Raw genomic sequence first — 114158 nt, forward strand, 5'->3', positions numbered from 1 at the left:
TCTTGCCAGAGAAGATGGCCGCCGAGGCCTCGGCGATCTCCTCGGCGTCGCCGGCGGCGAAGGCCGTCAGGCCGAACTCGCGGGCCTTCTCGTAGAACTCGTTGACCGGGTCGAGCCCGACGGCGATGAGCAGGGTGTCGCAGGCGAACGAGCGCTCCGTGCCCTTGACCGGGCGGAAATTCCCGTCGACGCGGGCGATCGTGACCGACTCGACGGACTCCGCGCCGTTGGCGCTGACGACGGTGTGCGAGGTGTAGACCGGCACGCCCAGCCGGACCAGCTTGTCCCGGTGGACCTTGTAGCCGCCGCATTCGGGCAGCGCCTCGACCAGGCCGACGACGGCGATGCCGGCCTGCAGGGCATGATACCCGGCGATAAGCCCGACGTTGCCGCCGCCGACGATGAACAGGCGCTCCGTCGGCTTGACCAGGTCCCGGTTGACCAGGGTCTGGAAGGCGCCGGCGCCGTAGACGCCCGGCAGGGTGTTGCCCGGGAAGGCCAGGTTCTTCTCCCGCGCGCCCGATGTCACCAGAAGGACCTCGGACTCGATCAGGACGTAACGCCGTCCCCCGGCCAGCACGCCGACCTTCCGGTCGCTGTAAACGGCCAGGGCCGTGCTCTGGAGCCAGACCCGGACGGCCGGAAAGGACCGGACGTCGCTCTCCAGGCGCGTGGCGATATCGATGCCCCGCGTCCCGGCGTAGACGGCCTCGATGGAGCCGAAGAAGCGATGCGTCTGCAGGACCAGCTTGCCGCCGAGGCGGTGCTTGTCGTCGATAAGGAGCGTCTCGATTCCCCGGCGGCCCAGCTCGATCGCGGCCGAAAGGCCGGCCGGCCCGCCGCCGATGATCAGCACCGGCACGCGGACCGTTTCGACGGCCCGGGCCGCGGCGCCGCCCGCGGCCGCGACGCGCGGCAGCTCGGGCAGCCCTTCGACGGGATCGACCCTGAGGCCGGGCCGGACGAGCTCCATGCACGATTTCACGGGGATGCCGTCGGCCAGGACCAGGCATTGGGCGCACTGGCCGTTGGCGCAGAAGATCCCCTGCGCGGCGCCGTCCCTGGCGTGGTGGCCGAAGATGCGGACCCCGGCCGCGAACAGGGCCGAGGCGACGGTCTCCCCCTCGAAAGCTTCGAGGGCCTGGCCCTTCCAGGTGAAGGGGACCTTGGATCGGGAGGGGATGGGCAGGATGGGATGTTGATCGATGCGGTACATTTGACGATGCTCGCTCCTTAGGCCTCAACGGGCGGACCGGCAAAGGCCGTTATTATAACACAGGGGCCGGGTGCAAACATCCGCTCGAGACGGTGTATAATCTCGGACATGCCGCCCTTGAAAAGGATGGTTCCCGGCGCGGCGGCGGTCCTCGTCTTCGTCGGGCTGTCCGCTTCGGGCTGTCGGGCTTTCGCCGCGCCGGCCCAGGCCGAGCCGGCCGCCACGGAAACCACGGGCCCGGCCGGGAACTCGACCGATCGCCTGACGCTGAAGCAGGCCGGGAAGGAATTCCTTCACGATGCGGGCCGGATCTGGTCGGCTCCGGCCCGGCTCCGGACGAAGGACATCGCGCCGGTCTTCGCCCTGGGGGTCGTTGCGGCCGCCCTCGTCGCCGCCGACGAGGCCACCCGCGGCCGCGTCCAGTCCTACGCGGAGCGGCATCCGTGGGTCGGCGACGTCAGTCCCGTGGTCACGGAGCTGGGCGGGCCGATCGGCTTCGCCGCCGCGGGCGCGTTCTTCGGCGCCGGGCTCGTTTTCAAGAACGCCCGGGCGCGGGACACGGGCTACCTGGCCGCCGACGCCGTCCTGCAGAGCTTGCTCGTCGATGCTCTCCTGAAGGGCCTGAGCGGCCGCCGGAGGCCTTGCGCCGCCGGCGGCGTTGACCATTGGTCCGGGCCCGGGGCTTTCTTCAAGCGCTTCGGGACGGGCGGGGGCGATCTCTACGAATCCTTCCCCTCCGGACACACGGCCGCGGCCTTCGCCCTGGCCACGGTCGTTTCTCTCCGGTACCGGCATTCCTTCTGGGTTGGGGCCGCGTCCTATTCCGTCGCCGCCGCCGTCGGGCTGTCCCGGATGGCCATGGACAGGCATTGGCTTTCGGACGTCGTCGCCGGCGCCGCCATCGGCCATCTGGTGGCCCGGCTGGTCGTCCGCAACCACGACAGGCCGCGGCGCCTGGTCCCCGCTCTCGCGGGCGTCCGGGGGGGACTCGCGCTCTGTCTCTCCTATGACTCGGGCCCGTTCGACCGGTGAACCCGGCCCGCCCGGGCCATCCTCCCGAAGGGTGAAGGCGATTTCATCCCGGGCGGTGTTGCGCCCCGGCGGCCCGCTCGCCTATCATGCCCCCTTTCGGGAAAGGCAGGATCATGACCTTCAACGACCTCCTCCAGCGCATGATCGAGCGCAAGGCCTCGGACCTTCACCTCATCGCCGGCCTGCACCCGGCCCTGCGCGTCCACGGCGAGCTGGTGCCCCAGGAAGACGTCGAGCGCTTCACGCCCGAAGGCATCCGGGAGTTCATCTTCGCCGCCCTGACGACCCATCAGCGGGACGCCTTCCAGAACGACCCGGCCAGCCGCAACGAGCTCGATTTCGGCTACGGCATCCCCGGGGTCGGGCGGTTCCGGGTCAACGTCCATGTCAGCCGCGGCAGCGTCGCGGCGACGGTCCGGGCCCTGGCCGACCGCATCCCGGCCCTCGAGGACCTGGGCCTGCCGCCGGCCGCCGCCGAGTTCACCAGGGCCAAGCGGGGCCTCGTCCTGGTCACGGGTCCGACCGGCTCGGGCAAATCGACCACGCTGGCCGCCCTCGTCGACACGATCAACCGGACCCGGCGGGACCACATCCTGACGATCGAGGACCCGATCGAGTACATCCACAACTCCAAGATGTCCTACGTCACCCAGCGCGAGGTCGGGAGGACGGGAGACACCCTGTCGTTCGGCAACGCCCTGAAGTACGCCCTGCGCCAGGATCCCGACGTCATCCTCATCGGCGAGATGCGCGATTACGAGACGATCGGCATCGCCATCACCTCGGCCGAGACGGGCCATCTCGTCTTCGGCACGCTCCACACCGCCAGCGCGGCCCAGACCGTCAGCCGCATCGTCGACGTCTTCCCGACGGACCAGCAGCCGCAGGTCCGGACCCAGCTGGCCTCGACCCTCGTCGGCGTCGTTTCCCAGGTCCTGCTGCCCCGCAAGGACGGCAGCGGCCGCGTCGCCGCCTGCGAGCTGCTGATGGCCAACCCGGCCGTGCGGAACAACGTCCGGTCGGGCAAGGTCGAGGCCATTTACCAGTCGATCCAGACCTCGGCCTCCGAAGGCATGCAGACGATGGACCAGTCGCTCATCAAGCTCTGCCGCGAGGGGCTGATTGACTACGAAGCGGCCAAGCCCTATATTTACGAGCGCACGACCCACGAAACGATCAGGGCCCGGGTCCACTAGCCGCGACCCCGGGCAGAACCCGGGTCGGCGGAGCACGATCATGAGGAATCTCGTCATCCCGGCCGTCCTCCTGGCGATCGTTTTCCTCCAGGCCCGGCTGGGCTCGCCCGCCGAGCGCCCGGCCCCGCCGCAGGCCGCGGTCGTCGCCCGGCCTCCGGCCGAGGCGCCGAACTCGCATTACCCGTCGAACCGGCCCCCGCTCGCGACAAGCCCGCTGGTCAAGCTGCCGATCGGGGCGGTCCAGCCGCGGGGCTGGCTCATGGCCCAGCTCCAGCTGATGCGCGACGGCTTCACCGGGCGGCTGGCCGAGGTCAGCCGCTTCATCGGCGACGACAGCGGCTGGATGACCCTCAAAGGGAAGGGCTGGGAGGAGATGCCGTATTGGCTCAAGGGCTACGGCGATCTCGGCTACCTGCTCAAGGACGCGGCCATGGGGCGGGAGACCGAGCGCTGGCTGCAGCAGGCTTTCAAGTCGCAGGCCCGGGACGGATACTTCGGGCCGGCCGACAACCGGGGCGCGAGCGACCTCTGGCCGAACATGGTCATGCTGGCGGCCCTGCAGAGCTTCTACGAGGCGACCGGCGACCGCCGGGTCCTGTCCCTCATGAGCCGCTACTTCCAATATGAATTCCATCTTCCCGCCGAGGAGCTCCTGCCGGGGAGCTGGCAGAAGCTCAGGGGAGGGGAGAACCTCGAGAGCGTCTACTGGCTCTACAACCGGACCGGCGAGAGCTTCCTGCTCGACCTGGCCAGGCGGCTCTTCGCCCGGACCTCGGACTGGACCTCGCCCATCCTCAGCCCGTCCCGGGACCGCGACTGGGCCGAGAGCGGCTTCTATCACGGCGTCAACATCGCCATGGGTTTCCGCCAGCCCGGGATCTACTATCAGCAGACGGGCGATCGCAGCTTGCTCGAGGCCGTCGAGCGGAACTACCGCCAGGTCATGAGCGCGTACGGCAGCCAGCCGGGCGGCATGTTCGGGGCGGACGAGAACATCCGGCCCGGCCACGGCGATCCCCGCCAGGGCGCCGAAACGTGCACGATGGTCGAGTTCATGGCCAGCTTCGAATCCCTGCTCCGGATCACGGGCGATCCGCTCTGGGCCGACCGGGCCGAGGACGTGGCCTTCAATTCCCTGCCGGCCTCCATGACCCCCGACCTCAAGGGACTCCACTACCTGACCGCGGCCAACATCATCTCCTGCGACGGCAGCGGGGAGCACGATTTCCAGAACGGCGGGACGCTGGTCTCGTTCGACCCCTGGAGCTACCGCTGCTGCCAGCACAACGTGGCCTTCGGCTGGCCCTATTTCGCCGAGAACCTGTGGCTGGCCACCGCTGACAACGGCCTGGCGGCGGCGCTCTACGCGCCGTCCGAGGTCCGGGCCAAGGTGGCCGAGGGAGCCGAGGTGGCCATCGCGGAGGACACCGCCTATCCGTTCGAGGACCAGGTGCGCCTGTCGCTCGCCTGCGACCGGCCGGTGGCCTTCCCGCTCTATCTTCGCCTGCCCGGCTGGGCCAGGAGCGTTCGCATCTTCGTCAACGGCCGGCCGGCCGGGAAGGAGCTTGCCGGCGGCGGCTTCGCCGTGCTGCGGCGGACCTGGCGGCACGGCGACCAGGTCCGGATCGAGTTCGCCGCGCCGATCGAGATCGTAGACTGGCCGTCGCTGCGGGGCGCCGTCTCGGTCAGGCGCGGTCCTCTCTGGTACGCCCTTCGGATCGGGGAGAAATGGCAGAGGTGCGGCGGCTCCGAGGAATGGCCGGCCTATGAGGTCCTGCCGACGACCGCCTGGAACTACGGCCTGGTCCTCGAGGGCGCGGACCGCGGCGCCGCCGTCCGCCTGGTCTCCCGGACCTTCCCTCCCTTCCAGCCGTTCGAGCCGGCGGCGGCCCCGCTCGTGCTCAGGGCCAGCGCCCGGCGCGTGCCCGCCTGGCAAGCCCAGGGGCGGATGGCCGGCCTCGTCCCTCCCAGCCCGGCCGGGGGAGAGGGGCCGGTCGAGGAGGTCGAGCTCATCCCCATGGGCTGCGCCCGGCTGCGGATCTCCGTTTTCCCCACGGTCCAGGATTGACTTTCCTGCCCGCCATCGCTTATAAGGAGGCGGGAATCCCAAAGCAGGAGGTCCGGATGTTCAAAGAATTCAAGGAATTCGCCATGCGCGGGTCCGTCCTGGACATGGCCGTGGGCATCATCCTGGGCGGCGCCTTCGGCGCGATCGTCTCCTCGCTGGTCAACGACGTGCTCATGCCGCCGATCGGCCTTCTTCTCGGCAGGGTCGATTTCTCCAAGCTGTCCCTGGCCCTGTCGGACACGGTCAGCCTGAACTACGGCAGGTTCATCAACACGATCATCACCTTCGTCATCGTGGCCTTTTGCCTCTTCCTGGTCATCCGGGCCATGAACCGGCTGCAGAAGAAGGCCGAGGCGCCGGCCCCGGCGCCGACGACCAAGGATTGCCCCTACTGCGCCACGGCCGTCCCGATCAGGGCCGTCCGCTGCCCGCACTGCACCTCAGAGCTGAAGTGACGCGGGGGCCCGGGCGGGCGGAAGCCCGGTGCGGTCAGAAGGCTTCCTGGGCGGTGACGTAGAGGCCGAAGCTCTCTTTGCCCCAGGCCATGTCCAGGCGCACGGTGGTGCCGTCGCGCTTGCTGATCACGTAGCGCATGCCCGTCCCGACGGAGAACTTGAGGTTTCCGCCCCCGAAGCGGGCCAGCCCCGGAAAGACCTGGGCCATACCGGCGAATCCGACGAAGCCGATGCGGTTCGAGATGAGGGCCCGGTACTCGGCCTGGACGATGGCCATCGCCTTGTCCCGGAAGCGTCCCCTATAGTAGCCGCGGAGCAGCGTGTCGCCGCCGAGCAGGGCCAGCTTGTAGAAGGGGACATCGCCCCCCGTCGACAGGACGTATCCCTGGAGGGCCAGGACCCGGTCCTCGCCCAGAGGCAGGTACTTGCGGAGATCGAGCTTGAAGCGGCTGAAGGAGAATTGGCTGCCGGCCATCGCGCTGTAAGAATCGGCAGTGAGCTGGAGGTAGGCGCCCCGCCGGGGGAACATCGAGGCATCCCGGGTATCCCAGTTCAAGCTGGCCCCCAGGCCGGCCAGCATCCCGCCGCGGCTGCCAGTGATCGTCCCCGAGTCGAGCAGGCCGCCCGGCGCGACCTTCTCGATCGTCGTGTTCTCGAAGTCGAACTGGATGCCGCAGTAGAGGCCGCTCAAGATGCGCCGCCGGATCCCGAACTGCGCCTGGACCGTCAGGGGCGTGTACGACTCCTCGGCGGTCGAGGCCGTGTCGTCGCCCAGGCCGTAGAAATGCTGCGGCGTCCGCTCGAAGCGGAGGCTCCCGGCCAGGCAGAAATCGTTGCCTTCGAGGTAGATCTCGGGCTTGATCAGGATGTTGAACTGCTTCTCCAGGCTGTACGTGCCGTAGGCCCAGACGCTCGATGTCCGGGTCCCTTCCTTGTGGCGGCCGACCCGGAAGGTCAGGACGCCGCCGCCGCCGAAGGCCAGCTTGGTCTCTGGGGTATAGTACAGGAACGGGATGCCGACGATCTTCGATTTGTACGCGGCCTCGGGCGCGGACGCGGGCGGGTCCGCCGCGGCCGCGCCCGGCGGATAAAGGCAGAGGCCGGCGGCGAGGAGAGCGGCGAGCCGAAGGAGCCTCGTTGTATTCATCTTGCAGTCGTCCCGGAAGTGCGTATGATATCGTCCGGCCGTCCGGCGGTCAAGGCGCATGGCCGGCGATGCCCCCATAAAGGGGGGCGCCCCGTCTTGGCCGCGGAAGATCCGGCCGCCAATGGATTGAAAGTCCGCGCGGCCTGGGATATAAGGTCCTTATTGAAAATAGCTTTTTGAGGAGGCATCGTGAAAAACGTCGTCGTCCTGGGAGCCGGCATGGTCGGCCGTGTCATCGCGCTCGATCTGGCTTCCGATTTCAATGTCACGGCTGTCGACGTCAGCCCCGGCAATCTGGCCAAGCTCGGGGGAACGGCCGTCGCGACGCGGCAGGCCGACCTCTCTTCGCCCGCCGCGATCCGGAGCGCCGTCGCCGCCGCGGATCTCGTCGTCGGCGCCGTTCCAGGCTCCATGGGCTTCGCCACCCTGCGCGAGACGATCGCCGCCGGCAAGAACGCCGTCGACATCTCGTTCTTCCCCGAGGACGCCCTGGCCCTGGACGAGGCCGCCCGCGCGGCCGGCGTCACGGCGGTCGTCGACTGCGGCGTCGCCCCGGGCATGGACAACCTGATCCTGGGCTACCACGCCGCCCGCATGACGGTCCGGCGCTTCGCCTGCTACGTTGGCGGCTTGCCGTTCCGCCGCGAGTTCCCGTTCGAATACAAGGCGCCGTTCTCGCCGGCCGACGTCATCGAGGAGTACACCCGTCCGGCCCGATACGTCGAGAACGGCCACGTCGTCGTCAGGCCGGCCCTCTCTGACGTCGAGCACCTGGACTTCCCCGAGATCGGCACTCTGGAGGCCTTCAACTCCGACGGCCTGCGCTCGCTGCTGACGACCATGGCGGTCCCGAACATGATCGAAAAGACCCTCCGCTACCCGGGCCACGTCGAGCACATCCGGGCCCTGCGTGACAGCGGCTTCTTCGGCACCGGGGAGATCGATGTCCGGGGCTCGAAGGTCCGGCCGCTTGACGTCACCTCGGCGATCCTGTTCAAGCATTGGCATCTTCACGAGGATGACGACGAGTTCACGATCATGCGCATCATCGTCGAGGGCCTGGCCGGCGGCCGGCCCCGGCGCGTTCAATGCGACCTGTTCGACCGCCGCGACCGCAAGACGGGCTTTTCCTCGATGGCCCGGACGACCGGGTTCCCCGCGGCCGCCGCAGCCCGGCTGGCGCTGGCCGGCCGGCTGGGGCGGAAGGGCGTCCTGCCGCCCGAGCTCCTGGGCGCCGACGAAGGCGCCTTCCGGGCGGTCATGGCCGACCTGGCGGCCCGCGGAGTCATCTATCGCACGACCGAGAGCTGATCCCGACAAGGAGTTTCCCGATGAGACCACAGCGTTCGATCTCCCGCCTGATCCTGCTCGCGCTCGCGGTCGGCGCGGCCGGCCTGGCCGCCGAGCCGGCGGCCGCCGCGAAGGCTAAGGCCCCGGCCGGCCTCGACCCGGCGCTCGTGCTGAAAGGACTCGAGGTCCGGGCCATCGGCCCGGCCCGGCAAAGCGGCCGGTTCGTCGATTTCGCCGTCCCGGCCGGGCGGCCGCATACCTTCTACGCGGCCTCGGCCTCGGGCGGCCTGTGGAAGACCGAGAACAACGGCCAGACCTTCGAGCCCCTGTTTGACCGCGAAAAGACTTTTTCCATCGGCGACATCGCCGTGGCCCATTCGAACGCCGACGTCCTCTACCTGGGCTCAGGCGAGGCCAACAACTCCCGCTCGACGTACTGGGGCGACGGGGTCTACAAGTCGGTCGACGCCGGCAAGACCTGGATCAACGCGGGGCTCCGGGAGTCGCATCACATCGGGCGCATCGTCGTCCACCCCTCGAACCCGGATATCGTCTACGTGGCCGCCCTGGGACACCTTTATTCCGACAACCCGGAGCGGGGCGTCTACAAGACCGTCGACGGCGGCAAGACCTGGGCCAAGGTCCTGGGCGTGGTCGTGGACGGCCGGGCCGTCGGGGCCGTCGACCTGGTCATGGACCCGGGCGACCCGGAGACGCTCTACGCGGCGACCTATGACCGCTTCCGGCGGCCCTGGACGTGGGGCATCGGCGGCCCGGGCTCCGGCGTCCACAAGACCGCCGATGGCGGCAGGACCTGGACCAGGCTCGGCAACGGCCTGCCCTCCGGCGTCATCGGCCGCATCGGCCTGGCAGTGGCAGCCAAGGATCCCAGGATCGTCTACGCCGAGATCGAGAACGCCAACAAGCCCGGGATGCCGGCCGAGGAGCGCTATCTGGAAGTGCTGGCCGGCCGGTCAAGCGAGGGCATGATCGACGGCGAGATCTACCGCTCCGCCGACGCCGGGGCGACCTGGACCAAGGTCAGCCCGGAGAAGAGGTCCATCGGCGGCAATCCCGGGTATTATTACGGCCAGATCGTCGTCGATCCCAGCGACGCGAACCTCGTCTACATCCTCAGCGTCGGCGTCCTGGCCAGCAAGGACGGCGGCAAGACCTGGATCGCGCCGTTCCGGTTCGGCGGCGACAATCACGCCCTCTGGATCGATCCGGCCGACAGCCGGCACATGCTGCTCGGCTACGACCACGGCCTGGGCGTGACCTGGGACGGCGGGAAGAACTGGTACCATCCCGATTTCCTGCCGCTGGCCCAGTTCTACGCCGTCGATTACGACACGTCATATCCTTATCGCGTCGCCGGGGGGCTGCAGGACAACGGCAACCTCATGGGCCCCAGCACCAGGGTCGGAGGCGGCGGCTACGGCGGCGTGCCTCCCGTCCGGCTCGAGGATTGGTTCGACCTGGGCGGCGGCGACGGCATGTACAACGTCTTCGACCGGGTCACCAACCGGACGATCTACACCGAGTCCCAGTTCGGGCCCCTGGCCCGGATCGACCTGGTGACCGGCGAGGAAAAGGACATCGCCTACCAGCGGCTGAAGCCCGAAACGCGCTGGAACTGGTGCTCGCCGATCCTCGTCTCGGCCCACGACCACGAGACGATCTATCATTGCGGCAACATCGTCGTCATGTCGGCCGACCGGGGCGAGTCCTGGAAGGAGATCAGCCCCGACCTGTCGACGAACGACCGGTCCAAGCTCACTGTCGACGGCCGGGGCGGGGACGGCAACATCCAGTACTGCACCATCACGACGTTTGACGAATCGCCGCTCGTGCCCGGCCTGCTCTGGGCCGGGACCGACGACGGCAACGTCTGGGTCACCCGCGACAACGGCAAGGCCTGGACCAAGCTCAACGACCGGATCCCCGGCCGCCCGGGCTTCTGGGTCAGCCGGGTGGCGGCCTCGCCGTCCGACCCCGGCACGGCCTATGTCTCTTTCACCGGCCTGCGGAACGACGATTTCCGGCCCTTCCTTTATAAGACGACCGACTACGGCGCGACCTGGACGTCCCTGGCCGCGGGCCTGGCCGAGGGCCCGGTCAACGTCGTCCGCGAGGATCCCAGGAACCCCGCCCTCCTTTTCGCCGGAACGGATTTCGGCGTCTACGTCTCGCTCGACGGCGGCCGGGCCTGGTCCAAGATGGGCGCTGACATGCCGACCCAGCCCGTCCACGATCTCAAGATCCAGCCGCGGGAGTCCGACCTGATCATCGCCACCCACGGGCGGGGCGCCTTCATCGCCGACATCAGGCCCCTCGAGGAGCTGACGCCCGACATCCTGTCCGGGGACGCCCGCCTGTTCGCCGTCGGTCCCAAGGTCCGTTGGACCGGCCAGGACCGGCGGGTCTCGGCCAGCTCGAACTTCGCCGGCCCGAGCGAGCGCGCGGGCATGGCCATCTCCTACCTGCTGAAGGCCGAGCCCAAGCAGGGCGTCAAAGTCCAGATCTACGCCGGGGCCATGCTCCTCAACGAGGTCGCCGCGACGTCCAAGATCGGGCTGAACACCGTATATTGGAACATGACCGGGCGGCGCGAGCGCACCCCCGAGGAGAAGAAGGCCGCCGAGGAGGCGGCCCGCCGGGCCCGCGAGGCCGGGTACGGCGCGGCCGCGGGCGATCCGGGCTACGCCTCGTTCCCGGTCCAGCCCGGGGATTACCGGATCGTCCTGACGGTCGACGGGCAGTCCCAGGCGGCGACCGGCACCGTGCTCCCGGACCCGCGCTACTGATAAGTCCGTCAGGATGTCGGGACGGCGGCGCCCCGGGCGAACCCGGCCCAAGGGATCACTTTAGATCGGAGGCGGGCCTTTTATCCGAGGCCCTTATCTGATACGCTATCCGCCGGAGGTGGGTCATGCCTTACAAGGTCCCGGACGTGCTCGACCGCGTCGACCGGTTCCCCCGGGTGGAGATCATCTGCCGCCCGACGCCCGTCCGCAAGCTGGAGCGGCTCTCGGCCCGCCTCGGCGGTCCCGAGATCTTCGTCAAGCGCGAGGACCTGACGGGCCTGGCCTTCGGCGGCAACAAGTCGCGCAAGCTCGAGTTCATCATCAGCGACATGCTGGTCAAGAAGGCCGACGTCGTCATCACCTGGGGCAGCCTCCAGTCCAACTGGTGCATGCAGACCGCGGCCGCCGCCCGGACGTTCGGCATCAGGCCGGTCCTGATGCTGTTCAAGCCGGCCGAGGCCGCGGCCACGGCCGACGGGAACGTCCTGCTTGACGTCCTTCTCGATGCCGATCTTCGCATCCTGGAGGCCGAGAAGGGCAAGTCAGTCAAGTCGGCCCAGGCCATGGACGTCCTCGACGAGGCCGGACGGGAGGTCCGGGCCCAGGGCCACCGGCCGTACCTCGTGCCCGTGGGCGGCTCGCTCGTCCGGGGCGACATGGACAAGCCGCTCGGCGCGATCAGCTATGTCGCCGCCTTCGCCGAGCTCCTCGAACAGACCCGGGCCCTGGACGCGGAGCCGGATTATGTCATCCATGCCACGGGATCCGGCGGAACGCAGGCCGGGCTCGTCGTCGGGGCCCGGGCCATGAGCGCGGGCTGCCGCGTCATCGGCATCAGCGTCTCCGACCCGAAGGGGCCCTTCTCGGACGACGTCCTGGAGATCGGCCGGGCGGCCGACGAAGCGCTGGGCCTGGGCCTGGGGATCATGGCCGAAGATGTCATCGTCTTCGACGAATACCTGGGCGAGGGCTACGGCGTGGTCGACAAGGCGGTGGCCGAGACCATCCGCCTTGTTTTCCAGACCGAGGGCATCGTCCTCGATCCAGTTTACACGGCCAAGGCCATGGTCGGACTGCGGGACCTGATCAAGACCGGATTCTTCAAGCCGAGCGATAAGGTCCTGTTCCTGCACACCGGCGGCACCCCGGCCCTCTTCCCCAACCGGGACAAGCTCTTCAACCTGCTCGTGAAAAAGCCTTAATCCGTCCGGCACAGACGGGCCAGCCCGGATTCGAGCCCCTCGAGGTCCAGCCGATGGACCTCGATGCGGGCCGGATCGAGCAGGTGCGGGGTCTTCAGCCCGCTTCCCGTGAGGATGAGGACTATCCCGCCGTCCCCGGGCCGGACCAGTCCGGCGGCTGCCAGCTTCTTCACCGCCGCCAGCGTCGTCGCCGATTCCGGCTGGCAGAACAGGCCCTCCTCCGCGGCCAGCTCGCGCTGGGCGCCGAGCATCTCCTCGTCGGACACGGCCGTCAGAAGGCCGCCCCGCTCGCGGACGAGGCGCAGCACCGCGTTGCCGCCCGGCGGGGCAGGGTTGGCGATGGCGTGGGCGATGGTCGGTCCCGCCTCGATCCGCTCCCAGCGGGGGAGCCCCCGCTCGAAGGCCCGGGCGAGCGGAGCGCAGCGGGCGGCCTGGACGCCGACGATCTGCGGATAGGCCCTTATGATGCCCTCGCTCTCGAGCTCGGCGAAGCCGCGCATCAGCCCCAGCAGGTGGCCGCCCGAACTGAGGGGGACGACGACCGTGCCGGGGGCGCGCCGGCCGAGCTGCAGGCAGATCTCGAAGGCCGTGAGCTTGTATCCTTCCAGGCGATAGGGATCGATCGAGTTCATGAACGGGATGCCGAGCTTCCGGCCGAGGACCAGGCTGGCTGCGAAGACGGCGCCGTAGTCGCCCTTCACGGCGATCAGGCTGGGGCCGAAGACGCCGGCCCCGAGCAGGCTCGCCGCCGAGGTCCCTTCCTTGAGCAGGACGAATGTCCGCAGCCCGGCCCGGGCGCCGTAGGCCGCCGTCGAGGCGGCCATGTTCCCGGTCGAGACCGTGCCGATCCGTCCCGCGCCAAGCGAGACGGCCTTCTGGACGGCCACCGCCGTGCCCCGGTCCTTGAAGCTCGCGGTCGGGTTCTGGGCCTCGTTCTTGGCGAAAAGACCGGGCAGGCCGAGCCGGGAGCCCAGGCGCCCGAGGGGAACGAGCGGGGTCGAACCCTCGCCCAGGCTCAGGGCCGGGTCGATCCGCTCGAGGGGCAGGAAATCGGCGAACCGTTCCAGGGCCAGGGCCCGGTCCTCGCGGATGCGACGGCCGCCCGGACGGCCGGAGGGGGCCACGAACAGCGGGCCGCCGCAATTCGGGCAGAACGGGGAGAAGGGGTCGCGCGCATCGAGCCCGCCGCAGGCCAGACATTCGAACCGGTCCATGGTCATGCTCCTTCGGATGGACGGCCGGGATTATAATCCGAAACGAGGGCCGTGCCTATGCCTCCCGGAACCGGGCCCGGCCGCGGCGGCGGTTTGCAGCGGCTCGGGATCCGGGGTAGAATCGTCTGGGCATGGACGACGAGAGGATCATGAAGGCCGCCCTGGCCGAGGCGGCCAAAGCGGCCGGCAGGGGAGAGGTTCCCGTCGGGGCCGTCGTGGCCCGCGACGGCCGGATCCTCGCCCGCGGCTCGAACCGGCCGGTCGGCGCCCTGGACCCCACGGCCCACGCCGAGATCGTCGCCCTTCGGCGGGCGGCCAGGCGGGCCGGGAACTATCGCCTGCCCGATTGCGACCTGTTCGTGACCCTCGAGCCCTGCGCCATGTGCCTGGGGGCCGCGGTCCAGGCCCGGGTCCGGCGTCTCGTTTACGGCGCGGCCGACCCCAAGGCCGGAGCGGTCTTGTCCGTCATGACCTTTCCTTTCGAGCGCCTGAACCATCGCCCCGAGGTCGTCGGGGGCGTCCTGGCCCGGGAATCGTCGGACCTCCTCCGGTCGTTCTTCCGCCGCCGCCGCACTAGCCGCCGCTGACCGGCCGCGCCTGCGTCGGGCCGGCCCCCGCCGGTTGACAGCGACCCCCCGGGAGCGCATGATACGGGACGGATGGGGCGAGCGATGAGGACCCACGCCGTCGCGGCCTTCGCTTTATTATCCGCTCTCTGCGCCGGCCCCCACGCCTATCCCGTGCCCGGGCAGTTCCAGCACGCGACAGGGACGGTCAACGTCGAGGTCCCGGTCCGTGTCTTCGACGGCGACCGTTTCGTCGACGGCCTGGGCCTCCAGGACTTCGAGGTCTTCGAGGACGGCCGGCCGCAGAAGGTCGCCGCGCTCTATCTGGTCCGCGGGCCGGACATGGAACAGAAGGGGACCGCGAACCCGCCGGCCGAGCCCGGGCCGCACCGGGGCCGGACGATCGTCCTGCACTTCCAGCTGGCCGAGCCCAATCCCAAGCTCGACGAAGCGGTGGATCACCTCGTGTACCGTGTCCTCGGGCCGGAAGACTCGCTGACCGTCATCACGCCCCGAGGGACGTACGCCTACGATCCGGCGGCGGTCGCCCGCCGGCCGAGGCCGGACATCGCCCGCGAGCTCAAGGGCCGGATCCGCAAGGACGTCGTTGCGGAAAGCTCCGAGCTGCGCCGGCTGGCGGGCGATCTTCGGGACGTCGAGCGGAGCTCCGTCGACGCCGACGAGAAGCTGGCCCGGATGTCCGAGATCCAGCGGCAGATCCGCGACCGGGTCTCGATCACCCCGGGGTCCCTGCGCCGCCTGGCCGGAGCGCTGAAGGCCCTGGAAGGGCAGAAATTCGTCTTCATCTTCTATGAGCGGGAGACCGTCCGCGACGCGTCGTCCGGCGGCTTGGGCGGCGGCGGCTTGCCCGCGGCCGAAGGCCAGCTCGGCGACATGGCGGCCACCGAAGCGCGGCGGACCCCGACGGTCGGGCCCGCGGAGATCGAGCGGGCCTTCTCCGACGCCTCCGTGACCGTCCATTTCATCTATCTCACCCGGCCCGGTCGGAACGCGGCGGGCCTCGGCGTCGAGGATCAGATGGGCGAAGAGCCGGGCGTCAAGTCCGGCACGGCCCGGCCGGGCCCGAACGGCCGGGCTGCGGACATCTCGGCCGGTCTCTTCGCGGCCTTCCGGGAGATGGCCGAGACGAGCGGCGGCGTCGCGGTGTCGTCGGCCAGCGCCATCGCCGGGTTCAAGGCCGCGGCGGCGGCGACCGGGAATTACTATCTCCTGTATTACGCGCCGGACGAATATCGCCCCGACGGCCGCTTCCACGCCATCGAGGTCCGGGTCAAGCTCCCGGGCTGCCGCGTCACGCATCGGGCCGGCTACTTCGCCGATCGGGGGCCCGCCGCCCGCGAGAAGGGAAGCGAGGGCTAGGCAAGGCGGCCGTTTTCGGCTATAATCCGGTGACTTCTCGTGAGCCCCGAAATATCGCGGAGAGGTGGCCGAGTGGTTGAAGGCGACGGTCTCGAAAACCGTTATCTCGAGCGATTGGGATCGCGGGTTCGAATCCCGCCCTCTCCGCCATTGACATCCTGCCGATGAAGTCGATCCCGCTCGTCGTCACCGGCTTCGGCCACGTCGGCAGGGCCTTCATCTCGCTCCTCCGGGAAAAAGGTGAGGACATAAAGCGCCGCTACGGCTTGGGCTTCGACATCCTGGCCGTGGCCCGGGCCGAAGGCTGTTTCCACAGCGGCGATCCCCTCGACGTCCGCCAGATCTCCCGCGGGGGCGATGCCTGGACGGACGGCAATCCCTGCTGGGCCGAGGGCCTCTCGGTCGTCGACGTCCTCGGAGGTCAGGACCCCGGCGGCGCTCTCGTCGAGTGCACCCTGTCCGACCTCCAGACGGGGGAGCCCGGGCTGGGCTACATCTCGGCCGCCTTCCGGGCGGGCTGGCACGCCGTGGCGGCCAGCAAGGGAGCCCTGGTCATCGGCCTGCCGGAGCTGAAGGCGCTGGCGGCCGAGAACGGGGTCTTCCTCAAGTTCAGCGGGGCCACCGCCGCCGCTCTGCCGACGGTCGACGTCGGGCTCTTCTCCCTGGCCGGGACCAGGATCGAGGGCATCCAGGGGATCCTCAACGGCACTTCGAACTACATCCTGACCCGCATGAGCGAGGGGCTCGAATACGACGAGGCGCTCAGGGAAGCCCAGGACCGCGGCATCGCCGAGCCGGACCCCGCCCACGACGTCGGGGGCTGGGACTCCGCCTGCAAGATCCTGCTGATCACCAACGCCTGCCTGGACGCGGCCTATGTGCTGAAGGACGTCCGGGTGACCGGCATCACCGAGCTGGACGCCGGCTTCGTCCGTTCGGCTGTCCGCGAGGGACGCCCGGTCAAGCTGCTGGCCACAGCCGCGCCGGGCCGCAAGGGCGGCCGCTGGAGCCTCGACGTCCGGCCCTCGCTCATCGAGGCTTCCCATCCGCTGGCCCACGTCAACGGCACAGAGAAGGGCATCACCTTCCTGACCGATTCCATGGGCTCGGTGACCGTGACCGGAGGCCGGTCCAATCCCCGCGGCGCCGCCGCGGCCCTGCTCAAGGACCTCATCAACATCTATCGCCCGCCCTTCTGAGGCGGGATCGCTTATTAAAAGAAAGCCTTTCGGCCCGGCGGGCGCGTTGACCGGAAGCGTCTTTTCTGGTAAGGTGAGCGTCTCCAGAACGTCAGTTTTCCGGAGACGCGGAGAGGTGTCCGAGCGGTTTAAGGAGCACGCTTGGAAAGCGTGTGTGTGCCGTAAGGTGCACCGCGGGTTCGAATCCCGCCCTCTCCGCCACTCGAACGCCCGGGCATAAGGAGCCGAACCATGGACAGCAAGGACCTCATCCAGATCGAAGACCTCTACGGAGCTCACAACTACCATCCCCTCGATGTCGTCGTCAACAAGGCCCAGGGGATCTGGATGTACGACGTCGAGGGACGCAAGTACCTCGACTTCCTGAGCGGCTATTCGGCCGTCAACCAGGGCCACCGGCACCCCCGCATCGTCAAGGCCCTGATCGACCAGGCCCGCAAGCTGACGCTGACCTCGCGGGCCTTCCGCAACGACCAGTGGCCCATGCTGGCCAAAGAGCTCTGCGACATGACGGGCTACAACATGGTCCTGCCCATGAACTCCGGCGCTGAAGCCGTCGAAACGGCCGTCAAGGCGGCCCGCAAATGGGCCTGCCTGAAGAAGGGCCTGGCCCAGGACACGGCCGAGATCATCGCCTGCACCAACAATTTCCATGGCCGCACGGTCACGGTCATCAGCTTCTCGACCGACGAGGATTATCGCCGGGACTTCGGCCCCTTCACCCCCGGCTTCCCGATCGTCCCGTTCGGCGACGCCGAGGCCCTGGAAAGGGCCATCACCCCCAACACGGCCGCCTTCCTCTTCGAGCCCATCCAGGCCGAAGCCGGCATCCTCATGCCGCCCGACGGCTTCCTGAAGCGGGCCGCGGAGATCTGCAAGAACCACAACATCCTGTTCATCGCCGACGAGATCCAGACCGGCCTCGGCCGGACCGGGAAGCTCTTCGCCTGCGACTACGAGGGCGTCCGGCCCGACATGGTCATCATCGGCAAGTCCCTGGGCGGCGGCTGCTATCCCGTCTCGGCCGTCCTGGCCGACCGCGAGATCCTCGGCGTCTTCCAGCCGGGCCAGCACGGCTCGACCTTCGGCGGCAATCCCCTGGCCTGCGCCGTGGCCCGGGAGAGCCTCAGGGTCATCAAGGACGAGAAGCTGGTCGAGAACGCCGCCGAGCGGGGCGCCTACTTCGTGGAAAAGCTCCGCAAGGTCCGCAGTCGCCATATCAAGGAAGTCCGCGGCCGCGGCCTGCTCATCGGCGTCGAGCTCCATCCCGCCGCCGGCGGCGCCCGCCGCTTCTGCGAGGAGCTGATGAAGGAGGGGCTGCTCTGCAAGGAGACGCACGAGAACGTCATTCGCTTCGCCCCGCCCCTGACCATCAGGGATAAGGACCTCAATTGGGCCCTCAAGCGCATCAAGACCGTCTTCAAAAGGCTGGCCTGAGCCGGACAACCCTGACCCGGCGGCTGTCCGCTTTTAGGGACGACGGGCCTGGCCGGCCCCTGGCGTGATGCCGGGAATGCCCGTGGCATGTTCCTTGCATCGAACGGGTCGTGGAGGACGAAGATGAAGAAGACGACCGGTTTCCTGCTCCTGGCGGCATTCCTGGCGGCGGCGGGCGCGGCCTGCATCGTAATTCCGTACGACGAATCCGACCGCCCGGCCGGGCCGAACGAAGGCGCTTATGACAACGATCAGGGCCGCTACAGCGATCTCGACAGCGCCTACTTCTACGACGAGCTGCAGCCCTACGGCGCCTGGGTTTCCTGCCGGCCCTATGGGTACGTCTGGATCCCGGGGGACGTCGGCTACAGCTGGCGTCCCTATACCCGGGGCCACTGGGCCTGGACCGATTACGGCTGGACCTGGGTCTCGATCGAGCGCTGGGGCTGGATCGCCTTCCATTACGGGCGCTGGGGCTGGGACCGGGCCCTGGGCTGGTTCTGGGTCCCCGACATCGTCTGGGGGCCGGCCTGGGTGGCCTGGCGCTGGGGCGACGCCCACATCGGCTGGGCCCCGCTGCCGCCGGGCTCCGACTTCGTCCCGGGGCGGGGCTTCGGCCGGCGCCAGTGGGACATCCCGGGCGACCGCTGGAACTTCGTCCGGGGCCGGGATTTCATGGACCGGACGATCGACCGCCGGGTCCTGCCGCCCGAACGCAACAGGACGATCATCGACATGACCCGTTTCGAGGTCAATATCGACGAGCGTGACCGGCGGGTGTTCGACGAGGGCGTCGACGTCGACCTGGTCCGCCGCCAGACGAACCGGGCCATCGACCGCTACACCCTCAAGGACGCCACCCGTCCGGGTCCGGCCCGCGAGGAGGGCCGGGACCTGGTCGTCTCCAAGCCGGCCGTCAGGCGCAACGATTCGGCCAAGCCGAAGCGGACCATCGACCAGGCCACGGCCGAAAAGGAGCTCGGCCCCGAGGCCTCCAGCCGCATCTACCGGCGGACGCCGCGGCGCGAAGAGGAAGCCCTGCGCGAGGAGCACTTGAACGAACAGCGGCTCCTGAAGGACAGCCAGGAGGCCGAGCTCAGGGCGGTCGAGACAAAGGCCAGGGAAGAGGGGGCCAGGATCCAGAGCCCGGAAGAAAAGAGGAAGGTCGATGATCAGGCTTCGAGCCGCGTCTCGGAGCTGAAGAGGCGCCACGAGCAGGAGAAGGCCGACCTCGAGAAGCGGCAGAAGACCGAGGAGAAGAAGGTCCAGAGGACGCCGGTCCGCCGCAAGACCGCGGCCGAGCCCGAAAAACGCTAGCCCCGAGGCCGGGCCCGGACAGTCGCGGCCAGGGCGGCGGCCAGCACGACCGCCCCGCCGGCCGCCCTTCTCAGGGACGGGCGCTCGTTCAGGAAGACCAGGGCCAGACCGATGCCGTAGACCGGCTCGAGCGAGCTTAGAACGCTCGCCGTCCGGGCCCCGACCCCCTTGATCCCGTCGATGAACAGCGTATGGGCGGCGGCGGTGCAGACGATCCCGAGAACGGCGAGAAGCGCCCAATCGCGGCCGGAGCGGGGGAGGCCCGCGCCGAGGGCGGCGGGCGCGAGACAAAGGCCGGCGAACAGGTCCTGGACCAGGGCGACCACCGGGCTGGGGTGCCGGGAAGCCAGGCTCCGGTCGAGGACGGACAGGACGGAGAAGGTCAGCCCGGCCCCGAGGCCCCAAAGGACGCCTCTGACGACGGCGTCGGAAGGGTCGAAACCGGGCACGATCAGGGCGATGCCGAGAACGCAGAAAAGGGCGTACAGAAGGCTTTCCGGCTCCCAGCGCTCCCGCGTCATCAGGGGCTCGAGGAAGGCCGTGAAGACGGGGAAGCTCGAATAGGCCAGGAGCCCGACGGCCACCGAGGAGACCTGGACTGACTTGAAGAACATCGTCCAGTGGGCGGCCAGGACCAGGCCGCAGGCCGCGAGCAGGAGGAGGTCGCGGCCGGGCCTGATCCGGAGGGATGCGCGCCGGGCGGCCAGGACGGCGGCCAGGGCGGCGCAGGCGAAAACGACCCGGCCGAAGACGATGACGACCGGGGCCAGGGCCAGCCACTTCCCGAACAGGCCGGGGAAGCCGAAGAGGAAGACGGCCAGATGGATCTCGGCGAGACTGCGGCGGCGCGGCGGCACGGCGCCATTATATTCTTTTTTTATTGGAACCAGGTCGGATTTGTGCTAAGATAATTCTTACTTTTTAGGGGAGAACGGCAGGTTTTCCTCTCCCGTCCCCGGACGGCCGAAATCCAATGTCCTACGAGATATTTGCGCGGAAATACCGCCCCTGGAAATTCGAGGAGGTCGTCGGGCAGCAGTCCGTCGTCCGGACCATCCAGAACGCCATCGCCTCGGGCCGCATCGCCCAGGCTTACCTCTTCTCGGGCGTCCGCGGCACGGGCAAGACGACCATGGCCCGCATCCTGGCCAAGGCCCTGAACTGCGCCGACGGGCCGACGCCGCATCCGTGCCCAGACCGGGACCATCCCTGCCAGTTCTGCAAGGCCATCCACGAGGGCAGCGCCATCGACGTCATCGAGATCGACGGCGCCTCGAACCGCAAGGTCGAGGAGATCGAGCCCATCCGGGAGATGGTCAAGTACAAGCCGGCTTTCACCCGGACCAAGGTCCTGATCATCGACGAAGTCCACATGCTCTCCGACACCGCCTTCAACGCCCTGCTGAAGACGCTCGAGGAGCCGCCGCCGAACACCGTCTTCATCTTCGCGACGACGGAGTTCAACAAGGTGCCGGCGACCATCGTTTCGCGCTGCCAGCACTTCGAGTTCCGCAAGATCTCCCACAAGGACATCATCAACCACCTCGTCGAGATCACGAAGAGGGAGGGCATCACCATCACGCCGGCCGGCCTGGCCCTCATCGCCGAGGCCGCCGACGGCAGCATGCGCGACGCCCAGAGCCTGCTCGACCAGGCCGTGGCCTTCAGCGGCGAGAACATCGGCGACGAGGAGCTGAAGACGATCCTGGGGACGATCGGCCAGGACCTGCTCCTGCGGTTCTCGGCGGCCGTCCTCGACGAGAAGCCGGGCCAGGTCTTCGCCCTCGTCGACGGCGTCGTCGCGGCCGGCCTCGACCTGCGCTTCGTCTTCGGCAAGCTCATCGAGCACTTCCGGGCCCTGCTCCTGGTCCGCTCGGTCGAGAGGCCGGAGGACTTCCTGGCCGTCAGCCCGGAGGGCCTGGCCGCGCTGCGGGCCGAGGCGGCCAAGGCCGGCCCCGAGGACCTGCTCCGCTACCTGCTGGCCCTGCAGCAGGCGGAGCCGGGACTGAAATACTCCACGACGCCGCGCATTTATTTCGAGGCGTTCTTCGTCAAGCTCTGCCATTTCCGCAAGATCGTCCCGCTCCGGGAGCTCATCAGGGAGGTCGAGTCCCTGAAGGAGGCCCCGGTCCGGACGCCCGGCCGGCCGGGACAGGCGCCGTCGCCCGCCCCGCGCGCCGCCGGCCCCGCGGCGGCCGCCCCGGGTCCCGTTGCCCCCGCTGCCCCTGCGGCCTCCACGGTCCCGCCGAAGCCGGCCGGGCCGGCCCCGAAGGACGTCTTCACCCGCGTCCTCGAGAAGCTGGCCGTGGACCGGGCCCCCCTGGCAGCCATGCTGGGGCAGTATTCATCGGTCATGATCAGGGACAACGCGATCGAGGTCTCGTTCGCCAGCGGGCGGGGCTTCTTCATCACCAGCATCCAGGACAAGGACATCCGGGCCGTCGAGCGCGCCGCCTCGGACGTGCTGGGACGGGACGTCAAGGTGCGCTTCGCCGAGGAGAGCGCCAGCGGCGGCGGCCCCCTGCGGCCCGGGCGCGAGCTCGAATCGGCCATGAAGGACCCGGGCGTCCAGTTCTTCATGAACACGTTCAAGGCCCAGGTCCTGTCGGCCGACCCGGTCGCCGCTTCGCGCGAGGCGGCGCCGGCCAAGGGCCGCGGACCGACGGAGAAGGACTCATGAAGAACGTCATGGACCTCCAGAAGATGCTCAGGTCGGCCCAGGAGATGCAGGACCGGCTCCAGAAGGAGCTGGCCAGCCTGAGGGTCGAGGGCTCGAGCGGCGGAGGCATGGTCACGGTCGTCCTCGACGGCCACAAGTCGCTGCAATCCCTGCGCATCGACCCCGAGGTCGTGAACCGCGACGAAGTGGAGATGCTCCAGGACCTCGTCGTCGCCGCCTTCAACGACGCCGCGGCGAAGGTCGACGAGGCCCTGGCCCAGAAGCTCGGCGGGCTCGGCGCCGGACTGAAGATCCCGGGGCTCGGCTGATGTTCGAATACGCCCAGCCGCTCCACGACCTCATCGAGGAGCTCCGCCACATCCCCGGGATCGGGGCCAAGACGGCCCAGCGCATCGCCTTCTACTTCCTCGGGCTGCCGGCCGAGGACACCGACCGGCTGGCCGAGGCCATCCGGGAGGCCAAGCGCAAGATCTTCTACTGCAGCCGCTGCAACAACATCACCCATGTCGACCCCTGCCTGATCTGCGCCGACGAGCACCGCGCCGACGACATGCTCTGCATCGTCGAGGAGCCGTTCAACATCTCCTCGATCGAGCGGACGGGGGCCTACAACGGGCGCTACCACGTCCTGCTCGGCGCCCTGTCGCCGCTCAAGGGGCGGGGGCCCGACGAGCTCCGCCTGGGCAAGCTGACCAAGCGCATAGAAGAAGGCGCATTCAGGGAGATCATCGTCGCCACGAACCCGACGGTGGAAGGGGAGGCCACGGCCCTCTACCTCCTCCGCGTGCTCAAGGACTACGGCATCCGCATGACCCGGCTGGCCATGGGGCTGCCGGTCGGCTCGGACCTCGATTTCGCCGACCAGGTGACCATCAAGAAGGCCCTGGAGGGCCGGACCGAGCTCAAGGATTAGCCCGCAACGTCGCCGACGACGTTGGACATAACGAAGGAGTTGGACATGATCAAAAAGAACATGCAGACGATCGACGGGAATACCGCGGCGACCCACGTCGCCTACGCGTATTCCGAGGTGGCGGCCATCTATCCCATCACTCCGTCCTCGACGATGGGCGAGCTGGCCGACGAATGGTCCGCCCGTGACCGCCGGAACATCTGGGGCCAGCGGGTGGACGTCGTCGAGATGCAGTCCGAGGGCGGCGCCTCCGGCGCGGTCCACGGCTCGCTCTCGGCCGGGGCGCTGACGACGACCTTCACGGCGTCGCAGGGCCTGATGCTCATGCTCCCGAACATGCACAAGATCGCCGGCGAGATGCTGCCGACCGTGTTCCTCGTCTCGGCCCGCTCGCTGGCCTGCCAGGCCCTCTCGATCTTCGGGGACCACAGCGACGTCATGGCCGCCCGCAACACGGGCTTCGCCATGACCTGCGCCGGCTCGGTCCAGGAGGCCCAGGACCTGGCCATCGTGGCCCACCTGGCCACCCTGCGGACGCGGATCCCGTTCCTCCACTTCTTCGACGGCTTCCGGACCTCCAACGTCATCGAGAAGATCGACGTCGTCCCTTACGAGACCCTGGCCGAGCTTTTCGAGCCCCAGTACCTCGACCAGTTCCGCAAGCGCTCCCTCAATCCCGAGCGGCCGATGCAGAAGGTCGGCCAGGAGGCCCCGGACGTCTACTTCCAGGGCCGCGAGACCGTCAACAAGTACTACGACGAGTGCCCGGGCCTGGTCCAGCACTACATGGACAAGGTCGCCAAGGCCATCGGCCGCCAGTACCACCTGTTCGATTACTTCGGCGACCCGCAGGCCGAGAACATCATCATCATGATGGGCTCGGGCGCGGAGACCGCCGAGGAGACCATCAACTACCTGAACGCCCGCGGCGCCAAGCTCGGCCTGATCAAGGTCCGCCTCTACCGCCCCTTCGACGTCAAGGCCCTGCGCGCCGCCCTGCCGGCGTCGGTCAAGAGGATCGCCGTCCTCGACCGGACCAAGGAGCCCGGCTCGATCGGCGAGCCGCTCTACCTCGACATCGCCGTGGCCCTGGCGGGCAGCCCGATCAAGGTCATCGGCGGCCGCTACGGCCTGTCCTCCAAGGACTTCACGCCGGCCCAGGTCAAGGCCGTCTATGATCACCTCGCCGGCCGGGCCACGCACGGCTTCACCGTCGGCATCATCGACGACGTCACGCACACGTCGATCCCGGTCGGGCCCGTCCTCGACACCGAGCTGCCCGGAACGGTCCGCTGCAAGTTCTTCGGCTACGGCTCCGACGGCACGGTCGGCGCCAACAAGAATTCGATCAAGATCATCGCCGACAACACGGACATGTACGGCCAGGGCTACTTCCAGTACGACTCGAAGAAGTCCGGCGGCGTCACCATCTCCCACCTCCGTTTCGGCAAGAACCCGATCCAGTCCGAGTATTACCTCAACACCGTCGATTTCATCGCCCTGCACAAGCCGTCCTACATCGGCCGGCTGGACATCCTCGAGGGTATCCGCGAAGGCGGGACCTTCCTCATCAACGCCGACTGGAAGGCCTCCGAGGTCTTCGATCACCTGACCGAAGACATGCAGCGGACGATCATCGACAAGAAGATCAAGGTCTACACGATCGACGCCTACAAGATCGCCGAGGAGCTCGGCCTCGGCCTGCGCATCAACTCGATCATGCAAGCCTGCTTCTTCAAGCTGTCCGGCGTCCTGCCCGAGGAGCAGGCCATCACGCTGATGAAGAAGGCCGTCGAGAAGACCTACGGCCGCAAGGGCAAGGATGTCGTCCAGATGAACTGGAACGCCATCGACCAGGCCGCCTCGTGCCTGGAAGCGGTGCCCGTCCCGGCCAAGATCTCCAAGTCGGCCCCGATGGTCAAGGTCGTCCCGGACGGCGCCGACGCCTACGCCAGGGAGGTCATCGAGCCGGTCCTCCGCTTCAAGGGCGACCTCCTGCCGGTCTCCAAGATGCCCCTCGACGGGGCCACGCCGACGGCCACAGCCCGGCTGGAGAAGCGCGGCATCGCCGTCGAAGTCCCGAAGTGGCTGCCCGAGAACTGCATCCAGTGCAACCAGTGCTCCTTCGTTTGCCCTCACGCCGCCATCCGGGCCAAGCAGATCGCCCCGGCCGACCTCAAGGCCGCGCCCGCCGGCTTCACGGTCATCAAGTCCAACACCAAGAACGACCGCGATCTCCAGTACCGCGTCCAGACCTACGTCGAGGACTGCGTCGGCTGCGCCGTCTGCGCCGAGGTCTGCCCGGCCAAGGTCAAGGCCCTGGCCATGGTCCCGATCGCCGAGCTCCGCGCGGCGGGCGAGACGGAGAAAACGGAGTTCTTCGACGCCCTGCCCGACAACGTCCTCGACGGCGTCAAGACGGACACGCTCAAGGGCAGCCAGTTCCTGCGGCCCCTCTTCGAGTTCAGCGGCGCCTGCGCCGGCTGCGGCGAGACGCCTTACCTCAAGCTGGCCACCCAGCTCCACGGCGACCGCATGATCGTCGGCAACGCCACGGGCTGCTCTTCGATCTACGGCGGCACGTTCCCGACCTGCCCCTACTCCCAGACCACGGAAGGGAAGGGCCCGGCCTGGGCCAACTCCCTCTTCGAGGACAACGCCGAGTACGGTTTCGGCATGCGGCTGGCGGTCGACGCCGACCGGAAGCTGCTGGCCGCCTCGATCGACGCGGTCCTGGCCGCCGGCACGACGCCCCAGCTGACCGACGCGCTGGCCAAGATGAAGGGCCTCTGGTCCTCGACCGGCGACGAAGCCAAGGCGGCGGCCAAGGCCGTCCTGGCCGCCCTGCCGGCCGCGGCCAAGGCCGACGGCGGCAAGAGCCCGGCCCTGGCCAAGATCGTCGAGCTCAAGGATTTCCTGGTCGACAAGAGCGTCTGGGCTATCGGCGGCGACGGCTGGGCCTATGACATCGGCTACGGCGGGCTCGACCACGTCCTGGCCATGAACCGCAACGTCAACGTCCTGGTCCTCGACACCGAGGTCTATTCCAACACGGGCGGCCAGGCGTCCAAGTCGACGCCGCTCGGCTCGGTGGCCAAGTTCGCCGCCTCGGGCAAGAGGACGACCAAGAAGGACCTCGGCCGGATGGCCATGACCTACGGCTACGTCTACGTCGCCTCGGTCGCCATGGGCGCCAACATGAACCAGTGCCTCAAGGCCTTCATCGAGGCCGAGGCCTATCCGGGCCCCTCGCTCATCATCGCCTATTCGCCCTGCATCAACCACGGCATCGACATGAGCAAGTCCCAGGCCGAGCAGAAGCTGGCCGTCGAAACGGGCTACTGGACCCTCTACCGCTTCAACCCCCTCCTGGCCCAGGAGGGCAAGAACCCGTTCCAGCTCGATTCCAAGGAGCCCAAGCTCGAGTACGAGGCCTTCCTCAAGAACGAGGTCCGCTACAAGACGCTCGTCCAGCAGAATCCCGAGATCGCCAAGGAGCTCTTCGGCCGGGCCGCCGAGTTCTCCCGGAAGCGCTACGAGGCCTACAAGAAAATGGCCGAATAGCGGCCGTCGCCACGACTTCCGAGCCCCGGAAGGGCCGGCCCTTCCGGGGCTTTTTTTTGGCTGTTCTCCAGATTCCGGCGAGCACCTCTCTCCGGCTTCGCTCGGGATATGCCTCTGGCTCCACGGCCCCTCCGGGTAGCGGGAAGCGGACTCCTGGCAGCGACCTGAATATCTAAAGAAGCACTTTCTGAAGATATCTCTCAGAAGCATGGCTCCGAGTCGCTCCGCCATGCTTCTGATGGTCGCTCCGAGGACTCCGCTCCCTGCCATACATCCCTGGCCGCCTCGAGAGGTTTCCCGGAAATGGCAGAAGAACCTTTTATCGGGCGGTTCGGTTGACAAGCCGCGGCCGGACGCGATATAAGCGGTGCCGACGATCGAAGAGGAGGCTTGCCGATGATCACAAGGCGGAACGGCGTCGCGGCCGTCATCATCCTGGCCGCGGTCCTGCTCCTGCAGAGCTGCGCCACGCTCAGCGAAATGGCTTCGGCCTTGGCCGACCTCCAGCGCCTGAAGTTCAGGCTCAGCGGGGTCCACGACTTCAAGCTGCTGGGCATCGACCTGAGCGGCAAGTCCAGGATCGGCGACTTCAGCGCCGGGGACGGCGTTAAAGCCCTTCAGGCCTACCAGACGAAGAAGCTCCCGGTCGAGCTCGTCCTCGACGTCCTGGCCGTCAACCCCAACGACGGGACTGGGGGAACGCGCCGATCGACCAGCACCCTGACCGGTCTCGAATGCCGGCTCGTCATCGACGACAAGCCGACGGTGACCGGCAATATCGACCGGCCGATCGAGATCCCGGGGACGGGACAGGAGTCCGTCATCCAGTTGCGGCTGTCGCTTGACCTGCTCGAGTTCTTCGGGGACAGGCGTTATGAGGACCTGCTCGGCCTGGCGCTGGCGATCGGCGGCAAGAACAGGACGGCGGCCCGGCTCTCGCTGGACGCCCGGCCGACGGTTTCGACCCCTGTCGGCCCGATCACATACCCCAGCCGTATCACCATCGTCAGCACCGAGTTCCGCTGAGGCTCAGCGCGCGTCCGGGCCGGCTGGGGAGGCCGGGCCGACGGTGACGCGCAGGGCCCGGGCCGGATCTAGGACGGCCCGGGCGTAGGCATTCAGGTCTTCCCGGGTCACGGCCTGGATGGCCGCGAGCAGGCCCGGGGCGGCCTCCGGGCCGAGGCCGAGGGCGGCGAAGATCCCGAGCAGGCGCAGCCGCGGCGATTTCGCCTCGGTATCGCGAAGGAAGCGGGCCCGGGCCATCATCCGCGCCGCTTCCATCTCCTCGCCGGCGATCCCGTTCTCCCGAAGGCCCGCGAGGGTCAGGTCGAGCGCCTCGACGGCCCGCGCCCTCTTATCCCGGCCTGTCTCGAGACGGGCGATCAGGATGCCGGCGCTCCTTGTCCAGGTCAGCTCGGCATCGACGCTGTAGGCCAGCCGCTCGTCCAGCCTCAGTGGCCACAGCCGGGAGCCGGGGCCGGGCCCGAGAAGCGTTTCGAGCAGGATCCCCCTGGCCATGTCGTCCAGGCCGGACCGGGGCAGGGCATAGGCCCTGCCGACGTAGGTCTCCCTGGCGTCCTTGACCAGGACGATGTCCCGGTCCTCGGGCAGCGCCGGGTCCTGGACGGCAAGCCCGGAGGCCGGGCCGTCCGGGAAGGACCCGAACGAGCCGTCAAGCAGGCGGCGCACCGCCTCGGGATCCAGGTCCGATTGGACGCAGAAGAAGACGTTCGGCTTGACCAGGTAACGTCGGACGAAGGACAGGACCGTCTTGCGATCGATGAGGGCCAGGCTGGCCTTAGTTCCATAGAGGGGCGTGCCGTACCCGCGGTCGCGGAAGAAGCCGCGGAAAACCGCGTTGCGTCCGGCCGTGACGGCGTCGTCCTCCTCCGCCCGGGCGTTGACCTCCAGGAGCTCCTTGGCCCGGCCGACCCGCAGCCCGGTGATCAGGGGATCGAGGACGATCTTCGCCGTCACCCGCAGGGCCGCCTCGAGGTTCTCCGAGAGGCATTCGACCACGATGATCGAGCAATCCTCCAGGCAGACGAAGCTCAGCCGCGTCGCCTGGGCCATGAGGTCCTGGACCTTGCCCTCGTCGGGGATCTCCAGCAGGAGCCGCGTCGACATGGTGGCCAGGCCGTCGAGCCCGGCCGGAACCGCGGCCTTGCCGCCGCCGATGACGAGCCCGACGACGGTCGTCGGCGACGAGGCGTCCTTTTGATAGATGCAGGGGACGCCCGAGGCCAGAAGGAACCTTGCGGGGGCGTTCTTCCACGGGCCGCCGTCATCCGGGAGCGCCGGGCCGGATCCGCCGGCGGCCTGGAGGGCGCAGGCCAGGGCGGCCGGCAGGAGGATGGCGGCGGCCCGAAAGCGCCGGCCCCGCCGGCGCGCGGCGGCCGGGCTCATCTCTTCCCCTCCGGGGCGGGGACGATGGAGACCGCCGCGCAATCGCCCCGTCCCAGGTAGCGGCCGGCGGCCTTGCGCAGATCGCCCGAATCGACCCGCCCGATGCCGTCGAGGTAGCGTCCGGGCTCTTCGCGCGTATTGAGCAGCATGTGCCGGACGAGCGCCCCGGCCAGCTGCAGGCCGGACTCGTCGGCCCGGCCGGCCGCGAAGCGGATCTGGTTCTTGGCCATCTCCAGGTAGTCGAACGCGGCCCGCTCGGCCTCCGGGTCGGCGAAGTCCTTCTTCGAGTAGGACTCGCCGCCCGAGCGCTTGAGGAACGCGACGGCCGCGCGCTCGACGGCCGCCAGGTCCTTCGGATCGGCCTCGATCGTGACGATGGCCGCGCCGCCATACCGCAAGGGCAGGTAGGCCATGGAGACGCTCTGGACGGAATTTCGCACGCCGTGCAGGTAGGCGGCAAGGAACGGATTGACGCCCCGGCCGAGGGCTTCCACGAGGACATTCATGGCGTACTGGTCCGGGTGGTTGTAGTCCGGGGCGGCGTAACCGATGGTCAGGTAGCCTCCCCGGACGTCGCGTCCGAGCCTCCGCGAAGAGCCCTTCTTCAGCGGGCCGGCCATCGGGAACTCCGGCCGGGCGAACCCCGTCCGGGGCAGCGGGCCGAAGACCTCGCGGACCTTCCGCTCTATTTCGGCGCACTCGAAGTCGCCGACGACCGCCAGGGCGCAGTTGTCGGCGACGAAGAACCGCCGGTAGAAGGCGAACAGGTCCTCGACCGTGGCCGCCTCGATGACCTCCGTCCTCCCGTAGACGGACCGGCCGTAGGGATGCCCGGGAAAGAGGGCCTGGAGCACGAGGTCGAGCGACCGGCGCTCCGGGTCGTCCTCCATCTGGCCCAGCTCCTCGAGGATGATGTCCTTTTCGCGGTCGAGCTCCTCCTGGCCGAGTTCCATTCCGAACAGTATCTCCTTCTGGTTGCGCAGGGCGAAGTCGGCCTCCGCGGAAGGCAGCGAGATCTCGAAGACCGACAGGTCCTGGCCCGTGTGGCCGTTGAAGTAGGCCCCGTGACGGCGGATCTCGGCCCCGGTCCCGGCGCCGGCCCGGGCCGAGGCGCCCCGGAACAGGATGGCATGCTCGAGAAGGTGGACCAGGCCGCTCGTCGCCTCCGACTCGTCCTTGGAGCCGACATTGAACCCGGTGACGACATGGAGAAGAGGGATCTCGTGTTTTTCGTAGAGGAAGACCCGCAGGCCGTTGTCGAGGACGAAGGACTTCCCGGGAGCGTCGGCGGCGCGAGAAGCCACGGCCGGACCCAGGCAGGCGAGACAGAAAACCCCTATCCCCCAGGCTTTGAGACGATCCCTGGCCACGACCGGTCCCTCGTGCGAATCCAAGTTCAGTCTAGCACAAGACGGAGCTCTCTCCAATCTGGGCAGGCGCCGCGATCCGGCGGCGGGGGGAGGGGAGGCCGGGCCCGCGCCGGTTTTGCCCCCGGGGTGATGTGTGCTAAAATCAACGGGAAAAGGACATCCGGCCGATGAAACCCGAGCGAAAGGCCCGCATCCTGGTCATCGACGACGAGGAGGGGATCCGCAAGTCCCTGAAGATGATCCTCGAGTACGAGGGCTACGAATTCTACGAGGCGGCGACCGGCGAAGACGGCCTGGAGACGCTCCGGGAGACGGTCGGCATCGACCTGGTGCTGCTCGACATCAAGATGCCGGGCAAGAGCGGCCTTGAGGTCCTGGCCGAGCTGCGGGAGCGGCCCTTCGTCCCCGAGGTCATCATGATCTCCGGCCAGGGCACGATCCAGACGGCCGTCGAGGCGACCAAGCTGGGGGCCTTCGATTTCCTGGAAAAGCCGCTCCACCGCGACCGGGTCCTCATCAGCATCCGCAATGCCCTGATGCAGACGAGCCTCAGCCGGGAGTGCCAGGACCTCAAGAGGAAGGCCGAGAAGCATTACGAGATCGTCGGCAGCCACCCCCTCGTCCAGAGCTTGTGGAAGGAGATCCTCAAGATCGCCCCGACCAACGCGACGGTCCTGGTCCACGGCGAAAGCGGCACGGGCAAGGAGCTCGTGGCCCGCTCCATCCACGCCCACAGCCTCCGGGCCCGGGAGCCGTTCGTCCAGGTCAACTGCGCCGCCATCCCCGAGGAGCTCATCGAATCGGAGCTGTTCGGCCACGAGAAGGGGGCTTTCACAGGGGCGACGGAGAAGAAGACCGGCAAGTTCGAGCAGGCCGACGGCGGCACGATCTTCCTGGACGAGATCGGGGATATGAGCCTGCGGACGCAGTCCAAGGTCCTCCGCGTCCTCGAGGAGGGCGAGGTCCAGAAGGTCGGATCGAGCAGGATCTCCAGGGTCGACGTCCGGGTCATCGCCGCGACCAACAAGGACCTGCGCAGGGAGATCCAGGAGGGCCGGTTCCGCGAAGACCTCTTTTTCCGCCTGAACGTCGTGCCCCTCTACGCGCCGGCCCTGCGCGAGCGGAGGGAGGATATCCCCCTGCTCGTCGATTATTTCTCGCGTACTTTCGCCGAGGAGAACAATTTCAGGCCGCGGAAGTTCTCAGCCGAGGCCCTGGAGGCCATGACGGCCTACCCCTGGAAGGGCAACGTGCGGGAGCTCCGGAACATCGTCGAGCGGCTGATGATCCTGACCGACAAGGACACGATCGGGAAGGCCGATCTGCCTGAGGCCTTCCAGCAGAAAGCCGAGGCGGCGGCCCTGCCGGACGCGGCCGGGGTCAAGACCCTGCGCGAGTTCCGCGACCTGGCCGAACGCGATTTCCTCCTGGCCAAGCTCAAGGCCAACAACTGGAACATCTCCCAGACGGCCCGGGAGATCGACACGCCGCGGTCGAACCTCTACAAAAAACTCGAACAATACGGTATAAAGATAACGGCCGGAGCGGGCGAGACGGTCGCCTCTCCTTCCCGCGAGGGAGAAGAGGAGGAAAGTCCGGACTCCGAAGGGCAGGATGGTCGCTAACGGCGACTCCGGGCGACCGGGGGAAAGTGCCACAGAAAAGACACCGCCCTCCGGGGGCCGCAAGGCTTCCGGGGAGCAAGGGTGAAATGGCGAGGTAAGAGCTCACCGCCCCGGCGGCGACGCCGGGGGCAGGGCAAACCCCATCCGGAGCAAGGCCAAACGAGCCCCACTTTGGGATGGCCCGTCCCAGGGGGCGGGTCGGCCGCTGGAGCCCCGGGGCAACCCGGGGCCTAGACAAATGACCGTCGCCCGCGCGAGCGGGGACAGGATCCGGCTTACGTCCCGCTCCGGCCGTTCTTTTTTTCCGCCGGGCCCCGGGCTTACCCCGACGGGCGGTTTTATGCTATAAACGGGGCATGCCCGCCCAGATCCCTTATTCTGCCATCGGGATCGGGATCGCGGTTATTTTCGGCGTCTGGGCCTTTGTCGTCGCCGAGACGGTCAAAGAAAGGGCCGTCATCGGCGGCGGCGCCATCCTTATCTTCCTCGTCGGAGGGCTCTTCCGTTCCCCGGTCGGCCAGCTCATCGCGCTCATCGGGTGGGTCCTCTACGGGGTCGGCTGTATCATCTACCTTCGGTTCAACGGGATGGAGATCCGCTGATGGGCCGGGAAGCCGCCGGACTGAACGATTCGCGTGCGGAGGAAATGATGAAAGCGGTTAAAACGCTCGGATTGACCTTAGCCTTCGTTCTGGCGTTCGCGCCGATCAGGACGTTCCCCGGCCTTCCTCAGACCGGCGCCGTCACGAACGGGTTCCTGGGGGTCCCCTGGGGCGCGAACCAGGGCGAGGTCACCAAGGCCATGAAGGCGCGGGGCTATCGGAAGCTCCAGGGCGCCGAAACGGGCTCGTTGGTTTTCAAGGGGGCGTTCGCCGGTTATCCCTGTCAGCTGACGTTCCGTTTGCTGGCCAATTCGTTCTACGGTGCCTCGGCCAGCTTCATCGCGCGCTCCGGCCGGCCCGCTGCGCCGCAGCAGGCCTTCCTGAGCATCATCCAGGACCTGACCGATAAGTACGGCCCGCCCAAGAGCCGCAAATCCGGCAAGATCCAGACGAACGACGGAAAAGAGCATCCCCGGGAAAGGGCCGAATGGGAGCTCGTGGACGGCGCCACGTCGGATAGATACGCCGTCTCGGTCGATCTTGAGGTGACCTGGTTCGCCGACGACTCGGGCGACCAATATGTCGTCGATGTCTCCTATCAGGCCGTCGACCTCGGCGAAAGGCTCAAAAAGCAGGAATACTGAGCGGGGCTGCGCGGGCTAGAACAGCCCGCTCAAGCCCTGGCGGATCAGGGCCAGGAGATTGCCCGGCCATAAGCCCAGCTGAACTACCCCGAAAGCGCAAAGGAAGACGACCAGCCACAGGGCCGGCTCATCGCGCCCGGCCTCCAGCTCGGCCTCCGGGTCCTTCATGTACATGGCCACGATGACCCTCAGGTAGTAAGCCACAGAAACGAGACTGGCCAGGACGGCCGCGACGGCCAACAGGATGTGTCCCTTGGCCACCGCCGCGCTGAAGACATAGAACTTGGCCAGGAATCCCGACGTGGGCGGGAAGCCGGCCAGCGAAAGAAGGAAGACGGCCAGGCAGGCCGCCAGGGCGGGATGGCGGCGTCCCAACCCGGCGATGCCGAGAAGCGACAGGGACCCGTTGCCCTCGCCGGCGAGGACGGTCAGCACGGCGAAGGCGCCGGCGTTCATGAACAGGTAGGCGACGAGATAGAAGACAAGGCCCGGCCCGTCGCCGGATACGACGGCGACCAGGAGATAGCCCGAGTGGGCGATGGCCGAATAGGCCAGCAGCCGCTTGACGTTCGTCTGCCGCAGGGCGGCCAGGTTGCCGACGAACATCGTCAGGACGGCGGCCACGCTCACGGCCGGGGCGAAAACAGCCCCGGCCGTTCCGGCCTTGTCCATGGCCGGGCCGAGGGCGCGGAGGAGGACCGCCAGCCCGGCGGCCTTGGGGGCTATGGTCAGGAAGGCCGTGACGGGCGCCGGCGCGCCCTCATAGACGTCCGGCGCCCACATGTGGAAGGGCGCGATGGCGATCTTGAAGAACAGGGCCGCGACGATGAGCCCCAGCCCGGCCGCCGGCAACGGCGCCGCCGCCACCCCGGCCGGGCCGAACGCGAAGCCGGACGAGCCCGTGGCCCCGAAAATGATGGCCAGGCCGAAAACGAAGAAGGCCCCGGCGAAGCTGCCCATGAGGAAATATTTGGCCGCCGCTTCGGACGAGGCCCGGTCATTCCGCCTCAGGCCGGTGAGGGCGTAGGAAGCGACCGAGAGGACCTCGAGGCCGAGAAAGACGACGAGCCAGTCGCCGGACGAGACCATGATCATCAAGCCGGCCGTCGCCAGGAGCAGCAGGCCGCAGAGTTGTCCCAGGTTGAAGTCCTGGCGGGAGGCCGAGCCGACGCTCATGAGGACGACAAAGGCGGCGATCAGGACGAAGACGGCCATGACAAGCAGCGCCAGCGGGTCGAGGACGAGGCGGGCCCCGAAATAAGCGAGCTCGAGGTTCCAGGACCGGACGATGAAAAGCCCTGCCGCGAGTAGGGCCAGGATGGCCGCGGCCGCGGCCAGCTCCCGGCCTTTTCGGCCGAGGAACGCTTCGATAAGCAGGGACGCCAGGGCACCGGCGACCACGGCCAGGAGGGGAGCCAGGGCCAGGAACGACATGCTAGGGCTCCCGTTCCCCGGCCGCCGGCGCCCGGAAAGCGGGCCGGGCCGGATCGCTCGACGTCGGGGCCGCCGCGGCCGGCTTGTCGAGGGAGCGAATGTGCCGCGAGACGGCCGCGTCCATTTTCCTCAGGATCGTGCCGGGGAAGAGGCCCAGGAAGAGCATCAGCGCGACGAGCGGGATCAGGACGGCCCGCTCGCGTCCGTCGAGGTCGATGAGCCTCCGGTCGTCCGGGGCCTTGAGCGGGCCGTGCATGACCCGCCGGTAAAGCCAGAGGAGATAGGAGGCCGACAGGATGACCGTCGTCACGCCCAGCCCGGCCAGTATCTTGTTCCGGCCGAAGATGCCGAAGAAGCAGAGGATCTCGCCGACGAAGCCGCCGAGACCGGGCAGCCCGGCCGACGAGAGCATGGAGACCAGGAACAGGCCGGCCAAGACCGGCATGCGGGCCGCGGCGCCGCCGTAATCGGCGATCGCCCTGGTGCGGGTGCGCTCGTAGAGCATGCCGGCGCAGAGAAAGAGGGCGCCCGTGCTCAGTCCGTGATTGACCATCTGGAACAGGGCGCCTTCGGCGGCCTCGAAGTTAAGGGCGAAGACGGCCAGCATGATCAGGCCCATGTGGCTGACGCTCGAATAGGCCACCAGCGATTTCATGTCTTTCTGGGCCAGGGCCATCAGCCCGCCGTAGACTATGCCGATCACGGCCAGGACCGAAAGCGCCGGGGCGAAGGCGCGGCCGGCCTGGGGGAAGAGCGGCAGGCCCAGCCGGATGAAGCCGTAGGCGCCCATCTTGAGCAGCACGGCGGCGAGCAGGACGGACCCCGCCGTCGGCGCCTCGACGTGAGCGTCCGGGAGCCAGGTGTGGAGCGGGAAGAGCGGGATCTTGACGGCGAAGGCCAGCCCGAAGGCCAGGAAGAGCCAGGTCTGAAGGGCCGGCGCCATGGGCATCGCGGCCAGGTCCGAGATCGCCAGGGAGTAGCTGCCCGTCGCCCGGAAAAAGGCGGCATGGAGGACGAAGATCCCGACGAGCATGAGCAGGCTGCCGAACATGGTGAACAGGACGAACTTCATGGTCGCGTAGACGCGCCGCCGGCCTCCCCAGATGCCGATGAGAAAGTACATCGGGACGAGCATGGCCTCCCAGAAGACATAGAAGAGGAACAGGTTCAGGGAGACGAAGACCCCGATCATGCCGGTCTCGAGGAGCAGCATGAAGGCCGAGAACTCCTTGACCCGGACGTCGACCGCCCGCCAGGAGGACAGGAGGGCCAGGGGTGTCATGAAGGCGGCCAGGAGGACCAGGAACAGGCTGATGCCGTCGACGCCGACATGGTAGTCGAGGCCGCGGCCAAGCCAGGAGGCCCGCTCGACGAACTCGGGCAAGCCGGTCGCGCCGCTGAAACCGTGGAAAAGGCCCAGGGCCAGGACCAGCGTCGCGAGCGACACGGCCAGGGTCAGGCCGCGGACGGTTTTGACCGACGTCCCGCGGATGAACAAGAGCAGGATGGCCCCGGCGAGCGGCAGGAAGGTGATCAGGGAAACGACCGGGAAGTCCGCCGCAAGGCCGCTCATATCAGCAGGACACCCAGGAAGATGACCGCCCCCAGGAGGAAGGCCAGGGCATAGTCGCGGAGAAGGCCGCTCTGGAGCGAATTCAGGCCCTTCCCGGCCAGGTCCGCGGCCGAGGCCGAGCCGCTGAGCGCGCCGTCGATCACGCCGAGGTCGAAGTTCCGGTATGCCCAGCCGGCGCCGCGGACGAGGGGCCGGACAACGACGGCCTCATAGGCCTCGTCGATATAGCAATTGTTGACCAGAAGCCGATAAGCGCCGGGGAACCTGCGGGCCATGGCAGCCGGGATCTCCGGCGATCTCCTGTAGAGATGAAAGGCCAGGGCGATGCCGAGAAGCGCCGAGAGCGTCGCCGCCAAACTGAGCGTGATCTCAGTGGACAAGTACGGCCGGGGGCCGGCCGGGGCCAGGACGCCCTCAAGGAAGCGGCCGAAGAGGTCGGCCCGCCCGCCGGCGAGGACCGGCAGCCCGGCAAAGCCGGCCACGGCCGACAGGACGGCGAGTATGACCAGAGGGACGGTCATCGCCCGGGGCGGCTCGTGGATGGGCCGCGCGGGCGCCGGGTCCGTCCGGGCTTCGCCGTAGAAGGTCAGATAGACGAGCCGGAACATGTAGAAGGCCGTCAGCGCGGCCCCGGCCAGGCCGAGGGCGAAGATGACGTGATGCCCGCCGGCAAAGGCGCTGGTCAGTATCGCGTCCTTGGAGAAGAAACCGGAAAGGAAAGGCACGCCGGAGATGGCCAGGGCCCCGACGAGGAACGCGGGGAAAGTGACCGGCAGGTGCTTGCGCAGGCCGCCCATGCGCCGCATGTCCCGTTCGCCGCCGAGGGCGTGGATGACGCTGCCGGCGGCCAGGAAGAGCAGGCTCTTGAAGAAGGCATGCGTCATCAGGTGGAACATCCCGGCGGTGCAGGCCCCGACGCCGCAGCCGATGAACATGTAGCCGATCTGCGAGATCGTCGAATAGGCCAGGACGCGCTTGATGTCGTTCTGGACCAGGGCCAAGGCGGCCGCGAACACGGCCGTGCCCGCGCCCACCCAGGCGACGGCGGCCGAGGCGGCGGGCGAGGCGGCGAAGAGCCCGTTCAGCCGGCAAACCATATAGACGCCGGCCGTGACCATGGTCGCGGCGTGGATGAGGGCCGAGACCGGGGTCGGGCCCTCCATGGCGTCCGGCAGCCAGACGTAAAGAGGAATCTGGGCCGATTTCCCGGTCGCCCCGGCGAAAAGCAGGAGAGCGGCAAGCGTGGCCAGGCCGGCCGGGAGGAGGCCGTTGCGGGCCGCGCCGTTGATGGCCTCGAACGAGGAACCGCCGACCCGGCTCAGCAGGAACAGGATGCCGACGATGAAGGCCGCGTCGCCGACGCGGTTGACGATGAAGGCCTTCATCCCGGCCCTGGCCGCGGCCGGCCGGTCGAACCAGAAGCCGATAAGCAGGTAGGAGCAGAGGCCGACGCCTTCCCAGCCGACGAACATCAGGACGATGTCGGAGGCCATGACCAGCACCAGCATGAAGAAGGTGAAGAGGTTGAGGAAGGCGAAATAGCGGGCGTAGCCCCGGTCTTCGGCCATATAGGAGGTCGAATAGACATGGATGAGGGAACCGACTCCCGTGACCACGAGGACCATGACCGCGGCCAGCCGGTCGAGGGTGAACGAGAACGAGGCGCTGAACGAGCCGACGGAGATCCAGGGCAGGAGCGTTTTGGCCAGGACGGCCGAGCTGCCGCCGGCCAGACGGGCGAAGGCCGCCGCGGCCAGGATGAACGACGCCAGGACGGCGCCGCAGGCCAGCCCGGCGACCGCCTTCCGGGGGAAGCGGCGGCCGAGCAGCACCAGGGCCAGGGCGCTTGCGCCCGGCACGAGAGGGATGAGCCAGAAGAGCCGGTCCATGCTATCCCTTGAGGTCCTTGAGATCGTCGGTCCGGACGGATCTCCGCTGGCGGAAGACGAGCACGATGACAGCCAGCCCTATGACCGCCTCGGCTGCGGCCACGGTGATGACGAAAAGCACGAGGCCCTGGGCCGCCGGCCGGGCCGGGGCCTTGGCCAGGGCCAGGAAGGCCAGGTTGCCGGCGTTGAGCATGATCTCGACGGCCATGAACTGGGTCAGAAGGTCCTTCTTGACGAAGAAGGCGATGATCCCGAGAACGAAGAGGACGGCCGCCAGGACGACGAAGGCCAGAGGCGGGATCACTCGCCCTCCTTCCGGCCGGCCAGGGCCAGGGCCCCGGCGATTGCCGCCACGACCAGCAGGGCCGTGATCTCGAACGGGTAGAGATAGTCCGTGAAGAGGAGCCGGCCGAGAAGGGCGATATCGCGCCCCGCCGGCGCGGGGCCGGCGGGGCTGCCGGCCGCGGTCAGGGCGCGCTTGCCGGCCAGGACGAGCTCGGCCAGCAGGATCGCGGCCGCGGCGGCCGAAAGGGCCATCCTGGCTTTATTCCGGGAGCGTGGCTCCGGCTGGCGGAGGTTGAACATCATGACCGCGAAAAGGAACAGGACCATGATGGCCCCGGCATAGACCAGGACCTGGGCCGCGGCCGCGTACGGCGCGTCGAGCAGGCCGAAGAGGCCGCCCAGGCTGGAAAAGGCGACGACGAGGAACAGGGCGTTGTGGGCCGGGTTCCTGGACACGATCATGGCCGTGACCGAGCCCAGGCAAAGGGCGGCCAGAAGGGTAAAAACGGCGACGGCCATGGTAATATGCCCCCTATTTAATTTGGCCGGGAGGACAAAGTCAAGCCGCGGGGCGGCGGGGGCGGGGCGAAGGGGCGTCAGACGGCGAACCGAAAATTGATGATATCGCCGTCGCGGACGGGGTAGGCTTTGCCTTCGAGGCGCAGGGTGCCGTCCGTGCGGCAGCCTGCGAGGTCGCCATGGGCGATGAAATGCTCGTAGGAGACGACCTCGGCCCGGATGAAGCCGCGCTCGATATCCGAGTGGATGACCCCCGCGGCGCGGGTGGCGACCGTGCCTTCGCTGATCGTCCAGGCCTTGACCTCGTCGCTGCCGACGGTGAAGAAGGAGATCAGGCCCATCATGCGATAGGCCGTGGCGATCAGGCGGTCCAGGGCCGAGCTGCCGATGCCGAAATCCGAGCGGAAGCCGGCGGCGTCCTGGTCGGGGAGCTGGCTGATCTCGCTCTCGAGGCGGGCCGAGAGGCCGACGGCCGCAGTGCCGGGGCGGGAAGCCCGGCCGGCGAACGGCGCCAGGACCTCGGCCTCGCGGCGGATCTCCTCCTCGTCCAGGTTGACGACGACGATGAGGGGCTTTCCGGTCAGGAAGCGGAAGCCGCGCAGGAGGCCTTCCTCGTCGTCCGTGAGGTCGATCTCGCGAAGGGGCGTCTCGGCCTCTAGGGCGGCTTTGCACTTTTCGAGAGCGGCCAGCTCCCGGACGTCGTGATCGCTCTTCTTCGCGGCCACCTGTTTCCGCAGCCGCTCGATCCGGTTCTCGACGATGGCCAGGTCGCTCAGGAGGAACTCGGTCTCGAGGATGGCCAGGTCGCGCCTGGCGTCGACCGAGTCGAGGGGATGGGCCACGGCCGGATCGCGGAACGAACGGACCACGGCCAGGAGGGCGTCGGCCGTCCTGAGCTTGCCCAGGAACTGCTCGCTGAAGGAAGCCTGCTTCGGATCGCCGGCCTGGATCCCCTGGAGCTCGAGGAACTCGACGGACGCCGCCGTCTTCTTTTTGGGATCGAAGATGGCCGCTAGCTTCTCCAGGCGCGGGTCGGGGACCTTGACCACGGCCACGGGGTCGGCGCCCTTGGCCGCGGCGGATCCAGCGGAGGCGCCCGTCAGGGCGGAGAAGAGCGAGCTCTTGCCCGATCGGGGCAGGCCGACGATGCAGATCTTCACGTTCGTCTTCCTTCGGGGGATATACCGGGCGAAGAAAATAAGAGGATATTATACCGGATCGGGTCCAGGCCTTCAATAACCGTTGACAAGAGCCGCCTTCGTGCTATAATGACGCACGTATCGCGGGGTAGAGCAGCCTGGTAGCTCGTCGGGCTCATAACCCGGAGGTCGCTGGTTCAAATCCAGCCCCCGCTACCATTCCGAAACCGATCTTGTTCCCCATAACGATGAGGCTCTTGCCTCGTCGTCTATCTAGGGACGGGCTTTCGCGACCGGTTGGAGAAGCTCCTGAGGTCCATCACGAAGACCCGCCGGAAGCGCATCCTGACGATCGTCAATTGACCCCCGCGGGCCTCAATCGACCGCGACGCCGTCCCAGCAGTAGGTGCAGAGCCTGCTCTTGGGCAGGCCGATGGCCTCGACCAGGTCCTCGAGCCGCTGGTAGCGGAGCGAGGTCAGGCCGAGCGTCTGCGAGATCCAGCCGGCCATCGCCTCGTATTCCGGCGTGCCCGCCCGGGTGTAGGCGGAGAAGTCCTGGAACTCCGGCCCCTCGAGGGCGGCGATGGCCTTGCGGGCGGCCAGGTCGAGCTCGGAGCGCGACCGGGAGAAGTTGAGGTACTTGCAGCCGTAAGCCAGGGGAGGGCAGGCCGGGCGCATGTGGACCTCGACGGCCCCCGACCCGTAGAGGCGCTGGATGGTGTCCTTCAATTGGGTGCCGCGGACGATCGAATCCTCGCAGAACAGGAGCTTGTGCCCCTGGATGATCTCGCGGATGGGGATGAGCTTCATCCGGGCCACCTGGTCCCGGATGTCCTGGTGCTGGGGCATGAAGCTGCGGGCCCAGGTCGGCGTGTATTTGACGAAGGGCCGCCGGAAGGGGATGCCCGCCTCGGCCGCGTAGCCCAGGCCGTGCCCGATCCCCGAATCGGGGATGCCGGCGACGAGGTCGATCTCGATGTCGTCGTTCCGGGCCAGAAAGGCGCCGCAGCGGTTGCGGACGATCTCGACGTTGATGCCCTCGTAGCTCGACGCGGGATAGCCGTAATAGACCCAGAGGAACGAGCAGACCTGGAGCTTGTCTCGGGCCGGGACGAGGGTCTCGACGCCCTCCGGCGTGATCCTGACGATCTCGCCCGGGCCGAGGTACCGGTCGATCTCGTAGCCCAGGTTGGGGAAAGCGCATGTTTCCATTGACACGGCGAACGAGCCCGGCTTCTTGCCGAGGATGAGGGGCGTCCGGCCGAGCTTGTCCCGGGCGGCCAGGATGGCCCCGTCGGTCAGGATCAGGACGGACGAGGAGCCGCGGACGAACTCCCAGACGGCCCGGATGCCGTCCTCGAAGGTGTCCTCGCGGTTGATCATGGCCGCCACGAGCTCGGTCGGGTTGATCTCGCCGCCGCGCATCTCGGAGAAGTGCAGGCACTTGCCCCGGAAGGCCCGGTCGACGAGATCGTCGATGTTCTTGACTATCCCGACCGTGGCGATGGCGTAGTTCCCGAGGTGCGAGCGGATCAGGAGCGGCTGGTCCTCGTAGTCGCTGATGACCCCGATGCCCCGGCCGCCGCGGAGCTTACCGACCTCGTCGCCGAACTTCGTCCGGAACTGGGCGTTCTCGATGTTGTGGATGTAGCGGACGATGCCGGGGCCGTTGCCCACGGCCAATCCGCCGCGCTTCGTGCCCAGATGGGAATGGTAGTCCGTGCCGTAGTACAGGTCCTGGACGACGTCGCCCTGGCCCGCTACACCGAATAATCCGCCCATGCCGGCCTCCTGTCAGAATACCGGGGCATCATAGCATCCCCGTCCGGGCGATTCAAACGAATTGAGAGCCCCGTTCACGCATTCCTCGCGCGCCGGGCGCCGGCTATGATAGAATCCATAGAGACCATCCAAGGAGGTGGACGATGTTCAAAGCGGCGACCTATATCGAGAGACGCAGGCTCCTGAGGAAGTCGGTCGGCTCGGGCCTGATGATCTTCCTGGCCAACGAGGAAGCCCCGATGAATTACCCGGCCAACACCTACCATTATCGCCAGGACAGCTCGTTCCTTTATTACTTCGGCCTCGCTTCGCCGGGCCTGGCGGCGATCGTCGACGCCGACGAGGGCAGGGACACCATCTACGGCACCGACATCGGCATCGAGGACATCATCTGGGAGGGCCAGCTGCCCAAGATCAAGGACCGGGCCCTCGAGGCCGGCGTCCGGCGGACCAGGCCGCGGGCCGCTTTCGACCAGGACGTGCGTCAGGCCCTGGCCGCCGGCAGGACCGTTCACTACCTGCCGCCGTACCGGCCGGACAACAAGATCGTCCTGAGCGAGCTTCTTGGCATCCCTGTCCCGGAGCTCAAGGCCAGGGCCTCGGCCGCGTTCATCAAGGCCTCGGTCGACCAGCGGATCATCAAGTCCAGGGAGGAGATCCGCGAGATCGAGTCCGCCGTGGCCGTCAGCCGCGAGATGTACCTGGCGGCCATGAAGCTGGCCAAGCCGGGCCGCTACGAATACCAGGTCTCCGGGGCCATGGAGGGGATCGCCCTGGCGTACGGCATGCATCTGGCCTTCCCGCCCATCGTCACCGTCAACGGCCAGATCTTCCATATGCACTCGCACGATAACCTGCTGGCCCGGGGCCGGATGCTGGTCTGCGACTGCGGCGCCGAGGCGCCCAGCGGCTACGCCTCCGACATCACCCGGAGCATCCCGGTCAGCGGCAAGTTCAACGCCCGCCAGAAGTCCGTCTACGAGATCGTCCTGGCCGGGCAGCAATCGGCCATCAGGGCCATCAGGCCGGGAGTCAATTTCCGGGACATCCATCTCCAGACGGCCCGGATCATGACCGACGGGCTGAAGGGCCTCGGGCTGATGAAGGGCGATGCCGCCGAGGCGGTCGCCGCCGGCGCCCACGCCCTCTTCTTCCCGCACGGCCTCGGCCACAACATCGGCCTCGACGTCCACGACATGGAGGACTACGGCGAGAACCACGTCGGCTACGGCGAGAAGATCGAGCGGAGCCAGCAGTTCGGCCTGGCCTACCTGCGCATGGCCCGCGAGCTCAAGCCCGGCCATGTCATGACCGTCGAGCCCGGCCTCTACTTCATCCCCGCCCTGTTCGCCCAGTGGCGCAAGGAGAAGAGGCACCGGGGCTTCATCGTCTACGACGCGGTCGAGAAGTTCCTCGATTTCGGCGGCATCCGCATCGAGGACGACGTCCTGGTCACCGAGAAGGGCCGCAAGGTCCTCGGGCCGGCCATTCCCAAGTCGGCCGGCGACGTCGAAAAGGCCTGCCGGGCTTAAGGACCGCGCCCGTCCAATGGAGCGCTGGTACGTCATCAACACCAGGCCCAAGAAGGAGGGCCAGGTCGAGCGGCTCTTCATCGAGGGCGGCTTCACCATCTACTGTCCGAAGTACGTCCGGGAGAAGCGGGTCGTCCCGTTCTTCCCGGGCTACGCCTTCCTCCGGTTCGAGTTCCCCCGGCAGTACCAGATGGTCAAATACACCCGCGGCGTCAAGCGGGTGGTCGGCAACGACGACGGCCCGGTGCCCATCCCGGGGGAGATCGTCGAGGGCATCAGGGGCCGCGAGCGCGACGGGCTGATCGTCTTCGAGAGGTACGGCGAGGAGCCGGCGGTGGGCGACGAGATAGAGGTCGTCGAGGGCCCGCTCAAGGGGCTCAAGGGGATCTTCCGCAAGGAAGCCGGCGACAGCGAGCGGGTGATGATCCTCCTGAACTACGTCTCCTACCAGGGCATGCTGCTCATCGAGAAGGCCAAGCTGAAGAAGATCTAACGCCTATTTTTGGGCTTTGAGCGCGTCGAGGAAGGGCCGCTTCAGGCTCGACGACGAGAAATAGACAACGCCGTCGGCCTTGAGGGCCCGGCTGATCCGCATCTGCTCGAGCATGCCTTCGGGCGTGTTCTGGTTGTGCGAAGTGCCGATGCCGATGCCCGGGCAGACGAGCGCCTGCCCCCGGCCGTCGCCCACGGCCTCCCGGGTCAGCGCCTCGTAGAGCTTCATGTCGTTCGTGTAGATCATGGGGTTGAGCATGTCCACCAGGCCCTCGCGGCCCCAGGCGGCCCAATCCTGGCCGATCATGACCCGGGCGTTGACGGCGTCGGGGAAGACGGCGGCGCTGATCCTGACCTTCCGGCCCGTGCCGGCCAGGGCGGCCTTGAGCTCGCGGACGAAGACGGTCACTCGGCCTGTGTTCCAGCGCAGCCAGACGTTCCAGGCGGGATTGCCCGTGTCGCGGGCCTTGACCGCGGCCATGTCCACGCCGGTGTCCTCGCGGAACAGCCGCAGCGTCTCGCCGTCGAAGCCGAAGAACGGCTCCGTCGGCTCGCAGGGATAGCGGATGTAGTCGAGGTGGACCCAGCCGACGTCATACTTGCGGACGACCTCGAGCATCAGGCTGATCTCGTAGGCCCGGACGGCGGGCAGGGCGGGATTGACGGCGGCGACCATCTCCCGCCGCGGCGACTCGATCAGCCACTCCGGGTGCTGACGGACCTGGCCCAGGATGGCCGATTCCGGGAAGACGCAGAACCAGGGGTGGACCTCCATGTTGCGCTTTTTGGCCTCGGCCAGGAACGTCCCGAAGAAGTCCCAGTCATAAGCCGGATCGCCAACGCCGATCTCGCTGGCGTAATAGACGCGTCCCGAGGTGTCCTTGACCAGCATGATCAGGGTGTTGATGCCGGCCCTGGCATATTCGTCGAGGGTCGTCCGCATCGCCTCGACGGCCTTGGCCCTGTCGGGGCCGAACAGGCCGGGATGCATCCAGACCCCCCGGACCGGCATGGCCAGCGAAGCGGCGTCCGCGCCGCCGGGGCAAGCCGGGGGTGCGGCCGAGGCGAGCATGATCAGCAGGGCGCCAGCCAGAGAGGCGAACGATCGCGTCTTCATCATCGATCTCCTTTTTCGGCGATACGGACACGGCCAAGGCCGCCGTCCTCCAGATCTTATTTCCGGATGAGGCGGAGGCGAGATCGAGGCGGCGTTCGGACGGCGTTCCATGGCGGACGCCTATTAGATCGTCAACCGGGGAGGGAAGTCAAGACAAGAGGCTGGCTGCGACGCTTCAGTGGCAGGTGCTGCAGGACTTGGACGAACAGCTGTGGCAGCCCGAAGACGAGGCCTTGAGGCGGCTTGAGCCGCCGCCGATCCCGAAGCCGGAGATCATCTTCCGGACCTCGCCGGACCCGCACCCGGGACAGACGGCGTCCTTCTCTTTGCCGACGGCGACGAGGCACTCGAACCTCTTGCCGCACTTCCTGCATTCGAATTCATAAAGGGGCATAGCGATCCTATTTTACACGAGCCCCTCGTCACGGTCCACAGCAACGAGGCTCCCCGGCGGCCTGGCGAACGGCCAGCCGCCGGCCAGGCCGTCACTTGACGAGGGCGATGGCCTCGATCTCCACCTTGACGTCGCGCGGCAGCCGGGCCACCTGGATCGCCGCCCTGGCGGGGTTCGGGGCCTTGAAGAACTCGGCATAGACCGCGTTCATCTTGCCGAAATCGTTCATGTCCTGGAGAAAGACGGTCGTCTTGACGACGTCGTCGAGCGACGAACCGGCCGCGGCCAGGACGGCCGCGACGTTATTGAGGGCCTGCCGGGTCTGCTCCTCGACAGGGCCGTTGTTGAGCTCGCCCGTGGCCGGGTCCAGGGGGATCTGGCCCGAGCAGAAGACGAAGCCGTTGGCGATGATGCCCTGGGAATAGGGGCCGATGGCCTTCGGCGCCTTGTCGGTCTGGACCTGCTTCTTCATGCTGATGCTCCTTGAGAGGCCGGCGAAGGCCCGGTTCGCTAACGCGCCCGCGGCGCCCGCCAAAGCCAGGAATTTCCGTCTGTTCATGCCGACAGGCCGTCAACGGCCGCCGTCAGCAGCTTCCAGAACCTCTCGACCGAGCCGGCGTGGACGTGCTCCTCGGGCGAATGCGGGTTCTTCAGGGTCGGGCCGAACGAGATCATGTCCATGCCCGGGTATTTCTCGCCGATGATGCCGCACTCGAGCCCGGCGTGGACGGCCACGACCTCGGCCTCCTTGCCGAACGTCCCGGCATAGAGCTCCTTCATCTTCTTGAGGAGTGCGGAGTCGAGGTTGGGCATCCAGCCGGGATAGCCGCCGTGGAACTCGGCCCTGGCCCCGGCCAGGGCGCAGACGGACTGGATGACGTCGCGCGCGGCCTCGAGGGCCGAGGCGACCGAGCTGCGGGTGCTGCAAAGGACCTCGAGGGCCGCCTTGCCCGTCTTGACGATGGCCAGGTTGGTCGACGTTTCGGTCAGCCCGGCGATCTCGGGATGCATGGCGATGACGCCGTGCGGCACGGCCATGAGGAAATCGATCAGGGCGCGCTGGCAGTCCCGGGTCAGGGCATAGTCCTTGCCGGCCGCCTCCGTGAGGGCATAAGAAGCGCCGGGCTCGACCGCCTTGTACTCGACCTTGATCTTGTCGAAGGCCTTCTTGAAGGCCGCGGTCATGGCCCGGACCTGGACGGGCGGGCAGGCCAGGATGGCGACCGCTTCGCGGGGGATGGCGTTGTGCTTGCTGCCGCCTTCGATGCTCACCAGCTCGAACTTGGCCGCCGCCTGGCCCTGGGCCAGCACGCGGGCCAGGAGCTTGATGGCGTTGCCCCGGCCCTGGTTGATATCCAGGCCGGAATGGCCGCCCCGGAAGCCGTGGACATGGAGCCTGTAAAGGTTCTTCGAAGCCGTTTTCTTCCGTTCGAGCGGCAGGGCCAGCGTCGAATCCGCGCCGCCGGCGCAGCCGATGGTGAAGGTGCCCTCGTCCTCGCTGTCGAGGTTTAGGAGCATCCGGCCGGCCAGGAAGCCTTTCTGGATCTTGTTGGCGCCGGTCAGGCCCGTCTCCTCGTCGACGGTGAACAGGCATTCGAGGGGGCCATGGACCAGGGTCTTGTCCTCCAGCACGGCCAGGGCCGCGGCCAGCCCGATCCCGTTGTCGGCGCCGAGGGTCGTGCCCTGGGCGTAGACCCATTCGCCCTTGATCTCGGCCTGGATGGGATCCTTGCAGAAATCGTGGGCCTTGTCGGAGTTCTTCTCGCAGACCATGTCGAGGTGGCCCTGGAGGATGACCCCGACGGCGCTTTCGCGGCCTGGCGTCGCGGGCTTGCTGACGAGGACGTTGCCGACCTTGTCGCGCCTGGCGGGCAGGCCGAGCGACGCCGCCACGGACAGGACGTAGTCGCCGATGGCCTTCTCGCTGCCCGAGCAATGCGGGATGGTCAGGATCTTGGCGAAATGCTTCCACAGAAGCCGGGGTTCGAGTTCATTTAGGGATGCGGCCATATCATTCTCCTTGCGGATGGTTTGCCGAAACCGAATGATGCCACAAATTACCGGTGGATTCAAGCCGGCCCGGAGGGTATAATCGGGCCGATGAGAGCCGTCGCGCGCATCGTCCTGGCCTTTTTCCTGACCCTGTCCGCCGCCCCCGCGGCGCCGCCGGCCAAGGTCCGCATCCTGGCCACGGTCTTCCCGCTCAAGGAGTTCGCGGCCGAGGTGGCCGGCGGCCGGGGCCAGGCTTCGCTCCTGCTGCCGCCCGGCGCCGGCGTCCATACCTGGCAGCCGCGGCCCGGCGATATAGCCCGTTTGTCGGAATGCGACCTGCTTCTTTATATCGGCTCCGGTCTCGAGCCCTGGCTGCCCGACCTGCTCAAGGCCTTTCCCAAGGGCCGGATCAGGACCCTGGAGGCGGCCGGCGGACTGGCCGTCCCCGGGGACGAGCCCGGCGGGGAGCCCGGCGATGAGCATGGCGCGGAGCACCGCCACGGCGCCCTCGATCCCCACGTCTGGCTCGATTTCGATCTCGACATCCGCATCGTGGAGCGGATCGCCGGAGAGCTCGCCCGGATCGATCCGGCCGGCGGCCCCGAGTACGCCGCCAACGCCGGACGGCTGGCCGCCCGCCTGCGGCAGCTCGACGCGGACTTCCGCGAGGGCCTGGCCGGCTGCCGCGGCCGGGACCTGGTCCTGGCCGGGCACGCCGCCTTCGGCTATATGGCCCGCCGCTACGGCCTCGTCCAGTCCGCTCTCTACGGGCTCAGCCCGGACGCCCAGCCCAGGCCCCAGGACCTGATGAAGGCCATCGATCACTGCCGGGCCAAGGGCATCCGGACGGTCTTCTTCGAGAATTCCGTGCCGCCGGGCCTGTCTCAGACCCTGGCCCGCGAGATCGGAGGCCGGGTCATCGTCCTCCAGGCAGGCCACAATCTGACCCGTGAACAACAGGAGCGCGGAACCGGCTTTTTCGATCTCATGCGCGAGGACCTGGCCGCGCTCAAGGACGGCCTGGGGTGCCGGTGAGGCCATGAGCCTGGTCGAGCTTCGCGACGTGTCTTTTTCCTATGACGGGGCCCCCGCCCTGATCGACGTCAACCTGACCATCAAGAAGGGGGATTTCCTGGCCGTTATCGGGCCCAACGGCTCCGGCAAGACCACACTGGTCAAGCTCATCCTCGGCCTGCTCCGCCCCTCGAAGGGACGGGTCGAGCTGTTCGGACATCCGCCAGGCGAGTTCACGGCTTGGGACAAGATCGGCTACGTTCCCCAGAAGGCGACCCACGTCGATCCCTACTTCCCGGCTTCGGTGGAGGAGGTCGTCCGCATGGCCCTCCTGGCCGGCGGGCGCCTGAAGCGCCTGGCGGGCCGCGAGGCCCGCGAACGCGTCCGCCGGGCCCTCGACGTCGTCGGCATGGCCGAATTCGCCAAGGCCTCGATCGGCCGGCTTTCGGGCGGCCAGCAGCAGCGGGTCTTCATCGCCCGGGCCCTGGTGACCGGGCCCCGGATCCTCTTCCTCGACGAGCCGACGACCGGCGTCGACGCCGAGACGCAGACGGCCTTCTACGACCTTCTCGACCGGCTGAACCGGACCCAGGGCCTGACCATCGTTCTCGTCACCCACGACATCGGGATCGTCAACAAGCACGTCAACCGGGTGGCCTGCGTCAACCAGAGGCTGGTCTATCACGGGGACCACGAAGGCTTCTGCCGCTCGGACGCGTTCCGCGAGATGATCGGCCGCGGCCATCTCGTCTCCCACGAGCACTGAGACGCCCATGCACGCGCTCCTCGCCTACGGCTTCCTCCAGCGGGCCTTCCTGGCTGGTGTCTTCATCGCCGTCGCTTGCGCCGTGCTGGGCGTTTTCCTCGTCCTGCGGAAGGACGCCATGATCGGCCACGGCCTGTCGCACATCGCCTTCGCCGGGGTGGCCCTGGGCCTGTTCCTGAACATCCTGCCTCTCGCGGCCGCCCTGGCCGTTTCCGTCGGGGCCGCCCTGGCCGTGGTCAAGCTCAAGGGCCGGGCCGGCCTGCACGGGGACACGGCCATCGGCATCTTCAGCAGCCTGGGGATGGCCGTCGGCATCCTGCTCGCCTCGCTGGCCCGGAGCTTCAACGTCGAGCTGATGTCCTACCTGTTCGGGGACGTCCTGGCCATCGCGCCGCTCGAGGTCTGGCTGGCCGTCGGCCTGGCGGCGGCCGTCCTGATCACGGTCCGGCTGAACTACGGCCGGCTCCTGTTCATGACCTTCGACCGGGAATCGGCCCGGGCCGCCGGCATCAGGGTCGGCCGGCTGGACACGCTGCTGATGGTGCTGACCGCGGTGACGGTCGTTCTGGGGATGAAGGTGGCCGGGATCCTGCTGGTGGCCGCGCTCATCGTCATCCCGGCGGCGGCCGGCCTGCAGGTCGCGGCCAGCTTCCGCACGGCCGTGACGGTCTCGGCGGCCGTGGCCGTCATCGGCGTGGCCGGCGGGCTGGGGCTGTCGCTGGCTCTCAACGTCCCGGCCTCGGCGGCCATCGTCATCCTCTGCTTCCTGGCTTTCGTCCTCCTCTTCGCTCTGAAGAAGGGGAGAGGCGCGCCGCCCGCCGCCGGATAGGGCCGGCCGCGGTCAGTCCTTTTTTGGCCCGGCTAGCGCCCTGGACACGATCTCCCTGACGGCCTTCCCTTCCTTGTCGAGGGCCTTCTTGAAGCCGGCGGCCTTCCGCCGCGTCCCATCCGCGAACCGCGGGTCCTTGATCCCCTGGAGGTTGATGAGGACGTTGTAATAAGCCCCGTCGCCGGCGGCTTGAGCGGTCAGGCCCGCGACGCCGGCGTCGCTGATCGAATTCCTGTTCCCCCCGGCCGCGGCCGTCCGGGCCAGCCGGGCCGCCTCGACGGCCTTTTCAAGCACTTCGAGGGGCACGAGCGTGGCTTCCTTGTTGGCCGCTTCGACGGCCCGGTCCTTCTCCTGAGCCTGCTCCGGGGTCGTCTTGGGCAGCCGGAAGGCCTCCATGACCTTGTTGAAGGCCCTGGTGTCCCGGTCGACCGCCTCCAGAAGCGAATCCTTGAGGGCCTGGGCCTTGACCGCCGCCTCGGCCAGGCCGGCGCTGACGTCCTCATAGCCCCTCTTGCCGACCGTCAGGTTGGCGACCATGGCCGACAGGCCCGCGGACAGGGCCCCGCACAGGGCCGCGACGCTCCCTCCGCCCGGGGCCGGGGAATCCATCGACAGCTCGTCGGCGAAGCCGCGCAGGGTCATGCCAACGAGGGCCGGGCCCGGTTCGCCGACCTGGAATTCGATGATCTTCTTCTCCGGCTCGAAGGGCACGACGTCGCTCAGGCCGAGCGACCGGACGGCCATGCGGACGAGCTCCGCGTCCGGAACGCCCGGGCTCTTGCCCTGCTTCTCGAAGTAATAGCGGCCGGCCATCAACAGGGCTTCCTTGGGAATGAGCCCGACCAGCTCGCTGCCGGTCACGCGCAGGCCCAGCTTGGCGGCCAGGCGCGAAGCCTCCTCGAAGACGACGTGGATCGGCGTGACCTTGTAGTTGGTGAAGTTGACCGAGACCTGGGCCAGGCCGTAGTCCTCGACGTACCAGCCGACCGACTTGACCTCCTTGAACTTGCCCGGGACCTTGACCGTATTGCCCCTGGCGTCCTTGACGATATTGCCCTCTTTGTCGCGCCTGGCCCGGCCGCTCTCGCGGAGGCTCAGGGCGATCTCGTGGGCCAGCTTGCGGTCGCGGGTGTTGAGGTTGAAGTTGTAGGCGATGAGGAATTCTCGGGCGCCGACGACGGTCGCCCCCGACTTGGGGTTGAAAACGGCCGGGCCGAAGTCCGGGGCCCAGCGCGGGTCCTTGAGCTTCTCGGGCAGGCCTTCGTACTCGCCGGCCCGGACCGTGGCCAGGTTCCGCCGTTCGGGCTTGCGGGCCGCCGCCTCGTAGAGATAGACGGGGATGCCCAGCTCGTCGGCGATCCTCCGGCCGACCTCGGCGGCCAGGCGGACGCAGTCCTCCATGGTCACGCCCGAGACGGGCACGAAGGGGCAGACGTCGGTGGCGCCCAGGCGCGGATGCGCACCGGAGTGACCGCGCATGTCGATGACCTCGGCGGCCTTGGCCACGGCCCGGAAGGCGGCCTCGGCGACGGCCTGGGGCGGACCGATGAAGGTCACGACCGTCCTGTTGGTGGAAGCGCCCGGGTCGACGTCGAGCAGCTTCACTCCGGGCACGGCCTCGATCTCCAGGGTGATGGAACGGATCTTCTCCTGGTCCCGGCCCTCGCTGAAGTTGGGGACGCATTCGACGAGCTTCATCGGACTTCTCCTTTGCGCAGGGTGTGCTTGAACTGGCCGGCGGCGTCGTAGACCTCGATCGCGTCGAGATCGCCGAGGTAGGCTCCTATCCATTCGGGACGGCCGACGATGACCACGACGGGCCTGGCCGCCAGGTACTTGCGGGCGGCGAGCCGCACCAGCTCGGTATCCACGCGCTTGATCTCCTCCGGTCCGCGGTCCCACTGGCCCTGGCCGAGGCCGAGCGCGATATAGCGGGCCAGCCATTCGGCGAAGCCGCCGGGCGACTCGAGCCGCAGGGGCAGGCTCCCGACAAGGTAGGACTTGGCCTCCTCGATCTCGGAGGGGACGGCCGGCCCGGTGGCCAGGTCGCTGATCTCCCCGAGGATCTCGCGGACGGCCGGGCCGAGGGATTCCGGGTGGACCCGGGCCCGGGCCCAATAGACCCCGCAGGACGCGAACACCTCCATTTCGCTGAAGGCATAGGTGGCGTAGCCCTTATCCTCGCGCAGGTTCTGGAACAGGCGGTTCATGGTCGTCCCGCCCAGGACCTGCTTGAGGACGAGGACCGGGTAGAAGTCCGGATTGGAGGAGCCCATGACGATGTTGCCGGCGAAGACCGTGGCGGCGTCGAGGTCCGGATCCTCGACATAGCAGATCCGGTCCCGTGTGTTCTGGGGCGGCGGAGGCGGCGGCATCCATTCCGGCGAGGGGCCGGACCAGGCGCCGAAGTGGCTGCCGATCTTCTGGGCCATGGCCGCGCCCTCGATCGGGCCGGAGACGATGATGGCCGAGTTGCCCGGCCGGTAAAAGCGGTTATAGAAGGCCTCGACGTCGCGGGTGGTGATGAACTTGATCGCCTTCTCGCTGTAGGCCGCCGCGTGGTAGGGATGGTTCTCGAAGAGGACGCTCAGGAGCTGGATCCAGCCCAGGACCTCGGGGTCCTTTTTCCGTCCCTGCATCTCCCAGAAGGCCGAGCGGCGGACCCCGGCCAGCTCGCGCTCGCTGAACGACGCCTCGAGGGTGATCAGGCGGAGGATGTAGACGGCCCGGTCGAGAGATTCTTCCAGCACGGTCATCGTCAGGACGGTATAGTCCATGAACACGGTGGCGGAGAAATCCGCCCCGATGGATTCGATCATGTTCTCGATGTATTCGGACGAGAGCATCTTCGTCCCTTTGCCGATCATGCGGGCCGTCGCGTCCGCCACTCCGGGCCGGCCGGCCGGAGAGTCGACGACGCCCGCGCGGATGACCATCTGGAGGGTGACCAGGTGGGTCTCGGGCCGGCGGGCCGCGGCCACGGTCAGGCCGTTGGCCAGGACGAACGTCTCGACCTGGGGCAGGCGCAGCTCCAGGGGCTGGGCGTCGGGCAGGGGAGGCGTCCGGCGGAAACGCTCCTGGGCGCCGGCCGGGCGGGCCGGCCCCAGCGCGGCCGCGGCCGCGGCAATCAGGACCACGGCGGCCGGGCCGAGCCTGCGGCGGGGGACGGTCGCTGTCCTCATTGCGGCCCGAACTCCAGGACCACGCGGTTCTGCGGGATGAAATACTTGGCGGCGAAGCTGAGCAGGTTCTGGGGGCTGACGCTCAGGACCCGGCCGAGATCCCGCCGGATGGCCTCCTGGTCCTGTCCCGCGAGGAAGGCATCGACGAGGAAGCGGGCCTTGCCCATATTGGTCGAGAGGCGGTCGTAGTAGTCCTGCTTGAGCCGGCGCCTCGCCTTGTTGATGTCGTCCTGGGAGACCGTGTTCGTCTTGAGCTTGTCGATCTCGGAGAGGACGGCCTTCTCGGAGCGCGCGACCAGGATGGCGTTGGTGCAGAAGGCGAAGATCTTCAGGGTCCCGACGCCCGGCCGCTCGTCCAGGCCGCCGGTCAGATAGCGGGCCGTCAGGTCCCGCCGCAGCAGCCGGTTCCGCAGCCGCGACGTTTCGCCGTCGAGCAGGACGTACTCGAGGAGCCGCAGGCACTCCGAGTCGCCCGGCTGCAGGGGGGAGAAGCGGAAGCCCATGTGAAAGCCGGCGTTCCCGCCCGGGATCCGGGCGAAGCGCACGACCGCGTCGTTCAGGCGCTGGAACTGCGAAGGCGGCACGGCAGGGACATCGGGTCCGGACGGGATGGTCTCGAAGTAGCGGGCAACGAGCTCCCGGGCGCGGCCGGGATCGATGTTGCCGACCACGCAGAGCACGGCGTTGTTCGGGACATAATAGGTCCGGTGGAACTCCAGGACGTCGGCCTCGGCGATCCCGGCCAGGTTCGCGTCGACCAGGGGATGCCCGTAGAGGGGGTCGGGGAAGAGGAGCATGTCGAACTGGGAGAAAGTGGCGTAATACGGGTCGGCGGCCGTCCGGGCCTTGTATTCGTCGACCAGCTCCGAGCGCGTCCGCTCGATGGCCGCCGGCGTGATGACCAGGGACTTCATCCGGTCGGATTCGAGCCACAGGGCCAGGGGCAGCTGGTTCGAAGGCAGGGTCTCGTAGAACAGGGCCTTGTCGGGCGTCGTCGTGGCATTGAGCTCCCCCCCGACCTTCTGGACGTAGGTCAGGTGCTGCAAGGGGGGGACGTTCTCCGATCCCTGGAACATCAGGTTCTCCAGGAGGTAGGCCAGGCCCTCCTGGCCCGGCTTCTCGCGCAGGGAGCCCGCCGCGTAGCCGACGGCCACCGTCACCAGCGGAAGACGGGGATCCTCGGCCAGGACGACCCGCAGCCCGTTGCGCAGCCGGTAGGTCTGGAAGGCAAAGGGGAACGGCGCCGCGGCGGCCTCCTGCGCCTCCGCGGACATCGGCCCGGGAAACGCGATCAAGGCGGCCAAGATAAGGGTCTGGGCCGTTTTCCTCATTTCTTTCGATGACGTCCTGGAGCCGGACAAAGCCTAACAATAACACAAAGCCCCGCCGTTGAAAACCCCTCTGGAATGTGCTATTTTGGGCCGGAAACTCAGGGCCGGGCGGCCGGTCCGAAGGGAGAATCCTATGGATTGCGACATCAAGGACCCGGGCCTGGCCGGGAAGGGCAAGCTGAGGATGGAATGGGCCGCGCGGTCCATGCCCGTGGTCGAGGCGATCAAGAGCGCCTTCGCCAAGGAACGGCCTCTCAAGGGCGTCCGCATCGCGGCCTGCCTGCACGTCACTTCGGAGACGGCCAACCTGATGGAGGCCCTCAAGCTCGGCGGGGCCGACGTCCGCCTCTGCGCTTCCAACCCCCTCAGCACCCAGGATGACATCACGGCCACCCTGGTCAAGCATCACAAGATACCGGTCTTCGCCATCAAGGGGGAGGACCCCGCGACCTATTACCGCCACATCCTCCAGGCCCTCGAGCACCGTCCGACCATCACCATGGACGACGGCGCCGACCTGGTCTCGGTGACGCATTCCAAGAGGCAGGACCTCCTGCCCGGCATCCTGGCCGGGACCGAGGAAACGACCACCGGGGTCATCCGGCTGAAGAGCATGGCCAAGAGCGGCGTCCTCCGCTATCCCATCGTCGCTGTCAACGACGCCCAGACGAAACACCTCTTCGACAACCGGTACGGCACCGGCCAGAGCACCCTCGACGGCATCCTCCGGGCCACCAACGTCCTCCTGGCGGGGCTCCGCTTCGTCGTGGCCGGCTACGGCATGTGCGGCCGGGGCGTGGCCCTCCGGGCCCGGGGAGCCGGGGCGCATGTCATCGTCACCGAGATCGACCCCATCCGGGCCATCGAGGCCGTCATGGACGGCTATGAGGTCATGCCCATGGCCGACGCGGCGCCGCTCGGGGACATCTTTCTGACCGTCACCGGCAACAAGGCGGTCGTCCGCAAGGAGCACTTCCGGCTCATGAAGGACGGGGCCATCGTGGCCAACGCCGGGCATTTCAACGTCGAGATCGACATCCCGGCCCTCGAGTCCATGGCCCGCTCTAAGCGGCGGGTGCGCGATTTCGTCGACGAGTACACGCTGGCGGACGGCCGCCGCATCCACCTGCTGGGAGAAGGGCGCCTGATCAACCTGGCCGCGGCCGAGGGACATCCGGCCATGGTCATGGACATGAGCTTCGCCAACCAGGCCCTGAGCGTGCGCTGGCTGCTCGGGCAGGCCGAGAGCCTGCCCAAGTCCGTCTTCCCGGTGCCCGAGGAGATCGACCGGGAGATCGCGGCCATGAAGCTCGCGTCGATGGGCGCCGCGGTCGACAAGCTGACGGCGGCTCAGAAGAAATACCTCGCGGGTTGGCAGGAAGGCACCTGACCCGCGGCCGGGGCCGCGGGCGGACTATTTCTGTTCGCCGATCAGCCTCAGATAGCGGGCGATCGTATCCCGCGTGTCCGGGTCCGTGATCTTCCCCTGGATCTTGAGGAAGACCTCCTTGGACCGGGCGTAGTCCCCGTTCTTGAAGCAGGCCGCGCCCAGGTTGTAATTGAAGAGCAGGTCCTCGGGCACGATCTTGACGGCCGCCTCGTAGGCGGACACGGCGCCGTCGAGGTCGTTCTTCTTCTCCAGGACCTGGCCGCGGATATTATGGGCCATGGCCAGGCGCGGCTTGATCTGGATGGCCTTGTCGGCGTTATCGAGGGCCTCGTCCAGCCGGCCCTGCAGGACATAGAGCCGGGCCAGATTGCAGTAGGGAAGCTCCCGATTCTGATAGGTCAGGTCGGCCAGGGCCCTGCGAAACTCCTCCTCGGCCTTGTCGAGCTGGTTCATCCCCTGGTAGACCGTGCCCAGGTTGTTGTGGGCCTCGGTGAACCTGGGATTGATCTCCAGGCATTTCTGGTAGGCCTTGGCCGATTCGTCCAGGCGCCCGCGCATGGAATGGGCCAGCCCCAGGGCGTTCCAGGCCAGGTAGTAGCGGGTATCGAGGGTCAGGGACTTGACCAGGTACCTGACGGCGTTGTCGATGTCGCTCTGGTTCAGGTAGAACAAGCCGAGGTTGTACTGGTACTTGGGGTCCTTCTCCCGGGCCCGCTGCACCTTGGCCTGCGACGAGGCGCAGAAAGCGAGGCTGGCGCAAATCGTCACGACGGCTATGGCTTTGACTCGCATCCGTCTCCTCCTTGACCTGGTGATCCCCGGCCGTCACTCCGCTTTGAGCGTCCGGCACATCAGCTCTTCCACGGCTTTCTGGGGCGACTTGCCGCGGTAGAGTACCTGGTAGATCTCTTCGGAAATGGGCATCTCCACCCCGAGGGCCCGGGAGATGCGGCGGGCGGCCACGGTCGTGTGGACGCCCTCGGCGACCATGCGCATCCCGGCCAGGATCTCCCGGAGGCTCCGTCCCCGGCCGAGCTCATGGCCGACGCGGTGGTTGCGGCTCAGCTCCCCGGTGCAGGTCAGGACGAGGTCGCCGATCCCGGCCAGGCCGGAGAATGTCTCCCGGCGGGCCCCCAGGGCCAGCCCGAGGTTGGTGATCTCGACCAGGCCCCGGGTGATCAGCGCGGCCCGGGTGTTCAGGCCGAATTTCATCGAGTCGGCGATGCCGGCGGCGATGGCGACGACGTTCTTCAGCGCCCCGGCCACCTCGACACCGGTCACGTCGGTCGAGGTGTAAGCCCGAAGGGCCACGCTGGAGATGAGGTGCTGAACCTCGCGGGCCGCGCCGGGATCGCGCGAGGCGATCACCAGGGCCGTGGGGTGGCCGGCGGCGACCTCCTTGGCGAAGCTCGGGCCGGACAGGACGGCCAGGCGAGGGCGGATCTGAGGCCGGAAGACCTCCTCCATGACCTGGCTCATCCGCATCAGGGTCTTCTTGTCGAAGCCCTTGGTCAGGCTGACCACGACCTGGTCCCGCCGCAGGACCGGGGCGATCCGGGCGTAGACGGCCCGGCAGAACTGCGAGGGAACGGCGATGAAGACGGCGTCGCCGGCCGCCGCCGCCGCGCGGGCGTCGTCGCTGAAGCTCACGGCCTCGGGAAAACGGAAGCCGGGCAGGAAAGCCTTGTTCTCCCGGGTCTCGAGAGCCTCATGGTAGATGTCCTCTTCCCGGATCCACAACGATACCGGCAGGCCGATCGAGCCGAGGTAGCGGGCGAAGGCCGACCCCCAGCTGCCGCCGCCAAGAACGGAAACGTTCATGAGACCTTTTCTCCAAGCTTTCGTTCCGTGCCGTCCAGGATGCGCCCGATGTTCCCGCGGTGGCGGGCGATGACCAGGAGGGCGATGGCCAGGGCGACGGCGGCCGCCGGCCGGGAGCCCCCCGTGGCGAAAACGGTCAGGGGAAAGGCGAGCGAGGCGATGATCGAGCCCAGCGACACGTAGCGCGTCAGGCCGACGATGAGGAAGAACAGGCCCAGGCAGCCCAGGCACGGGGCCCAGGCGATGGCCGCGAAAACGCCGAGGGAAGTGGCGACGCCCTTGCCGCCGCGGAAGCCGATGGAGAACGGAAAGCAGTGGCCGGCGACGGCCGCGAGCCCGCAGAACGCCGCGAAGACGGGGTCGGCGAACCACCTCGAGGCCAGGAAGACCGGCAGGAACCCCTTGGCGACGTCGATCACGGCCACCGGCAGCGCCGTCTTCCAGCCCTTGAGCCGGAACACGTTGGTCGCCCCCGTGCCGCCGCTGCCGTATTTCCGGACGTCCTTCTTCCCGGCCAGCCGGACGAGCAGGTAACCGGTCGGGATGGACCCGGCGAGATACGAAGCGATGATCATCAGGATCCTCATGACAGGATCGCCTCCGCGATGGAGCGGTATTCGGCGCCCTGGGGGCGAAGCAGGCTCTCGAACAGGATGATCTTGCCGACGGTCATGGCGCCGAAGGATTCATCGCGATGCCTGGCCAGCTCGGCCATGGCCTTGTCGATCCGGCCCGGTCCCTTGACCCGGCCGAGCGTCAGGTGGGGCTTGAAAGCCCGGGCCTCGCGCTCGAAGCCCTCGGCCTCGAGCGCCAGCTCGAGATCCTCCTGCAGGGCGGCCAGCTCCGGCCCCGCGGCGCAGCCCGCCCAGAGGACCCGCGGGCTCCTCTCGGTCGGGAAGGCCCCGGTGCCCTCGAGCCGCAGGGAGAAAGGATGATGGCGGGAAGCCGCCGAAGCCAAGGCCTCCCGGACCCGGAGCGCCCGGTCGTCGTCGATCTCGCCCAGGAACTTGAGCGTCAGGTGCATCCCGTTTGCCTCGATCCAGCGGACATCGGCCCGGGCAGCCCGGAGCTCCCCGACGAGGGACTGGAGGCGCTCCTTGATCTCCGGGGCGAGGTCGATGGCGATGAAGGCTCTCACGATATCCACGCGGGCTATTATAAGGCCTTCGGCGGCCGCGGGAGAAGGCTTTTTCTTATCAGGTCGAGCGCCTTCTGAGAGGACTGGAACTTGACCTGCGAGCGGCCGCCGGCGAAGCGGCAGCACTCGACCGCCGCGCCGCGGCCGCGGGCCACGGCGATGTAGACCAGGCCGACGGGCTTGCGGGCCGTGCCGCCGCCGGGGCCGGCCACGCCGGTGACGGCCAGGCCGATATCGGCGCCCGCGGTCCTGCGGATGCCGAGGGCCATGGCCCGGGCCACGGGCGCGCTGACCGCGCCGTGGCGCTCGATGAGGGCGGTCGGCACGCCCAGCCTCTTCGTCTTGGCCCGGTTGGAGTAGGTCACCGCGGACTCGAGGAAATACTCCGAGCTGCCGGGGACCTCGGTCAGCCGGTGCCCGATGAGGCCGCCGGTGCAGGATTCGGCGCAGGCGATGGTCAGGCCCCGCTCCCGAAGGAGCCCCCCGACGACCTCCTCGAGGCCCCGTCCGTCCCGGGAATATATCCAGGGGCCGAGCGCCCGCTCGACGACACTCCCGAGCTCGTCCAACCGCGCTTCGGCCGCGTCCCCGGGACCGGCTCCGGTATACGTCAGGCGGATCGAGAGATCGCCGGGCACGGCCAGGGTGGTCACGGTCACCCCGGACCGCACCATGGCGTAGACCGGCTTCAGCCGCATCTCCATGGCCGATTCGCCCAGGCCCGTCAGCCGGATGACCCGCCGCGCCGACAGGCCGCGCCCGAGTCCCTTCAGACGAGGGAGGACGTCCTTCTCGAACATCGGCAGGATCTCGTGGGGCGGGCCGGGCAGGAGGGCGATCCGGTTCCGCCGGGTCTCGACCCACTGGCCCGGGGCCGTGCCGTTGGGATTGTCCAGGACCTCGGCCCCGGCGATAACGTAGCATTGCTTGAGGTTCGAGGCGGCCATGGGCCAGCCCCGGCGACGGAACCTCTCCCGGATCTTCTCGCGGATCGAGGCCCGGAAAACGAGCCTGCGCCGCAGCACCCTGGCCAGGGTCTCGCGGGTCCGGTCGTCCTCGGTCGGGCCGAGGCCGCCCATGCACAGGACCAGGCCCGCCCGGGCGAGGGCCGTGCGCAGGGCGACCGACAGATCGCGCTCGCCGTCGCCGACGATGGTCTTGAAGGCCACCCCCAAGCCGATGTCATTCAGCCCGGCCGTCAGCCGCAGCGAATTCGTGTCCAGGAAGTCCGGCGTCATGAGCTCCGAGCCGACGGCGATGATCTCGATCTTCATGGATCGACCTCCGGGCCTCAAACGACGAGCAGGACCAGCCGCGCGAGGACCGCCGCGACGAGCCCGGCGCCGACGTCATCGGCCATGATGCCCCAGCCGCCCGGAAGCCGCTCGAGCCGGCGGATGGGCCAGGGCTTGATGATATCAAAAAAGCGGAAGAGGGCGAACGAGACCGCCACGGTGATCCAGCCCGCCGGCAGGAAGGCCAGGGCGACGAGCTGGCCGCAGACCTCGTCGACGACGATGCGTCCGGGGTCGGTCCGGCCGAGCTCGCGGGCGTAGCGCCCGGAGACAGCGACGCCGCCGAAGAAGACGGCGGCGACGGCGAGCGCGTAGAGCGGCGCGGCCAGGCCGCGGAGGAAGAAGCGGTAGAGAAGCGCGGCGGCGGCGCTGGCGACCGTGCCCGGGGCGAAGGGAGCCAGGCCGAGTCCGAAGAACGTGGCCAGGACGCGGCCGATGACCTTCATGGGACGAGCCTCCCTTCGAGATCGTACGTTCCCGCGGAGACGATCTCGACCGGGACGATCGGCGCGGGCGGCTCGGGCCATCCCGCCGGCAGGCTGAAGCGGACGACGCCGTCGACCTCGGGCGCCTGGAAACGGCCGCGCCCGATCCAGCGCCCGGGAGCCTCGGGGTCCGGGCCCTCGACGAGGACGTCGATCGTCCGCCCGACGCGGCCTTCGTTATGGGCCCGGGAGATCCCGGCCTGGAGGGCCATGATCTCGCGCCGGCGCTCCTCTTTCTCCTCGGGGCGGACGGTGTCTGGCCGGCGGCAGGCCGGCGTCCCTTCCTCGGGCGAGTAGGAAAAAACGCCGAGGTGGTCGAAGCGGGCCTGCTCGACGAAGCGCCGCAAAGCGGCGAATTCCTTCCGGCCCTCGCCGGGGAAGCCGACGATGAGGGAGGTCCGGACGGCCGCGCCCGGGAGCCGCGTCCGGATGCGCTCGACCAGAGCGAGGGACCGGGCCCCGTCCGTTCCCCGGCCCATGGCCTTGAGGACCCCCGGATCGGCGTGCTGGAACGGGAGGTCGAAGTAGCGGCAGATCTTCGGGTCGGCCATGACCTCCAGGAGCCCCGGGCTGACGGCGCCTGGATAGCCGTACAGGAAACGGATCCAGGCCAGGCCCTTGACGCGCGCCAGCCGGTCGAGGAGGCCGGCCAGGCCGTCGCGGCGGCCGCGGTCGCGGCCGAACCAGGTCGTGTCGTGCGAGACGAGGTCGATCTCCTTGACGCCCAGGGAGGCCAGGGCCCGGGCCTCGCGGACGACGGAGGCCGGGTCCCTGGAGACGTAGGGCCCCTTGATGAGAGGGATGGCGCAGAACGCGCAGCGATGGGAGCAGCCTTCCGAGACCTTGACATAGGCCCAGGCGCCGGGGCTGGTGACGACCCGGGGCGAAGCGTCGGTATAAAGGAATGTCCCGGCGGCGGGAGGGGACGGGCGCCCTTCCACGATGGCGGCGATATCATCGAACGCCCTGACGCCGGTCCAGGCGTCCACGCCCGGGAACTTGGCGCGCAGCCCGGCTTCGTCGCGCTCCACGTAGCAGCCGGCGGCGACGATCCTTTTGGCCGGATCGTCCCGTTTCAGCCGCAGGACCCGGGCCAGCGTCTCCTCCGCCTCGGCGCGCGCCGGGCCGATGAAGCCGCAGGTGTTGACGATGACGACGTCCGCCCGGTCCGGATGGGCCAGCGGCCGGTAGCCCGCTTTCTTCAGCGCCCCGAGCATCACTTCGCTGTCGACGAGGTTCTTGGCGCAGCCGAGGCTGATGAGGGCGATCGTTTTCCCGGCGCGCCGGACGCCCGGGGCGCCGCGCGTCGGCCGGGTCAAGGATAGATCCTGTAGAGGAGCCGGGGGAAGGGGATCGTTTCGCGGATGTGCTTGACGCCGCAGATCCAGGAGACCATCCGCTCGATGCCCATGCCGAAGCCCGAATGCGGGACGCTGCCGTACTTGCGCAGGTCGAGATACCACTCGTAGGCCTCGCGGGGCAGCTTGTGCTCCTCGAGCCGCTTCTCGAGCAGGACCGGGTCATGGATGCGCTGGCCGCCGCCGATGACCTCGCCGTAGCCCTCGGAGGCCAGGAAGTCGACGCCCAGCACGACGTCGGGGTTCTCCGGAGCGGGCTGCATGTAAAAGGCCTTGATGGCCGTGGGAAAGTGCGTCACGCAGACGGGCGAGGCGTAGAGCTCGGAGATGATGGTCTCTTCGGGCGCGCCGAAATCGCCGCCCCACTCGATGGTCGAGCCCTTTTCCCGCAGGATCGGCACGGCCTCGTCGTAGGTCAGGCGGGGGAAGGGCTTCTTGATGGCCTCGAGGGGCTTGGGGTCCCGCTCCAGGGTCTCGAGCTCGATCCGGCGCCTGGTCAGGACCCGCTCCATGATGAAGATGATCAGGTCCTCGCCGAGGGCCATGATGTCCTGGAGCGTGGCGAAGGCGACCTCGGGCTCGCACATCCAGAACTCGATGAGATGGCGGCGGGTCTTCGATTTCTCGGCCCGGAACGTCGGCCCGAAGCAGTAGACCTTGCCGAAGGCCATGGCCGTGGCCTCGTTGTAGAGCTGGCCGCTCTGGCTGAGGTAGGCCTTCTGGTCGAAGTACTCGGTCTCGAAGAGCGTCGTCGTGCCCTCGCAGGCGCTCGGGGTCAGGATGGGCGTGTCCATCAGGCGGAAGCCGCGGCCGTCGAAGAAGTCGCGGATGGCCTTGATGACCTCGGCCCGGACGCGCAGGATGGCGTGCTGCCGCGAGGAGCGCAGCCAGAGGTGACGGTGCTCCATCAGGAACGGGGTGCTGTGCTCCTTGAGCGTGATCGGGTAGTCCGCGGCGATCTGGACGATCTCGAGCTCGGCCATGGACAGCTCGAAGCCGCCCGGGGCGCGCGTGTCGGCCCGGACCCGGCCGCGGACGATGAGCGAGGATTCCTGGGTCAGGCGGTCGAACTGCTGGAAGAGCAGGGAGTCCTTCTCGGCGCTGAAAGCCGTGGCTTGGATGATGCCCGTGCCGTCGCGGACGAGGAGGAAGCGGACCTTGCCGGAGGAGCGCTTGTTGTAGACCCAGCCGCGGATCTCGACGTCCTGGCCGTCGTGGGCGGAGATATCCTCGATGTAAACCCAATCCATAGTGGGCCCATTATAGGCCAACGGCCGCGGCGGCGCAATCGGGGGACGGGGATGCGGCGGCCCGGTTTGCGTTATAATGGGCGCGGCCATGGCTAAGCCGAAAGAGTTCGCGCCGGTCAAACTCCTCTGCGGCCTCATCTATAAGGAAGGCGACGGGGCCCTTTACTTGGAGGCCAGGCGCCGGCTGGAGCGGGAGTGGGGGAGGGTCGAAAGCGAGAGCCCGGCCTTCCCGTTCGACCTGACGGATTATTACGAGGCCGAGATGGGGCCGGGACTGGTCCGGCGGTTCGCGAGCTTCGCGGACCTGGTCGCGCCCGAAACGCTCCCGGAGCGGAAGGTCACGGCGATCGGGATCGAGGGCTCGCTAGAGCGCGAGAGCGGGGCGGCCGGACGGCCGGTCAATATCGATCCGGGCTATCTGACGGCCTCGGCGCTCGTCATGGCCACGGCCAAGGATTTCGCCCATCGCATCCCCCTCGGCCTCGGGATCTACGCCCACCTCGAATTCCTGTTCACCAGGACCGGGGTCAGGACGCTCGAGTGGACCTATCCGGACCTGCGCCGCGGGCCGGTCCAGGCTTATTTCCGTTCGGTCCGGGAAGCTTACCTGCGGCAGCTGGTCGGGCCGAGGGGCTGAGGCCCGTCCTCAGGCCTCGGGGTGGAAATTGGTGATCGACCGCAGCTTGGCGATGATCTCCGGCAGCTCCCGGAGGACCTCCGCGATGTCCGCCTCGCTGTTCGAGCGGCCGAGGGACATGCGGATGCACGAGCGGGCGATCTCGGGCCGCAGCCCGATGGCCCGGAGCACGTGGGAGACCTCCTCGGATTCCTCGCTGCAGGCCGAGCCGGTCGAAACGTAGATCTCCTTGGTCGCCAGGGCCAGGAGGATGGCCTCGGCCTCGAGCCCGGGGAAGGCGAAATTGAGCGTGCTCTTGACCCGGTTCACGGGGTGGCCGTTGAACCTGGCCTGGGGCATCTTCTCCTCGATGCCCCGCTTCAGGGTCTCAGCCAGCTTCTCGATGCGGGCCCGTTCCTTCCTGCCCTTCTCCTCCATGACCCGGACGGCCTCGCCGAAGCCGATGATGCCGGCCGTGTTCTCGGTGCCCGCGCGCAGGCCCCGCTCCTGGTGCCCGCCGTGGACGAACGAGGCGATCGGCATCCCCCGGCGGACGTAGAGCGCGCCGACGCCCTTGGGGCCGTAGATCTTGTGGGCCGAGACGGTCAGGAGGTCGACGCCGAGCTTGCGCACGTCGACGTCGATCTTGCCGAAGGTCTGGACGGCGTCCGAGTGGACCGGGATGCCGCGCTCATGGGCGATGCGGACGATCTCGGCCACGGGCTCGATGGTGCCGATCTCGTTGTTGGCGTGCATGACCGAGACGAGGGCGGTCTTGGGCGTCAGGGCCGAGCGGAGATGGTCGAGGCTGACCGTGCCCTGCTCGTCGACGGGCACGAAAGTGACCTTGAAGCCGCGCCGCTCCAGGGCCTTGGCCGACTCGATCACGGCCGGATGCTCGATGGCCGAGGTGACGAATTCGTTCCGGCCGGGCGTCGCGTCGAAGACGCCGAAGACGGCGAAGTTGTCCGCCTCGGTCCCCGAGCCGGTGAAGTAGATCTCGCCGCGGTCGGCGCCCAGGGCCGCGGCCACGCGCTCGCGGGCCTCGTTCATGAGCTCCTTGACCCGCCGGCCGATGGGGTACAGGGAGGACGGGTTGCCGAACTGTTCCCGGAGGAACCAGGCCATCTTCTCGGCGACGGCCGGATCGACCGGCGTCGTGGCGTTGTGGTCGAGGTAGATCATAGGGATATTCTAACAGAACGCCCGCATAAAAAAAGAGGCCGCTCCCGCGGGGGAACGGCCTCCTGGAACGATCCCGGGCGAACCTAGGACAGCTTTTCCTTGAGGATGCGGACGGCCTCCAGGCCGGCCCGCAGCTGCCCCTCGGCCGCCGCCGCCCCGAGGTGGGGGATGGGGATGACGTTCGGATGGTCGATGAGCGTGAAGTCCTCGGGCGGCTCCTTGTCGAAGACGTCCAGGGCCGCGGCCCGGACCTTGCCGGCGTTGAGCGCCTCGAACAGGGCCTTCTCGTCGACGACGCCGCCCCGGGCGACGTTGACGACGATGACCCCGGTCTTCATCTTGGCGAACTCGGCCGCGCCCAGGATCGGCTTGGCCTGCTTGGGGACGTGCAGGGTGACGAGGTCAGCGGCGGCCAGGAGGTCGTCGAGCGGGACCTGCTTGACCGGGAGGTCGGTCTTGATCGGGACGACGTCGTAGGCGACGACGGTCATGCCGAAGGCCAGGGCCCGCTTGGCCACCTCGGTCCCGATGCGGCCGAAGCCGATGATGCCCAGGGTCTTGCCGAAGAGCTCCGTGCCCTCGAGCGCCTTCTTCTCCCACTTGTGGGCCTTCATCGACAGGATGGCTTTCCAGTGGTTGCGGACCGCGCCGAGCATGAGCCCGAAGGTGTGCTCGGCCACGGTGATGGACGTGGCGGCGGGCGTGTTGGCCACGAAGATGCCCTTCTCCCTGGCCGCCTCGCGGTCGATGTTGTCCAGGCCGATGCCGGCCCGGACCAGGACCTTGAGGTCCTTGCCCGCCTCGATGACGGGGCGGGTGATCTTGGAGGCGCTCCGCACGACGATGGCGCTGGTGCCGGGCGCGGCCTGGATGAGCTCGGCCTCGCTCATGCCCTTGCGCACGGTGACCTCGAAGCCGGGGTCGGCCTGCAGCTGCGCCAGGGCCGTCTTGTCCATGCCGTCGGCGATGAGTATCTTCTTGGTCATTGCCAGTTCTCCCTCAGCACGGCCTGGGCGGCCTTGATGCCGGCGCCCGCCTCGAACTTGTAGCCGAGGTCCATGAGCGTCATCTCCAGGGCCGACAGGGCCGTCATGATGTCGAAGCCGCCCATGTAGCCGAGATGGGCGATGCGGAAGATCTTGCCCTTGTAGGGCTCCTGGCCGCCGGCGATGTAGGCCATGTATTTGCCCTGCATGGTCTTGACCAGCTTGCCGCCTTCGACGCCCGCCGGGACCTTGCAGCAGGTCAGGACGTTGCCCGGCCTCTGCGGCAGCAACTCCAGGCCGAGGGCCTTGACCCCGGCCCGGGTGGCGTCGGCCAGGATACGGTGATGGGCGAACAGGCCGTCGAGGCCCATCTTCTTGATGATGTCCAGGGCGTGCTTCTGCTGGACGACAAGGGAAACCGCGGGGGTCCAGGGCGTGGTCTTGTCGGCCAGGTTCTTCCTGGCCTTCTTGAGGTCGAAGTAGAACTTGGGCAGCTTCGAGTCGGCGGCCAGGGCCCAGGCCTTCTGGCTGAAGGCGATGAAGGCCAGGCCGGGCGGGATCATGAAGGATTTCTGGGAGCCCGACAGAAAGACGTCGACCTTCCAGTCGTCCATGGGGCAGGGCGTGACGCCGGCGCCGGAGATGCCGTCGACGACCAGCACGGCCGGGGTCTTGGCCACGACCTCGCCGAAGCCCTGGATGTCGTACATGGCGCCGGACGACGTCTCGGACAGCGTGGCGAAGACGGCCTTGCAGTCGGGCATGGCCCTGAGCTCGGCCTCCAGCTTCTCCTTGGGCAGGTCGGTGCCCCACGGATCGAGGATGATCTCCTTGTAAGCGACGCCGTAGGCCTTGCAGATGTTGCCCCAGCGCTCGCCGAACTTCCCGCCGTTGATCGTCAGGACCTTGTCGCCGGGGCTGAGCAGGTTGGCCACGGCGGCCTCCATGGCGCCGGTGCCCGAGGAGGTCAGGATGTAGGCGTCCTCCTTGGTGCCGAAGACGTACTTGATGCCTTCGGTGACCTCCATGAAGAGGGCCGAGAACTCGGGCGTCCGGTGGTGGAAGATGGGCTCGGCCGCGGCCGACAGGGCCCGCTCGGGGACCGGGGTGGGGCCGGGGGAGAGAAGATAGTACTTCTTGATCATGCGCAACTCCTTTGCGAAATCGTTCGAAAAAAAAGCGCTCTAACGGATTATAAGCCTTTAAGCAGTTCGGTCAACAGGGCGGTCCGCTCGATGAGCGAGGGCAGCAGCAGGTGCTCATGCTCGGCGTGGATGCCGTCGCCGTCCGGGCCGAGCCCGTCGAGCGTCGGGACGCCCAGGCCGGCCGCGAACGACGCGTCCGAGCCCCCGCCGGTCTTGCCGCCCTTGAGGGCCAGGCCGAGGCCGCCGGCGATCTCCTGGGCTCGGGCGAAGAGTTTCGCGGAAGCCTTGGTCATCTCCATGGGCGGCGTCGTCCCCTCGACCGAGACCCGCATCTTGGCGCCGCGCAGCGCCGGGGGCGACTCGCGCAGGAGCCCGAGGACCCGGTCGCGGTCAGCGGCCTTCCAGAAGCGGACGTCCAGGACGGCCCAGGCGTTCTCGGCCACGATGTTGGCCTTCTCGCCGCCGCCCGCCAGGCCGACGTTTACGGTCGTCTCGCGGACGCGCAGCCGCTTGAAACGGGCGATCTGGGCGGCCAGCTCCTCGATGGCGTTGACGCCCTTTTCGGGGCTACCGCCGTGGGCCGCCCGGCCGCGGACGTCCAGGCGGATGGCGACGCGTCCCTTGCGTTCGAGCTTCAGCGCGCCGCCGGGGAGGGCCGGCTCGAGGCAGAGCACGAGCGAAGCCCGGCGGGCCAGCTTGCGGATGAGCTCGGTCGAGGCCCGGCTGCCGGTCTCTTCGGCCGAGTTGAAGAAGATCGTGATCTTTTTCTGAGGCTTGATGTTCAGGCCGTGAAGGGCCCGCAGGGCCGAGAGGAGCATCGCCACTCCGGCCTTCATGTCCAGGACGCCCGGCCCGTAGATCCGGTTCCCCTGGACGTAGAAGGGCATCTGGACGATCTTGCCGATGGGCCAGACCGTGTCGAGATGGGCCAGGACGAGGATCTCGTCGTCGGCGTCCTTGAGACGGCCGGGGGCGAATTCGGCCACCAGGAGGTCGCCGATGTCCGCCTGCGGATAGGCCGTGATCCTGCAGCCGACCTTCTTTAACTCACGCGCCGCGAAGGCCGCGCAGGCGTCGACCGCCTTCTTGTCCTGGGTCGGGGATTCGAGGGTCACGAGCTGCTTGAGCGACTGGACGATCTCGCCCTGGCGGGAGCGGAAATAGAGCCGGAAATCCATGGATCCCTCCTCCCGGATCTGGAATTTCCACTTTATCATAGGGCGTCAGGAAAAGCATCCTCTTTATCTTGATTTGGGCCCCTATTTCCCATAGAGTAGACGCGCGGACCGCGTCCGCAGGCCCCGGGATATGTCCAAGCGAACCCTGGCCGTGATCGGCCTTCTCCTCGCGCTGACGGCGCCGCTCGCTCCGGAGGTCTTTTATCCCTGGAAATCGACCTACATCGGGGCCCTCGACGCGGCCGGCTGGCCGGGCCTGGTCATCGCCCCGGCCAAGGACGCCGCCTTCGCCTTCGTCCTCCGGGTCGAGCGGGAAGGGGAATCGGCCGAGGGCGCTGATCTGTTCTATCTCGTCGCCGAGGTCGGCGCCCATTCCCCGGACGGGCTCTACGCCCGGATGCGCTTTGACCTCGGGCTGCCGTTCAAGATGGGCCGGGCCACGCCGGTCCTCATGAAGCCCTCGCCGCGACGGGGGGCCCTGACCATCGAATGGTCCCGCCGGGACGAGCGGACGATTATCGGCCGCATCGTTCCGCCGGAGGACGTCCGGGTCACGATCATCCATTACCTGCCGTGGGAGCTCAAGGGCGAGCTGGCGGCCCTGCCGGACGGGCAGGTCCGCGGCCGGTCCGGCGGGACCGAGGGCCCGGCCTACCGCATGTGGACGAGCCGTCCCAGCGAAGCGGCCGCCGCGCCGGCCGGACGGGTCGCCCGGGCCTACCCCCCCGTCGGAGACCGGACCATCGCCTTCGCCGCCTGCGTCGACGACGGCGACAAGCTCGCGGCCGACCATCTCTATCGCTTCAAGAACGCCGATACCATCGGCGCCCTCATCGACGAGGAAGCCCAGGTCTACGAGAACAAGCGGGTCAAGGCCCGCGGCCTCTACGCCGGCGTCCCCGAGGCGATCACCAACAGCCTGCACTGGACGGTCCTCTACCAGCCGGGATCCCACCGCTTCTATGCGCCGGCCGGGCGAGCCTGGATCTTCCCCCGGCCCGACGGCATCCCGGACGACTGGACCATCTTCTCCGGCAACGCCTTCCTCGCCCCGCTCGAGCTGGCCCTCGAGAGCCAGAAGCTGGCCGTCGACGCCCTCAAGGCCGTCCTGGAAACCCAGTACCCGAACGGCAACGTCCCGAACTGGCGCGGCCGCGCCGGCGGATCGACCGACCGGTCCCAGCCGCCGATCGGGTCCTACGTCGTGCTCAAGCTCTTCGAGCGCCTGGGGGACCTGGAGCTGCTCCGTTACGCCTACCCCTACCTCCAGCGCTGGCACGCCTTCTGGACGGCGCCCAAGCCGGACGGCACGCCGCGGCGCGATGGCAACGCCGACGGCCTGCTCGAGTGGGGTTCGGACCTGGCCCTGATCGGCCGGGCCGTCCCGTCGTGGGAGAAGAACGCCTCCGGGCGGATGCGGGCCGGCTGGGAATCAGGCCAGGATGACCTGCCGAGCTGGGACGAGGCCGCCTTCGACGAGAAGACCGGGACGCTGGCCATGGACTGCGTCGACCTGAACTCGCTCTACGCCCTGGACTCCTGGTGCCTGGGCGAGATCGCCGGCGTGCTCGATCTCGCGGCTGACGTCGAGCGCTACCGCAAGGAGTACGAGCGGACGAAGTCGCTGGTCAACGCCACGCTCTGGAACGAGGCGGCCGGCTTCTACTGCGACCGGCATTGGGACGGCCGTTTCTCCGGCCACATGGCGGCCTCGTCGTTCTACCCGCTGCTGGCCCGCATCCCCGACGAGGCGCGGGCCAAGAGGATGCTCAAGCGCCTGCTCGACCCCAGGCAGTTCTGGGGCGATTTCGTCATCCCCTCGATCTCCCGCGACGATCCGGCCTTCCGGCCCGGCAGCCAGCAATCCTGGCGGGGCGCGATCCGGCCGCTGACCAACTATCTCGTCTACCAGGGGCTGAGGGCCTGCGGCTTCGACGCGGTCGCCTCCGAATTCGCCCGCAAGAGCGCGGCCATGTTCATGACCAGCTGGCGGAGCTTCGGCCTGGCGCCCGAGGACTATGACTCGCTGACGGGGGAGGCCGGCGGTGACCGCTACCAGAGCGGCGGCCCCCTGGCCGGGCTGATCGCGGTCGAAGAGTATCTCGATTTCACGCCGCACGAAGGCTTCCGCTTCGGCCTGCTGCAGCCGGACGGCAAGGGCAGGCTGTCGCGGGTGCTGATCCAGGGCCGGCACTACGAGATCGAGGTCTCGAACTCGGCCACGATCCTGCGCGAGGAAGGGGAGACCATCCTCAGCGCCGACGGCGGCGCGGTCATCCGCCGCTTCCTCTACAGCGAGGCCGAGGTGTCCTTCAACTTCAAGAGCATGAAGCCGCGCGAGGTCCGGCTGCGCCTCCTGAAAAAGGGCAAGTACCAGCTCCTCATCGACGGGCGGGAGGTCGATGTTTTCACGGCCAACGGGCGCAGGTTCGAGGTGCCCGAGGGCGACCACGAGGTCCTCGTCCAGCTGCTCGAGGACCTCGAAAAACGGAACGACGACGGGACGGCCCGATGATCAAGGAGAGAACGATATGGCGCACTTTTCCAGACGGGAATTCCTCAAGACTGGAGCCGGGGCCGGCGCGGCGGCGCTCATCGCCGCGGGACAGCCCCTCGGCGCGGCCGTCCGGGAGCCGGCCGCCGCGACGCCGGGCGGGCCGAGGGCCGTGTCCAGCGGCAACGGCATCCGGGCCACGGCCAGGGCCATGGAGATCCTGCGGGCCGGCGGCGATCCGCTCGATGCCGTCATCGCCGGGGTCAACATCGTCGAGGACGATCCGAACGACATGTCCGTCGGCTACGGCGGCCTGCCCAACGAGGATGGGGTCGTCGAGCTCGACGCTTCGGTCATGTACGGGCCGACCCACTCGGCCGGCGCCGTCGCGGCCCTGCGCAACATCAAGAACCCGTCCAAGGTGGCCCGGCTGGTCATGGAGCGGACGGACCATGTCCTCCTCGTCGGCGAGGGCGCGCTGAAGTTCGCCCGGGCCCACGGCTTCAAAGAGGAGGACCTCCTGACCGAGAAGTCCCGCGAGGCCTGGCTGCTCTGGAAGGAGACCGTGTCGGACCGGGATTTCTGGTTCCCCCCGCAGTCCCGGAAGATGCCCGAGGCGCTGCGCGCGGTCCTGAACACCCACGGCACGATCAACTGCATCGCCGTCGACGCCGCCGGCCGGCTGGCCGGGGTGACGACGACGAGCGGCATGGCCTGGAAGCTGGCCGGGCGGGTCGGCGATTCGCCGATCATCGGCGCCGGCCTGTACGTCGACAACGAGATCGGGGCCGCCGGCTCGACCGGGCGGGGCGAGGCCAACATCCAGACCTGCGCCAGCTTCCGCATCGTCGACGCCATGGGACGGGGGATGTCGCCGGAACAGGCCTGCCTCGAGGCCTGCAAGGCCGTCGCCGCCAAGACCAGGCTGGTGCCCCGGCTCTGCGACGACCAAGGGCGCCCGAAGTTCGGCCTCGATTTCTACGCCCTCAACAAGAAGGGCGAGTTCGGGGCGGCCGGGTTGTTCCAGGGCGGGCGCTACGCCGTCCACGACGGGACCGAGAACAAGCTCCGCGACGTGGCCTATCTCTACAAGAGCCCCGGCGACGGCCGCTAGGGCCGTTCGCGGATGATGATGACCGGATAACCTTCGCCGGCCAGCCGCCGGGCCAGGCTGTCGGCGTCGCCGTCCGCGGCCGGGACCCGGACCCGGAAATAGGCGGCGCGGCCGGTCTCGAACCGGCTGACGGTCACGCCCGGATAGGAGGCCTCGAGGCGCCGCTTGATCGCGTAGGCGGCCTCCTGGACCGAGAAGGCCCCGACCTGCACCCAGACCGCCGCGGGCGCCGAAGCGGGCCCGGGCCCGACCGGGGCCTTGAAGCCGCGCAGGACCTCCAGCCGGACGCGGGCCGTGCCCGGCCCGACCAGGGCCAGGACCCGGGCCGCCGCGTAAGACAGGTCGATGATCCGGCCCGGGACGAAAGGCCCGCGGTCGTTGATGCGGACGACGACGGAGCGGTCGTTTTCCAGGTTCGTGACCATGACGTAGGTCCCGAAGGGCAGGCTGTTGTGGGCCGCGGTCAGGTCGTTCATGTCGAAGACCTCGCGGCTCGAGGTCGGCCGGCCATGGTACTCCGGCCCGTACCACGACGCGAGGCCGGTTTCGACGCCGGGGACCGCGGCGACCCGGGGACGCGCAGCGCAGGCCGCCAGGCCCAGCAAGACGAGGGCCGCCGCGAGCGCGGCCGCCGGTCCGCCGGGCCTCCGCTCAGGCAAGGCCCGCCGCGAGCTTCTTTTTAAGATAGGCGAAAGCCTCCCGGGGCGTCGAGACGATGTGGAAAAGATCCAGGTCCTCGGCGCAGATCGCCCCTTTCTTGACCATGGAGTCGAACTTGATCAGGTCCTGCCAGTAATCCGCGCCGTAGAGGACGAGGGTCATCTCCTTCTTCGAGATCTTGCTCGTCTGGAGCAGGGTGACGATCTCGAAGAACTCGTCCAGGGTGCCGTAGCCGCCGGGGAAGGCGATGACGGCCTTGGCCTTATAGGTCAGCCAGAACTTGCGCATGAAAAAATAGTAAAAGGCGAAGGACAGGTCCGGAGAGACGTAGCGGTTCGAGTCCTGCGGCTGGGGCAGGTTGATGTTCATGCCGATCGTCTTTCCGCCGGCCCGGGCCGCGCCGCGGTTGGCCGCCTCCATGATGCCGGGGCCGGCGCCCGTGCAGACGACGAAGTCCTTGCCCTTCGGCTTCTTGAGACCGATGGCCCACTTGGCCAGGAGGTAGGCCAGCTCCTCGGCCTCCCAGTAATACTTGTTGAAGGCCGAGGCGGCGTTGGTCGGGTCGGCCTTGGCCGATCCGAGGAAGAGGATGGTGCTGTTGATCTTGGCCTTGTCCAGGCGGGTCATGGGGCCGAGGTACTCGCTCAGGATGCGGAGCGTCCTGCCTTCCAGGGATTCCAGGAACTCGTAATCGTGGAACGACTCTTCGCGGTGCTCTGCTTTCTTCATGTTCGACCCGGCCTCCTCCGCCGGGGTTCGAGAGGATTCTAGCAAAATCCTCGGCCTTCGCTCAAGAGCCGGCCGGCTCCCGCGTTCCGGCGTTTTGACTTGGGCCGGGGCGTATGTTATCAATAGGCCCGAAAGGACGTGCTGATGGAAAACCAGATGCCCGGTTTGGCGGCCCTCGAGTACCCCGGCAGGCTGATCATGATCGGCTCTCCCGCCGGGGACGGAAAGGCGGCGGTCCTCTACGCCATCACCGGCCGCTCCCCGTCGAGCCAGGCCCGCAAGCTCGTCGCCCGCGACGGCGGCATCTGGGTCCAGCCGACCGACGAGGCCACGCTCAAGCAGGGCAACGTCGAGCTTCTAGTCTATCCGGCCGTGCTCTTCGGCCGGGCCGGCCTGGCCGTCTCCAACGGCCGGCAGACCGGCGACGTCCGGGACCGCCTTAGCCCGGGGATCTCGCCCGTCGCGGCGCTGGCGGCGGCCCTGGCGGCCTGGGACTTCGAACCCGACGCCCCGATCTTCACGCCGCGGATCAGCGGCTGCCTGGCCGGCGGCGCGGCCGGGTTGAGCGTCCTCCGCCGCGGCCCATCCGGCGAGACCCTGCGGAACTACTTCGAGGTCGGCCTGAAGCCCGGCCAGGGCCGGCTGATCTCCACTTACGAAGGGCCGAACGCCGAGCCGCTGCCGGTCTTCGCCGGGGAGCCCCGCTTCCTCGCGCTCCACGGATCGACGGCGGCCGAGACGGCCGAGGCGGCTTACCGCGGCCTCGGGCCGTCGCCCGCCGGCAAGGATCTCCGCGTCGCCGTCGCCTGCGTCTATGTCCCGCTCGACGACCCCGGCCGGGCCGAGGTCCACATCATCAACCGCCACGAAAGGACGTGATCCGATGAGCAAGCCCGAGCGCACCGTGCGAAGCCAGTACGCGACCAAGGTCCGCGAGGACTTCCCCGACGTTCTCAAGCTGGGCGAGGACACGTTCGTCAAGAAGTTCCCCATGCGCTACGGCGAGAACCCGGGCTACCCGGCGGCCTTCTACCAGGAGGAGGGCGCGTCCGGGCCGAACATGGGGCGGCTCGAGATCCTCCAGGAAGGGACCAAGGGCCTGAGCTACATCAACGTCGGGGACATGGACCTGGGCCAGCGCCTGGCCCGCAAGCTCGCCCAGGTGTTCCCGGGGCGCCAGGCCTGCGTCATCATCAAGCACGAGATGCCTAGCGGCGTCGCCCTTGGCGACGATCCCGTCGGGACCTTCGAGAAGGCCTGGAAGTGCGACGCCCTATCGAACTTCGGCGGGGTCGACGTCTTCAGCTACAAGGTCACGGCCCCGCTGGCCCGGCTGCTCGTCGAGAGCCCCCGGAACGTCGAGGTCGTCTACGCCCCCGACTTCGAGCCCGAGGCCCTCGAGGTGCTGGCCGCGCGCAAGGTCCTCCGGGTGGTCCGCATGGGCGCGCCCCTCGACGCGCCATCCGTCGACAACGGGCTCGAGGTCAAGCGGGTGGCCGGCGGGCTGCTCATCCAGAAGCGCTTCGATTCGAAGATCGTCTCGGCCGGCTCGGTCGACGTCGTTTCCAGCCGGAAGCCCACGCCGGAGGAGGTCCAGGCGGCCCTTTTCACCTGGACGGTGGCCTGCTTCACCCGGTCGAACGCGGTCATCATCGGCACCGCGGACAAGACCCACGGCATCGGCTCAGGCCAGCGCAGCCGGATCGACTCGGCCGAGGACGCCGTCCGGCTGTCACGGCGGGGCTACGGCCCGGAGGGCTGCGTCATGGCCTCCGACGCCTTCATGCCCTTCCCGGACGTCGTCGAGCTGGCCGGGAAGCACGGCATCACGGCCATAATCTACCCCCTGGGCTCGATCAGGGACCAGGAGGTCATCGACAAGGCCAACGAGCTCGGGCTGGCCATGATCATCACCCGGAAGCCGGGCGAGCTCGATTCGGAGCGCTGCTTCCTTCACCGGTGAGGGGAGCCGGCTCCGATGACGCCGCGGGCTCGGATCGAACGGCCGCGGCCGGGTCCATCATGACAAGATCGCGCATCTCGATCGGCTTCTTCCTTCTGGCCCTGGCCCTCTTGGCCCCGGCTTCCGCTCAGGCCCCGGCCACCGTTCCCTCAGGCCGGGCCGACGGCTACCGCGCCCTCGTCGACCGGCTGCGCGAGACCGGCCTGGCCGGGGAGCGGGCCTTCGAGCTGATGACCCGGATCGCCTCGGCCGGCCCCCGGCTGACGGGGTCGGCCGAAGCCGCGGCCGCCGTCGACATCGCCCGGGACCTGATGGTCGAGCTGGGCCTGTCGCGCGTCCACACGGAGCCCGTCGAAGTGGGTCACTGGGTGCGCGGCCCGGCCGCCTCGGCCGCCGTCCCCGCCTCGCCGTCCCGTGCCGCCGTCCCTCTGGCCGTCTGCGCCCTCGGCGGCAGCGTGGCCACGCCGCCGAACGGTCTGGCCGCGCCCGTCGTCGAGGTCGGCTCGCTCGACCAGGTCGACGCGCTCGGGGACGCGGTCAGGGGCAAGATCGTCTTCTATAACCGGGCCATGGATCGCCGCGTCGCCGAGCCCTTCGCCGCCTACGGCGGGGCCGCGGACCAGCGCGTCGGCGGGGCTTCCCGGGCGGCCCGTCAGGGCGCAGTCGCCGTCCTCGTCCGGTCCTTGACCTTCCGGCAGGATCATCATCCCCACACGGGCATGCTGCGCTACGATCCCGGCGCCCCCCGCATCCCGGCGGCGGCGATCGCCACGGCGGACGCCGACCGCCTGAGCCGCCTCGTCCGCGAGGAGAAGGACGTCTCGGTCTCGCTCCGCCTGGACTGCCGGGACCTCGGCCGGGTCCGGTCGGCCAACGTCGTCGGCGAGATCACGGGCTGGGAGAAGCCCGGGGAGATCGTCCTCCTCGGCGGCCACCTCGACAGCTGGGACCTGTCCGTCGGCGCCCACGACGACGCGGCTGGCTGCGCGGCCGCCCTCGAGGCCGTCGCCCTCCTGCGCGGCCTCGGCCTCAAGCCGCGCCGGACCATCCGGGCGGTCCTGTTCATGGACGAGGAGTTCGGAGGGACGGGCGGCCGGGCCTACGCCGCGGCGGCGCTGCGGGCGGGCGAACGGCATATCGTCGCCGCCGAATCGGACCGCGGCGGGTTCGTGCCGGTCGGGCTGGCCGTCGGCGGGCCCGACGGGAAGGCCCGCAACCGGATCCTGCCCTACGCGGCGCTGTTCGCCCCCTTCGGCGTAACCTCGATCGTCCCCGGCGGGGGAGGCGTCGACGTTGGACCGCTGGTCGAGAAGGGGGCGGCCCCGGCCGCCGTGCTGGTCGACGCCCATCCCTATTTCGACGTCCACCATTCGGCGCTCGACGTCGTCGCCGGCGTCAACCCGCGGGAGCTGGAGCTCCAGGCCGTCATCCTGGCCGCGCTGGCCGCCATCCTGGCCGAGGAAGGGGTCTGACCATGGACTTCCTCTTCGCCGTCCACAACCACCAGCCGGTCGGCAACTTCCCCTCGATCTTCCGGACCGCCTTCGCCGAGTGCTACCGCCCGCTGCTCGAAGGCCTGGCCCGCCATCCGGGCTTCCGTTTCGCCCTCCATTGCTCGGGGCCCCTCTGGGAATACATGGAGAAGAACGAGCGGGCCTGCTGGGACCTCGTCCGCGAGCTGGCCGGACGGGGCCAGGTCGAGCTCCTCGGCGGCGGCTTCTACGAACCCGTCCTGTCCATCATCCCCGAGGCCGACCGCCTCGGGCAGATCCGCATGATGAGCGATTTCCTGGCCGAGAACTTCGGCCGCCGGCCGCGCGGCCTGTGGCTGACCGAGCGGGTCTGGGAGCCGGGCCTGCCCTCGACCCTGGCCGACGCCGGCATCGAGTACACCCTGCTCGACGAGGAGCACTTCCATTGCGCCGGCGTCCGCGATCCTGCCGCGACCTACGTCACCGAGGACGAAGGCCGCCGTCTGCGCGTCTTCCCTATCGACAAGACGCTCCGGTATTACATCCCGTTCCATCCGCTGGAGGACCTGGACGCCTGCTTCGGCCGGATCGGCCGGGCCGGCGGCGCGGCCATCCTGGGCGACGACGGCGAGAAGTTCGGCCTCTGGCCGGGGACGCACGCCTGGGTCTACGACCAGGGCTGGCTCGAGCGGTTCCTGTCCTTCATCGAAGCCCGGGGCATCCGGATGACGCATTTCTCGGACTATCTCGACGCCCATCCCCCGGCCGGCCGGGTCTACCTCCCGCCCGCGTCCTACGAGGAGATGATGGAGTGGGTCCTCGAGCCCGACGACCAGGCCGCTTACCGCGCGCTCAGGGACCGGGTCGGGCCGGAGGCCCGCCGCTTCCTCCGCGGCGGCTTCTTCCGCGACTTCTGCCGGAAATATCCGGAGGCCAACGCCCTCCACAAGCGGATGATCATGGTCTCGCGGCAGGTGCACGCCGCGGGCGACCCGGGCGGCAGCCGCCGCGATCTCTACAAGGCCCAGTGCAACGACCCCTACTGGCACGGCGTCTTCGGCGGCCTCTATCTGCCCCACCTCCGCGAATCGGCCTATCATCACCTGCTCGAGGCCGAGCGGGCGACGCCGGACCCGGACGGTTGGCAGGCCGTCGATTACGATTGCGACGGCCGGGACGAGTTCATCTGCCGCGACCGGACCTTCGGCCTGATCGCCAGGCCCGGGGCGGGCGGAGTGCTGGCCGAGATCGATTATCGCCCCTTGTCGCGGAACCTCTCGGACGTCCTGAGCCGGCGGCGCGAAGCCTATCACCGGGAGCCGGACGACGCCGGAGCGGGGGAGAAGCGGGCCGCCCGGAGCATCCATGAGATCGGCAAGAAGCTGCCGCCCGAGGCGGCCGAGCTCATGCGCCCCGACCGGCGCCAGCGCTGCTCGCTGAGGGACCATTTCTTCCTACCCGGGACGACGGCGGACGACTTCCGGCGGGGCGACGACGGGGAGCGGGGGGATTTCGCGGACGGGGAGTTCGCCGCCGAGGCCGCCGCGGGGCGCCTGACGATGGAGCGCCGGGGCGTCGTCCGGGCCGGCGGCGAGACCGTCCCGGTGGCGGTCCGCAAGACCGTCGCCTCCGCCGGCGGCGCCCTCCGCGTCGACATCGAGATCGAGAACCTCGCCGACCGGCCGTTGGCCCTGGTCTACGGGTCCGAGTGGAACATCCTGGCCTTCCCCCCCGAGCTCGAGCTCCTCGGCCGCGAAGGCTGCGCGCTTTGCGGCGGAAGGCTCCGCTTCGAGCCGGCCGGGGCCGAGGCGGTCTGGTCGTTCGCCCTGCGGACGCTCTCCCAATCGGAGGGGGGATTTGATATAATCCACCAGGGATACTGTTTCTGTCCGATCTGGACGTTGTCGTGGTCCGGCCAGGGCTCCCGACGGCTGACCGTCATCCTTGGGGAACGCGATGGCCGATAGGGAGGTCGTGCGGCCAAATGGAACTGATATCTAGAAAGATCCTGACCATGGTCCTCTGCGGCGGCAAGGGCGAGCGCCTCTACCCGCTGACGCGCGACCGGGCCAAGCCTTCCGTGCCTTTCCTTGGCTCCTACCGGATCATCGATTTCAGCCTGTCCAACGCCCTCAATTCCGGCCTGCGCCGGATCGCCCTGCTGACGCAATACAAGTCGCTGTCCCTCGAGCGCCACATCTTCGACGGCTGGAACATCTTCCATGCCGAGAGCGGGGACTACATCATCTCGCTGCCGGCCCAGGGCCGGGTCGGCGACCACTGGTACGAGGGCACGGCCGACGCCGTCTTCCAGAACATCTACTCCATCCAGCAGGAGAACCCCGAGATGGTCCTCGTGCTCTCGGGCGACCACATCTACAGCGCCGACTACCGCCGCCTGCAGCTGTTCGCCGGCCAGGCCGGGGCCGACGCCGTGATCATGACCCGGACCATTCCCATCGGGGAGGCCTCGCGCTTCGGCGTCATCGGCGTCGACGGCGACCGCCGCATCGTCGAATTCATGGAGAAGCCGAAAAAGCCCTTCCCGACGCCCTGGGACCCGGGCCGGAGCCTGATTTCCATGGGCGTCTACCTCTTCCGGACCCCGGTCCTCATCAAGGCCCTGCTCAGGGACGCCAGGAATCCGGACAGCACCCATGATTTCGGCCGGGACATCATCCCGGCCCTCATCGGGGCCTGCCGCGTCTTCGCCTACACCTTCGAAGATTATTGGGAGGACATCGGGACGATCGACGCCTACTGGCAGGCCAACATGGCCTTCCTCTCGCCGGCCGCCCCGGCCCTGCTCAGGAACCCGGCCTGGCCCATCCGGTCCTACCGGCGGCAGCGCCCGCCGACCTTCATCTCCGGAGCGGAGATCGGCGCGTCGATCGTCGGCGACGGCGTCTCTCTCGTGGATTGCCGGGTCGTCCGCTCGGTCGTTTCCCCGGGCGTCCGCGTCGGGCCGGGGGCCGAGATCGAGGATTCGATCCTGCTCTCGGACGTCGAGGTCCGGCCCGGCGCCCGCTTGCGGAAGGTCATCGTCGATAAGGCCGCGGTCATCCCCGATGGCTTCTCCGCCGGATTCGACGCCGAGGCGGACGGGCGCACCTTCAAGATCAGCCGGGCCGGGATCTGCGTCGTGCCCAAAGGCTGGACCAACGGATGATCGAGAAGCACAGCCTCCTGTCGCCGGATTTCGACCGCGGCGAGCCGCGCGAGCTGGCCCTGCTGTCGATCATCTCGCAGAGCCTTTTCCAGCCCTTCTCCCTCGAGGACAACCTGCTCGTCATCATGACCGCGCTGACCTCGGGCTCGGGCGTCGGCTTCAACCGGGCCATGCTCTTCCTCAAGAAGGGCGATCGCCTAAAGGGGGAGATCTGGCTGGGGCCGCGTTCGGCCGAGGAGGCCGGCGCCATCTGGGAGGTCCTGTCGACGCCCGGCATCGGCTATGTCGAGATCGTCGAGCACAACCGGGCCCTGGTCAGCCGTAACGAGGACACGCTGAGCGCCCGTCTCAAGGGGCTCGTCTACGCGGCCGACGACGAGGGCGCGAACGTCCCGGCCGCCGCGGCCGTCCGCAAGGAGATCCTCCACGTCCGGGACGCCTCGAACGACCCCCTCGTCGACCGCCGCTTCCTCAACGTCATCGGCGTCGAGGAGTTCCTCTGCATCCCTCTCGTCTCCCGCGACGACGTCGTCGGCGAGATCGTCCTCGACAACGCCATCACCAGGACCCCGATCCTGCCGTCGGACATAAAGCTGGCCGGCATCTGCGGCCTGCTGGCCGGCAACTACATCTATTCGGCCAACCTCCATCGCCAGCTGCTCGAGATGGAGAAGATGGCGGCCATGGGCGAGATGGCCATGTTCGTCACCCATCAGCTACGCAACCCCATCGTGGCCATCGGCGGGTTCACCGATCAGCTGCTCCAGCCGGACGTTTCCGACGAGAAACGCAGCCGCAACCTGACCATCATCAGGGACGAGATCCGCCGGCTCGAGGACATCATCTACCAGATGGGCCACTTCCTGAAGGTCAGCATGAAGGAGCCGGTCTACTTCGATCCGGGCCCGGCCATCGGCGCCGTCCTCGACAACCCCGGCCTCCAGGCCCGGGCCCGGGCCTATGCGATGACCGTCAAGCTGGACCCCTGCCCGCCCGATATCCTCTGCGACCCGACCTCGTTCGGCGAGGTCCTACGCAACCTCCTCGACAACTCGTTCGACGCCACGGCCTCCGGCGGGGCCATCTCGGTCCGGGCCTACCGCAAGAGCCCGGTGGCCTTCGTGCTCTCGGTCCGCGACAGCGGCCGGGGCATGACCAACCCGGACAAGGAGCATCTGTTCAAGCCCTTCTTCACGACCAAGGAGAAAGGCATGGGCCTCGGCCTGCCCTTCATCAAGCGGGTCATGGACACCTGCGGCGGCAAGGTCGAGGTCCAGAGCCGGGTCGGGAAGGGATCCCTCTTCAAGCTCATCTTCCTCAGCCGCGAAAGGGAGTCAAAGCCATGAAAAAGCGCATCCTGGTCGTCGAGGACGAGAAGCCCCTCTGCCTCCTCTACGAAGAGGAGCTCAACAAGGAAGGCTACGACGTCACGGCGGTGACCGACGCCGAGTCGGCCCTGGCCAAGCTGGCCCAGGGCCAATTCGACCTCATCGTCACCGACATCCGCATGCCGGGCAAGAACGGGATCGAGCTCATCACCCAGATCATGGGCCTGCGCAAGGATATCCCCATCATCATCAACTCGGCCTACCAGAGCTACAAGGAGGATTTCATGACCTGGGCGGCCGATGCCTACGTCGTCAAGTCCTCCTCGCTCGACGAGCTCAAGGGCCGGATCAAGCAGCTGCTGGGGGCATGATGTCGGAGCTGCGCAAGGACCTGATCAGCGGGCGGTGGGTCATCATCGCCACGGAGCGGAGCAAGCGCCCCGACGACTTCCGGCCCACCGCCGTCGCCGCGCCGGTCCCCGAGGCCGCCGGCTTCTGCCCCTTCTGCGAGGGTAACGAGGGCAAGACCCCGCCGGAGATCTTCGCCCTGCGGGCCGCCGGGACGCCGCCGGATTCGGCGGGCTGGACCGTCCGCGTCGTCCCCAACAAGTTCCCGGCCCTGACCCCCGGGCCCCCGCCGCCGCGGGCCACACAGGGGATCTTCCAGTCCATGGAGGGCCGGGGCGTCCATGAGGTCGTCATAGAGAATCCAAACCACGGCCTCGAGCTGGCCGACCTGCCCGCGGCCCACGTCCGCGACGTGCTCGGGGTTTTCCAGACGCGGATCCGGGACATCGAGAGCGAGCTGCATTACCAGTACGTCCAGGTCTTCAAGAACAAGGGCAAGGAGGCCGGGGCCTCCCTGAGCCACCCCCATTCGCAGATCTTGGCCACGCCGATCATCCCCAAGCGGGTCAAGGAGGAGATCTACGGCGCCGACCGGCTGTTCCGGATCTACAAGGAGTGCGGCTTCTGCCGCATCCTGCGGGAGGAGGAGGCCTCGGGGGCGCGGATCATCGCCCGCAACGAGCACTTCACGGCCTTCGCCCCGTACGCCTCGCGCTTCCCGTTCGAGATGACCGTCCAGCCGCGGCGGCACTCGGCCTTCTTCACCGAGGCGCGGGAGGACGAGCTCGGCTCGCTCGCCGCGATCGTCAAGGACGTCCTGACCCGGCTTCGGAAGACGGTCAGCGACCCGCCCTTCAACATGGTCCTCCACCAGGCCCCGAACCCGGCGCTGTCGGTCAAGCGCTGGCCGGAGCTGCCGCAGCGGTCGCATTGGCACGTGGAGATCATCCCGATCCTGACCAAGGTGGCCGGCTTCGAGCTGGGGACGGGCTTTTACATCAATCCGGTCCCGCCCGAGACCGCGGCCCAGTTCCTGCGGCAGGCCTGAGGTCAGGCGGCGATCTTCTCGTAGAGGGCGAGGTAGGCGGCCGCCGAACGGTTCCAGGAGAAATCCGCGGCCATCGCGTTCGCGACCAGGGCCCGCCATTCGTCCGGCTTCCTGAAGGCGGCGACGGCCCGGCGCGCCGTCCCGATGAGCGGTCCGGCCTCGGCCGCCTCGAACTTGAAGCCGTTGCCGCCGCCCGTCCGGGCGTCGAACTCCTGGACGCTGTCGTCGAGCCCGCCCGTGGCCCGGACGACGGGGACCGTGCCGTACTTCATGGCGTACATCTGGGTCAGCCCGCACGGCTCGTAGCGCGAGGGGATGAGGAAGACGTCGCTCCCGGCGTAGATCGCGTGGGCCAGCCGCTCGTCGAAAGCGATCTTGAGCCCGATCCGGCCCGGGACCTTCTTGCCGGCCGCCAGCAGGAAATCCTGGATCTTCTGGTCGCCCGTGCCCAGGATGACCAGGGTCAGCCCCAGGCCGAGGAGATCGTCGAGCGCGTCGCAGACGATGTCGAGGCCCTTCTGCCCGGCCAGGCGCGTGACCATGCCGGCGACGGGCAGGTCGGCCGGGGCCTTGAGCCCGAATTCCCGGACGAGCGCCTCGCGGCAGGCCCGCTTGCCGGCCAGGTCCGCGGGCGTGTAGCGATGGGGGATGAGCCGGTCCGTGGCCGGGTCCCAGTCCGTGTAATCGACCCCGTTGAGGATGCCATGGAGGACGCCGGAGCGCGCCCGGAGGAGGCCGTCGAGGCCGCAGCCGAACTCCGGGGTCTGGATCTCCCGGCTGTAGCGGGGGCTGACGGTGGTCACCGCCGTGGCATAGAGGATGCCGGCCTTGAGCGCGTTGACCTTGCCGTGAAACTCGAGGTCGTGCATGTTGAAGAGCGAGGCCGGCAGGCCGATGCGCCCGAGGAGATCGGGCTCGAACAGGCCCTGGTAGGCGAGGTTATGGACGGTGAAGAGCGTCCTCGTCCGGGCGAAGAAGGCGTCGCCGGCGAAGGCCGTCCGGAGATAGGCAAACGTCAGGGCCGATTGCCAGTCATGCCCGTGGATGATGTCGGGGGCGAAGCCGACGGCTTTCATGGCCTCGAGGGCCGTCCGGCAAAAGAAGGCGAACCGCTCGCCGTTGTCGGGGTAGTCGCCGGCCGGGGTGCCGTACAGGCCGTCCCGGTCGAAATACTCGGGGCGGTCGATGAAGCAGAAGGTGACGCCGCTCGCGCGGTGGGTGAAGACGCCGCAGGTCGGGCGGCCGCCGCCCGTCCCGGGCGCCGCGGGCGCGCAAAGGGGCTCGAGCGGCAGGTTCTTCCGGCGCACTTCCCGATAGAGGGGCATGAAGACCCGGACCTCGGCGCCGAGGCCGGCCAGGAACTTGGGCAGGGCGCCGGCCACGTCGGCCAGGCCGCCCGTTTTGGCGTAAGGGATGGCTTCGGAGGCGAGGAAAGCGACTTTCATCCTTCGATTCTAGCATAAGTCCAGGCGGCGGGTCGCCGGAAAATTCCCTGGAGCGGACGATGTTGCCAAGTTCTCGTTGGTGAATTAATATGAGGCGGAACAACGAACGATGAAAGCGACGGACAGCGAAGCCAGGAAGGTCGTGACCGCGGCGGTGGTCGAGCGCGACGGCAAGATCCTCGTGGCCCGGCGCCGGAAGGGCCTCATCGCCGAAGGGCTGTGGGAGTTCCCCGGAGGCAAGCTCGAGGAAGGAGAGGACCCCCGGCGGGGCCTGGAACGCGAGCTGGCCGAGGAGCTCGGGGTCGATTCCAGGGCCGGGGCGCACCTCTGCACGGTCCCGTTCAGCGGCCCGCTCAAGAGCTTCGAGCTCGTCGTCTTCCGGACCGAGCTCCTGTCCGACGACCTCCGGCTGACCGATCACGACCGGATCGCCTGGCTCGCGCCCGGCGATCTGGACGAGAGCCTTTTCTCGAAGCCGGACCGCCCGGTCGTTCGCCTCCTGGCGGGGCGGGGCGAGCCGCCGCCCGGGCTGAGAAGGGAAGGAGACCCCGAATGACCGCCGTCGTTCTCAAGCCCGGGCGGGACAAGGCCGTCCGGAACCGTCATCACTGGATCTTCTCGGGCGCCATCCGCGACCTGCCGGACTTCGAGGACGGCGCCATCCTCCCGGTCCGCGACGCCAGGGGCGAGCTGCTGGGGCACGGCTATTTCAACCGCAAGAGCTCGATCACCGGGCGGATGATCTCGTTCGGCGAGGAAGCCCCCGAAGCCGCGGTCCGCCGCGGCCTCGAGCGCGCCCTGGCCCTGCGGGCCGCCTTCTTCGATCCGGCCGTGACCAACGCCCGCCGCCTCGTCAACGCCGAAGGCGACGGCCTGCCGGGGCTCATCGCCGATCTCTACGACGACGTCCTCGTCCTCCAGATCGCCACGCTGGGCATGGAGAAGCTCAAGCCGCTCGTCCTCGAGTTCCTGGCCCGGGCCCTGAAGCCGCGGGCGATCCTCGAGAAGTCGGACCTGCCCGCCCGCCGGGAAGAAGGCCTGGAGGACGCCGAAGGGACCCTCGCCGGCGAGCCGGTCGAGAGCGTGCGCATCCTCGAGAACGGCGTGTCCTTCCGGGTCGGCTTGGCTCAAGGGCAGAAGACGGGGTTCTATCTGGACCAGCGCGAATCCCGCCGGCTCGTCCGGGAGTGCGCGGCCGGCCGGCGCGTCCTCAACGCTTTCGCCTACACCGGCTCGTTCTCGGTCTGCGCCCTGCTCGGCGGGGCCGTCCGGGCCGACTCCGTCGACACGTCCGCGCCGGCCCTGGCCCTGGCCCAGGAGAACTTCGAGCTCAACGGCCTGCCGTCCGGCGCGGGGGCCTTCTTCGCCAAGGACGTCTTCGAGTTCCTGCGCGAGCCGGCCCTGGACCACGATTTCATCATCCTCGACCCGCCGGCCTTCGCCAAGAAGAGGACGGACGTCGTGCCGGCCTGCCGCGGCTACAAGGACATCAACCGGCTGGCGCTCCAGCGCGTCCGGACCCCGGGCCTGGTCCTGACCTTCTCGTGCTCCCATTTCGTCGATGAAGGCCTTTTCCAGCAGGTCGTGTTCCAGGCTGCCCACGAAGCCGGCCGGCGGGTGCGCATCCTCCAGAAGCACCGCCAGGCATTCGACCACCCGGTCAACGTCTATCATCCGGAGACGGCCTACCTGAAGGGCTTCCTCCTCTACGTCGATTGACGTCCCGGAGACAAAACCCTTCCCTTGGGACCGGGGAATCCCCTATAATCCGGGGGAAGCGGCCGCGCGGCCGGCCGAAGGAGATCGAAATGGAACCTCGAGAAGAGCTGTGGACATATCTCAGGCCCGCCACCATGGCCGGGGCGGGCATCCTCATGAGCCTGGTCCTCTACCTCGGGCTGGTCGAGGTCCTGCGGGCGGTCCTCAAGCCGTTCCGGGGCTTCGCCGCCGCCGCCCTGACCCAGCCCCTGCGGCTGGCCGTCTTCGGCGCCGCCGCGGCCGTCATCCTGGTCATCCTCGTCCTGCGGCCCCGCCTCTTCCGCCGGCGCGGCGCGGAAGACCTCCCGGCCGCCTTGCGCCGGCTCCGGAACGCTTCACTCGTCACCTTGCTTCTGGGGGAGGTCCCGGCCATCCTCGGCCTCGGGCTGTTCCTGGTCGGAGGCGGCGCCTCCGATTTCTATAAATTCCTGTTCGTCTCTCTAGCCCTGACCTTCATCAATTTTCCCCGGCTGGGCGCCTGGGAAGAATGGCTGAAGGGCTGAACGCACGACCAGGGGGAGCCGCCATGAAGAACCGGATACTGTCAGCCTGCCTGATCGCGGCCGCCGCGCTCGCCGGCCTGCCTGCTTTCTCGGCCGCGCAGCCGCCGGCCGCTCCGGCCCCGGGCTCGCCCGGCCTGCGCTACGAGATCTGGGTCGAGCTCGACGCGGCCGGCAAGATGCTCCTGGGCAAGGAGGAGATCGTCTGGACCAACCCGACCAGGGACACGGTCCCCGACCTGCTCCTCCACCTCTATTGGAACGCTTTCAAGAACGACGACAGCGCCTTCCTGCGCGAGGCCGCGGCCGAGAGCGCGTTCAGCCGCGGCACCTCGCCGAAAGACGGGGAGTGGGGCTGGATAGATATCACCGACATCCGCCTCGCGGACGGCTCCGACCTCAGGCCCTCTTTCGCCTACGTCACGCCGGACGGCCCGGGGACGGAAGGCGACCAGACCGTGGCCCGGGTCCTCCTCCCGGCGCCGGTCCGGCCGGGGGAAAGCGCGCGCCTGAGGATCGAGTTCCGGAGCAAGATCCCGCGGACGGTCGCCCGGTCGGGGTACTACAAGAATTCGTTCTTCATCGGCCAGTGGTTCCCAAAGCCCGGCGTCTACGAGGAAGGCAAGGGCTGGAACTGCCACGCCTACCATCAGAACTCCGAGTTCTTCGCCGATTTCGCCGATTTCGTCGTCCACATCACCGTCCCCAAGGGGTTCGCCGTCGGCTCGTCGGGCAAGGCCGGAGAGACGCGGACGGACGAATCGGCCGGCACGACCACGACGACGTACCGCCAGGCCATGGTCCACGACTTCGCCTGGATGGCCGATCCCCGCTACCTCAAGATCGAGCGGGACTTCGTCGCCGACCGGGAAGTGACCCCGAAAGAATACGAGGAGACGGCCGCGCTGCTCGGCCTGCCCGTCGAGGAGGTCCGGCTGCCCGACGTCAGGATGATCCTGCTCATCGCGCCGGAGCACAAGGCCCAGGTCGAGCGTCACTTCCGGGCCCTCCGGGCGGCCATCAAGTACTACGGCCTCTGGTACGGGCCCTATCCGTACGAGACGGTGACCATGGTCGACCCGCCCTTCCGGACCGGGAGCGGCGGCATGGAGTATCCGACCCTGTTCACGGCGGGCACCCGGGTCCTGACCAGCCGGGACGAGCTCTCTCCCGAGGGCGTCATCGTCCACGAGTTCGGGCACGGCTATTGGTACGGGCTCGCCGCCAACAACGAGTTCGAATCGGCCTGGCTCGACGAAGGCTTCAACACCTATTCCACCGGCCGGGTCCTGGCCCGGGTCTACGGACCCAGCGCCCTGCCTTTCAACTTCAAGGGCATCCCGCTCGCCGCGGTCCTCCGGATCCCCAAGACGTTCGACTTCGAGCTCAACCGGACGGCCGCCATCCAGACCGTGCGCTTCGACCCGGTGACCGCCTGGTCCTGGAAGTTCTACAACGGCGGCAGCTACTCGGCCAACGTCTATGCCCGCGCGGCCACCTGCCTCGATACGCTCGAGGGGCTGGTGGGCGAGCCGTCCTGGTCGAGGATCATGCGGACCTATCACATGCGCTGCCGCTTCAGGCACCCGGTCAAGGCCGATTTCGTCGCCGTCGTCAACGAGGTTTCCGGCCGGGACATGACCTGGTTCTTCGACGAATTCCTCGAGGGCACCCTGGCCTTCGATTACGGGGTCGGGGAGATCTCCTCGGTCGAGGTCCCGGCCCACGCGCGCGGGGTCTTCGAAGAGAACGGGTCCCGGCAGGAGTGGACGGACGGCCGGATCGAGAAGCTCGGGGCCGCCGCGACCAAGGCCCCGGAGGGCGGCGCCCCGCCCCGCCTCTTCCGGAGCACGGTCGTCCTGAGGCGCTACGGGGAAGCCCGGCTCGGCGGGGACGCCCGGGTCGAGGTCCTGGTCCGGTTCGCCGACGGGTCCTCCGAGACGCGGACATGGGACGGCCAGGCGCGCTGGACGCGCCTGGAGTTCGTCAAGCCGGCCAAGGCCGTCAGCGCCCAGGTCGATCCCCGGGGCATCTGGCTCATCGACGAGAACCTGGCCAACAACAGCCGTTCGACCGACGGGCTCCGCCGCAACGTCGTCAAGCTGATGAGCCAGCTTCTGTTCGGCGTGCAGTGCTTCCTCCACTTCTTCGGATCGTGGAGCTGAGGAGGGACCAATGGGCATCTTCAAGGCCATCGCCGGCGGCATGGGCACGACCTTCCGGAAGCCGCGCCTGCCGGTCATCCTCTACGCCGTCAACATCCTTTTCGCCCTGGCCGCGGCCGTCCCCTTCCTGTTCATCGTCCAGAAAGAGCTCGGCCACTCGCTGCTCGGCCTGAGCGTCCGGCCGGTCGACCTGATGTGGCTGGGGGAGGCCGTGCTGGCCCACCAGGAGGCCTTCCCGGCCCTGGTCGCCGGATCCGTCGTCGTCGGCATCCTCTACCTTGTCCTTCACATCTTCCTCAACGGCGGCATCGTCGGCCGCCTCCTGGACCGCGAGGGGCCGGACTCGCTCGCCGCCTTCGCCGCGGATTGCGGCCGCCTGTTCTGGAGATACGTCCGCCTGTTCCTGCTCTCCCTCGTTTTCTACGCCCTGACCTTCGCCGTCGTGCTGCGGCTCGTCTCCGCCCTGCTCGAGCCCATCAAGGCGGGGGCGGTCACGGAATGGCTGCCGCTCATCCTGTCGAACCTCCATTTCCTCGTCGCCCTGCTGTTCCTCTCCATCGTCCACATGATCGTCGATTACGCGCGCATCGCGGCGGCCGCCGACGAGGAGCGCCGGGTCTTCAGGGCCCTGCGCCACGCCCTGACTTTCCTCAGGACGCGGTTCTTCAAGGCCTGGGCCCTGTACCTGCTGATCGTTCTCGGCACCGTGGCCGGCTCGGCCGTTTTCTATGCCGTCCTGAAGCCCCTCGGCGCCCCGGCCACCGTCCCGGTCGTCCTGGGCTTCTTCTGGATGCAGATCTACGTCGTCTTCCGGATCTGGATCCGGACGCTCTTCGTCGCCGCCCAGGCGGAATTCTACCGATCGCACCCCTACTGAAAGGGAAGAGAGGCATCATGAAGCTGTCGTTCCTGGGAGCCGCCCGGCAGGTGACCGGGTCCTCCTATTTCGTCGAGGCCGGAGGCCTCCGCATCCTGGTCGATTGCGGGCTCTATCAGGAGAGGCCGCTCCTCGACCGCAACTGGGGCCCGTTCCCGGTCGAGCCTCGGGCGATCGACGTCCTCCTCCTGACCCACGCCCACCTGGACCACAGCGGGCTCATCCCGCGCCTGGTCCGCGACGGGTTCTCCGGCGCCATCCTGACGACCGCCGCGACGGCGGACATCCTCTCGATCGCCCTGATGGACTCCGCGGACATCCAGGAAGAGGACGCGGCCTATAAGAAGCGCCGGCACGAGCGCGAGGGCCGGACGGTGGACCATCCGGTCGTCCCCCTGTACACGACCCAGGATGTCCAGGCGACGATGCCCATGGTCGAGGAGGTGGCCTACGAATCGCCTCTCGATCTCGGCGAGGCCGTCTCGGTCCGCTTCCGGGACGCCGGCCACATCCTCGGCTCGGCCATGATCGAGCTGACCGTCCGGGAGGGCGGCCAGCCGCGGACGATCGTCTTCTCCGGCGATATCGGCCAGTGGAACATGCCGTTCGTCCGCGATCCCTCGCTCTTCGAGCGGGCCGACTACGTGGTCATGGAATCGACCTACGGCGACCGGGAGCACGAGGACCCCGGCCGGGTGGACGGCCTCCTGGCCGCGATCATCAAGGAGACGGCCGCGGCCGGCGGCAACGTCGTCATCCCGACCTTCGCCATCGAGCGGGCCCAGGACCTGATGTTCCACCTCAGCCGGCTGGTCTACGAGCAGGCCATCCCGCCGCTTCGCGTCTACCTCGACAGCCCGATGGGCCGGGAGGTGACGGAGGCTTTCGAGCGCCACAACGAGTTCTTCGACGACGAGGCCCGCCAGCTCTTCGCTTCCGGCCGGAACCCCTTCAAGTTCCCCGGGCTGACCATTGTCCGCACGCCCGAGGAGTCCAAGTCCATCAACGACGCCCGGGGGCCGGTCGTCATCATGGCCGGCTCGGGCATGATCACCGGCGGCCGCATCAAGTACCACGTCGCCCTGAACATCGTCCGGCCGGAATCGACCATCCTGTTCGTCGGCTACCAGGCCCACGAGACGCTGGGCCGGCACATCCTCGAAGGCGCGCCGGAGATCCGCATCCTGGGCCGGACCATGCCGGTCCGGGCGCGCGTCGCCAGGATCAGCGGACTCTCCGCCCACGCCGACCGCCTTGGCCTCGACCGCTGGCTGGACGGCTTCAAGAGCCCGCCCCGCCGGCTCTTCGTCACCCACGGGGACGCGGACGTGGCCGCGGATTTCGCCGAGAGGGAGCGCCGGGAGCGGGGCTGGACGGTCGAGGTCCCGGAATATCTCGAGGTCTGGGACCTGGACTGACGGCCCGGACCTTCCGGCGCCGGATCAGGCCTGGGGCAGGGACGGCGCCGGAACGCCCGACGAGCGGGCGTAGGCGGCCATGATCCCGTCAAGGTCCCGCCGCAGGCTCGCGGCCAGCGGCCGGGGCGCGTAGCTCTCCAGGCGGCGGGCGACTTCGGCATGGGCCTTGTCGACGATGGTCGTCCGGCCGGCGGCGACCCAGGCCTCGTAGGGATCGCGGTCGACGAGACCGGCCGGCAGGTGCTCCTTCCGGTACCATTGCCGGGTATGCGGGTGGGCCAGGAAGGACTGCCCGGGCTTGAAGCCTTCGAATAGGCCCAGGGCGATCGGGTCGTCCCGCTGGGCGATGCCCTCGATCAGGCGATAGGCCATCGCGCACAGGCCGTCGTCGATGACCAGCTTCTCCAGGCTCATCGAGCTCTCGAAATCGAGCATCCCCGGGCCGGAGACGACGTTGATGCCGGCCAGGGCTGCCAGGACCGCGCCCAGGCCCGTCTCGAAGCCGGCCTGGGCGTCGTTGACCTTGGCGTCGCTCAGGGCCATGTAGGCGTGCGTCGGCAGCTTCAGGAACTTGCCGATCTGGGCGTAGCCGACGTCGATCATCATCGTCTCCATCGCGCCCATCGGGGTCGTGCCCTTGCGCATGTCGAAGCTCGAGGGCGAGCCGCCGAAGATGACCGGGGCTCCCGGCGCCGCGAGCTGGACGATGACGACGCCGGACAGGCTCTCGGCCACGTGCTGGACCAGGGTGCCGGCGATGGTCGTCGGCGAGGTCGCGCCGGTCATGCCCATGGAGATGAGCTCGGAGGGGATCCCGGCCCGGGCCGCGTCGACGAGGCTCTGGGCCGTCAGGTTGCTCCACTTGAGGGGAGGGGAGGGGCAGGCGTCGAAGATGGCCAGCGGCCTGGCCCGCAGGCCGGCCTCGCCTCCCCGGACGGCGGCCAGGAGGTCCTTCATGGGCCCGAAGCCCTCGACGCGGAAGGTCCCGGTGACGAACGGCTTCTCGGACAGGGCGAGGCCGAGGCAGAGCCGGAAGGCGTCGGCGACCTGGGCCGGGACGTCGGCGGCGATCAGGCACGTGCTCTGGAAATGGATGTGCTCGAGCGTCTCGGCAAGCTTGATGAACGCGGCCACGTCGGCCGTCGAGGCCTTGCGCTCGGTCTGGGTGGCGTGGTCGAGGAGGGCAACGCCGGCCGAGCCCGGGTCGAAATGGACCTCGTCCCCGCCGACCTTGTAGGCGCGCCCGCCGGCCCGGTCGTACAGCGTGATGACCGGCGGGGCCGCGGCCAGCGCCGCCTCGACCATCTTTCGGCCGATGCGGACCATCCCCGTAACGGGATCGACCCCGGCCCCGGCGCCGGTGAGAAGGCCGCGGGCCTCGTCGTTCTCGACCAGGACGCCGCAACGCTCGAGCAGGGTCAGCCCTTCGTCGACGATCCGCTCGACGAATTCCCGCGACAGGAGCTCCAATTTCGGCCTGCGTGTCTCGATCATCAGCGCATCCTTTCAGGCCCCGGCGGACCCGCCCGGGGGGGTACGAGGGCCTCAGGCGAGGCCGGTCAGGGACTTGGCCAGCTTGACCGCGGCCACCGCGTTCTCGGCATAGCCGTCGGCGCCGATCTCCTCGGCCCACCGCCGGCTGGCCGGCGCGCCGCCGACGAGGACCCGGTAGTTGCCGCGCAGGCCCAGGTCCAGCAGCAGGCCGATGAACCGCCGCTGGGCCATCATCGTCGTCGTCAGCAGGGCGGACAGGCAGATCAGCCCGGCCCCGACCTCTTCGGCCTTCTCGACGAAGCGCTCGAGCTTGACGTCGGCCCCGAGATCGAAGACCTCGAAGCCGCCGGCCTGAAGCATCGAGGCGACGAGGTTCTTGCCGATGTCGTGGATATCGCCCTCAACGGTGCCGATGACGACCTTGCCGCCCCGGCGCGCGCCCGCGTCCCGCCGGTTCAGGGCCGGCTCGAGGACGGCCATGGCCGCCTTCATGGCCTCGGCGCTGGTGATGAGCTCCGGCAGGAAGTATTCCCCCTCCTCCCAGAGCCGGCCGACCTGCTGGAGGCCCGGCACATAGCCCTGCTCCACGACCTCGGGGAGGTCGAGCCCCGAGCTCACGGCCTCCTCGGCCAGGGCCCGGGCGGCGGCCCGGTCCCCGGCGACGATGGCCTCGCTCATCCTGGCATAGATCCCGGTCCCGGTCATGCTTTTTCCTCCCCGCGGACGAACCTGGCCATGGCCCGGATATGGGCCGGCGTCGTGCCGCAGCAGCCGCCGACGAACCGGGCCCCGGCCTCGATGATCCCCGGCACGAAGCGGACGTACTCCTCGACGGTCAGCTCATAGGCCACCGTCCCGTCCGGACGGGCGACCGGCTGTCCGGCGTTGGCCTGGGCGATGATCGGCAGCCCGGTCGCGCCCCGCAGGGCCTTGACGCAGCCGACCATCTGCTCGCTCGTCAGCGTGCAGTTGGCCCCGACCGCGGCGGCGCCGGCCTCGCCCAGGGCCGCGGCGCATCGCCCGGCCCCGTCGCCCATCAGCGTGAAATAGCCCCGGCGAAAGGCGCCGAGGGTCATGGTCACGAACACGGGAAGCGCCGAGACGCCGCGAACGCCGCGGACGGCGGCCAGGGCCTCGCGCAGGTCGTATTGGGTCTCGATCAGGAAGACGTCCACGCCGCCGGCGGCCAGGGCCCGGGCCTGTTCCGCGTAGGCGGCCGCCAGCTCTTCCTCGGTCGCGGGGCCCTGGGGCGCCAGGAAGCGGCCGGTCGGGCCCAGGCTGCCGGCGACGAACCGGCCGGCCGGCGCGGCTTCGCGGGCGATCCGGGCCGCGGCCCGGTTCAGCTCGAAAGCCCTGGCTTCCAGCCCGTGGGCCGCCAGCTTGAGCGGGGTGCCGCCGAAACTGTTGGTCAAGACGACGTCGGACCCGGCCGCGAAATAGGCGGCATGGACGGCCCGGACGACCTCCGGCCTGTCGGCGTTCCAGAGCTCGGGCGGCGCGCCCGGGGCCAGGCCGCGGGTCATGAGCTCGGTGCCCATGGCGCCGTCGAAGAGGACGGGTCTGGTCTCGGCGAGATCGAGGAGCGGGCTGCTGCTGGTCATTGGTCATCCTTTGGATAGCGGTCGAATTCGAGCGCCCGGACGAACTCGTCCTGGAACTCCGGCCGGCTGGCCAGGGAAACATGGGCGACCCTGGCCGAGAGGGCCTCGGCGGCCGTCCGGGCCGCGCGGGAGACGAGCAAAAGGCGCGCCCCGGCCAAGGACGAGTTCCCGATGAAGGCGATCTTCTCGAGCGGCACGTCAGGCAGGAGGCCCAGGGCCACGGCGTTGGCGACGTCGAGAGAGCTGCCGAAGGCCCCGGCGACCAGGACGCGGCCGAGGTCGGCCGCCTTCAGCCGTAACTCGCGAAGCATGAGCCTGACCCCGCTGCGGACCGCGCCGACGGCCAGCTGTATGTCGCGGACGTCCTGCTGGGTCAGGGACAGCCGGTCGGTCAGACGGAGGCGCTTCTCGGGCCCCAGGATGCGGCCGTCGCGGCCGACGAGGCCGCGGGCCAGGGCTATGGCCAGGATGTCGATAAGGCCGGTGCCGCAGACGCCCTGCGGCGGCAGGTCGTCGATCGTCCGGAACTTGAGGCCGTTCCGCCATTCGGCCCGGTGGATGGCCCCGGGGACCGCCAGCATGCCGCAGCCGATGGTCATGCCTTCGAAGGCCGGCCCGGCCGCCGTCGACGCGGCCGCGAACTCGGTTCCTTTCTTGAGCACGATCTCGCCGTTGGTCCCCAGGTCGATGAACAGGGCGTGGCCCGGCATCGAGGCGAAGTCCGAGGCCGCCAGGCCGGCCGTGATGTCGCCGCCGACGAAGCTCCCGATGTTGGGCGCGACGTAAACCCGGGCCTGCGGATGGAGGGCCAGCCCGATCTCGGCCGCGGCCAGGGGCGGCAGGGTCGAGAAGACGGCGTTGAACGGGGCCAGGGCCAGCGAATCGACGGCCACGCCGCAGAGGATGTGGTTCATGGCCGTGTTGCCGGCGACGACGGCGTCGTAGATCTGGTGGCGTGGGACGCCGGCGCGTCGGCACATCGTGCCGACGAGGTCGTTCAGGAGCTGGACGGCGGCGGTCCGCAGGCGACGGAGGTTGTCGGGATTCTCGAAGGCGAAGGTGATGCGGGAGACGACGTCCGCGCCGTAGGAAGCCTGGGCGTTGACCGCCGAGACCCGGTCGGCCGCCTTGCCCGTGCGCAGGTCGACGAGCTCGAGGGCCAGGGTGGTCGTCCCCAGGTCGATGGCCAGGCCGTAGAGCTCCCGGCCGGCCTCGCCGGGCTCGATGTCGAGGACCTCTCGGTCGTCGTAGAGAACGGCCGCGACAGGCCGGGACGGGCCGAGCGTCGTTCCGCCGAGCTTCGACAGCGCCGCCAGGGGCAGAACGAGCCCGGGCGACGACAGCCGGGCCCGGAGCGCGTCGGCGACGGCGGTCGGGGCCTGAAGGGACGGCTTTTCGAGGACGAGCGAGAGCCTCTTGACGGCCGGGTCGACATAGGCCGCCGTCGGCGGGCCGGAATCGAGAACGGCGATCTTCTCCAGCCTCGAGCCGGGCAGGGTCTCCACGGCAACATGGCCGCGGACGGCATAGAGGCAGGCCAGCCGATGATCGGGCCCCAGACCGCGCTCCTGGAGGAGGGCGGCCTCGCGGGCGTCCGGAAAGGGGAGGGGCCCGCTGAGGACGCGGACGGCGCACTTGCCGCAGACGCCCCGGCCGCGGCAGTACAGGCTCAGCGGCACGCCGGCCCGGACCAGCACGTCGGACAGGACCTCGCCGGCCCGGGCCCGGACCTTGGTCCCGTCCGGCATGATCTCGACGGTGAAGGAAGTTTCGGCCATCGTCCGACTGGTGCTCCGCGGCCCCATCTTAAACGAAAAGGACGTCGGGGAGAATCATTTTCTTATGCGGGCGAGGAAGGGGGGCCCGTCCGTCGCTTCCAGACGAGGTAGACGGGAAGTCCGGCGGCCAGGAGACCCGCCCCGGCCAGCGATTTCCAGGGCTGGCCGGCGACGATGCTGGCGAAGACCGCAAGCGACATGACGATGAAGATGACCGGCACGGCCGGGTAGCCCCAGGCCTTGTAGGGGCGCTCCAGGCCGGGCGCCTTACGCCGCAGGACGAAGACGGCCAGGCCGGTGGCGGCGAAGAAGAGCAGAAGGGCAAAGACCATGTACTCATAGAGCGATTGGTAGGTCCCGGAGAGGCAGAGGACGGCCGACCAGAGGGCCTGTCCCCACAGGGCCCCCGTCGGGACCCGGCTCCGCCGGCCGAGCCGCCCCATGGCCCGGAAGAAATGGCCGTCCCGGGCCATGGCGTAGAACACCCGCGGACCGAACAGGATGTTGGCGTCGAGGCAGCCGAAGATCGAGACCGTGACCAGGGCCGCGAAGAGCGCCGCGCCGCCGCCCCCGAACAGGGCCGAAGCGACCCGCTCGCCGACCCGGACGATGCCCTGGAGCCGGTCGAGCGGCAGGGCCAGGAGGTAGACGAAGTTGACGGCGACGTAGATCGCGGTGACGGAGAAGACGCCCAGGATGAGGCCCCGGGGGATGTTCTTTTCCGGATCGCGGATCTCGCCGGCCGTGCAGTTGACCGAGTACCAGCCGTCGTAAGTCCAGAACACGGCGACCAGGGCCAGCCCGAGCGGCTGAAGGATCCCGGGGAACGATCGGCCGGGAGCGAAGAGCGGGTGGAAGTTCGCCGCCCCGGCCTTCCGCCCGACAAGAAGGCCCAGGACTACCAGCGCCGCGACCGTAGCCAGGCGGAGCATGGCCAGGGCGTTCTGGACGATGGCGCCGGAACGGATGCCGAAGGTATTGACCATGGTCAGGACCAGGATAGCCAGGGCCGCCACGACCTGGCCCGCCGACAGGCTGAAGGGCAGACCGAAGATGCCCAGCCGCAGGAGGACATGGCCCGTCGAGAGGGACGGAAGGAAGCACCCCAGGAATTCCGCGAAGCCCACGGCCAGGGCGGCCAGCCCGCCGCACATGATGAACCCGAAGAAGGCCCAGCCGAAGAGGAACGCGGCGGCCGGCCCATAGGCCTCGCGGAGATAGATGAATTGGCCGCCCGCCTGGGGATACATGGCTCCGAGCTCGGCGAACGACAGCGCGCCGCAGAGCGTGATCAGTCCGCCAAGAAGCCAGACGACCAGGAGAAGGCCCGGAGACGGGAGGCCGGCGGCGATGATCCCGGGGGTCATGTAGATGCCCGACCCGAGAACGGCCCCGATCACCAGGAAGACCGTGTCGGCGAGCCCCAGCTTCCTGAGGAATCCCTGCTCCGTCGGGCTTTCTTGAGCCATCGCCGTCCGCCTCATTCTATGCGAATCCGCCCGCCCGTCAAGAGGATCCGGCGGATCGGCCCCGATCAGACTCGCTAGCCCTCCCTATTATGCGTATCTATATTGTTATCAATAATATACAAAATTATCCGTAATTCTTTTATAATCAACGTCTTCCATTGATGGACGAATGCGTTTGCCGGCCGGACCGAACGGGGAGAGCAACTCATCGGAAGCAATCCAATTCCGAGCCACCCCCACCGCCGATCATTTCCCTTTTTCGACGAGTTTGAATTTTTGCACCCCCGCCTGGGGCGCTCCTCGGGGAGCCGTGATTCCACCCGGTCGCTCCAAGGAGTCGGCATCCCATATTTTTCGGCAAACAGCAGGGGACCGGCTTACCCCAGGGATCATCATCGTTCCCCCGAACTGACTTTGACGGGCCAATGCTGAGTTCGAAAATAGGGATCATCTGAAATCGCGAGAAGAATAGGAAGGAGTTGATATGTCGGCATGCCGACATTTTCATTCCCCTTTGATCAGCGGGACATGATGGCACGCCACATTGACCGCAACATTTCGTATCCATTCTCCCGTAAACCGCCGTTGTCATCGGGCCGACGCTTCGGGCCGATTTTGTATATATGTGATAATAAACCGGTTAAGGAGATTGTCGGCACGCCGACATTCCGGCCGACGCGCCCAGTCTCCGTCTCCATAGCCTAGTGCGTTCAAATTGAAGAGTTTGAATTATCCTGTTGCTTTTTAGCCAGGCCTGGGCTATAAAACCCTCTCTGACCAGTTGGCTGGCCTTGGAGGGAGATAGCTCTTGATCATCGCTATAACAAACCAGAAGGGCGGCGTCGGCAAGACCACGACGACGATCAACGTGGCCGCGGCCATCGCTTTGATGGGGAAGAAGGTCCTGGTCATAGACATGGATCCCCAGGCCCACAGCACCATCTCGCTCGTGCCCGATCCCGGAAAGCATGAGAAGTCCCTTTTTGATGTTCTCATGAACAAGAATGAAAAGTTCGAGGACATCATCGTCCGCTCGACCATTCCCGGGCTCGACGTGGCCATCACCAAGATCTCCATGGCCAAGCTCGAGCCTTCTTTAAGCGGCGAATTCGACGCCCACTACCGTCTCAAGGACGCGCTCGAGCAGGTCCGGGGCCGCTACCAATACGTTTTCATCGACACCCCGCCCACCCTTGGCCTGATCACGCTCAACGCCCTGGTCGCGGCCAATTTCATCCTCATCCCGATCCAGTCCTCCTATCTCTGCCTGGAAGGCACGGACGACCTCCTGGAGACGATCGAGAAGGTCAAGCGGATCGCCAATCCGCATCTGAAGGTCATGGGCGTGGTCATCACCCTTTACGACAAGAGGACCAACCTGGCCCGCGACGTCGTCGAGCGCATCAAGAACGTGTTCGGCAACAAGCTTTTCAAGACCTTTGTTTCGAAGAGCGTCAAGCTCGAAGAGAGCCCCGCTTATAAGGAATCTATCTTCACTTATGCGCCCGAGTCGATCGGGGCGGAACAATACCGGAAAGTCGCCGAGGAGCTGATGAGCCGTGCAAAAATCTAAGAAATCGGGTCTTCCCATGTCCGTGGCGATGAAGCATGACGGCCATTTCGTCGATCTGATCTCGGCCCGCTCGCTCGGGCCCAGGATCCGCATGATCCCGGTCGAGAAGATCGACCCGAACCCTCACCAGGCTCGCTGCGAGCTCGGCAATATCGAAGAACTCCAGGATTCCATTCGCACCAAGGGCATCCTCGAGCCCATCCTGGTCCGGGCCAAGGGCAGCCGCTTCGAGATCATCGCCGGCGAGCGGCGCTTCATGGCCTCCCGGAATATCGGCCTTAAGGAGCTGCCCTGCATCGATCTCGAGGTCGAGGACGCCGAAGCCATGGAGATCGCCCTCATCGAGAACCTCCAGCGCAAGGACCTGGATATCTTCGAGGAGGCCGACGGCCTGCAGGCCCTGGCCGATATCCACGGCTACAACCACGAGCAGATCTCCGAAAAGATAGGCAAGGCCCGTTCGACCATCACCGAGATACTGTCGATCGCCCGCATACCGCAGAGCGCCAGGGACATAATCCACGAGGCCGGAGGCTTCAGCCGCTCGACGATCATCGAGATCGCCAAGCTCAAGGCCGAGGATGACATGGTCAAGTTCGCCCACGACATCGCCGAGCGGCGGCTGACCCGAGAAGACACGCGCGACCTGGCCAAGTACCTGAAGGGCAAGACGAAGAAGATCAAGTATTACGTCTACAATTTCGTCCCGGAAGACACCGACCGGTTCCGGCTGCGCCTGGAATTCAAGAAGCAGACGATCTCGAAGCAGGAGATCATCTCCGTCCTGCAGGAGATCATCGAGCAGATCCGGAAAAAGGACGAAAACCCGGCCGTCAAGGATTGAGGACTGAACCCATTCTGATTGCCGCCCGGGGCGGCTCGTTTCGCTTCCCGATGTTAGTTGACATAATATACATTATGCGACTCACTATGACGGCCTCGCTTATATCCAGCCTTATCTTTGACATCCGGATCTCCACATCCTGTGGATATCGTGCTGCCCAAGGTCGGTGCAACTGTGGAAATCCGGCGTTAATTTGGCTGGCTTTTGCTTCTTGGCGCGCCCTATAGACGCCTCAAGCCATCTATATAAGCGACCAAGCGCGCGCGCCAATCGTCCAATACCCTTAACCGCTGATTTTTGTGAACCGCCCTCCGCTCCCGGATCGACGCCACATCAGTTGCCGTCTCAGGCTTTTCCTGTGTTCTAGGCGCGCCTCCCGACGGCGGATATCCGGCCCTCCCAGCCTGCATTCTATTTGGGCGGGATCGAGATTCCCGCAGTTGCCTCCCTTATATTCGGTCCGACCAAGTCCGGTCCAAGAGCCCGGCACCGATCCGCGCGACCTCTTCGCGCCCAAGATCGTCGCGTTCTGCCCGGGATCCCGCCGGATGGCGGCTTCTCTCCAGCCGTTCCTGAGACACATGCCGGCGTTCGGTTCATGGCGATTTCCCGCGGGACGGAATATTCGAGCTGGCCTTTGCCCAAAGCCGCTTTTTCCGGCGGCCTCTCCCCTGTGGCCCGTTTTGTATCTTATTTATTTTGTTATAGATAGCACCTTTTAGCCTGTATCCTTTTTATTATCTTATCGTTACAAAGGACTTGCGGACATCCGGCCGCCGCGCTGGCACGAATCTTGCTAAATTATTTTCGATGACAATTCCCATTCGGGGCGTCCTCGATATGCCCTTGGAAGGAGTCCGTCATGCTTATTGGCATCCTGGGAACCGGAGATGTCGGCCGGACGCTGGCCGCCGGGCTCGCCACCCGGGGTCACGACGTCATGATCGGGACCCGCGACGTCCAGCGCAAGCTCGGGGAGGAGCCCGCCGATGAGGGTGCGCCGAGCTTCCATGATTGGCTCGCGGCCCATAAGAAGGTCCGCCTCGGGACGTTCGCCGCGGCCGCCGCCCACGGCGAGCTGCTCTTTAACGCCACGGCCGGCCACGCCTCGCTCGAAGCCCTGGCCACGGTCCGGCCGGCCGATCTAAGGGACAAGATCCTGATCGACGCGGCCAATGCCCTCGGCCCCTGGAACGAAGGCGGCGCCATGGAGCTGTTCGTCGTCAACACGGATTCCCTGGCCGAGAGGATCCAGCGGGCCCACCCCGGCCTCAGGGTCGTCAAGGCCCTGAACACGGTCGCGGCCCACATCATGGCCAACCCCAAGGGGCTGGCCGGCGGCGATCACGACCTTTTCGTAGCCGGCAACGACGCCGAGTCCCGCGAGCGGGTCGCCCATCTCCTCCGGGAGGAGTTCGGCTGGAAGACGGTCATCGATCTCGGTGACTTGTCGGCGGCCCGCGGGCTGGAGATGATGATCATGGTCTGGCTGAAGATCTGGGCGGCCCTCGGCTCGTCGGATTTCAATTTCAAGGTCGCTCGCTGAGGCCGCCCGAAAGAGGCACGCCATGGCCCAAGCCGTCAGAACCGCGAAGACGACGCGAACCTCCGTCGTTGGCAAGGCCAAGCCCAAGCCCGCCGACCTTCCGGCCGGACCCCGGCCGTCGTGGCGGGGCCTGGTCAGCTTCGGCCTGGTCAACGTTCCGGTCAACCTCTACCCGGCCGTCAAGCCCGAGATCCACGGCATGAACTACCTGCGCAAGGACGACCTCTGCCCGATCGCCTATAAGAAGGTCTGCCGGGCCACAGGCGAGGAGGTGCCCTTCGAAGACATCGTCAAGGGCTACGAGTACCGCGACGGCGACTATGTCGTCCTCTCCGACGAGGATTTCCGCAAAGCCGACGTCAGGAAGTCCTCGGCCGTCGAGATCGAGGCCTTCGTCGACGAGGCCGAGATCGATCCCAAGTACGTCGAGAAGCCCTACTACCTGGAGCCGCAGCCCAAGGCCCAGACGGCCTACGCCCTGTTCCGCGACGCCATGGCCCAGTCGAAGAAGGTCGCCATCGGTCTCTTCGTCCTCCGGGACCGCGAGCACCTGGTCATGCTCAAGCCCGAGGGCCGGGCCATCCTGCTCGTCCAGCTCCGTTTCGCCGCCTCGCTGCGCACCTCGGCCGGCCTCGACCTGCCTCCGGCCCGCGTCGAGGCGCCCAAGGCGCAGATGGAGCTGGCCATCGAGCTGGTCAAGAAATTCGCCGGCGAGTTCCGGCCCGAGGCCTACACCGATACCTACGCGGCCCGCCTGCGGGAGATCATCGCCGCCAAGGCCCGGGGCCGGACCGTCCACGTCCGGGTCGAAGAGGCGCCGCGAGAGACCGAGGTCGAGGACATCATGTCCCGGCTCAAAGAGAGCCTGGCGGCGACGCGCCACTAGGACGGCAGGCGATGGCGCTCCAGGAGTACGCGCGCAAGCGGGCTTTAACCCGAACCCCGGAGCCCGCCCCTGCCAAGCCCGGACGCCCCGGCCCGTCCGGCCGCCTGCGGTTCGTCGTCCACAAGCACCAGGCCCGCCATCTTCACTACGACCTGCGCCTCGAGCACGCCGGGGTCCTGAAGAGCTGGGCGGTGCCCAAGGGGCCGTCCATGGACCCCCGCGACAAGCGCCTGGCCATCCAGGTCGAGGACCACCCTCTGGCCTACAAGGATTTCCACGGCCGTATTCCCGAAGGCGAGTACGGGGCCGGCCTGGTCGAGATCTGGGACAAAGGCACCTACGCGCCGGGCCCCGGTCCGGGCGGCGAAACCGGACCGGCCGCCGTCGAAGCCGGGCTGGCCAAGGGGCATCTCGACCTCGTCTTCCACGGCCGGAAGCTCACCGGACCGTTCACCCTGATCCATCTGAAGGGCCGGGGCCCCAAAGACAACCAATGGCTGCTGTTCAGGCGCAAAGAAGCCCCCCGGACTCCCGACGCCGGCGCGCCAACGGAGGCCGACCCACCCGGCCTGAAGGGCAAAAGATCCGGACGGCCCCCGTCCCTCAAGGCCCTCGGCCTCTTCGACGCGCCCCGAGGGCCGTTCCCGGGCCCGCTCGAGCCCATGCTGGCGACCCTCGTCGACGCGCCCTTCGACCGTCCGGGCTGGTCCTTCGAGGTCAAGTGGGATGGCTTCCGGGCCCTGGCCGTGACCGAGGCCGGCCGGGTCCGCCTGGTCTCGCGGAACGGCAAGCCGCTCGACGTGCGCTTCCCGGCGATCGCGGCCGCCCTCGCCGGAACGCCGTCGAACGTTGTCCTCGATGGCGAGATCGTGGCCGTCGATGACCGAGGCCGGCCGGCCTTCCAGGACCTCCAGAGCGCCCAGCGCGCCGGCGACGGCCGCCTGCGCTACTACGTTTTCGACATCCTCCAGGTCGGCGGCCGCGACCTGCGGCCCCTGTCGCTCGAGCGCCGGCGGCAGGTCCTGACGAGGTTCTTGCCGGCGTCCCCGGTCGTGCGCTTGAGCGATGCGGTCGAGGCCCGCGGTCGGGACTTTTTCCGGGCCGCGGCGGCGATCGGCCTCGAAGGCATCGTGGCCAAGGACCTGGCCGCCCCCTATCGGCCGGGCGAACGGACCCGGTCCTGGCTCAAGATCAAGGCCCGCCGCCGGCAGGAAGCGGTCATCGGCGGTTTCACCCGGCCCCGGGCCTCGCGGCGATACTTCGGGGCCCTGGTCCTCGGCGTCTATCGCGGCCGGGACTTCGTCTGCATCGGGCATGTCGGGACGGGTTTCAGCGAAGAGACCCTGAAGGACCTCGACGCCAAGCTGCGACCGCTCGTCACGAAGACTTCGCCGTTCGCCACGCCGCCCCGGACCAACGAGCCCGTCACCTGGGTCCGGCCGCGGCTCGTCGCCGAGATCGAGTTCGGCGAGTGGACGGCCGAAGGCCTCCTGCGGCAGCCCGCGTTCCTGGGCCTGCGTGACGACAAGGACCCCCGCCGGGTCGAGCGCGAAGAGGCCGCCCCGGGCCCCTCCCCCGGCCGGGCGGCGGCGCTCCGGACCCGGGCCGAGCTCGTCCATCTCGACAAGGTCTTTTGGCCCGGGGAAGGCTTCACCAAGGGAGACGTGGTCGATTATTACGCCGCGATGGCCGACCGGATCCTCCCCTACCTGAAAGCCCGGCCCCAGGCCCTCAACCGGCATCCGGACGGCATCGCCGGTCCGAGCTTCTTTCAGAAGAACCTGACCCAGGACCCGCCGCCGTGGGTCCGGACAGTCGAGGTCGCTTCCGAAAGCCGGGGCCGGCCCATCCGGTATCTCGTCTGCGACAACCGCGACACCCTGCTCTACGAGGCCAATCTGGGCGCGATCGAGATCAACGTCTGGAGCTCGTCCCTGCCTCACCTCGACGCGCCGGACTACGTCGTCCTGGACTTCGACCCGCTCGAAACCTCGTTCGAGGCCGCGGTCGAGGCCGTCCGGGCGGCCAAGGAGGTCCTCGACGAGATGGGGCTTCCGGCCTACTGCAAGACCTCCGGGGCCACGGGCCTGCACGTCTACCTCCCGCTCCTGCCCCGGTTCGACTACAACCAGTCACGCGAGCTGGCCCGGCTCATCTGCCTGGTCGTCAACCGGCGGCATCCCGACCTGACCAGCCTGGAGCGCAGCCCGGGCAAGCGGCGGGGCCGCATCTACCTGGATTACCTGCAGAACCGCAAGGGAGCGACCATGGCCGCGCCATACGCGCTGCGGCCGGTGCCGGGCGCGACCGTTTCCACGCCGCTCGATTGGCGGGAGGTCACCGCCCGCCTCGACCCCGCGGCCTTCGACATCCGGACGGTGCCCGAGCGGGCGGCCCGCCGGCGGGACCCGTGGCGGGATTTCTTCAAGGACCGGGTCGACCTGGCCAAGGCCTTGAAAAGGATCGAACGATGGCGACTCGAAAGCCGCCGGCGGTGAAGGCCCCGGCCCCTCCGGACGGGCCCGAGACCCAGATCCCGGCGGCGTCCCGTTGGATCAGCCCCAAGAAGCTGGCCCTCATCCACGTCGTCAAGAAGGAGCTCGGCCTGGCCGATCGCGATTACCGGCGCATCCTCTGGCTCATCGCCGGGGTCCGCAGCGCCAGGGACCTGGACGAAGCCGGGTTCCGCAAGCTCATGCGCTATTTCGTCCGCAGCGATTATTTCCGGGCCAACGCCTTCGGCCTGACCCTGAAACAGAAGATGTTCATCAAATCGCTCGCCGGCCGGCTCGGCTGGGAGCCGACGCACCTGACGAACTTCATCCGCAAGTATTACCGGCGGCCGGGCCTCGATCACCCGGACCGGAGCGAGGCCTCCAAGCTGATCGAATCCCTGAAGGCCATCCAGGCCCGCGGATCAGGCCGGCCCTGAGCCGTCAGGCGTCCGGTCCCCAGATCCGCCCGGCGGCCGACGGATCTCCCCCGTCGTAGGCGATGCGCCCTCCATCGAGGACTATGTAGCGCCGACACACGCGGCCGGCGAAATCCAGATCGTGGGTGGCCACGAGCATGGCCGCCCCGAAACCGTTGAGAAGCAGGGCCAGAGCCTTGCGGCCGGCGGGATCGAGACCGGCCGTGGGCTCGTCCAGAAGAAGGAGCGGCGGCCTGGTGACCAGCGCGCCGGCCAGGGCCACCCGCTGCTTCTGTCCGTGTGACATATGCATGACCGGCTGTCGGGCCAGCCCGCCCGCGCCGAGCTCGCCGAGCATCTCTCCGGCCCGGCGGTAGGACGCCTCGCGCGCCTCGCCCCGCCGCAGGAGGCCGAAAGCGGCGTCCTCGATCGCCAGGGGAAAGAGGATCTGGTCCTCCGGTACGTTGAACAGGAAGCCGACCCGCTGCCGGACCTCCCCCGTCGTCCGGCGGCCGAGGGCGATCCCGTCCACCCGGATCAGCCCTTCGTGCCCGACCAGCCCGACGGCGGCCATCAGGAGCGTCGTCTTGCCCGAGCCGTTGAGCCCGACGAGCGCCGCCCGTTCGCCCTCCCCGAGCTCGAACGTCAGCCCTGCGAGGACCGGCGGCGAGCAGGGCTCGTATCGGACCGTCACGCCGTCGAAGACGAGGGCCTTGCGTCCGCTCATCCGATCCAGCCCCAGCGCAGTCCCGCGGCCAGCAGCAGGACCCCGATCGCCGCGGCCAGCGCCGCGACGTCGGCCGGCCGAAGCTTCCCCCGGCCCAGGATGCGCAGATCGGCTTCGGCATAGCCCCGGAGCTCCATGGCTGCAGCCACGCGGTCGGCGCGGCCGATGATCCTCGGCATCCAGACGCGCGGCAGGGAGGCCGCCACCCTCCAGCCGGCCGAAGCGCGGCCCGAGCCTCCCCGCAGGGCCACGGCGGAGGCGATGCGCCCGGTTTCGGCGAGCAACGTCCCCGTCTGCTGGACGATCTGGATGAGGACGGCCGAAATGACTCGAGGCAAAGGGAGAGCCAGAAGCCCGCGGCGCAGGTCGCTGGCGCTGAGCGCGGTCATCGTCGCCGCAGCCACGCACAGTCCGGCCAGCCCATGGAGAAAAGCATCCCAGGGAGCGGCCAGGGCGACCGCCAGGCGCTCCGGGCCCGCGGCCGCCGTCCGCGGAGACAGGAGGAAAGGAGCCAGGAGGAAGTACGGCAGGAAGGCGGCCAGGCCCAGGAAGACGAACGACCTGAGCGCCTTGCGGGGCATGCCGCACCCGGCCGCCCAGCCGGCCGCTATGGCCGCGCTGAGCGCGATCCCCTCCCCGCGCCCCGACGGAGCCGCCAGGCAGGCGGCAAATAGGATCGCGCCGGCGGCAATCCGGCTCTGCGGGGCGAGCCGGGACACCGGTCCCCGGCCGGAACCCCACAGCTCGTGCCAAAACGCTCTCATCTGCGCTCCGGCCGCGCTTTCAGCTCAATCCCCCGCCAAGCCGTCCCGGACGGCCGTGACCAGGTAATTGTCTTCGCCGTCTATGACCGTTTCCGGACGGAAGCCGCGCCGGCTCAGCAGCTCGGCCGTTTCGCGCGCCGGCGGCAGGAGGTCGCGGCCGATGGCCCCGCCCGCCCCGGCGTGGATGCCGTTGATCCTGGCCCGCGAAGACAGGTGCCAGACATGGAGACGGCCGCCGGGCCTCAGGACCCGGCGGATCTCGGCCGCGGCCGCGTCGCGATCGTCGATGTGAGGCCATACCGAGAAGCAGATGACCCGGTCGAACGAGGCGGCCGGGACGGGCAGCCGCCGGATGTCGGCGACCAGCCAATCGGCTCGCGGGTCCCGGACCTTGCTCCGCGCCTCCCCGACCATCCGGGCCGAGAAGTCCACGGCCACGACCCGGCCGGCCTCGGAAAACCGGGCCAGGAGGGCCAGTGTCAGGTTGCCGGTCCCGCAGCCCGCGTCCAGCACGGCTTCGTCCGGCCCGACCCCGAGGCCCTCTAGTACCGAAGCGAGACGCGCCTCGAGCGCCGACAGGTCCTCCCAGCCGTCCCAGCGGTCCGCTATCGAATCGAAATAGGCCCTGCGGGCGTCATCCCCGGCCGGAGACACGGCTGGCCCGCTGCCGCGCCGGAGCCTGGCCAGGGGCGGAACGGCGATAACCATCAGCACGAGGCCGGGCCAGCCGCTCAGGACCGAGAGGCCGGCCATGAACGCCGCCGGAAGACCGATCGCCAGGAAGACCGCGTAGGCCAGCCCGACGTAGAGGACCCGGCCGAAGAGGAGCGCCGGAGCGAGGACGAGCAGCTCGTTGGCCCGGGGCCGCCGGCTCACGATGGCCGAGATGAGCGCGGCCATGGCCGCCAGCTCGAGCGCCATGAGCCCGGCCACGGGCGGATAGAGCGGGGGCATGCCGGTCAGGACGCCGGACAGGACCGGCACGACGAGGGCCGTGGCCGCGGCGGCGCCCGGGCGCACGAAAAAAGCCAAGGTCACGAGCGGCAGGTACATGGGCATAAACACGTGGCCCAGCCGCAGGAGATGGAAGATCACGGGCAGGAGAAGGGCCGCCGCGCCGAACAGGCCGCAGTAGGCGAGATCGCGCGCCGAGGGACGGCCCCTCATCGGGCCGCCCGGTCGGTTCGGGTCGGGGGCATAGTAGCACCTCTTTCCTTATTCGTGGCACCACTATTCTAAGGCAGGTCCCGGGGCCTGTCAAGGATGAGCGCCCGCCCGGGCGGCCTCAGCGGAGCTTCCGGCCCGTGCTGGCCATATTGACCGTTCCCTGGAGGACGCCCTTGACCGAGCGCAGGGACTCGGACAGCCGGCGGACATCCCCGGCCCGGCCCCTGACGGCGATGATCTCAAGGCAGAGGTCCCGGTCGAGATGGATATGCTGGGTGGACAGGATCAGGTCATGGGCGTCGTGCTGGATGTCCGTTAGCCGCCCGACTAGGTCCTTGCGGTGATGTTCGTAGACGAGAGTGACGGCGCCGGCCACCTCGCCGTCGCCGCGCCATTCCTCCTCGACCAGCGCTCCCCGGATCAGGTCGCGGAAGGCCTCGGACCGGCTGGCCAGGCCGCGGCCGGCGACGAGGGCGTCGAACCGGCGGAGCAGGTCCTTCTCCAGCGAGACACCGAAGCGAACTATCTCTTTCAATGGCCTGAACCCGGGTCTGGGATAAGGAAATACCATGGAACCGGGCCCGAGTCAATCCGCCCCGCGGCGGCTCGCCCTATTGCCGGTGGAGGACCAGGTCGAGCAAAGCCTCTTCGGGGCTGCCCGGCGTGAAATCGTACAGCACGTGGCCGTCGTTGAGGGTCAGGTTGTCGCCGGACAGAGTGTAGTCGAACTGCGTCGTGCCGCTGTTCCCGGACGTCCAGGTCAGGGTCAGGACGTCGGTGGAAGCCGACCATGTTCCGCCCGCGACGACCGCGCTCTCGCCGGGATCCGTAATCGTCAAGGTGAAGGTCGTGGCGTTGAGGACCAGCACGGCCGTCGAACCCCCGGCCACGATGTCGACCTTGGTGCTCGAGTTGGCCGCGCTCGTATATTCGGCCTTGGTGGCGTTCCAGGTGCCGAGGAAGCTCTCGGTGTCCTCCGGGCCGGCGCTGCTCTTGCATCCGGCGGAAACCAGGACGGCGGCAATGATGAGGACGGCGACGACGCTTTTCATTGGACCTCCCTTTCTGCGAAGAGGGAACCCGAAGCGGCATCGTCAACGATTCCCGCCCCGGCTTCCGTTGGGACTACCATAATCCCGTTTGAGGACGGCCGTCAAGGGCGGGCCGATCGGTCGGCCGAAGATAAGCCGCGCCGGGGGGAGGGTCCGAAGGCCTGGCGCCGGCCTGTCCGCGACCAGCTCAGCCCCTGATGCTGACGCTGTATTCAGCGGTCGGCCTGGCCGAAGCCATGATCTTTTCCGCGGACAGGGCGTTGGCCAGGATGCCGAACCCGGTCAGGGTGAGCAGGACGGCCACCAGGGCGATGGCGACTCTCGTGCGGAGCTTCATGATATCCTCCATATCTCGTTTGATTTCTTTTGCCTGGACATACTATTAGACGTATTGACCGGGCGAAAGGTTCCATGCGTTCTACGAAGGCCGGGTGGGGGGAACTGAACGAGAGGGGGCGCCGGAGCTGCGCTTCGGCCTGTCAACGAACGATGACTATGACGATCGCCGATCAGCTCAGCGCGAAATCCACCGCGGCCGCGGCGTGCAGGGCGGTCGTGTCAAATACAGGCACGGGGCTGTCCTTGGCCTTGATAAGGAGTGGGATCTCGGTGCAGCCGAGGATGACGCCCTGGGCGCCCCGCCGGACCAGGCCCTCGATGATCCCGGCGTAGGCCCGGCGCGATTCCTCGCGGACGATGCCCCGGCCGAGCTCGTCGTAGATGACATTGTGGACGACGGCCCGCTCCGGGGCGTCCGGCACCAGGACCTTCAGTCCGTGCTCTTTCTCCAGGCGCGCCCGGTAGAAGTCCATCTCCATCGTGTAGCGGGTGCCGAGCAGCCCGACCGTCTTCATGCCCCGGCCCTTGACGGACGCGGCGGCCGCGTCGGCGATGTGGATGATCGGCAGCCGGACGGCCGCGGCGATGTCCGGGGCCAGCTGGTGCATGGTGTTGGCGCAGATGACGATGGCCTCGGCCCCGGCCGCTTCGAGGGTCCTGGCGGCCGCGACCATCAGCCGGCCCAGGCCCGACCAGTCCCCTTTCTCCTGGAGGTCTTCGACCGGCGCGAACTCGACCGAGACCATGACCATCGCGGCCGAGTGATGGCCGCCCAGCCGCTCCTGGACGCCCTGGTTGATGAGCCGGTAGTAATCGACGGTCGAATGCCAGGTCGTGCCGCCGATGAGGCCGAGCGTCCTCACGGCCGCGCCTCAGCCCTTGCTCATCTGGTTGAGGAAATCCTGGTTGGTCTTGGTCTTGCCCAGCTTGTCGATCAGCATTTCGACGGCCTCGACTTCGTTCATCTGGCTGAGGACCTTGCGCAGGATCCAGATGCGGTTGAGGTCCTGCTCCGGGATGAGCAGCTCTTCCTTGCGGGTGCCGGACCGGCTCATGTCGATGGCCGGGAAGACGCGCTTGTCGACCAGGCGCCGGTCGAGGTTGATCTCCATGTTGCCGGTGCCCTTGAACTCCTCGAAGATGACCTCGTCCATCCGGCTGCCGGTATCGATCAGGGCCGTGGCCAGGATGGTCAGCGAGCCGCCTTCCTCGACCTTGCGGGCCGAGCCGAAGAACTTCTTGGGCTTGTGCAGGGCGTTGGCGTCGATGCCGCCCGACAGGACCTTGCCCGAGGGCGGGACGATGGAGTTGTGGGCCCGGGCCAGGCGGGTGATGGAGTCGAGCAGGATGACGACGTCGCGCTTGATCTCGACCAGCCGCTTGGCCTTCTCCAGGACGATGTTGGCGACCTGGGCGTTGCGGGTCGGCGGTTCGTCGAAGGTCGAGGCCACGACCTCGCCGTTGACGCTCCGCCGGAAATCGGTGACCTCCTCGGGCCGCTCGGCGATGAGCAGGACGATGAGGAAGATCTCCGGGTGGTTCTTCTCGATGGACTTGGCGATCGTCTTGAGGATGGTCGTCTTGCCGGCCCGGGGCGGCGAAACGATCAGGCCGCGCTGGCCCTTGCCGATGGGCGTCAGCAGCTCCATGACCCGGGCGTTCATGTTCTTGGGGTTGCCGTCCTGGAGCTTGATCATCTCGAACGGGTAGAGCGGCGTCAGGCCCTCGAAGTTGACGTTCCGCCGCTCCTCGATGATGACGTCGGGGTGCATGAAGTTGACGGCCTCGATCTTGATCAGGGCGAAGTACTTCTCCCCGTTCTTGGGGGCCCGGACGACGCCGGAGATGGTGTCGCCCGTCCGCAGCTGGAACTTGCGGATCTGGGAGGGCGAGACATAGATGTCGTCCTGGCTCGGCAGGTAGCTGAACTCGGGGGCGCGGAGGAAGCCGAAGCCGTCCTCCAGGCACTCCAGGACGCCCTCCGAGAAGAGCAGGCCCTGTTTCTTGGCCTGGGCCTCGAGGATCTTGAAGATCAGGTGGTGCTTGCTCGAGCCGTCGATCTCGTCCTCGGGCAGGCCGACGGCGGCGGCGGTCTGGGCCAGGGCGTCGGGGTCCTGGGACTCGAGGTCGATGAGGTTGTATTCCCTGTTGGCGGGCGGGGCGTCCGGGGTTCCGTTCTTCTTCGTCACCATGTGTAATTCACTCCCAAGGAGAATTGCCGGCACCGATTATGCGGTCTGCTACGGTCTTCAGCTCAAACGGTCTTCAGTTGGTCAGGGGCGGCTCCTTCGCCGCCTCCCCCTCGGCCGGGCGGGCCGCCGGGCGCTCCGCCTCGGCCGGCTTGGCGTCGCGGCTCTCGGCGGGCTTCTTCGGCAGCTCGCGGGTCAGGGCGATCTTCAGGACCTCGTCCATAGTTTCGACGAGGTGGATGGTCATCCCGGTCTTGAGGACCTTGGGCAGGTCCTTGAGGTCGGGTTGATTGTCGAGGGGCAGGATGGCCTCGCGGAGGCCCTCCCGGTAGGCGGCCAGCAGCTTTTCCTTGACGCCGCCGACGGGCAGGACCCGGCCCTTCAGCGTGATCTCCCCGCTCATAGCCACCCTGTTGCGGACCGGGATGTCGGTCAGCAGCGAGATGATGGCCGTGGCGATGGTGATGCCGGCCGAGGGGCCTTCCTTGGGCGTCGATCCTTCGGGCACGTGGATATGGATATCGGAATTGCGGTGGAGGTCCCGGGCGATGTCGAGCTCGTAGATCTTGCCGCGGACGAAGGAGAAGGCCGTCTGGGCGGATTCCTGCATGATCTCGCCGAGCTGCCCGGTCAGGGTGAAGCTGCCCTTGCCGTGGACCTTGGTGGCCTCGAACCGGAGCAGCTCGCCGCCGAACTCGGTCCAGGCCATGCCCGTGGCGACCCCGATCTCGTCCCGCTTGTCGAACTCGGAGCGGCGGTACTTCGGGATGCCCAGATAGGCCTCGAGGTTCTTCGGCGTGATGTGTTCCTTGTGCTCCTTGCCCTGCTCGACGACCCGCTTCACGACCTTGCGGCAGACCGTGGTGATCTCCCGCTCCAGGTTCCGGACGCCGGCCTCGCGGGTGTAGCTGCGGATGAGCTTGACCAGGGCGTGGTCGCTGAACTTGATGTTGGCCTCGGTCAGGCCGTGGGCCTCCATCTGCTTCGGCAGGAGGAAGCGCTTGGCGATCTCGAGCTTCTCGTCCTCGGTGTAGCCGGGGATGCGGATGATCTCCATGCGGTCGATCAGCGGCTTGGGGATCGGATCGAGCAGGTTGGCCGTGACGATGAACATGACCTGGGACAGGTCGAAATCGGTGTCGATGTAGTGGTCGAGGAAGGTGCTGTTCTGCTCCGGGTCGAGGACCTCCATCAGGGCCGAGGCCGGGTCGCCCCGGAAATCCATGCTCATCTTGTCGACCTCGTCGAGGAGGAAGACGGGGTTCTTGGTCCCGGCGCGCTTGATCATCTGGATGATCCGGCCGGGATAGGCCCCGATGTAGGTCCGCCGGTGGCCCCGGACCTCAGCCTCGTCGCGGACGCCGCCGAGCGACAGCCGGACGAACTTGCGGCCGGTGGCCCGGGCGATGGATTTCCCGAGGGAGCTCTTGCCCACGCCCGGAGGCCCGATCAGCCCGAGGATGACGCCCCGGGGGTTCTTGACCAGCTGGCGGATGGACAGGTACTCGAGGATGCGCTCCTTGACCTTCTCCAGGCCGTGATGGTCCTCGTTGAGGATCCTATCGGCTTCCTTGAGTTCCCTCTTCTCCCTGGTCTTCTTGACCCAGGGCAGGGAGATGAGCCAGTCGAGATAGTTGCGGCTGACCGTGGCTTCCGCGGACATCGGGGGCATGGACTCCAGCCGCTCGATCTCCTTGTAGGCCTTCTCCTGGGCGTCCGGCGGCATCTTGGCCTTGGCCACTTTCTGGCGCAGCTCCTCGATCTCGTTCGGCTGCTCCTCCTTGCGGCCGCCCGGCAGGCCCGGCGGGAAGGGCTTCTGGCCGCCGGCCGCCTGGTCCTTGAACGAGGCCCGGCGCCGGCCCGCCGCCCGGTTGGGGTCCTTCTGGTAGGCCGAGTGGATCTTCAGGATCTCGTTCTCGAGGACGTAGTTGAGGCGCCGCAGGCGTTCGAAGCTGTTGACCGTCTCGAGGAGGTTCTGCTTCTCTTCGAGGGGCATGTAGACGTGGGAGGCGATGATGTCGGTGATCCGCTCGGGGGTGTTCTCCCGGAGGGCCGGGATGATCGAGTCGAGGTTGGTGTTCTGGTTGAGCTTGAGATAGTCCTCGAAGAGGGCCAGGACCCGCTTCAGCAGCTCCCGGGACTCGGGCAGGTGGTCGTCGACTTCCTTGATGGCCTTGGCCAGGATCTGGTAGTAGGGATAGGTGCTCAGGTACTCGACGATCCGGGCCCGGCTCTTGCCCTCGACGATGACCTTCATGTTCCGGTCGTCGCTCTTGATGGTCCGGATGATCTTGGCCGTCACGCCGACCGAGTAGATATCCTTGGGGGCCGGGTTGTCGACGGAGGCGTCCATCTGGGCGGCCAGGAAGATCAGCTTGTCCTTCTCGGCGGCCCGTTCCAGGGCCTGGACGGAGGAGGACCGGCCGACGATGAAGGGCACCAGGGTGGCCGGGAACACGACGAGGTCCCTCAGGGGGATGAGGGGTATGTTCTTGAGGACCTCGGTGTGTTCGTTGGAATCCTGCATTCTACGCTCCGGGCCCGAGGGGGCCCCCGGCCGGTTCAGGCATGCGGCTCATGAGGGACCGGGATTTGAGCCGCCTCTCGCCGACGTGACGCGCTCATCAGGGAGGCGTGGGAACTGAACCTTGGTCAACTCATTATAGCCATTTTCATGAGAAAGTCAACTGTCTTGCGGAAGAGCAGGTTCTCGGCCATTTCCTCGCGGCGGGAGGGGTCCCGGCGGATCATGTCCCCCAGGGCGGCCTCGGGGATGCCGTTGGCCTGGGCCAGGCCTCGGACCTCGGCCTGGACCTCCTCGTCGGTCACGCCGAAGCCCTCCTTCTGGGCGATCTTCTCGAGGATCAGGTGGTTGGTCAGGTG

The 114158-nt window shown here is 68.2% G+C and carries 98 protein-coding genes, 3 tRNA genes, 1 other RNA gene and 1 pseudogene (1 of these 103 running past the window's edge); 53 read left to right on the plus strand and 50 right to left on the minus strand.

Annotated elements, in window-relative coordinates; genetic code table 11:
- A partial coding sequence (locus ABFD52_02780; protein ID MEN6559688.1) for an FAD-dependent oxidoreductase occupies positions 1 to 1216 on the minus strand: 1216 nt, incomplete at its 3' end.
- A 126-nt stretch (positions 1217 to 1342) separates the two neighbouring features.
- Between ABFD52_02780 and ABFD52_02785 the strand changes: the two genes are divergently transcribed.
- The 4 genes from ABFD52_02785 to mscL all read left to right on the plus strand — a co-directional run bounded on the left by ABFD52_02785 (position 1343) and on the right by mscL (position 5967).
- Positions 1343 to 2248, plus strand: a complete 906-nt coding sequence (locus ABFD52_02785) for a phosphatase PAP2 family protein (GenBank protein MEN6559689.1) — start codon at positions 1343 to 1345, stop codon at positions 2246 to 2248.
- A 113-nt stretch (positions 2249 to 2361) separates the two neighbouring features.
- The gene (locus tag ABFD52_02790) at positions 2362 to 3444 is read left to right on the plus strand and encodes a type IV pilus twitching motility protein PilT (GenBank protein MEN6559690.1); all 1083 of its coding nucleotides are present in this window, start codon (positions 2362 to 2364) and stop codon (positions 3442 to 3444) included.
- 40 nt (positions 3445 to 3484) lie between these two features.
- A complete protein-coding gene (locus ABFD52_02795) occupies positions 3485 to 5512 on the plus strand; it encodes a beta-L-arabinofuranosidase domain-containing protein (GenBank protein ID MEN6559691.1) in 2028 nt (675 codons plus the stop codon).
- Positions 5513 to 5568: 56 nt separating this feature from the next.
- Positions 5569 to 5967 carry a large-conductance mechanosensitive channel protein MscL gene (mscL, locus tag ABFD52_02800; GenBank protein ID MEN6559692.1) on the plus strand — a complete coding sequence of 133 codons (399 nt, stop codon included), beginning with the start codon at positions 5569 to 5571 and terminating at the stop codon, positions 5965 to 5967.
- A gap of 34 nt (positions 5968 to 6001) precedes the next feature.
- Here mscL and ABFD52_02805 read toward each other — a convergent pair whose 3' ends face one another.
- The gene (locus ABFD52_02805) at positions 6002 to 7114 is read right to left on the minus strand and encodes a BamA/TamA family outer membrane protein (GenBank protein ID MEN6559693.1); all 1113 of its coding nucleotides are present in this window, start codon (positions 7112 to 7114) and stop codon (positions 6002 to 6004) included.
- A 189-nt stretch (positions 7115 to 7303) separates the two neighbouring features.
- Between ABFD52_02805 and ABFD52_02810 the strand changes: the two genes are divergently transcribed.
- The 3 genes from ABFD52_02810 (at position 7304) to ABFD52_02820 (ending at position 12413) form a co-directional block, all read left to right on the plus strand.
- Positions 7304 to 8425: a saccharopine dehydrogenase C-terminal domain-containing protein gene (locus ABFD52_02810; protein ID MEN6559694.1), complete on the plus strand. Its 1122-nt coding sequence runs from the start codon at positions 7304 to 7306 to the stop codon at positions 8423 to 8425.
- 20 nt (positions 8426 to 8445) lie between these two features.
- Positions 8446 to 11211, plus strand: coding sequence for a hypothetical protein (locus ABFD52_02815; GenBank protein ID MEN6559695.1), 2766 nt, complete (start codon positions 8446 to 8448; stop codon positions 11209 to 11211).
- 125 nt (positions 11212 to 11336) lie between these two features.
- Positions 11337 to 12413, plus strand: coding sequence for a D-cysteine desulfhydrase family protein (locus ABFD52_02820; protein ID MEN6559696.1), 1077 nt, complete (start codon positions 11337 to 11339; stop codon positions 12411 to 12413).
- On the opposite strand, the gene thrC is transcribed toward ABFD52_02820, so the two are convergent.
- The gene (gene thrC, locus ABFD52_02825) at positions 12410 to 13627 is read right to left on the minus strand and encodes a threonine synthase (GenBank protein MEN6559697.1); all 1218 of its coding nucleotides are present in this window, start codon (positions 13625 to 13627) and stop codon (positions 12410 to 12412) included. The genes ABFD52_02820 and thrC overlap by 4 nt on opposite strands.
- Positions 13628 to 13758: 131 nt before the next feature.
- Between thrC and tadA the strand changes: the two genes are divergently transcribed.
- The 7 genes from tadA (at position 13759) to ABFD52_02860 (ending at position 19526) form a co-directional block, all read left to right on the plus strand.
- Positions 13759 to 14214 (plus strand): tRNA adenosine(34) deaminase TadA, encoded by a 456-nt coding sequence (gene tadA, locus ABFD52_02830; GenBank protein ID MEN6559698.1) that lies wholly within the window; start codon positions 13759 to 13761, stop codon positions 14212 to 14214.
- A gap of 84 nt (positions 14215 to 14298) precedes the next feature.
- Complete coding sequence (locus ABFD52_02835; protein ID MEN6559699.1) at positions 14299 to 15573, plus strand: hypothetical protein; 1275 nt, start codon at positions 14299 to 14301, stop codon at positions 15571 to 15573.
- Between the two features lie 58 nt (positions 15574 to 15631).
- A tRNA-Ser gene (locus tag ABFD52_02840) sits at positions 15632 to 15723 on the plus strand.
- A 14-nt stretch (positions 15724 to 15737) separates the two neighbouring features.
- Positions 15738 to 16772, plus strand: coding sequence for a homoserine dehydrogenase (locus tag ABFD52_02845; GenBank protein ID MEN6559700.1), 1035 nt, complete (start codon positions 15738 to 15740; stop codon positions 16770 to 16772).
- A gap of 109 nt (positions 16773 to 16881) precedes the next feature.
- A tRNA-Ser gene (locus ABFD52_02850) sits at positions 16882 to 16973 on the plus strand.
- Positions 16974 to 17003: 30 nt separating this feature from the next.
- Positions 17004 to 18209: an ornithine--oxo-acid transaminase gene (gene rocD, locus ABFD52_02855; GenBank protein MEN6559701.1), complete on the plus strand. Its 1206-nt coding sequence runs from the start codon at positions 17004 to 17006 to the stop codon at positions 18207 to 18209.
- Between the two features lie 123 nt (positions 18210 to 18332).
- Positions 18333 to 19526: a DUF6600 domain-containing protein gene (locus ABFD52_02860; GenBank protein MEN6559702.1), complete on the plus strand. Its 1194-nt coding sequence runs from the start codon at positions 18333 to 18335 to the stop codon at positions 19524 to 19526.
- On the opposite strand, the gene ABFD52_02865 is transcribed toward ABFD52_02860, so the two are convergent.
- Complete coding sequence (locus ABFD52_02865; protein ID MEN6559703.1) at positions 19523 to 20383, minus strand: DMT family transporter; 861 nt, start codon at positions 20381 to 20383, stop codon at positions 19523 to 19525. The two genes, ABFD52_02860 and ABFD52_02865, sit on opposite strands and share 4 nt — an antisense overlap.
- Before the next feature lie 116 nt (positions 20384 to 20499).
- On the opposite strand from ABFD52_02865, the gene dnaX reads away from it, so the two are divergent.
- From dnaX to ABFD52_02890, 5 genes are all read left to right on the plus strand, one after another.
- Positions 20500 to 22206 (plus strand): DNA polymerase III subunit gamma/tau, encoded by a 1707-nt coding sequence (gene dnaX, locus ABFD52_02870; GenBank protein MEN6559704.1) that lies wholly within the window; start codon positions 20500 to 20502, stop codon positions 22204 to 22206.
- Entirely contained in the window at positions 22203 to 22514 is a 312-nt protein-coding gene (locus tag ABFD52_02875) for a YbaB/EbfC family nucleoid-associated protein (protein MEN6559705.1), read from the plus strand. The genes dnaX and ABFD52_02875 overlap by 4 nt, the downstream gene beginning before the upstream one ends.
- Positions 22514 to 23119: a recombination mediator RecR gene (recR, locus tag ABFD52_02880; protein ID MEN6559706.1), complete on the plus strand. Its 606-nt coding sequence runs from the start codon at positions 22514 to 22516 to the stop codon at positions 23117 to 23119. The genes ABFD52_02875 and recR overlap by 1 nt, the downstream gene beginning before the upstream one ends.
- A gap of 45 nt (positions 23120 to 23164) precedes the next feature.
- Positions 23165 to 26683 (plus strand): pyruvate:ferredoxin (flavodoxin) oxidoreductase, encoded by a 3519-nt coding sequence (gene nifJ / locus ABFD52_02885; GenBank protein ID MEN6559707.1) that lies wholly within the window; start codon positions 23165 to 23167, stop codon positions 26681 to 26683.
- Between the two features lie 396 nt (positions 26684 to 27079).
- Complete coding sequence (locus tag ABFD52_02890; protein MEN6559708.1) at positions 27080 to 27709, plus strand: hypothetical protein; 630 nt, start codon at positions 27080 to 27082, stop codon at positions 27707 to 27709.
- Between the two features lie 3 nt (positions 27710 to 27712).
- Here the strand turns inward: ABFD52_02890 and ABFD52_02895 are convergent, their stop codons facing one another.
- Together ABFD52_02895 and ABFD52_02900 are read right to left on the minus strand one after the other, a co-directional pair.
- Positions 27713 to 29089 (minus strand): pitrilysin family protein, encoded by a 1377-nt coding sequence (locus ABFD52_02895; GenBank protein ID MEN6559709.1) that lies wholly within the window; start codon positions 29087 to 29089, stop codon positions 27713 to 27715.
- Positions 29086 to 30459 (minus strand): pitrilysin family protein, encoded by a 1374-nt coding sequence (locus ABFD52_02900; GenBank protein MEN6559710.1) that lies wholly within the window; start codon positions 30457 to 30459, stop codon positions 29086 to 29088. The genes ABFD52_02895 and ABFD52_02900 overlap by 4 nt, the downstream gene beginning before the upstream one ends.
- Before the next feature lie 236 nt (positions 30460 to 30695).
- Between ABFD52_02900 and ABFD52_02905 the strand changes: the two are divergent.
- The 4 genes and pseudogenes from ABFD52_02905 to ABFD52_02920 all read left to right on the plus strand — a co-directional run bounded on the left by ABFD52_02905 (position 30696) and on the right by ABFD52_02920 (position 33330).
- Positions 30696 to 31970 (plus strand): annotated as a pseudogene (locus tag ABFD52_02905) (sigma-54 dependent transcriptional regulator).
- 30 nt (positions 31971 to 32000) lie between these two features.
- Positions 32001 to 32377, plus strand: an RNA gene (gene rnpB / locus ABFD52_02910) — RNase P RNA component class A.
- A gap of 63 nt (positions 32378 to 32440) precedes the next feature.
- Positions 32441 to 32686 (plus strand): hypothetical protein, encoded by a 246-nt coding sequence (locus ABFD52_02915; GenBank protein MEN6559711.1) that lies wholly within the window; start codon positions 32441 to 32443, stop codon positions 32684 to 32686.
- A 47-nt stretch (positions 32687 to 32733) separates the two neighbouring features.
- On the plus strand, positions 32734 to 33330 hold the full coding sequence (locus ABFD52_02920; GenBank protein MEN6559712.1) for a hypothetical protein: 597 nt from the start codon (positions 32734 to 32736) through the stop codon (positions 33328 to 33330).
- A 15-nt stretch (positions 33331 to 33345) separates the two neighbouring features.
- Here the strand turns inward: ABFD52_02920 and ABFD52_02925 are convergent, their stop codons facing one another.
- The 6 genes from ABFD52_02925 to ychF form a co-directional block, all read right to left on the minus strand.
- Complete coding sequence (locus ABFD52_02925) at positions 33346 to 34764, minus strand: NADH-quinone oxidoreductase subunit N (GenBank protein ID MEN6559713.1); 1419 nt, start codon at positions 34762 to 34764, stop codon at positions 33346 to 33348.
- A 1-nt stretch (position 34765) separates the two neighbouring features.
- Positions 34766 to 36337, minus strand: a complete 1572-nt coding sequence (locus tag ABFD52_02930; protein ID MEN6559714.1) for an NADH-quinone oxidoreductase subunit M — start codon at positions 36335 to 36337, stop codon at positions 34766 to 34768.
- Positions 36334 to 38226 carry an NADH-quinone oxidoreductase subunit L gene (gene nuoL, locus ABFD52_02935; GenBank protein MEN6559715.1) on the minus strand — a complete coding sequence of 631 codons (1893 nt, stop codon included), beginning with the start codon at positions 38224 to 38226 and terminating at the stop codon, positions 36334 to 36336. Before nuoL ends, ABFD52_02930 begins: the two co-directional genes overlap by 4 nt.
- 1 nt (position 38227) lies before the next feature.
- Positions 38228 to 38530, minus strand: a complete 303-nt coding sequence (gene nuoK, locus ABFD52_02940) for an NADH-quinone oxidoreductase subunit NuoK (protein ID MEN6559716.1) — start codon at positions 38528 to 38530, stop codon at positions 38228 to 38230.
- A complete protein-coding gene (locus tag ABFD52_02945) occupies positions 38527 to 39030 on the minus strand; it encodes an NADH-quinone oxidoreductase subunit J (GenBank protein ID MEN6559717.1) in 504 nt (167 codons plus the stop codon). The genes nuoK and ABFD52_02945 overlap by 4 nt, the downstream gene beginning before the upstream one ends.
- A gap of 77 nt (positions 39031 to 39107) precedes the next feature.
- On the minus strand, positions 39108 to 40190 hold the full coding sequence (gene ychF / locus ABFD52_02950; GenBank protein ID MEN6559718.1) for a redox-regulated ATPase YchF: 1083 nt from the start codon (positions 40188 to 40190) through the stop codon (positions 39108 to 39110).
- Between the two features lie 121 nt (positions 40191 to 40311).
- Here ychF and ABFD52_02955 point away from each other — a divergent pair.
- A tRNA-Met gene (locus ABFD52_02955) sits at positions 40312 to 40388 on the plus strand.
- A 156-nt stretch (positions 40389 to 40544) separates the two neighbouring features.
- Here ABFD52_02955 and ABFD52_02960 read toward each other — a convergent pair.
- On the minus strand, positions 40545 to 41951 hold the full coding sequence (locus ABFD52_02960) for an amidophosphoribosyltransferase (protein ID MEN6559719.1): 1407 nt from the start codon (positions 41949 to 41951) through the stop codon (positions 40545 to 40547).
- A 143-nt stretch (positions 41952 to 42094) separates the two neighbouring features.
- Here ABFD52_02960 and ABFD52_02965 point away from each other — a divergent pair, with 143 nt between their 5' ends.
- The gene (locus ABFD52_02965; protein ID MEN6559720.1) at positions 42095 to 43483 is read left to right on the plus strand and encodes an aminopeptidase P family protein; all 1389 of its coding nucleotides are present in this window, start codon (positions 42095 to 42097) and stop codon (positions 43481 to 43483) included.
- 16 nt (positions 43484 to 43499) lie between these two features.
- Positions 43500 to 43976 carry a transcription termination/antitermination NusG family protein gene (locus tag ABFD52_02970; protein MEN6559721.1) on the plus strand — a complete coding sequence of 159 codons (477 nt, stop codon included), beginning with the start codon at positions 43500 to 43502 and terminating at the stop codon, positions 43974 to 43976.
- A 3-nt stretch (positions 43977 to 43979) separates the two neighbouring features.
- On the opposite strand, the gene ABFD52_02975 is transcribed toward ABFD52_02970, so the two are convergent.
- From ABFD52_02975 to ABFD52_02990, 4 genes are all read right to left on the minus strand, one after another.
- Positions 43980 to 45092, minus strand: a complete 1113-nt coding sequence (locus tag ABFD52_02975; GenBank protein MEN6559722.1) for a family 10 glycosylhydrolase — start codon at positions 45090 to 45092, stop codon at positions 43980 to 43982.
- A gap of 175 nt (positions 45093 to 45267) precedes the next feature.
- Entirely contained in the window at positions 45268 to 45486 is a 219-nt protein-coding gene (locus ABFD52_02980) for a zinc ribbon domain-containing protein (GenBank protein ID MEN6559723.1), read from the minus strand.
- 91 nt (positions 45487 to 45577) lie between these two features.
- On the minus strand, positions 45578 to 45958 hold the full coding sequence (locus tag ABFD52_02985; GenBank protein ID MEN6559724.1) for a RidA family protein: 381 nt from the start codon (positions 45956 to 45958) through the stop codon (positions 45578 to 45580).
- Between the two features lie 83 nt (positions 45959 to 46041).
- Positions 46042 to 47496 carry an aminoacyl-histidine dipeptidase gene (locus tag ABFD52_02990; protein MEN6559725.1) on the minus strand — a complete coding sequence of 485 codons (1455 nt, stop codon included), beginning with the start codon at positions 47494 to 47496 and terminating at the stop codon, positions 46042 to 46044.
- A 90-nt stretch (positions 47497 to 47586) separates the two neighbouring features.
- On the opposite strand from ABFD52_02990, the gene ABFD52_02995 reads away from it, so the two are divergent.
- From ABFD52_02995 to ABFD52_03005, 3 genes are read left to right on the plus strand one after another with little or no spacing between them, the layout of a single operon-like run.
- Entirely contained in the window at positions 47587 to 48513 is a 927-nt protein-coding gene (locus ABFD52_02995; protein ID MEN6559726.1) for a zinc ABC transporter substrate-binding protein, read from the plus strand.
- A 4-nt stretch (positions 48514 to 48517) separates the two neighbouring features.
- The gene (locus ABFD52_03000) at positions 48518 to 49258 is read left to right on the plus strand and encodes an ABC transporter ATP-binding protein (GenBank protein ID MEN6559727.1); all 741 of its coding nucleotides are present in this window, start codon (positions 48518 to 48520) and stop codon (positions 49256 to 49258) included.
- Between the two features lie 7 nt (positions 49259 to 49265).
- Complete coding sequence (locus tag ABFD52_03005; protein ID MEN6559728.1) at positions 49266 to 50087, plus strand: metal ABC transporter permease; 822 nt, start codon at positions 49266 to 49268, stop codon at positions 50085 to 50087.
- Positions 50088 to 50099: 12 nt separating this feature from the next.
- Here ABFD52_03005 and ftcD read toward each other — a convergent pair whose 3' ends face one another.
- The 3 genes from ftcD to ABFD52_03020 are packed head-to-tail and all read right to left on the minus strand — an operon-like array spanning position 50100 to position 54600.
- Positions 50100 to 51785, minus strand: coding sequence for a glutamate formimidoyltransferase (gene ftcD, locus ABFD52_03010; GenBank protein MEN6559729.1), 1686 nt, complete (start codon positions 51783 to 51785; stop codon positions 50100 to 50102).
- Positions 51782 to 53269, minus strand: coding sequence for a pitrilysin family protein (locus tag ABFD52_03015; GenBank protein ID MEN6559730.1), 1488 nt, complete (start codon positions 53267 to 53269; stop codon positions 51782 to 51784). The genes ftcD and ABFD52_03015 overlap by 4 nt, the downstream gene beginning before the upstream one ends.
- Complete coding sequence (locus ABFD52_03020) at positions 53266 to 54600, minus strand: pitrilysin family protein (GenBank protein MEN6559731.1); 1335 nt, start codon at positions 54598 to 54600, stop codon at positions 53266 to 53268. The genes ABFD52_03015 and ABFD52_03020 overlap by 4 nt, the downstream gene beginning before the upstream one ends.
- A 133-nt stretch (positions 54601 to 54733) precedes the next feature.
- Here ABFD52_03020 and ahcY point away from each other — a divergent pair, with 133 nt between their 5' ends.
- Entirely contained in the window at positions 54734 to 55990 is a 1257-nt protein-coding gene (gene ahcY / locus ABFD52_03025; protein ID MEN6559732.1) for an adenosylhomocysteinase, read from the plus strand.
- A 24-nt stretch (positions 55991 to 56014) separates the two neighbouring features.
- On the opposite strand, the gene ABFD52_03030 is transcribed toward ahcY, so the two are convergent.
- Genes ABFD52_03030 through asnS form a run of 8 tightly spaced genes read right to left on the minus strand, consistent with a single transcriptional unit; the run spans position 56015 to position 63337 of the window.
- Positions 56015 to 56782 (minus strand): tetratricopeptide repeat protein, encoded by a 768-nt coding sequence (locus tag ABFD52_03030; protein ID MEN6559733.1) that lies wholly within the window; start codon positions 56780 to 56782, stop codon positions 56015 to 56017.
- A 33-nt stretch (positions 56783 to 56815) separates the two neighbouring features.
- Positions 56816 to 57811 carry an NAD(P)H-dependent glycerol-3-phosphate dehydrogenase gene (locus tag ABFD52_03035; GenBank protein ID MEN6559734.1) on the minus strand — a complete coding sequence of 332 codons (996 nt, stop codon included), beginning with the start codon at positions 57809 to 57811 and terminating at the stop codon, positions 56816 to 56818.
- A complete protein-coding gene (gene plsY / locus ABFD52_03040; GenBank protein ID MEN6559735.1) occupies positions 57808 to 58398 on the minus strand; it encodes a glycerol-3-phosphate 1-O-acyltransferase PlsY in 591 nt (196 codons plus the stop codon). Before plsY ends, ABFD52_03035 begins: the two co-directional genes overlap by 4 nt.
- A complete protein-coding gene (gene thpR / locus ABFD52_03045; protein ID MEN6559736.1) occupies positions 58395 to 58958 on the minus strand; it encodes an RNA 2',3'-cyclic phosphodiesterase in 564 nt (187 codons plus the stop codon). The genes plsY and thpR overlap by 4 nt, the downstream gene beginning before the upstream one ends.
- 8 nt (positions 58959 to 58966) lie before the next feature.
- Positions 58967 to 60223, minus strand: coding sequence for a competence/damage-inducible protein A (locus ABFD52_03050; GenBank protein ID MEN6559737.1), 1257 nt, complete (start codon positions 60221 to 60223; stop codon positions 58967 to 58969).
- A 17-nt stretch (positions 60224 to 60240) separates the two neighbouring features.
- A complete protein-coding gene (locus tag ABFD52_03055; protein MEN6559738.1) occupies positions 60241 to 60690 on the minus strand; it encodes a phosphatidylglycerophosphatase A in 450 nt (149 codons plus the stop codon).
- Positions 60687 to 62048, minus strand: a complete 1362-nt coding sequence (rimO, locus tag ABFD52_03060) for a 30S ribosomal protein S12 methylthiotransferase RimO (GenBank protein ID MEN6559739.1) — start codon at positions 62046 to 62048, stop codon at positions 60687 to 60689. Before rimO ends, ABFD52_03055 begins: the two co-directional genes overlap by 4 nt.
- Positions 62045 to 63337 carry an asparagine--tRNA ligase gene (asnS, locus tag ABFD52_03065; GenBank protein ID MEN6559740.1) on the minus strand — a complete coding sequence of 431 codons (1293 nt, stop codon included), beginning with the start codon at positions 63335 to 63337 and terminating at the stop codon, positions 62045 to 62047. Before asnS ends, rimO begins: the two co-directional genes overlap by 4 nt.
- An 88-nt stretch (positions 63338 to 63425) precedes the next feature.
- Here asnS and ABFD52_03070 point away from each other — a divergent pair, with 88 nt between their 5' ends.
- Positions 63426 to 63974: a DUF4416 family protein gene (locus ABFD52_03070; protein ID MEN6559741.1), complete on the plus strand. Its 549-nt coding sequence runs from the start codon at positions 63426 to 63428 to the stop codon at positions 63972 to 63974.
- Positions 63975 to 63983: 9 nt separating this feature from the next.
- Here the strand turns inward: ABFD52_03070 and ABFD52_03075 are convergent, their stop codons facing one another.
- The 4 genes from ABFD52_03075 to ABFD52_03090 form a co-directional block, all read right to left on the minus strand.
- On the minus strand, positions 63984 to 65138 hold the full coding sequence (locus tag ABFD52_03075; protein ID MEN6559742.1) for an aminotransferase class V-fold PLP-dependent enzyme: 1155 nt from the start codon (positions 65136 to 65138) through the stop codon (positions 63984 to 63986).
- 83 nt (positions 65139 to 65221) lie between these two features.
- Complete coding sequence (locus ABFD52_03080) at positions 65222 to 66124, minus strand: hydroxyacid dehydrogenase (protein ID MEN6559743.1); 903 nt, start codon at positions 66122 to 66124, stop codon at positions 65222 to 65224.
- A complete protein-coding gene (locus tag ABFD52_03085; GenBank protein ID MEN6559744.1) occupies positions 66121 to 67269 on the minus strand; it encodes an alanine--glyoxylate aminotransferase family protein in 1149 nt (382 codons plus the stop codon). Before ABFD52_03085 ends, ABFD52_03080 begins: the two co-directional genes overlap by 4 nt.
- Positions 67270 to 67316: 47 nt before the next feature.
- Complete coding sequence (locus ABFD52_03090) at positions 67317 to 68447, minus strand: M20 family metallopeptidase (GenBank protein ID MEN6559745.1); 1131 nt, start codon at positions 68445 to 68447, stop codon at positions 67317 to 67319.
- A 130-nt stretch (positions 68448 to 68577) separates the two neighbouring features.
- On the opposite strand from ABFD52_03090, the gene ABFD52_03095 reads away from it, so the two are divergent.
- Positions 68578 to 70962, plus strand: coding sequence for a trehalase family glycosidase (locus tag ABFD52_03095; protein MEN6559746.1), 2385 nt, complete (start codon positions 68578 to 68580; stop codon positions 70960 to 70962).
- 16 nt (positions 70963 to 70978) lie between these two features.
- Positions 70979 to 72055: a N(4)-(beta-N-acetylglucosaminyl)-L-asparaginase gene (locus ABFD52_03100; protein ID MEN6559747.1), complete on the plus strand. Its 1077-nt coding sequence runs from the start codon at positions 70979 to 70981 to the stop codon at positions 72053 to 72055.
- Here ABFD52_03100 and ABFD52_03105 read toward each other — a convergent pair.
- Both ABFD52_03105 and ABFD52_03110 read right to left on the minus strand, forming a co-directional pair.
- Positions 72052 to 72714, minus strand: a complete 663-nt coding sequence (locus ABFD52_03105) for a septal ring lytic transglycosylase RlpA family protein (GenBank protein ID MEN6559748.1) — start codon at positions 72712 to 72714, stop codon at positions 72052 to 72054. The two genes, ABFD52_03100 and ABFD52_03105, sit on opposite strands and share 4 nt — an antisense overlap.
- The gene (locus ABFD52_03110) at positions 72707 to 73444 is read right to left on the minus strand and encodes an LOG family protein (GenBank protein ID MEN6559749.1); all 738 of its coding nucleotides are present in this window, start codon (positions 73442 to 73444) and stop codon (positions 72707 to 72709) included. The genes ABFD52_03105 and ABFD52_03110 overlap by 8 nt, the downstream gene beginning before the upstream one ends.
- A 144-nt stretch (positions 73445 to 73588) precedes the next feature.
- On the opposite strand from ABFD52_03110, the gene ABFD52_03115 reads away from it, so the two are divergent.
- The 8 genes from ABFD52_03115 to galT are packed head-to-tail and all read left to right on the plus strand — an operon-like array spanning position 73589 to position 82772.
- On the plus strand, positions 73589 to 74323 hold the full coding sequence (locus ABFD52_03115; protein ID MEN6559750.1) for an IMP cyclohydrolase: 735 nt from the start codon (positions 73589 to 73591) through the stop codon (positions 74321 to 74323).
- 4 nt (positions 74324 to 74327) lie between these two features.
- The gene (locus ABFD52_03120; protein MEN6559751.1) at positions 74328 to 75407 is read left to right on the plus strand and encodes a hypothetical protein; all 1080 of its coding nucleotides are present in this window, start codon (positions 74328 to 74330) and stop codon (positions 75405 to 75407) included.
- Positions 75408 to 75466: 59 nt separating this feature from the next.
- Entirely contained in the window at positions 75467 to 76879 is a 1413-nt protein-coding gene (locus ABFD52_03125) for a M20/M25/M40 family metallo-hydrolase (GenBank protein ID MEN6559752.1), read from the plus strand.
- A gap of 2 nt (positions 76880 to 76881) precedes the next feature.
- Positions 76882 to 78846 (plus strand): alpha-amylase/4-alpha-glucanotransferase domain-containing protein, encoded by a 1965-nt coding sequence (locus ABFD52_03130; GenBank protein ID MEN6559753.1) that lies wholly within the window; start codon positions 76882 to 76884, stop codon positions 78844 to 78846.
- Between the two features lie 17 nt (positions 78847 to 78863).
- Positions 78864 to 80048 (plus strand): sugar phosphate nucleotidyltransferase, encoded by a 1185-nt coding sequence (locus ABFD52_03135; protein MEN6559754.1) that lies wholly within the window; start codon positions 78864 to 78866, stop codon positions 80046 to 80048.
- Complete coding sequence (locus ABFD52_03140; GenBank protein ID MEN6559755.1) at positions 80045 to 81394, plus strand: HAMP domain-containing sensor histidine kinase; 1350 nt, start codon at positions 80045 to 80047, stop codon at positions 81392 to 81394. Before ABFD52_03135 ends, ABFD52_03140 begins: the two co-directional genes overlap by 4 nt.
- Positions 81391 to 81747 carry a response regulator gene (locus ABFD52_03145; GenBank protein ID MEN6559756.1) on the plus strand — a complete coding sequence of 119 codons (357 nt, stop codon included), beginning with the start codon at positions 81391 to 81393 and terminating at the stop codon, positions 81745 to 81747. The genes ABFD52_03140 and ABFD52_03145 overlap by 4 nt, the downstream gene beginning before the upstream one ends.
- Positions 81744 to 82772 carry a galactose-1-phosphate uridylyltransferase gene (galT, locus tag ABFD52_03150; protein ID MEN6559757.1) on the plus strand — a complete coding sequence of 343 codons (1029 nt, stop codon included), beginning with the start codon at positions 81744 to 81746 and terminating at the stop codon, positions 82770 to 82772. Before ABFD52_03145 ends, galT begins: the two co-directional genes overlap by 4 nt.
- Before the next feature lie 2 nt (positions 82773 to 82774).
- Here the strand turns inward: galT and glgA are convergent, their stop codons facing one another.
- Positions 82775 to 84217 (minus strand): glycogen synthase GlgA, encoded by a 1443-nt coding sequence (gene glgA, locus ABFD52_03155; protein MEN6559758.1) that lies wholly within the window; start codon positions 84215 to 84217, stop codon positions 82775 to 82777.
- Between the two features lie 109 nt (positions 84218 to 84326).
- Here glgA and ABFD52_03160 point away from each other — a divergent pair, with 109 nt between their 5' ends.
- The 6 genes from ABFD52_03160 to ABFD52_03185 all read left to right on the plus strand — a co-directional run bounded on the left by ABFD52_03160 (position 84327) and on the right by ABFD52_03185 (position 90935).
- The gene (locus ABFD52_03160; GenBank protein MEN6559759.1) at positions 84327 to 84773 is read left to right on the plus strand and encodes a (deoxy)nucleoside triphosphate pyrophosphohydrolase; all 447 of its coding nucleotides are present in this window, start codon (positions 84327 to 84329) and stop codon (positions 84771 to 84773) included.
- Positions 84770 to 85936: a class I SAM-dependent rRNA methyltransferase gene (locus tag ABFD52_03165; GenBank protein ID MEN6559760.1), complete on the plus strand. Its 1167-nt coding sequence runs from the start codon at positions 84770 to 84772 to the stop codon at positions 85934 to 85936. The genes ABFD52_03160 and ABFD52_03165 overlap by 4 nt, the downstream gene beginning before the upstream one ends.
- An 89-nt stretch (positions 85937 to 86025) precedes the next feature.
- The gene (locus ABFD52_03170; protein MEN6559761.1) at positions 86026 to 86478 is read left to right on the plus strand and encodes a hypothetical protein; all 453 of its coding nucleotides are present in this window, start codon (positions 86026 to 86028) and stop codon (positions 86476 to 86478) included.
- A gap of 23 nt (positions 86479 to 86501) precedes the next feature.
- Complete coding sequence (locus ABFD52_03175) at positions 86502 to 88640, plus strand: M1 family metallopeptidase (protein ID MEN6559762.1); 2139 nt, start codon at positions 86502 to 86504, stop codon at positions 88638 to 88640.
- 10 nt (positions 88641 to 88650) lie between these two features.
- A complete protein-coding gene (locus tag ABFD52_03180) occupies positions 88651 to 89517 on the plus strand; it encodes a hypothetical protein (protein ID MEN6559763.1) in 867 nt (288 codons plus the stop codon).
- Positions 89518 to 89534: 17 nt separating this feature from the next.
- Positions 89535 to 90935 (plus strand): MBL fold metallo-hydrolase, encoded by a 1401-nt coding sequence (locus ABFD52_03185; GenBank protein MEN6559764.1) that lies wholly within the window; start codon positions 89535 to 89537, stop codon positions 90933 to 90935.
- 24 nt (positions 90936 to 90959) lie between these two features.
- Here ABFD52_03185 and ABFD52_03190 read toward each other — a convergent pair whose 3' ends face one another.
- From ABFD52_03190 to ABFD52_03210, 5 genes are all read right to left on the minus strand, one after another.
- Positions 90960 to 92429, minus strand: coding sequence for a trimethylamine methyltransferase family protein (locus tag ABFD52_03190; GenBank protein MEN6559765.1), 1470 nt, complete (start codon positions 92427 to 92429; stop codon positions 90960 to 90962).
- Positions 92430 to 92480: 51 nt separating this feature from the next.
- On the minus strand, positions 92481 to 93134 hold the full coding sequence (locus ABFD52_03195) for a corrinoid protein (GenBank protein ID MEN6559766.1): 654 nt from the start codon (positions 93132 to 93134) through the stop codon (positions 92481 to 92483).
- A complete protein-coding gene (locus ABFD52_03200; protein MEN6559767.1) occupies positions 93131 to 94030 on the minus strand; it encodes a homocysteine S-methyltransferase family protein in 900 nt (299 codons plus the stop codon). Before ABFD52_03200 ends, ABFD52_03195 begins: the two co-directional genes overlap by 4 nt.
- On the minus strand, positions 94027 to 95808 hold the full coding sequence (locus ABFD52_03205) for an ASKHA domain-containing protein (GenBank protein ID MEN6559768.1): 1782 nt from the start codon (positions 95806 to 95808) through the stop codon (positions 94027 to 94029). Before ABFD52_03205 ends, ABFD52_03200 begins: the two co-directional genes overlap by 4 nt.
- Before the next feature lie 62 nt (positions 95809 to 95870).
- Positions 95871 to 97277, minus strand: a complete 1407-nt coding sequence (locus ABFD52_03210; GenBank protein MEN6559769.1) for an amino acid permease — start codon at positions 97275 to 97277, stop codon at positions 95871 to 95873.
- A gap of 808 nt (positions 97278 to 98085) precedes the next feature.
- Between ABFD52_03210 and ABFD52_03215 the strand changes: the two genes are divergently transcribed.
- The 6 genes from ABFD52_03215 to ABFD52_03240 all read left to right on the plus strand — a co-directional run bounded on the left by ABFD52_03215 (position 98086) and on the right by ABFD52_03240 (position 105058).
- The gene (locus tag ABFD52_03215) at positions 98086 to 98850 is read left to right on the plus strand and encodes a ParA family protein (protein MEN6559770.1); all 765 of its coding nucleotides are present in this window, start codon (positions 98086 to 98088) and stop codon (positions 98848 to 98850) included.
- A gap of 16 nt (positions 98851 to 98866) precedes the next feature.
- Positions 98867 to 99694, plus strand: a complete 828-nt coding sequence (locus ABFD52_03220; GenBank protein MEN6559771.1) for a ParB/RepB/Spo0J family partition protein — start codon at positions 98867 to 98869, stop codon at positions 99692 to 99694.
- Between the two features lie 862 nt (positions 99695 to 100556).
- Positions 100557 to 101240: an NAD(P)-binding domain-containing protein gene (locus tag ABFD52_03225; protein MEN6559772.1), complete on the plus strand. Its 684-nt coding sequence runs from the start codon at positions 100557 to 100559 to the stop codon at positions 101238 to 101240.
- 22 nt (positions 101241 to 101262) lie between these two features.
- Entirely contained in the window at positions 101263 to 102126 is an 864-nt protein-coding gene (locus ABFD52_03230) for a Ku protein (protein MEN6559773.1), read from the plus strand.
- Positions 102127 to 102137: 11 nt separating this feature from the next.
- Complete coding sequence (ligD, locus tag ABFD52_03235) at positions 102138 to 104624, plus strand: DNA ligase D (protein ID MEN6559774.1); 2487 nt, start codon at positions 102138 to 102140, stop codon at positions 104622 to 104624.
- Complete coding sequence (locus ABFD52_03240) at positions 104597 to 105058, plus strand: phage protein GemA/Gp16 family protein (protein MEN6559775.1); 462 nt, start codon at positions 104597 to 104599, stop codon at positions 105056 to 105058. Before ligD ends, ABFD52_03240 begins: the two co-directional genes overlap by 28 nt.
- A 4-nt stretch (positions 105059 to 105062) precedes the next feature.
- Here the strand turns inward: ABFD52_03240 and ABFD52_03245 are convergent, their stop codons facing one another.
- The 10 genes from ABFD52_03245 to tig all read right to left on the minus strand — a co-directional run.
- Positions 105063 to 105764: an ABC transporter ATP-binding protein gene (locus tag ABFD52_03245; protein MEN6559776.1), complete on the minus strand. Its 702-nt coding sequence runs from the start codon at positions 105762 to 105764 to the stop codon at positions 105063 to 105065.
- On the minus strand, positions 105761 to 106528 hold the full coding sequence (locus ABFD52_03250; GenBank protein MEN6559777.1) for an energy-coupling factor transporter transmembrane component T: 768 nt from the start codon (positions 106526 to 106528) through the stop codon (positions 105761 to 105763). Before ABFD52_03250 ends, ABFD52_03245 begins: the two co-directional genes overlap by 4 nt.
- A 24-nt stretch (positions 106529 to 106552) precedes the next feature.
- Positions 106553 to 107695, minus strand: a complete 1143-nt coding sequence (locus tag ABFD52_03255; GenBank protein MEN6559778.1) for a class I SAM-dependent methyltransferase — start codon at positions 107693 to 107695, stop codon at positions 106553 to 106555.
- A gap of 118 nt (positions 107696 to 107813) precedes the next feature.
- On the minus strand, positions 107814 to 108230 hold the full coding sequence (gene nikR, locus ABFD52_03260) for a nickel-responsive transcriptional regulator NikR (protein ID MEN6559779.1): 417 nt from the start codon (positions 108228 to 108230) through the stop codon (positions 107814 to 107816).
- Positions 108231 to 108306: 76 nt separating this feature from the next.
- The gene (locus ABFD52_03265; protein MEN6559780.1) at positions 108307 to 108747 is read right to left on the minus strand and encodes a lipocalin family protein; all 441 of its coding nucleotides are present in this window, start codon (positions 108745 to 108747) and stop codon (positions 108307 to 108309) included.
- Positions 108748 to 108934: 187 nt separating this feature from the next.
- Complete coding sequence (locus ABFD52_03270) at positions 108935 to 109084, minus strand: hypothetical protein (protein ID MEN6559781.1); 150 nt, start codon at positions 109082 to 109084, stop codon at positions 108935 to 108937.
- A 172-nt stretch (positions 109085 to 109256) separates the two neighbouring features.
- Positions 109257 to 109949 carry an aspartate/glutamate racemase family protein gene (locus ABFD52_03275; GenBank protein ID MEN6559782.1) on the minus strand — a complete coding sequence of 231 codons (693 nt, stop codon included), beginning with the start codon at positions 109947 to 109949 and terminating at the stop codon, positions 109257 to 109259.
- Between the two features lie 9 nt (positions 109950 to 109958).
- Entirely contained in the window at positions 109959 to 111278 is a 1320-nt protein-coding gene (gene rho / locus ABFD52_03280; GenBank protein MEN6559783.1) for a transcription termination factor Rho, read from the minus strand.
- A 73-nt stretch (positions 111279 to 111351) separates the two neighbouring features.
- Complete coding sequence (gene lon, locus ABFD52_03285; protein MEN6559784.1) at positions 111352 to 113802, minus strand: endopeptidase La; 2451 nt, start codon at positions 113800 to 113802, stop codon at positions 111352 to 111354.
- A gap of 125 nt (positions 113803 to 113927) precedes the next feature.
- Positions 113928 to 114158, minus strand: partial view of a trigger factor gene (gene tig, locus ABFD52_03290; protein MEN6559785.1) — the 3' end only. It continues 1047 nt past the right edge of the window; the window shows 231 of its 1278 coding nt (coding positions 1048-1278); the start codon falls outside the window, past its right edge — the gene reads right to left on this strand; its stop codon occupies positions 113928 to 113930.

The sequence above is a fragment of the Acidobacteriota bacterium genome (assembly GCA_039683095.1).
GTDB lineage: Bacteria > Acidobacteriota > Aminicenantia > Aminicenantales > Saccharicenantaceae > RBG-16-66-30.

Bases quoted from the DNA above. Each gene is read 5' to 3' on its own strand.
- ABFD52_03210 (MEN6559769.1), bottom strand. From the start codon at position 97,277: ATGGCTCAAGAAAGCCCGACGGAGCAGGGATTCCTCAGGAAGCTGGGG.
- lon (MEN6559784.1), bottom strand. From the start codon at position 113,802: ATGCAGGATTCCAACGAACACACCGAGGTCCTCAAGAACATACCCCTC.
- ABFD52_03185 (MEN6559764.1), top strand. From the start codon at position 89,535: ATGAAGCTGTCGTTCCTGGGAGCCGCCCGGCAGGTGACCGGGTCCTCC.
- ABFD52_03095 (MEN6559746.1), top strand. From the start codon at position 68,578: ATGTCCAAGCGAACCCTGGCCGTGATCGGCCTTCTCCTCGCGCTGACG.
- ABFD52_03100 (MEN6559747.1), top strand. From the start codon at position 70,979: ATGGCGCACTTTTCCAGACGGGAATTCCTCAAGACTGGAGCCGGGGCC.
- ABFD52_03130 (MEN6559753.1), top strand. From the start codon at position 76,882: ATGGACTTCCTCTTCGCCGTCCACAACCACCAGCCGGTCGGCAACTTC.
- ABFD52_03005 (MEN6559728.1), top strand. From the start codon at position 49,266: ATGCACGCGCTCCTCGCCTACGGCTTCCTCCAGCGGGCCTTCCTGGCT.
- ABFD52_03255 (MEN6559778.1), bottom strand. From the start codon at position 107,695: ATGAGGGGCCGTCCCTCGGCGCGCGATCTCGCCTACTGCGGCCTGTTC.
- ahcY (MEN6559732.1), top strand. From the start codon at position 54,734: ATGGATTGCGACATCAAGGACCCGGGCCTGGCCGGGAAGGGCAAGCTG.
- ABFD52_03205 (MEN6559768.1), bottom strand. From the start codon at position 95,808: ATGGCCGAAACTTCCTTCACCGTCGAGATCATGCCGGACGGGACCAAG.
- nuoL (MEN6559715.1), bottom strand. From the start codon at position 38,226: ATGGACCGGCTCTTCTGGCTCATCCCTCTCGTGCCGGGCGCAAGCGCC.
- ABFD52_02930 (MEN6559714.1), bottom strand. From the start codon at position 36,337: ATGAGCGGCCTTGCGGCGGACTTCCCGGTCGTTTCCCTGATCACCTTC.
- ABFD52_03195 (MEN6559766.1), bottom strand. From the start codon at position 93,134: ATGACCGGGACCGGGATCTATGCCAGGATGAGCGAGGCCATCGTCGCC.
- dnaX (MEN6559704.1), top strand. From the start codon at position 20,500: ATGTCCTACGAGATATTTGCGCGGAAATACCGCCCCTGGAAATTCGAG.
- ABFD52_02925 (MEN6559713.1), bottom strand. From the start codon at position 34,764: ATGTCGTTCCTGGCCCTGGCTCCCCTCCTGGCCGTGGTCGCCGGTGCC.
- ABFD52_03225 (MEN6559772.1), top strand. From the start codon at position 100,557: ATGCTTATTGGCATCCTGGGAACCGGAGATGTCGGCCGGACGCTGGCC.
- ABFD52_03110 (MEN6559749.1), bottom strand. From the start codon at position 73,444: ATGAAGAAAGCAGAGCACCGCGAAGAGTCGTTCCACGATTACGAGTTC.
- ABFD52_03000 (MEN6559727.1), top strand. From the start codon at position 48,518: ATGAGCCTGGTCGAGCTTCGCGACGTGTCTTTTTCCTATGACGGGGCC.
- ABFD52_02845 (MEN6559700.1), top strand. From the start codon at position 15,738: ATGAAGTCGATCCCGCTCGTCGTCACCGGCTTCGGCCACGTCGGCAGG.
- ABFD52_03230 (MEN6559773.1), top strand. From the start codon at position 101,263: ATGGCCCAAGCCGTCAGAACCGCGAAGACGACGCGAACCTCCGTCGTT.
- ABFD52_02805 (MEN6559693.1), bottom strand. From the start codon at position 7,114: ATGAATACAACGAGGCTCCTTCGGCTCGCCGCTCTCCTCGCCGCCGGC.
- ABFD52_02875 (MEN6559705.1), top strand. From the start codon at position 22,203: ATGAAGAACGTCATGGACCTCCAGAAGATGCTCAGGTCGGCCCAGGAG.
- ABFD52_03165 (MEN6559760.1), top strand. From the start codon at position 84,770: ATGACCGCCGTCGTTCTCAAGCCCGGGCGGGACAAGGCCGTCCGGAAC.
- ABFD52_02790 (MEN6559690.1), top strand. From the start codon at position 2,362: ATGACCTTCAACGACCTCCTCCAGCGCATGATCGAGCGCAAGGCCTCG.
- tadA (MEN6559698.1), top strand. From the start codon at position 13,759: ATGGACGACGAGAGGATCATGAAGGCCGCCCTGGCCGAGGCGGCCAAA.
- ABFD52_03145 (MEN6559756.1), top strand. From the start codon at position 81,391: ATGAAAAAGCGCATCCTGGTCGTCGAGGACGAGAAGCCCCTCTGCCTC.
- ABFD52_03090 (MEN6559745.1), bottom strand. From the start codon at position 68,447: ATGGATTTCCGGCTCTATTTCCGCTCCCGCCAGGGCGAGATCGTCCAG.
- ABFD52_02965 (MEN6559720.1), top strand. From the start codon at position 42,095: ATGTTCAAAGCGGCGACCTATATCGAGAGACGCAGGCTCCTGAGGAAG.
- ABFD52_02980 (MEN6559723.1), bottom strand. From the start codon at position 45,486: ATGCCCCTTTATGAATTCGAATGCAGGAAGTGCGGCAAGAGGTTCGAG.
- ABFD52_03055 (MEN6559738.1), bottom strand. From the start codon at position 60,690: ATGAAGGTCATCGGCCGCGTCCTGGCCACGTTCTTCGGACTCGGCCTG.
- recR (MEN6559706.1), top strand. From the start codon at position 22,514: ATGTTCGAATACGCCCAGCCGCTCCACGACCTCATCGAGGAGCTCCGC.
- ABFD52_03085 (MEN6559744.1), bottom strand. From the start codon at position 67,269: ATGATCAAGAAGTACTATCTTCTCTCCCCCGGCCCCACCCCGGTCCCC.
- ABFD52_03030 (MEN6559733.1), bottom strand. From the start codon at position 56,782: ATGCGAGTCAAAGCCATAGCCGTCGTGACGATTTGCGCCAGCCTCGCT.
- ABFD52_03190 (MEN6559765.1), bottom strand. From the start codon at position 92,429: ATGATCGAGACACGCAGGCCGAAATTGGAGCTCCTGTCGCGGGAATTC.
- ABFD52_03050 (MEN6559737.1), bottom strand. From the start codon at position 60,223: ATGAAGATCGAGATCATCGCCGTCGGCTCGGAGCTCATGACGCCGGAC.
- ABFD52_02795 (MEN6559691.1), top strand. From the start codon at position 3,485: ATGAGGAATCTCGTCATCCCGGCCGTCCTCCTGGCGATCGTTTTCCTC.
- ABFD52_03240 (MEN6559775.1), top strand. From the start codon at position 104,597: ATGGCGACTCGAAAGCCGCCGGCGGTGAAGGCCCCGGCCCCTCCGGAC.
- ABFD52_03170 (MEN6559761.1), top strand. From the start codon at position 86,026: ATGGAACCTCGAGAAGAGCTGTGGACATATCTCAGGCCCGCCACCATG.
- ABFD52_03075 (MEN6559742.1), bottom strand. From the start codon at position 65,138: ATGATCTACCTCGACCACAACGCCACGACGCCGGTCGATCCGGCCGTC.
- asnS (MEN6559740.1), bottom strand. From the start codon at position 63,337: ATGGATTGGGTTTACATCGAGGATATCTCCGCCCACGACGGCCAGGAC.
- ABFD52_03140 (MEN6559755.1), top strand. From the start codon at position 80,045: ATGATCGAGAAGCACAGCCTCCTGTCGCCGGATTTCGACCGCGGCGAG.
- ABFD52_03125 (MEN6559752.1), top strand. From the start codon at position 75,467: ATGACAAGATCGCGCATCTCGATCGGCTTCTTCCTTCTGGCCCTGGCC.
- nifJ (MEN6559707.1), top strand. From the start codon at position 23,165: ATGATCAAAAAGAACATGCAGACGATCGACGGGAATACCGCGGCGACC.
- ABFD52_02945 (MEN6559717.1), bottom strand. From the start codon at position 39,030: ATGGCCGTCGCCGTTTTTACCCTTCTGGCCGCCCTTTGCCTGGGCTCG.
- ABFD52_02975 (MEN6559722.1), bottom strand. From the start codon at position 45,092: ATGAAGACGCGATCGTTCGCCTCTCTGGCTGGCGCCCTGCTGATCATG.
- ABFD52_03220 (MEN6559771.1), top strand. From the start codon at position 98,867: ATGTCCGTGGCGATGAAGCATGACGGCCATTTCGTCGATCTGATCTCG.
- ABFD52_03080 (MEN6559743.1), bottom strand. From the start codon at position 66,124: ATGACCAAGAAGATACTCATCGCCGACGGCATGGACAAGACGGCCCTG.
- ABFD52_03200 (MEN6559767.1), bottom strand. From the start codon at position 94,030: ATGACCAGCAGCAGCCCGCTCCTCGATCTCGCCGAGACCAGACCCGTC.
- ABFD52_02785 (MEN6559689.1), top strand. From the start codon at position 1,343: ATGGTTCCCGGCGCGGCGGCGGTCCTCGTCTTCGTCGGGCTGTCCGCT.
- ABFD52_02815 (MEN6559695.1), top strand. From the start codon at position 8,446: ATGAGACCACAGCGTTCGATCTCCCGCCTGATCCTGCTCGCGCTCGCG.
- ABFD52_03015 (MEN6559730.1), bottom strand. From the start codon at position 53,269: ATGAGGACAGCGACCGTCCCCCGCCGCAGGCTCGGCCCGGCCGCCGTG.
- ABFD52_02990 (MEN6559725.1), bottom strand. From the start codon at position 47,496: ATGGCCGCATCCCTAAATGAACTCGAACCCCGGCTTCTGTGGAAGCAT.
- ABFD52_03020 (MEN6559731.1), bottom strand. From the start codon at position 54,600: ATGAGGAAAACGGCCCAGACCCTTATCTTGGCCGCCTTGATCGCGTTT.
- ABFD52_02820 (MEN6559696.1), top strand. From the start codon at position 11,337: ATGCCTTACAAGGTCCCGGACGTGCTCGACCGCGTCGACCGGTTCCCC.
- ABFD52_02835 (MEN6559699.1), top strand. From the start codon at position 14,299: ATGAGGACCCACGCCGTCGCGGCCTTCGCTTTATTATCCGCTCTCTGC.
- ABFD52_02960 (MEN6559719.1), bottom strand. From the start codon at position 41,951: ATGGGCGGATTATTCGGTGTAGCGGGCCAGGGCGACGTCGTCCAGGAC.
- ABFD52_02995 (MEN6559726.1), top strand. From the start codon at position 47,587: ATGAGAGCCGTCGCGCGCATCGTCCTGGCCTTTTTCCTGACCCTGTCC.
- ABFD52_02890 (MEN6559708.1), top strand. From the start codon at position 27,080: ATGATCACAAGGCGGAACGGCGTCGCGGCCGTCATCATCCTGGCCGCG.
- ABFD52_03120 (MEN6559751.1), top strand. From the start codon at position 74,328: ATGAGCAAGCCCGAGCGCACCGTGCGAAGCCAGTACGCGACCAAGGTC.
- ABFD52_03115 (MEN6559750.1), top strand. From the start codon at position 73,589: ATGGAAAACCAGATGCCCGGTTTGGCGGCCCTCGAGTACCCCGGCAGG.
- rho (MEN6559783.1), bottom strand. From the start codon at position 111,278: ATGGTGACGAAGAAGAACGGAACCCCGGACGCCCCGCCCGCCAACAGG.
- ABFD52_02915 (MEN6559711.1), top strand. From the start codon at position 32,441: ATGCCCGCCCAGATCCCTTATTCTGCCATCGGGATCGGGATCGCGGTT.
- mscL (MEN6559692.1), top strand. From the start codon at position 5,569: ATGTTCAAAGAATTCAAGGAATTCGCCATGCGCGGGTCCGTCCTGGAC.
- ABFD52_02970 (MEN6559721.1), top strand. From the start codon at position 43,500: ATGGAGCGCTGGTACGTCATCAACACCAGGCCCAAGAAGGAGGGCCAG.
- glgA (MEN6559758.1), bottom strand. From the start codon at position 84,217: ATGAAAGTCGCTTTCCTCGCCTCCGAAGCCATCCCTTACGCCAAAACG.
- ftcD (MEN6559729.1), bottom strand. From the start codon at position 51,785: ATGAAGCTCGTCGAATGCGTCCCCAACTTCAGCGAGGGCCGGGACCAG.
- ABFD52_03250 (MEN6559777.1), bottom strand. From the start codon at position 106,528: ATGAGAGCGTTTTGGCACGAGCTGTGGGGTTCCGGCCGGGGACCGGTG.
- ABFD52_03160 (MEN6559759.1), top strand. From the start codon at position 84,327: ATGAAAGCGACGGACAGCGAAGCCAGGAAGGTCGTGACCGCGGCGGTG.
- thrC (MEN6559697.1), bottom strand. From the start codon at position 13,627: ATGGACCGGTTCGAATGTCTGGCCTGCGGCGGGCTCGATGCGCGCGAC.
- ABFD52_03180 (MEN6559763.1), top strand. From the start codon at position 88,651: ATGGGCATCTTCAAGGCCATCGCCGGCGGCATGGGCACGACCTTCCGG.
- ligD (MEN6559774.1), top strand. From the start codon at position 102,138: ATGGCGCTCCAGGAGTACGCGCGCAAGCGGGCTTTAACCCGAACCCCG.
- ABFD52_02985 (MEN6559724.1), bottom strand. From the start codon at position 45,958: ATGAAGAAGCAGGTCCAGACCGACAAGGCGCCGAAGGCCATCGGCCCC.
- ABFD52_02895 (MEN6559709.1), bottom strand. From the start codon at position 29,089: ATGAGCCCGGCCGCCGCGCGCCGGCGGGGCCGGCGCTTTCGGGCCGCC.
- ABFD52_02920 (MEN6559712.1), top strand. From the start codon at position 32,734: ATGAAAGCGGTTAAAACGCTCGGATTGACCTTAGCCTTCGTTCTGGCG.
- plsY (MEN6559735.1), bottom strand. From the start codon at position 58,398: ATGAGGATCCTGATGATCATCGCTTCGTATCTCGCCGGGTCCATCCCG.
- ABFD52_03035 (MEN6559734.1), bottom strand. From the start codon at position 57,811: ATGAACGTTTCCGTTCTTGGCGGCGGCAGCTGGGGGTCGGCCTTCGCC.
- ABFD52_03265 (MEN6559780.1), bottom strand. From the start codon at position 108,747: ATGAAAAGCGTCGTCGCCGTCCTCATCATTGCCGCCGTCCTGGTTTCC.
- ABFD52_03270 (MEN6559781.1), bottom strand. From the start codon at position 109,084: ATGAAGCTCCGCACGAGAGTCGCCATCGCCCTGGTGGCCGTCCTGCTC.
- ABFD52_03175 (MEN6559762.1), top strand. From the start codon at position 86,502: ATGAAGAACCGGATACTGTCAGCCTGCCTGATCGCGGCCGCCGCGCTC.
- ABFD52_03135 (MEN6559754.1), top strand. From the start codon at position 78,864: ATGGAACTGATATCTAGAAAGATCCTGACCATGGTCCTCTGCGGCGGC.
- ABFD52_03070 (MEN6559741.1), top strand. From the start codon at position 63,426: ATGGCTAAGCCGAAAGAGTTCGCGCCGGTCAAACTCCTCTGCGGCCTC.
- ABFD52_03245 (MEN6559776.1), bottom strand. From the start codon at position 105,764: ATGAGCGGACGCAAGGCCCTCGTCTTCGACGGCGTGACGGTCCGATAC.
- ABFD52_02860 (MEN6559702.1), top strand. From the start codon at position 18,333: ATGAAGAAGACGACCGGTTTCCTGCTCCTGGCGGCATTCCTGGCGGCG.
- galT (MEN6559757.1), top strand. From the start codon at position 81,744: ATGATGTCGGAGCTGCGCAAGGACCTGATCAGCGGGCGGTGGGTCATC.
- rocD (MEN6559701.1), top strand. From the start codon at position 17,004: ATGGACAGCAAGGACCTCATCCAGATCGAAGACCTCTACGGAGCTCAC.